88 protein-coding genes and 2 tRNA genes are annotated in these 115,343 nt (G+C 45.5%); 42 read left to right on the forward strand and 48 right to left on the reverse strand.

What is annotated here, in order from left to right; genetic code table 11:
- Nucleotides 1-920 precede the first annotated feature (920 nt).
- Nucleotides 921-997 (forward strand) — tRNA-Trp (locus G3R49_RS08940).
- A 133-nt stretch (nucleotides 998-1,130) separates the two neighbouring features.
- Here the strand turns inward: G3R49_RS08940 and G3R49_RS08945 are convergent.
- The 10 genes from G3R49_RS08945 to G3R49_RS08990 form a co-directional block, all read right to left on the reverse strand.
- A complete protein-coding gene (locus G3R49_RS08945; RefSeq protein WP_167869426.1) occupies nucleotides 1,131-1,925 on the reverse strand; it encodes a phosphate ABC transporter ATP-binding protein in 795 nt (264 codons plus the stop codon).
- Between the two features lie 13 nt (nucleotides 1,926-1,938).
- Entirely contained in the window at nucleotides 1,939-2,784 is an 846-nt protein-coding gene (locus G3R49_RS08950; protein ID WP_167869427.1) for a PstA family ABC transporter permease, read from the reverse strand.
- Nucleotides 2,781-3,722, reverse strand: a complete 942-nt coding sequence (locus G3R49_RS08955; protein WP_167869428.1) for a PstC family ABC transporter permease — start codon at nucleotides 3,720-3,722, stop codon at nucleotides 2,781-2,783. Before G3R49_RS08955 ends, G3R49_RS08950 begins: the two co-directional genes overlap by 4 nt.
- A 15-nt stretch (nucleotides 3,723-3,737) precedes the next feature.
- Nucleotides 3,738-4,568, reverse strand: coding sequence for a phosphate ABC transporter substrate-binding protein (locus G3R49_RS08960; RefSeq protein WP_130601053.1), 831 nt, complete (start codon nucleotides 4,566-4,568; stop codon nucleotides 3,738-3,740).
- A gap of 173 nt (nucleotides 4,569-4,741) precedes the next feature.
- Nucleotides 4,742-5,779 (reverse strand): selenide, water dikinase SelD, encoded by a 1,038-nt coding sequence (selD, locus tag G3R49_RS08965; RefSeq protein ID WP_167869429.1) that lies wholly within the window; start codon nucleotides 5,777-5,779, stop codon nucleotides 4,742-4,744.
- 74 nt (nucleotides 5,780-5,853) lie between these two features.
- Nucleotides 5,854-6,018, reverse strand: a complete 165-nt coding sequence (locus G3R49_RS08970) for a hypothetical protein (RefSeq protein WP_165399023.1) — start codon at nucleotides 6,016-6,018, stop codon at nucleotides 5,854-5,856.
- Between the two features lie 297 nt (nucleotides 6,019-6,315).
- A complete protein-coding gene (gene focA, locus G3R49_RS08975) occupies nucleotides 6,316-7,227 on the reverse strand; it encodes a formate transporter FocA (RefSeq protein ID WP_167869430.1) in 912 nt (303 codons plus the stop codon).
- 339 nt (nucleotides 7,228-7,566) lie between these two features.
- Nucleotides 7,567-9,096, reverse strand: coding sequence for an ABC transporter permease (locus G3R49_RS08980; RefSeq protein WP_167869431.1), 1,530 nt, complete (start codon nucleotides 9,094-9,096; stop codon nucleotides 7,567-7,569).
- Nucleotides 9,097-9,098: 2 nt separating this feature from the next.
- A complete protein-coding gene (locus G3R49_RS08985) occupies nucleotides 9,099-9,875 on the reverse strand; it encodes an ATP-binding cassette domain-containing protein (RefSeq protein WP_167869432.1) in 777 nt (258 codons plus the stop codon).
- Nucleotides 9,875-10,753 carry a putative selenate ABC transporter substrate-binding protein gene (locus G3R49_RS08990; protein WP_130601063.1) on the reverse strand — a complete coding sequence of 293 codons (879 nt, stop codon included), beginning with the start codon at nucleotides 10,751-10,753 and terminating at the stop codon, nucleotides 9,875-9,877. The genes G3R49_RS08985 and G3R49_RS08990 overlap by 1 nt, the downstream gene beginning before the upstream one ends.
- A gap of 324 nt (nucleotides 10,754-11,077) precedes the next feature.
- On the opposite strand from G3R49_RS08990, the gene G3R49_RS08995 reads away from it, so the two are divergent.
- The 19 genes from G3R49_RS08995 (at nucleotide 11,078) to G3R49_RS09085 (ending at nucleotide 35,651) form a co-directional block, all read left to right on the forward strand.
- Nucleotides 11,078-11,169 (forward strand) — tRNA-Sec (locus tag G3R49_RS08995).
- A gap of 106 nt (nucleotides 11,170-11,275) precedes the next feature.
- A complete protein-coding gene (gene selA, locus G3R49_RS09000) occupies nucleotides 11,276-12,775 on the forward strand; it encodes an L-seryl-tRNA(Sec) selenium transferase (RefSeq protein ID WP_167869433.1) in 1,500 nt (499 codons plus the stop codon).
- Nucleotides 12,775-14,700: a selenocysteine-specific translation elongation factor gene (gene selB / locus G3R49_RS09005; protein ID WP_167869434.1), complete on the forward strand. Its 1,926-nt coding sequence runs from the start codon at nucleotides 12,775-12,777 to the stop codon at nucleotides 14,698-14,700. The genes selA and selB overlap by 1 nt, the downstream gene beginning before the upstream one ends.
- A gap of 1,204 nt (nucleotides 14,701-15,904) precedes the next feature.
- Nucleotides 15,905-16,585 (forward strand): 4Fe-4S dicluster domain-containing protein, encoded by a 681-nt coding sequence (locus G3R49_RS09010; protein ID WP_130601067.1) that lies wholly within the window; start codon nucleotides 15,905-15,907, stop codon nucleotides 16,583-16,585.
- Nucleotides 16,572-18,599, forward strand: a complete 2,028-nt coding sequence (gene hyfB, locus G3R49_RS09015) for a hydrogenase 4 subunit B (protein WP_167869435.1) — start codon at nucleotides 16,572-16,574, stop codon at nucleotides 18,597-18,599. The genes G3R49_RS09010 and hyfB overlap by 14 nt, the downstream gene beginning before the upstream one ends.
- Nucleotides 18,599-19,552: a respiratory chain complex I subunit 1 family protein gene (locus G3R49_RS09020; protein WP_167869436.1), complete on the forward strand. Its 954-nt coding sequence runs from the start codon at nucleotides 18,599-18,601 to the stop codon at nucleotides 19,550-19,552. The genes hyfB and G3R49_RS09020 overlap by 1 nt, the downstream gene beginning before the upstream one ends.
- Before the next feature lie 12 nt (nucleotides 19,553-19,564).
- A complete protein-coding gene (locus tag G3R49_RS09025) occupies nucleotides 19,565-21,010 on the forward strand; it encodes a hydrogenase 4 subunit D (RefSeq protein ID WP_167869437.1) in 1,446 nt (481 codons plus the stop codon).
- 21 nt (nucleotides 21,011-21,031) lie between these two features.
- Nucleotides 21,032-21,682 carry a hydrogenase 4 membrane subunit gene (hyfE, locus tag G3R49_RS09030; RefSeq protein ID WP_130601075.1) on the forward strand — a complete coding sequence of 217 codons (651 nt, stop codon included), beginning with the start codon at nucleotides 21,032-21,034 and terminating at the stop codon, nucleotides 21,680-21,682.
- 5 nt (nucleotides 21,683-21,687) lie between these two features.
- Nucleotides 21,688-23,283, forward strand: a complete 1,596-nt coding sequence (locus G3R49_RS09035; RefSeq protein WP_167869438.1) for a hydrogenase 4 subunit F — start codon at nucleotides 21,688-21,690, stop codon at nucleotides 23,281-23,283.
- Between the two features lie 13 nt (nucleotides 23,284-23,296).
- On the forward strand, nucleotides 23,297-25,093 hold the full coding sequence (locus tag G3R49_RS20305) for an NADH-quinone oxidoreductase subunit C (protein WP_207234070.1): 1,797 nt from the start codon (nucleotides 23,297-23,299) through the stop codon (nucleotides 25,091-25,093).
- A 9-nt stretch (nucleotides 25,094-25,102) separates the two neighbouring features.
- Nucleotides 25,103-25,666: a hydrogenase 4 subunit H gene (gene hyfH / locus G3R49_RS09045; RefSeq protein ID WP_167869439.1), complete on the forward strand. Its 564-nt coding sequence runs from the start codon at nucleotides 25,103-25,105 to the stop codon at nucleotides 25,664-25,666.
- Complete coding sequence (locus G3R49_RS09050; protein WP_167869440.1) at nucleotides 25,653-26,477, forward strand: NADH-quinone oxidoreductase subunit B family protein; 825 nt, start codon at nucleotides 25,653-25,655, stop codon at nucleotides 26,475-26,477. The genes hyfH and G3R49_RS09050 overlap by 14 nt, the downstream gene beginning before the upstream one ends.
- 6 nt (nucleotides 26,478-26,483) lie before the next feature.
- Entirely contained in the window at nucleotides 26,484-26,888 is a 405-nt protein-coding gene (locus G3R49_RS09055) for a formate hydrogenlyase maturation HycH family protein (RefSeq protein WP_167869441.1), read from the forward strand.
- Between the two features lie 2 nt (nucleotides 26,889-26,890).
- Complete coding sequence (gene hycI, locus G3R49_RS09060) at nucleotides 26,891-27,379, forward strand: hydrogenase maturation peptidase HycI (RefSeq protein ID WP_245335319.1); 489 nt, start codon at nucleotides 26,891-26,893, stop codon at nucleotides 27,377-27,379.
- 1,339 nt (nucleotides 27,380-28,718) lie between these two features.
- Nucleotides 28,719-29,267 carry a 4Fe-4S dicluster domain-containing protein gene (locus G3R49_RS09065; protein WP_130601085.1) on the forward strand — a complete coding sequence of 183 codons (549 nt, stop codon included), beginning with the start codon at nucleotides 28,719-28,721 and terminating at the stop codon, nucleotides 29,265-29,267.
- A gap of 52 nt (nucleotides 29,268-29,319) precedes the next feature.
- Nucleotides 29,320-31,479 (forward strand): formate dehydrogenase subunit alpha, encoded by a 2,160-nt coding sequence (fdhF, locus tag G3R49_RS09070; RefSeq protein WP_167869442.1) that lies wholly within the window; start codon nucleotides 29,320-29,322, stop codon nucleotides 31,477-31,479.
- Between the two features lie 334 nt (nucleotides 31,480-31,813).
- A complete protein-coding gene (locus G3R49_RS09075) occupies nucleotides 31,814-33,955 on the forward strand; it encodes a sigma 54-interacting transcriptional regulator (RefSeq protein WP_210147171.1) in 2,142 nt (713 codons plus the stop codon).
- Nucleotides 33,956-34,046: 91 nt separating this feature from the next.
- Nucleotides 34,047-34,949 carry a formate dehydrogenase accessory sulfurtransferase FdhD gene (gene fdhD, locus G3R49_RS09080; protein WP_210147172.1) on the forward strand — a complete coding sequence of 301 codons (903 nt, stop codon included), beginning with the start codon at nucleotides 34,047-34,049 and terminating at the stop codon, nucleotides 34,947-34,949.
- A gap of 219 nt (nucleotides 34,950-35,168) precedes the next feature.
- Nucleotides 35,169-35,651: a DUF3127 domain-containing protein gene (locus G3R49_RS09085; RefSeq protein ID WP_167869443.1), complete on the forward strand. Its 483-nt coding sequence runs from the start codon at nucleotides 35,169-35,171 to the stop codon at nucleotides 35,649-35,651.
- Between the two features lie 918 nt (nucleotides 35,652-36,569).
- Here G3R49_RS09085 and hypA read toward each other — a convergent pair.
- The 9 genes from hypA to G3R49_RS09130 form a co-directional block, all read right to left on the reverse strand.
- A complete protein-coding gene (hypA, locus tag G3R49_RS09090; RefSeq protein WP_167869444.1) occupies nucleotides 36,570-36,932 on the reverse strand; it encodes a hydrogenase/urease nickel incorporation protein HypA in 363 nt (120 codons plus the stop codon).
- A gap of 2 nt (nucleotides 36,933-36,934) precedes the next feature.
- Nucleotides 36,935-37,948 (reverse strand): hydrogenase expression/formation protein HypE, encoded by a 1,014-nt coding sequence (gene hypE / locus G3R49_RS09095; RefSeq protein WP_167869445.1) that lies wholly within the window; start codon nucleotides 37,946-37,948, stop codon nucleotides 36,935-36,937.
- 27 nt (nucleotides 37,949-37,975) lie between these two features.
- Nucleotides 37,976-39,118, reverse strand: coding sequence for a hydrogenase formation protein HypD (gene hypD / locus G3R49_RS09100; protein WP_167869446.1), 1,143 nt, complete (start codon nucleotides 39,116-39,118; stop codon nucleotides 37,976-37,978).
- Between the two features lie 3 nt (nucleotides 39,119-39,121).
- On the reverse strand, nucleotides 39,122-39,424 hold the full coding sequence (locus G3R49_RS09105) for a HypC/HybG/HupF family hydrogenase formation chaperone (protein ID WP_167869447.1): 303 nt from the start codon (nucleotides 39,422-39,424) through the stop codon (nucleotides 39,122-39,124).
- 10 nt (nucleotides 39,425-39,434) lie between these two features.
- Complete coding sequence (hypB, locus tag G3R49_RS09110; protein WP_167869448.1) at nucleotides 39,435-40,196, reverse strand: hydrogenase nickel incorporation protein HypB; 762 nt, start codon at nucleotides 40,194-40,196, stop codon at nucleotides 39,435-39,437.
- A gap of 247 nt (nucleotides 40,197-40,443) precedes the next feature.
- Nucleotides 40,444-41,118, reverse strand: coding sequence for a penicillin-insensitive murein endopeptidase (locus tag G3R49_RS09115; RefSeq protein WP_167869449.1), 675 nt, complete (start codon nucleotides 41,116-41,118; stop codon nucleotides 40,444-40,446).
- A gap of 384 nt (nucleotides 41,119-41,502) precedes the next feature.
- Complete coding sequence (cobN, locus tag G3R49_RS09120; protein ID WP_167869450.1) at nucleotides 41,503-45,501, reverse strand: cobaltochelatase subunit CobN; 3,999 nt, start codon at nucleotides 45,499-45,501, stop codon at nucleotides 41,503-41,505.
- A gap of 12 nt (nucleotides 45,502-45,513) precedes the next feature.
- Nucleotides 45,514-45,900, reverse strand: coding sequence for a DUF2149 domain-containing protein (locus G3R49_RS09125; protein ID WP_167869451.1), 387 nt, complete (start codon nucleotides 45,898-45,900; stop codon nucleotides 45,514-45,516).
- A gap of 2 nt (nucleotides 45,901-45,902) precedes the next feature.
- Nucleotides 45,903-46,439: a MotA/TolQ/ExbB proton channel family protein gene (locus tag G3R49_RS09130; protein ID WP_167869452.1), complete on the reverse strand. Its 537-nt coding sequence runs from the start codon at nucleotides 46,437-46,439 to the stop codon at nucleotides 45,903-45,905.
- A gap of 294 nt (nucleotides 46,440-46,733) precedes the next feature.
- Between G3R49_RS09130 and G3R49_RS09135 the strand changes: the two genes are divergently transcribed.
- From G3R49_RS09135 to G3R49_RS09150, 4 genes are all read left to right on the forward strand, one after another.
- Nucleotides 46,734-48,917: a TonB-dependent hemoglobin/transferrin/lactoferrin family receptor gene (locus G3R49_RS09135; protein ID WP_167869453.1), complete on the forward strand. Its 2,184-nt coding sequence runs from the start codon at nucleotides 46,734-46,736 to the stop codon at nucleotides 48,915-48,917.
- 438 nt (nucleotides 48,918-49,355) lie between these two features.
- Nucleotides 49,356-55,859: a transporter substrate-binding domain-containing protein gene (locus G3R49_RS09140; RefSeq protein WP_167869454.1), complete on the forward strand. Its 6,504-nt coding sequence runs from the start codon at nucleotides 49,356-49,358 to the stop codon at nucleotides 55,857-55,859.
- Nucleotides 55,856-56,236: a response regulator gene (locus tag G3R49_RS09145; protein ID WP_130601117.1), complete on the forward strand. Its 381-nt coding sequence runs from the start codon at nucleotides 55,856-55,858 to the stop codon at nucleotides 56,234-56,236. Before G3R49_RS09140 ends, G3R49_RS09145 begins: the two co-directional genes overlap by 4 nt.
- A gap of 122 nt (nucleotides 56,237-56,358) precedes the next feature.
- Entirely contained in the window at nucleotides 56,359-57,552 is a 1,194-nt protein-coding gene (locus G3R49_RS09150; RefSeq protein WP_167869455.1) for a polymer-forming cytoskeletal protein, read from the forward strand.
- Between the two features lie 49 nt (nucleotides 57,553-57,601).
- Here G3R49_RS09150 and G3R49_RS09155 read toward each other — a convergent pair whose 3' ends face one another.
- The 4 genes from G3R49_RS09155 to G3R49_RS09170 form a co-directional block, all read right to left on the reverse strand.
- Entirely contained in the window at nucleotides 57,602-59,275 is a 1,674-nt protein-coding gene (locus G3R49_RS09155) for a pitrilysin family protein (RefSeq protein WP_167869456.1), read from the reverse strand.
- On the reverse strand, nucleotides 59,272-60,816 hold the full coding sequence (locus tag G3R49_RS09160) for a pitrilysin family protein (RefSeq protein WP_348633918.1): 1,545 nt from the start codon (nucleotides 60,814-60,816) through the stop codon (nucleotides 59,272-59,274). The genes G3R49_RS09155 and G3R49_RS09160 overlap by 4 nt, the downstream gene beginning before the upstream one ends.
- A gap of 118 nt (nucleotides 60,817-60,934) precedes the next feature.
- The gene (locus tag G3R49_RS09165) at nucleotides 60,935-61,882 is read right to left on the reverse strand and encodes a L,D-transpeptidase family protein (protein WP_167869457.1); all 948 of its coding nucleotides are present in this window, start codon (nucleotides 61,880-61,882) and stop codon (nucleotides 60,935-60,937) included.
- Nucleotides 61,883-62,072: 190 nt separating this feature from the next.
- Complete coding sequence (locus G3R49_RS09170; protein ID WP_130601125.1) at nucleotides 62,073-62,999, reverse strand: LpxL/LpxP family Kdo(2)-lipid IV(A) lauroyl/palmitoleoyl acyltransferase; 927 nt, start codon at nucleotides 62,997-62,999, stop codon at nucleotides 62,073-62,075.
- A 318-nt stretch (nucleotides 63,000-63,317) separates the two neighbouring features.
- Between G3R49_RS09170 and G3R49_RS09175 the strand changes: the two genes are divergently transcribed.
- Together G3R49_RS09175 and G3R49_RS09180 are read left to right on the forward strand one after the other, a co-directional pair.
- Nucleotides 63,318-64,265 (forward strand): hypothetical protein, encoded by a 948-nt coding sequence (locus G3R49_RS09175; RefSeq protein ID WP_130601127.1) that lies wholly within the window; start codon nucleotides 63,318-63,320, stop codon nucleotides 64,263-64,265.
- Between the two features lie 306 nt (nucleotides 64,266-64,571).
- Nucleotides 64,572-65,051, forward strand: a complete 480-nt coding sequence (locus G3R49_RS09180; protein WP_130601129.1) for a TetR family transcriptional regulator — start codon at nucleotides 64,572-64,574, stop codon at nucleotides 65,049-65,051.
- Nucleotides 65,052-65,248: 197 nt separating this feature from the next.
- Here G3R49_RS09180 and G3R49_RS09185 read toward each other — a convergent pair whose 3' ends face one another.
- The 3 genes from G3R49_RS09185 to G3R49_RS09195 all read right to left on the reverse strand — a co-directional run bounded on the left by G3R49_RS09185 (nucleotide 65,249) and on the right by G3R49_RS09195 (nucleotide 69,887).
- On the reverse strand, nucleotides 65,249-66,580 hold the full coding sequence (locus G3R49_RS09185; RefSeq protein ID WP_167869458.1) for an alpha/beta hydrolase: 1,332 nt from the start codon (nucleotides 66,578-66,580) through the stop codon (nucleotides 65,249-65,251).
- Between the two features lie 278 nt (nucleotides 66,581-66,858).
- Nucleotides 66,859-68,349 (reverse strand): Re/Si-specific NAD(P)(+) transhydrogenase subunit beta, encoded by a 1,491-nt coding sequence (gene pntB / locus G3R49_RS09190; RefSeq protein ID WP_130601133.1) that lies wholly within the window; start codon nucleotides 68,347-68,349, stop codon nucleotides 66,859-66,861.
- Nucleotides 68,350-68,360: 11 nt separating this feature from the next.
- A complete protein-coding gene (locus G3R49_RS09195; protein ID WP_167869459.1) occupies nucleotides 68,361-69,887 on the reverse strand; it encodes a Re/Si-specific NAD(P)(+) transhydrogenase subunit alpha in 1,527 nt (508 codons plus the stop codon).
- Between the two features lie 600 nt (nucleotides 69,888-70,487).
- Here G3R49_RS09195 and G3R49_RS09200 point away from each other — a divergent pair.
- From G3R49_RS09200 to G3R49_RS09215, 4 genes are all read left to right on the forward strand, one after another.
- Nucleotides 70,488-72,284: an assimilatory sulfite reductase (NADPH) flavoprotein subunit gene (locus G3R49_RS09200; RefSeq protein ID WP_167869460.1), complete on the forward strand. Its 1,797-nt coding sequence runs from the start codon at nucleotides 70,488-70,490 to the stop codon at nucleotides 72,282-72,284.
- 117 nt (nucleotides 72,285-72,401) lie between these two features.
- Nucleotides 72,402-74,093 carry an assimilatory sulfite reductase (NADPH) hemoprotein subunit gene (gene cysI / locus G3R49_RS09205; RefSeq protein ID WP_167869461.1) on the forward strand — a complete coding sequence of 564 codons (1,692 nt, stop codon included), beginning with the start codon at nucleotides 72,402-72,404 and terminating at the stop codon, nucleotides 74,091-74,093.
- Nucleotides 74,086-74,892: a phosphoadenylyl-sulfate reductase gene (locus G3R49_RS09210; protein WP_130601139.1), complete on the forward strand. Its 807-nt coding sequence runs from the start codon at nucleotides 74,086-74,088 to the stop codon at nucleotides 74,890-74,892. Before cysI ends, G3R49_RS09210 begins: the two co-directional genes overlap by 8 nt.
- A 580-nt stretch (nucleotides 74,893-75,472) precedes the next feature.
- A complete protein-coding gene (locus G3R49_RS09215) occupies nucleotides 75,473-77,179 on the forward strand; it encodes a hypothetical protein (protein WP_167869462.1) in 1,707 nt (568 codons plus the stop codon).
- 124 nt (nucleotides 77,180-77,303) lie between these two features.
- On the opposite strand, the gene G3R49_RS09220 is transcribed toward G3R49_RS09215, so the two are convergent.
- A complete protein-coding gene (locus G3R49_RS09220; RefSeq protein WP_167869463.1) occupies nucleotides 77,304-78,248 on the reverse strand; it encodes a phospholipase A in 945 nt (314 codons plus the stop codon).
- Nucleotides 78,249-78,739: 491 nt separating this feature from the next.
- On the opposite strand from G3R49_RS09220, the gene cobA reads away from it, so the two are divergent.
- Nucleotides 78,740-79,549: a uroporphyrinogen-III C-methyltransferase gene (cobA, locus tag G3R49_RS09225; RefSeq protein ID WP_167869464.1), complete on the forward strand. Its 810-nt coding sequence runs from the start codon at nucleotides 78,740-78,742 to the stop codon at nucleotides 79,547-79,549.
- Nucleotides 79,550-79,580: 31 nt separating this feature from the next.
- Here the strand turns inward: cobA and fliB are convergent, their stop codons facing one another.
- From fliB to yjjX, 7 genes are all read right to left on the reverse strand, one after another.
- Nucleotides 79,581-80,756 (reverse strand): flagellin lysine-N-methylase, encoded by a 1,176-nt coding sequence (gene fliB, locus G3R49_RS09230; RefSeq protein ID WP_167869465.1) that lies wholly within the window; start codon nucleotides 80,754-80,756, stop codon nucleotides 79,581-79,583.
- A gap of 228 nt (nucleotides 80,757-80,984) precedes the next feature.
- Nucleotides 80,985-82,148, reverse strand: coding sequence for a membrane dipeptidase (locus G3R49_RS09235; protein ID WP_167869466.1), 1,164 nt, complete (start codon nucleotides 82,146-82,148; stop codon nucleotides 80,985-80,987).
- 125 nt (nucleotides 82,149-82,273) lie between these two features.
- Nucleotides 82,274-82,717, reverse strand: a complete 444-nt coding sequence (locus G3R49_RS09240) for a SufE family protein (protein ID WP_167869467.1) — start codon at nucleotides 82,715-82,717, stop codon at nucleotides 82,274-82,276.
- Between the two features lie 37 nt (nucleotides 82,718-82,754).
- Nucleotides 82,755-84,110: an aminotransferase class V-fold PLP-dependent enzyme gene (locus G3R49_RS09245; protein WP_167869468.1), complete on the reverse strand. Its 1,356-nt coding sequence runs from the start codon at nucleotides 84,108-84,110 to the stop codon at nucleotides 82,755-82,757.
- 179 nt (nucleotides 84,111-84,289) lie between these two features.
- The gene (locus G3R49_RS09250; RefSeq protein WP_167869469.1) at nucleotides 84,290-85,330 is read right to left on the reverse strand and encodes an NADP(H)-dependent aldo-keto reductase; all 1,041 of its coding nucleotides are present in this window, start codon (nucleotides 85,328-85,330) and stop codon (nucleotides 84,290-84,292) included.
- Between the two features lie 128 nt (nucleotides 85,331-85,458).
- Nucleotides 85,459-86,022, reverse strand: coding sequence for a GNAT family N-acetyltransferase (locus G3R49_RS09255; RefSeq protein WP_167869470.1), 564 nt, complete (start codon nucleotides 86,020-86,022; stop codon nucleotides 85,459-85,461).
- A 40-nt stretch (nucleotides 86,023-86,062) separates the two neighbouring features.
- Complete coding sequence (yjjX, locus tag G3R49_RS09260; protein ID WP_167869471.1) at nucleotides 86,063-86,614, reverse strand: inosine/xanthosine triphosphatase; 552 nt, start codon at nucleotides 86,612-86,614, stop codon at nucleotides 86,063-86,065.
- Between the two features lie 561 nt (nucleotides 86,615-87,175).
- Here yjjX and G3R49_RS09265 point away from each other — a divergent pair.
- The gene (locus G3R49_RS09265; protein WP_130601161.1) at nucleotides 87,176-88,006 is read left to right on the forward strand and encodes a hypothetical protein; all 831 of its coding nucleotides are present in this window, start codon (nucleotides 87,176-87,178) and stop codon (nucleotides 88,004-88,006) included.
- 159 nt (nucleotides 88,007-88,165) lie between these two features.
- Nucleotides 88,166-88,930: a viroplasmin family protein gene (locus G3R49_RS09270; protein WP_167869472.1), complete on the forward strand. Its 765-nt coding sequence runs from the start codon at nucleotides 88,166-88,168 to the stop codon at nucleotides 88,928-88,930.
- A 7-nt stretch (nucleotides 88,931-88,937) separates the two neighbouring features.
- Here the strand turns inward: G3R49_RS09270 and G3R49_RS09275 are convergent, their stop codons facing one another.
- A complete protein-coding gene (locus G3R49_RS09275; protein ID WP_167869473.1) occupies nucleotides 88,938-89,642 on the reverse strand; it encodes a hypothetical protein in 705 nt (234 codons plus the stop codon).
- Nucleotides 89,643-89,867: 225 nt separating this feature from the next.
- Nucleotides 89,868-90,314, reverse strand: a complete 447-nt coding sequence (locus tag G3R49_RS09280; protein ID WP_167869474.1) for a GNAT family N-acetyltransferase — start codon at nucleotides 90,312-90,314, stop codon at nucleotides 89,868-89,870.
- A 138-nt stretch (nucleotides 90,315-90,452) separates the two neighbouring features.
- On the opposite strand from G3R49_RS09280, the gene G3R49_RS09285 reads away from it, so the two are divergent.
- The 4 genes from G3R49_RS09285 (at nucleotide 90,453) to G3R49_RS09300 (ending at nucleotide 96,406) form a co-directional block, all read left to right on the forward strand.
- Nucleotides 90,453-90,755: a hypothetical protein gene (locus G3R49_RS09285; protein WP_167869475.1), complete on the forward strand. Its 303-nt coding sequence runs from the start codon at nucleotides 90,453-90,455 to the stop codon at nucleotides 90,753-90,755.
- A 209-nt stretch (nucleotides 90,756-90,964) separates the two neighbouring features.
- Nucleotides 90,965-91,900 (forward strand): malate dehydrogenase, encoded by a 936-nt coding sequence (gene mdh / locus G3R49_RS09290; RefSeq protein ID WP_167869476.1) that lies wholly within the window; start codon nucleotides 90,965-90,967, stop codon nucleotides 91,898-91,900.
- A 207-nt stretch (nucleotides 91,901-92,107) separates the two neighbouring features.
- On the forward strand, nucleotides 92,108-93,259 hold the full coding sequence (locus G3R49_RS09295; protein WP_245335320.1) for an efflux RND transporter periplasmic adaptor subunit: 1,152 nt from the start codon (nucleotides 92,108-92,110) through the stop codon (nucleotides 93,257-93,259).
- 12 nt (nucleotides 93,260-93,271) lie between these two features.
- The gene (locus tag G3R49_RS09300; protein ID WP_167869478.1) at nucleotides 93,272-96,406 is read left to right on the forward strand and encodes an efflux RND transporter permease subunit; all 3,135 of its coding nucleotides are present in this window, start codon (nucleotides 93,272-93,274) and stop codon (nucleotides 96,404-96,406) included.
- 142 nt (nucleotides 96,407-96,548) lie between these two features.
- Here G3R49_RS09300 and G3R49_RS09305 read toward each other — a convergent pair whose 3' ends face one another.
- Nucleotides 96,549-96,965, reverse strand: a complete 417-nt coding sequence (locus G3R49_RS09305) for a thiol-disulfide oxidoreductase DCC family protein (protein ID WP_167869479.1) — start codon at nucleotides 96,963-96,965, stop codon at nucleotides 96,549-96,551.
- 156 nt (nucleotides 96,966-97,121) lie between these two features.
- On the opposite strand from G3R49_RS09305, the gene G3R49_RS09310 reads away from it, so the two are divergent.
- On the forward strand, nucleotides 97,122-98,009 hold the full coding sequence (locus G3R49_RS09310) for a LysR family transcriptional regulator (RefSeq protein WP_167869480.1): 888 nt from the start codon (nucleotides 97,122-97,124) through the stop codon (nucleotides 98,007-98,009).
- A gap of 134 nt (nucleotides 98,010-98,143) precedes the next feature.
- On the opposite strand, the gene G3R49_RS09315 is transcribed toward G3R49_RS09310, so the two are convergent.
- The 5 genes from G3R49_RS09315 to G3R49_RS09335 form a co-directional block, all read right to left on the reverse strand.
- The gene (locus G3R49_RS09315; protein ID WP_210147175.1) at nucleotides 98,144-99,307 is read right to left on the reverse strand and encodes a glyceraldehyde-3-phosphate dehydrogenase; all 1,164 of its coding nucleotides are present in this window, start codon (nucleotides 99,305-99,307) and stop codon (nucleotides 98,144-98,146) included.
- A 99-nt stretch (nucleotides 99,308-99,406) separates the two neighbouring features.
- The gene (locus G3R49_RS09320) at nucleotides 99,407-99,826 is read right to left on the reverse strand and encodes a hypothetical protein (RefSeq protein ID WP_167869481.1); all 420 of its coding nucleotides are present in this window, start codon (nucleotides 99,824-99,826) and stop codon (nucleotides 99,407-99,409) included.
- A 354-nt stretch (nucleotides 99,827-100,180) separates the two neighbouring features.
- Nucleotides 100,181-100,489 (reverse strand): hypothetical protein, encoded by a 309-nt coding sequence (locus G3R49_RS09325; protein ID WP_130601181.1) that lies wholly within the window; start codon nucleotides 100,487-100,489, stop codon nucleotides 100,181-100,183.
- A gap of 117 nt (nucleotides 100,490-100,606) precedes the next feature.
- The gene (locus G3R49_RS09330) at nucleotides 100,607-103,726 is read right to left on the reverse strand and encodes an efflux RND transporter permease subunit (protein WP_167869482.1); all 3,120 of its coding nucleotides are present in this window, start codon (nucleotides 103,724-103,726) and stop codon (nucleotides 100,607-100,609) included.
- Nucleotides 103,727-103,731: 5 nt separating this feature from the next.
- Nucleotides 103,732-104,952 carry an efflux RND transporter periplasmic adaptor subunit gene (locus G3R49_RS09335; RefSeq protein WP_167869483.1) on the reverse strand — a complete coding sequence of 407 codons (1,221 nt, stop codon included), beginning with the start codon at nucleotides 104,950-104,952 and terminating at the stop codon, nucleotides 103,732-103,734.
- 274 nt (nucleotides 104,953-105,226) lie between these two features.
- On the opposite strand from G3R49_RS09335, the gene G3R49_RS09340 reads away from it, so the two are divergent.
- The 3 genes from G3R49_RS09340 to G3R49_RS09350 all read left to right on the forward strand — a co-directional run bounded on the left by G3R49_RS09340 (nucleotide 105,227) and on the right by G3R49_RS09350 (nucleotide 107,819).
- Nucleotides 105,227-105,424, forward strand: coding sequence for a hypothetical protein (locus G3R49_RS09340; protein WP_167869484.1), 198 nt, complete (start codon nucleotides 105,227-105,229; stop codon nucleotides 105,422-105,424).
- Nucleotides 105,425-105,605: 181 nt separating this feature from the next.
- The gene (locus G3R49_RS09345; protein ID WP_167869485.1) at nucleotides 105,606-105,881 is read left to right on the forward strand and encodes a hypothetical protein; all 276 of its coding nucleotides are present in this window, start codon (nucleotides 105,606-105,608) and stop codon (nucleotides 105,879-105,881) included.
- 1,209 nt (nucleotides 105,882-107,090) lie between these two features.
- Nucleotides 107,091-107,819, forward strand: a complete 729-nt coding sequence (locus tag G3R49_RS09350; protein WP_207234072.1) for a hypothetical protein — start codon at nucleotides 107,091-107,093, stop codon at nucleotides 107,817-107,819.
- Between the two features lie 168 nt (nucleotides 107,820-107,987).
- On the opposite strand, the gene G3R49_RS09355 is transcribed toward G3R49_RS09350, so the two are convergent.
- Both G3R49_RS09355 and G3R49_RS09360 read right to left on the reverse strand, forming a co-directional pair.
- Nucleotides 107,988-108,272 carry a hypothetical protein gene (locus G3R49_RS09355; RefSeq protein ID WP_130601191.1) on the reverse strand — a complete coding sequence of 95 codons (285 nt, stop codon included), beginning with the start codon at nucleotides 108,270-108,272 and terminating at the stop codon, nucleotides 107,988-107,990.
- Between the two features lie 295 nt (nucleotides 108,273-108,567).
- Entirely contained in the window at nucleotides 108,568-109,686 is a 1,119-nt protein-coding gene (locus G3R49_RS09360) for an MFS transporter (RefSeq protein WP_167869486.1), read from the reverse strand.
- A gap of 248 nt (nucleotides 109,687-109,934) precedes the next feature.
- Here G3R49_RS09360 and G3R49_RS09365 point away from each other — a divergent pair, with 248 nt between their 5' ends.
- Entirely contained in the window at nucleotides 109,935-110,810 is an 876-nt protein-coding gene (locus tag G3R49_RS09365) for a LysR family transcriptional regulator (protein ID WP_130601195.1), read from the forward strand.
- Between the two features lie 10 nt (nucleotides 110,811-110,820).
- Here the strand turns inward: G3R49_RS09365 and G3R49_RS09370 are convergent, their stop codons facing one another.
- From G3R49_RS09370 to G3R49_RS09385, 4 genes are all read right to left on the reverse strand, one after another.
- Nucleotides 110,821-111,561: a cytochrome P460 family protein gene (locus G3R49_RS09370; protein ID WP_167869487.1), complete on the reverse strand. Its 741-nt coding sequence runs from the start codon at nucleotides 111,559-111,561 to the stop codon at nucleotides 110,821-110,823.
- A gap of 162 nt (nucleotides 111,562-111,723) precedes the next feature.
- Entirely contained in the window at nucleotides 111,724-112,698 is a 975-nt protein-coding gene (locus G3R49_RS09375) for a linear amide C-N hydrolase (RefSeq protein WP_167869488.1), read from the reverse strand.
- Between the two features lie 334 nt (nucleotides 112,699-113,032).
- Nucleotides 113,033-113,854 (reverse strand): hypothetical protein, encoded by an 822-nt coding sequence (locus tag G3R49_RS09380; protein WP_210147176.1) that lies wholly within the window; start codon nucleotides 113,852-113,854, stop codon nucleotides 113,033-113,035.
- A 332-nt stretch (nucleotides 113,855-114,186) separates the two neighbouring features.
- Nucleotides 114,187-114,906 carry a hypothetical protein gene (locus G3R49_RS09385; protein WP_130601201.1) on the reverse strand — a complete coding sequence of 240 codons (720 nt, stop codon included), beginning with the start codon at nucleotides 114,904-114,906 and terminating at the stop codon, nucleotides 114,187-114,189.
- Nucleotides 114,907-115,343: the final 437 nt, after the last annotated feature.

Here is a 115,343-nt window from a genome sequence, read left to right on the forward strand (position 1 = left end):
AGCAGTGAAACGCAATCGCGCCGATGGTAGTGTGGGGTTTCCCCATGTGAGAGTAGGTCATTTCCAGACGCCTAATATACGAAAAAAGCCCTAGCAAACAACGCTAGGGCTTTTTTCGTATATACGCTTCGCGATGACTACTCTCGATGTTACCCGAGGCTAAGCCTGGCTCCCAGCTACAAGCACGCTCTTCGCGTTAATCAAGCCCTGAAAGCTTCGCTTCCAAAGCAGGCTTGATTAACCCCCATGTGAGAGCGCCGTTTACTGGGCAAAGTTTTATGGTGATGTGAACGCAGAGAATTTATTTGAATCTGGCCATTTCCAGGCGCTTTTAGCGCTTGGGGCAATGTAAACTCTGCTGTCTTCCCCATATCAATATTATTGAGGTTAGGTGACTTATTCACTTAATGTAGGCATGAATGCCTACTTCAATGTCCGTCGATGATTACATTCTGCATAATCGACACTTCTGCCATCCTTGGCGGTCGTAGCGCGGAGAGCTCGTTCGAAGCTGACAATTTCCAGACGCTTTTTGGGATTGTGGAAATGCAAATCCTGCTATTTTGCCCATATCAACGTTATTTAGGTTAGGTGACTCATTCACATAATGTAGGTATGAATGCTTACCTACCTCTATGTTTTTGGCTGATTGCTTGTGCTACAAGGGCACAAAAAGCGGTGTCGTTTACACTCCTAGAAAAAATCGTTATTTCACAAAGTAAGTTATGGGGAAAGTGTTAGGCGTGTTCTTGATTGCTGGGAGTAAGAAATAATTTAGCTCTGTGGTGATCCTCATTAGCCTAGATTACGTAGTAACTTTAAGGAGTGCTAATTTTGCTTGAAAAAGCCGCAGTTAGTAGGTTTTAGCGAAAAAGTGCTTTACCTTTTAGGTTGGTTTAAGCATAATGCATCTCGTCCACAGGGGTATAGTTCCAATTGGTAGAACAGCGGTCTCCAAAACCGATGGTTGCGAGTTCGAGTCTTGCTACCCCTGCCACATTCTAGAGAGCCCAGCAGAAATGCTGGGCTTTCGTCTTTTCCGGCGTTTGTAAATTTTAATTTCATTATTTAAGTGCTATTCGTCGACTTTACTGTTCGACCTGACTGCTATCTTTTTCCAAGCTAAAAACTTAAACCAGTAGTCCATGCTCTAAGTAACTGATGTTGTCTGCTAGCTTGTGTGTTTGTTGCTTAGAATGCGAAACCATGATGATGCTGTAATCGCGCTTGAGTTGCAGGATAAGCTGCTCTATCTCCTCGGTTGTTGCAGGGTCCAAAGAGGCTGTGGGTTCGTCTAGCAGCAGTATTTCAGGCTCAAGTGCTAAGGTGCGCGCAAGACACAACCTCTGTTGTTGTCCGCCCGATAATGACGCCGCCGGTGCATTTAAGCGCGCTTTTACTTCATCCCACAAGGCCGCTTGCTTTAGACTCTTCTCCAGTCGTTGCTGAGCTTCAGAGCCTTTGATGTTACAGGAGACGTTTAAGGGTAACAGCAGATTGTCTGCAATCGTGCCCGGTAGCAGCATTGGGTGTTGAAATACCATGCCAACTCGCCTTCGCAACTTAGGCAGCTGCTTTGCTGTTAAGTCATTTATCCAGACTAATTCACCACGGATGTCTAGCGCTATTTCACCTTGAGTATGACAGTTGTCGAACTCATCATTCAGACGGTTGAATGCTCGTAGTAGTGTGGTTTTGCCAGAACCTGATGCGCCACATAAAACATGAATTTGGTTGGCCTTGAGCGTTATATTAACGTTGTTAACCGCAGCAACTTCATTAAAGTAGATTGATAGGTTTGACACATTGGCGAGCGTGTCGCTTGCGGAGCGCGGAACAGCAAGCGATATGATGCTCTTTTTTGGTTTAACAGAGTTTGCTGGTAATAATTTCGAGGGGATTAGCTTGTTTATGACTGTTTGCATCTTCTAAACCCTGTTAACGACGTGCCATTGCACTTGCGCTTGAAAAAATAATTGTAGTGAAACACAGCAAACTCAAGGCTGCGCCAAAGGCCATATTAAGCTCAGTTTGGCTTTGATACTGCGAGCTAAAGTAGAAAATCGTAAATGGTAGGGCTTCATAGCGTTCAAATATACCGCCGGGCAAGCCTGCATTGGCAACTGCGCCAGTCAGCATGATAACAGCAGTATCTTCCGCCGCTCGCCCTATAGATAGCATCACGCCGCTGACGATACCTTTTTTTGCTTGAGGTAATAACACATAGCGCTGCTGTTGCCATGGTGTCATACCGAGTGCTGATACGCAGGTTGAAAGCGACCTGGGCAGTGCCTGCAGTGCGGTGCGGGTAGTGACGCTAAGGTAAGGAATAATCAGCATCGCTAAGCACAACGATGATAGTAATAAGCTTGAGTTGGCAGATGGGGCGATGGTGTTTCTTAACAACACAATCAGGGTGAAGCCAAACAGCCCCATGAGAATAGACGGTACTCCTGCGAGGAGCACCACGCTAAGCTCTAGCGCTTGTTTGAATCTTGATGCTTTCGCGTAGGTCAGCCAAATACCTGTCGCAATACCTGGCACGATTGCTAAAGATATGGCCCCTAGCACGACTGAGATTGTGCCAATGCACGCAGGCCAAATACCATCCCAGATTGGTGTTAGCCCTAACATTGCTTCTAGCATAGGCGTGTCACCAAAGTACAAGCTCAAACTTAGCGTTGGTGCCCCTTTAATAATGATGAAGCCGATAACTGCGCTAAGGAATAACAGCAAAATAGCGACAGATATTAAACACCAAAGCTGGAATAGTTTTGCGTTCATGTTGTTTGCCTATTGTCGGCGCAACTTTGTGTATTTATTGAGGTGTTTGCGCTTGTTGCTTGAGTCGTGGCTAGCGCTAAATCTGAGCGGGCTTTTTTCCCAGCGACTTGTTGCTGGCTCTGCCCTAACTTTCTTACCGACAAGGTGATGAAGAGGTTGATACAGAGCAATAAGAAGCCTGCAGCGAACAGTGAGTTGTATTCTGCGCTGCCGTGTTCAGTCGCGATAACTAAGCCTATATGCGCTGTGAGTGCACGCACAGAGTCAAACAGGCTGCTAGCTAGTTGAGGTGCATTACCTGCTAGCATTAAAGGCAGTAAGGTGTCGCCGATTGCTCGGCTAAAGCCAAGTAGCGCCGCGCTGCATATGGCGGGTTTTGCCGCTGGAAGGGTGACATGAAATAGTAATTGCGGCGATGTAAAGCCCATGGATGCAGCTGTCTGAGATAATCGAGCCGTCAAAGGTTGGCAGTAGGCATCGAGTACCATCACCATCACTGGCAAGATTAACAGCACTAACATCAAGCTTGCGGCTAATAAGCTAAAGCCTGAGCCTTGGTTAAAGGTTTCGCGAATAAAAGGTACCAGTAAGAAAACTGCAGCAATGCCGTATACCACGGTTGGAATACCTGCCATGAAGCGAATGAGTCGTCGAATCCATACTGCGTACTTTTTATATTGTTCGAGTTGGCAAAAGCCGCACACTCCTAGCGCAACAGGCAGTGCAATAATGAGCGCAACAAGTCCTAGGAGACATGAGGCAGCAAGCATAGATAAGATGCCAAACTGACCTTGCTCTGGCTGCCATGCGAGGGAAAATGTCGAGCTATTGGGATTGATAAACACTGGCAGAGCAAACCAAAACAAAAAGCCGAATAGCGCCAGGATAAGTATTAATACTACCGCGCTGCATATCTGTTGTAGTCGCTCTGCCATCATGGTTAAGTTTATCGATTAACTTTTTGACACCGGGATGTAGCCAGACTCTTGAATGAACTTGGCTCCATCTGCACTGTAAATGTAATCGATAAACTTGCGGGTTAACCCTTGAGGCTCTCCTTTAGTGTTCATGTACAGCTTACGAACCACAGGATATTCACCCGATGCACAGGCTTCATTGGTCGGCTTGACCTTATCTAGCATTGGCGCTTTTACGGTATTGTCTATGTAGCCAACACTGCTGTAGCCAATCGCGCCAGGATCGCGTGCAATAGCGGTCTTCATTGCGCCATTTGACGGAACAACATTCGCTGAGTTGATCACAGGTGATTTGTGCAGCAGCTTTTTCACAAATACAGAGCGGGTGCCACTGGCTTCATCACGGGTAAATAGGTTGATGTCACGGTTCTCGCCACCGACCTGTTGCCAGTTAGTGATAATGCCGGCATAAATGTCGCTAACTTGCTTTTGAGTCAGTCCTTGTACTGGATTGTGCGGGTTAACAATAATGGCTACACCGTCAATCGCAAACGGGAACGACACTAAACCATGTTTGGCTTCGCCAGGCTTTAGCGGGCGTCCTGTGTTACCAATATCCACCAAACCTTTGGCAACTTGTTTTGCCCCCACACCTGAGCCGCCACCTGCAATGGTGACGCGAACCTGATGGTTGGACTTCATGATCGACTTGGCCGCTTGCTTCATCACTGGGATGTGAGCGGTGCCGCCAGCGATATTAATTGTGCCAGATTGGCCATTAAATACGTCAACATCGGCTGCAAAAGCTGTAGGTAAAACACTGAGGCTACACGCAAGTAGCCCAGCTAAAGTTAATTTAGTGCGCATAATCATTCCTGGATATTGTTAGATGGCACGGGCAGGTGATAGTGAAGACTATGGCTAGGGCCGTGCTAGTTGGTTTGTTTATTGAGCCTGAATACCCCTCGATATTTAGGCGGTGCGAGAGCCAGACCTGGCTCTCAATTGTGTTTTGGGTTTAATCAGTAAAACTGACAGCACTAGAGTTGAATAATGCTGGTATCTGGTTGTGGTGTAACTAGTTCACCGATGCACTGGGGCCGAATACCTTGTTCACTGAGCAGAGTTTGTAAGCTTTCTTCGGCATCAGCCGAGACGCTAATCAATAAGCCGCCACTGGTTTGTGGATCGCACAGAATATTGCGTTGCTCGTCACTGAACTCAACTAGATGCTTGAGACTGTCGTAGTTACGCAAGGTGCCACCTGGGAGCGAGTTCAGCGCCAAGAACTTATCAACATTATCCAGCAGTGGAATCGCATTAAAGTCGAGCTTAGCTTGTAGCTTCGCGCCCTGACATATCTCAATTAAGTGCCCTGCGAGACCAAAACCAGTAACATCAGTCAGTGCATTAACACCATCAATTTCAGCTATCAATTGGCCGATTTTATTGAGGGTGCACATGGCATTAATGGCGTTTTCAATGTCGGCAGTTTCAGCGAGCTTTTTCTTTTGCGCAGTCGATAACACGCCAATCCCCAGTGGTTTGGTGAGGTATAGCTTATCTCCCGCTTTGGCAGTGTCGTTTTGCTTGAGCTGCTTAAGGTTAATTTGTCCGGTAACGGCTAAGCCAAAGATGGGCTCTGGTGAGTCAATACTATGGCCGCCAGCAAGCATGATGCCAGCTTCAGCGCATTTTTGTCGTCCGCCCTCGATAACCTTTTGCGCAACCTCTGGTGCAATTTTATTGACTGGCCAGCCTAAAATGGCAATGGCCATTATCGGTGTGCCGCCCATGGCGTAGATGTCACTAATGGCATTGGTTGCCGCGATTTGACCGAAGGTAAACGGGTCATCAACAATCGGCATAAAGAAGTCGGTAGTGCTAATGATGCCTGTGTGTTCATCTAGCTTGTAAACTGCTGCGTCATCACGGCTTGAATTCCCTACCAACAAGTTTGGATCGTTAAACTCAGGTAGGGATGAAGCGAGAATAGTGCTGAGAACTTTCGGGGAGATTTTACATCCACATCCAGCGCCGTGACTGAATTCGGTAAGTTTAACTGTGTCTTGACTCATAGATTGAGCTCCTTGGCGTTGGTATGCGTTTGCTAACTGCAAAACTTAAGTGAGCGATATTGCCCTTGATGCGCCTAACCGCGCTTTTTAGCAAGCCAAAGGCCAGCCACGATAATCACTGCGCCAACAACTGGCAGTAAGTCATACATGTGATGGAATAGCCCAATGCCGCCGTGACCTTCATGGGCGAAGGCCGCGCATGGTACAAACAAGCTGGCCGCGACTAATGACTTTTTCATGATATCTCCTAAACAATTTTCGTGCATAAATATTCATTCATTGTTGGCGTTGTTATTGCCAAGATATATGCAAATAAATAACATTTTTTATTTAAAGTATTTAGCAAATAACGTTATAGCAAAAAGTTGGTTAGTTTCTAATGATGCTGTTCACAATAACGTATTTGCTAATTCGGTTTTTAAGTAAGTTGCCTTTCCTATAGCTTAGTTAGAAAGCTTTTTTATAAAAAATAGTTTGGCAACTTACTTATTTTTAGCGAGCTGATAGTTATTTAATAAGGTTTTTTTTGATAACTATTAGCGTGCTTTTTGTTTAGTTAACTGCTCGCCTTGTTTAGTGTTCTCTTTTAACTTCTCTAAAGCTAGCTCAGGTCTTCTGTGAACGGCCCAATAAGCAAAGCCAACTAACAAGCCACCGCCGATAATATTACCGATAGTTACCGGGATTAAATTAGCTAGGAAGAAGTTGCGAATAGTCAGATCTGCAAATTGTGCTGGGTCATAACCAGTCATTGACCAGAACTCAGGCGTTGCAAAGTTTTGAATTAGAATGCCGGTTGGGATCATAAACATATTGGCGATACTATGCTCAAATCCACAAGCAACAAACATAGCCACAGGTAAGATCATCACCATTACTTTGTCTGTGTTAGTTCGGCAAGAGAACGTCATCCATACGGCCAAGCAAACAAGTAGGTTACACAAGGCGCCTAAGATTACGGCTTGCAAGAAGGTGTGATGCAACTTGTGCTGGGCAATTTTCATTGCATTAATGCCCCATTCACCGCCTTTACCCATGTAAAGTCCAGCGAGGAAGATAACTACTGCAAACAATACTGCGCCGATGAAGTTGCCAAGATAAACCACGCTCCAGTTGCGGGCTATTTGGCCGTTGGTTAACCTGCCGCTGGCTCTAGCAACCACGGTAAGTACGGTGGAAGTAAATAGCTCACCACCACAAATAACCACTAAGATTAATCCCAAACTAAAGGCGATAGCGCCAACAAATTTTGTCATGCCCCAAGGAGCGTCCCCGGCGCCTGTGGTGACGGTTACGTAGAATACGAAAGCGATTGAGATAAATACACCAGCCGACATGGCTAAAAATAACGCTTGAAGCGGTTTCTTGGTTGCTTTACCAACACCTACATCTTCTGCTTTACGGGTCATTGCCGGTGGTAGCAGTGCGTCAAAAGGATTGTTATCCATATTGCACCCTCCTTAGGTTGCTTTTATGGCCTGGCACACTTTGACTGACCAGCCTTTGGTGCCGTTTTTTATTGTGCGCCAGCAAACTGCTGGCATTATTTCTCAGGTCATACCAAATTAAGTTGGTAGCCCTTTAAAGCAACTGCCGCGCCAAGTGTTTTGCATATTTTTAATACATTGTTTTATATAGCTTTTGTGTTTAATGGTTTTACTGGTAAGTGCTGGTGGTTGCGAGGTGTCGACACTAATGTCGAGTGGTATCTAAAATGTGATCGACATGCAGAATGTTTAGGATACTTTTAACCCGATCACAGCTTGAGGACGGTTACAATAACTGGGTTAGCAGCTTGCTTGGGTGTTTTTCGGCATGCTTAGCAAGCGTCTTGAGGTGGTATCAATCGCCAGGTTAAGTAATGCGGTGCAGGCGATTAACACAATCGCATCGCTGTAGCGGATCTCACTGAAATTACTGTCGATGTAAAAACCTAGAGTCATGATGCCTAACATGCCAAAAACGGCGGTTTCTCTTACGATAATTTCAAATCGATAAAACATCAGTGTCATTAAATTAGGGTAAATACTTGGCAGCATATGGTAGTGGAACAGGTTGAACTTACCTTGTGCGACTTGTTGCGGATTAAGTTGATCGCTTTGGCGCACTGCGAGATAGGCGATAACCGCGCCATTATGAATGGCTAAGGCGATAATCGCCGGCAACATGGATGGGCCAAACAAGATTAAGAATACAAATGCCAAAATGTACTCAGGCACCGAGCGACCCACTAATAATAGCAAGTGACCTAAGCCTGCAACAGGCTTTGACCATAGGTGTCGACTAGCAACAGCATGGCCTTTGAGGGTAACAAAATGGCTAGCGGCTAGGGCGAGCACAGCTAGAATGACAGTGGTTGCCGCGCCCGGCAGGGCCTGCTCACTAATCAACCTGGTAATCCAGCTTCCAAGGGATGACCAATCTATGCTCTGCATATTTTGCGCATTGGCGATGGCTGGCGGCAAAATGTCCTCAGTGAAAAACCGTACCAATAAACTGCCATCAATTGGCGGTATTTCGCTTAGGGTAACCAAGGCAATGACCAAGTAAATTGGCAATAACTTGGGTTTGCACCAGTAGCGGATACAACCAATCAGCGCGATAAAAATCATCAGCAGTGCCGCGCCTTCATGGTAGTTACCTTGCCTAAAGGCGGTTTCAAGATAGAAACCGAGTGTAGGCATACCAATAAAGCCCAGCACGGCGCTACTGCGTAGGGCACACTCAAATCGATAACGGGTGTATGCAATCATCTGTGGCAGCACTTGCGCTATCTTGCCGTAGCTATAGCGACTGATAATGTCGCTTTGCTTGGAGATGCTATCGATAGGAGCGTTAGATGATTGGGTGAGAATGTCACTAAACACCCTGGCAAATGTCGCGGCAAAGGGAATGGTGATCGCCAAGATGCCGGTTACCGGCGATAAACCAAAGATTTGCAAAAATAATAATGCCCAGAATATCTCATGTACCGCGCGAGCGAGTGAGCATAAGGTCGACACTGCTTTATGGCGGTATATAAGAGATAAAGGCGCGCCAAATAGTAGGCCAAAGGTGATGCCTAACAGGGCAAAGTTGATGGTTTGCACAACTGCAGACATTAAATACTCTGTGGCAAAAAAGTCAGGTGCTAATATGCCTTGTGCCATTAGTCCAAGCTCATGCCAGGGATTAAAGCTCACTATTTCAATGTCAGCAAAAGGTAGTGCGAGCAGCGCGATTAGCCAGATCCCAAGGGTGACCTTTTGCCAGTACCCTAGGTGGTAGCGGGATGAATTGTTAGCTGCATAGGCTTTGGTGTTTAGCGTGCGAGTCATTGCTAACCTACGTCCTTAAGCTGCTCGTTTGAGTGCTTATTGTTTTCCGTATCAAGAGCTTTTGCTTGTGGAACAGTCAATTGGGCTTGTTGGCTGGCAACGAGTGATTTCTGATACAGCTCGGTAATCTTAGCTTGATTGACTGTCTCTTCGTGGCTATCAAGCGCCAATTGCCCCTGACACAGGGCGATGACTCTATCAAAATGACTTAAGGCCAGATCTCTGTCATGCACTACCATGATGACGGTTTCATGCAAATCGAATAACTTGGTGATCAGCCGCCGCGCCATAAGCGGGTCGATGGCCGAGAAGGGCTCATCACCAATGAATACTGCTTGTTGTTGATACACCGCGCGTCCTAGCGCAACGCGCTGGCGCTGGCCGCCAGAGAGTTGATCGACTTTTTTATCAAGCGCTTGGTCTAACTCCAGCTGCTCGCAAATGTCTTTTACCTTATTTAAGTGGCTTTTAAAGGGTTTGATAAGGTTGATTAAGTTATAGCTCCAATGGTGACGCGCAAGCGCGCCCATATAAATGTTGTGATAAATACTTAAGTTATCTACTAAGCCCTGGGCTTGCGAGCAAAGCGCTGCCTGGTCCTGTAGTTGCTGATAAATATGATGCAGCAAGCTAGACTTGCCAGCGCCCGATGGGCCAATAATCGCGACCTTTTCCCCTTTACTGAAGTCGAGGTTGAGATTAAAGATCACCTGCGTTTGTTGTGTCTCTGAACCAGAGTCAGCGCCGTAAAATAGGTTAAGGTCGCGAAGTGTTAGCATCAGTCAATTAATCCTATTTGTTTTGCCACATCTTCTACCGGTTGGTAGTCGGCATTGGTTGCTTCAACAAATGACGAACGTGGGAAGCTTTTGAGTAGATCTGGGTTATCCATTTCTAACAGGGTTGTTTTCACCTTCTGGATAAAGCCGTCACCGTATTTTGCATCCACATCGGAGCGAATAGTCCACTGATAGTCAGGGTAGGTGGGTGTTTCCCAAATCACGCTGACTTTGCTGGTGTCGATTTTGCCCTCAGAAAGTTCCTTCTCCCACACTTTGTAATTCACCGCGCCGATTTGATAAGCACCTGACTGCACCTGGGCAATGGTGCGGCTGTGATCGCCAGAAAAACCTACGCGCTTAAAGGCTTGTTTTGGTGACTTATGTAAGTGCTGCTCAATAAAGTATTGCGGCATTAAGCGGCCTGAAGTAGAGCCTTTAGAGCCAAAGGTAAAGGTGGTGCCATTAATGTTGGGGAAGTCTTTACTCGCTGTTAGCCCAGTACTTTGGTGGGCAATGATGTAGCTTTTGAAGAATTGATCTTCATAACCCTGAGCGATGGCTTGTGAGTCCTTCACTAGCTTACGCGCTTGCACGCCAGACAGACCGCCAAACCAGGCTAGCTGTACCTGATTGTTTCTAAAGGCAGTGACCGCTGCCGAGTAGGATTTTACTGGCACATAGTTAACATCCACCCCAAGCTGCTGCTCAAGGTAGGTTGCCACTTTTTCAAAGCGGGTTCTTAGTTGGCTTTCATCTGCATCAGGAATGGCGGTAAAGGTAAAGGTCGCCGCTTCTACGCAGAAGAAAGGAGCTAAAGTCAGGGTAGCGATGGCTGAGAATTTTGCGAACGCTTGGCTTGGTTTGCGATTTAACATAGTTACTCCATAAATAGGTAAACGAGTGTTTACGAACTCATAAGCTTTTATCGTGATGATTCAAAGAAAAAAGCTAATATCTGTAACCAGTCAATTCGGCATGACCTTTATTAAATAATATACAGGGCAATTTTATATTTGGGTGATGTTAATCACATAGCACGGCAAATTATATTGAACGTTGTTCAAGTAAGTATTGTTGTTTTAAAATTATTCACATGTATCAAGTCTTTGCTGGTAATTAAAAATTTTGTCTTTGTTTTATATATTGAGACTTGGTTCAAATATTTATTTTTCTTAGTGGTTATACTGAAAGCCAATTAAGGAAGTTGATGAGGTCTGGTGGCCTTCTCGGTCTTCAAAACCGATGTGAGCCTAATAGGCTTTGGCAGGTTCGATTCCTGCCTCTTCCGCCAAATTTATACAATGCCAGTTGATAGTTTATTATTGATGTGACGTCTGCAGATGTTGTTAATTGCCGCTTTATTTAGATGGTTTCATCAATGAGTGGAGCAATAAGTAATGACTACTTATAAAATTAGTGATGTCAGCGATGATAATAGTGAAACTGGTGATGTTTCTTCCTCTGATGTGAATATTTATTCAAATGGAAGGCTGCGCCTTCCCCAAGTTGAGCAAGTCCTGCAGCGCCCATTTATTACCCCATTCATAGCTCAGTTGAGTCGGCCATTAGTGACTCAGGCTGTGCGAGAGTATTTCGCTAAAGTGCGCGCGAGCCAGCAGTCGCAAACCATTACCCATTTTGATTTAGAAGCGGGTATTACTCGTGAGTTGTCTAAATTGATGCTCGTGCGTCAGCAGCGAGTGATTAATGCCACTGGTACTATTATTCATACCAATTTAGGGCGTTCACCCATTAGCCCAGAGCTGTGGGACCAAGTTAAAGACGTCAATACCCACTACAATAATCTTGAGTTAGCTTTACATAAAGGTAAGCGTGGGCAACGCAAGGGGTTAATCGCCAAGCTAATTCAGGCACTAACTGGCGCTGACAATGCGCTGGTGGTTAATAACAATGCCTGCTCTGTGTACCTAATTTTGTTGGCGCTGGCCCAAGGTAAAGAAGTGATTGTTTCCCGCGGTGAGCAAATTCAAATCGGCGGCGGCTTTCGTATCCCTGATATTTTAGCTATGTCAGGTGCCAAGTTAGTTGAAGTGGGCACTACCAATGTCACCACCTGCGATGACTACATCAACGCCATTACCGAAAATACTGCCATGGTGCTGCTGGTACACCAGTCTAATTTTGCCATTCGCGGCTTTACCGAGTCGGTAGATATCAAGGCGCTGAAAGCCAGATTGCCTGAAGATGTGATTTTGGCGGTTGACCAAGGCTCAGGCGTATCCACTGAAGATTTTTGCCCAGAAGAAAAAGACATAGGCCGCTACATCAAGCAAGGGGCAGATCTTGTGTGTTTTTCTGGCGATAAGATAATTGGCGGCCCACAAGCCGGCATCGTGTGTGGCCGTGATGATTTAGTTCAGATACTTGAAAAAAGCCCGATGATGCGCGCCTTTAGGCCGGGACGAATTATCTTGTCGCTGCTAGAAGCCTTGCTAGTTGAAAAGCTTAATCGCAGCGACATGGGCAAGGGTATTTCTCTGGCGCAAATCGAGCGCTTACCACTGACTAAGCGTTACGCTGAAAAGCTTGCCTGCTACTTTGGCGATAAGGTTGAAGTGCAGCCGATGACCGCGGTTGTTGGTGGCGGCACGCTACCTGATTGTGATTATCCTTGTTATGGCGTTGCCATAGTGGGTGAGGCGAAATTGCATAGTGAGCAGCTGCGCGCATGCCCTGTACCTGTTATTGGGGTGATAAATCGCGACCGCTTTGTGCTCAACTTAGCCAGCGTGACCGAAGATGATTTTGAAGTGCTATTTGATCAACTTTGCGCGCTGTTTGCACCTGAGCAACAGCCAGTTAGTCAAAAGGCGCTTAGTCAGGAGCGAGTTAGTCAAGAGCTTGGGCAAGGGAAACAACAAGAGGGTAATAGCTAATGACATTGCAAACTGGCTCTCAAGCAACTCATCACTCCCATGGGCAAGCTAACGCGCTAACTCAAGTTGAGCAAAACTCAAGCCTTTCGTCAGTGGTAGCATTAGCAGGGCATGTTGACCATGGTAAAACTGCGCTTATCTATGCCATGACCGGCATTATGACCGCGCGTAAGGCCGAGCAAGAGTGCGGCATGACACAAAACCTTGGCTTCGCGCATTTTAAAGATGCTAAAGATCATCAAATAGGCATTATTGATGTGCCGGGGCATGAGCGCTATATCCGCAATATGGTGGCAGGCCTGTGGAGTATCGATCTAGTGCTGTTGGTTGTTGCTGCCAACGAAGGCTGGATGCCAATGACTCAGGCTCACCTTGAAGTAGTTAATGCCATGAGTCATGCCAAAGTCTTGGTATGTATAACTAAATCGGACCTGGTTGATAAGCGCCGTTTGAGCGAGCTTGAAGATGAATGTTTGCAACGGGTGATGGACACCTGTGAGCAGATCCCTAACGTCATCTGTGTCAGCGCCCACAGCGGTGACAATATTGATGAACTTAAGCAGCTGATAAGCGATGAGCTAAACGATGATTCAATTATTAGTGCTGCTCAAGAAGCGGGAGCTGCATCTGCAGCAGATCAGGCGTTATCTGCCACGGGTGTACAATCTTGCCACTTATATGTGGATCGCAGTTTTAGCATTAGTGGTATCGGCACTGTGGTCACAGGCTCTTTGGTTGGCGGCAAGTTGAATGTTGGTGATAAGCTGCACTTAATGCCAAGCAATCAAGTGGTTAAGGTACGTAATCTACAAACTTACAATAAAAGTGTCGAGAATGTTGTAGGCACCAGCCGCGTCGCAGTGGGGATTAAAGGGGTTAACTTTAAGCTAATTCACCGCGGCGATTGCTTAACCAATGAGCCGCAAGTGCATCAAGGCACCCAAGAGATCATTTTGCGGTTGAATAAACGCGCCGACAAGCTGCGCAATTGTCAGCTGGAAGTCGCCATTGGCAGCTGGAATGGTATCGCGCAGATGATCAAAATTACCGACACTCAGCTGGTACGTCTTAAGCTAAAAGCGCCAGTAACCTGTTATTTCGGTCAGTCGGTGGCGCTTATTCAGCAAGGTGGCAGTCGCTTAATTGCTGGTGGTCGCATCGCCTGGCTGACACCGATTATGCGCTGGCAACGTCGTCAGCTGTATCATCTGCTAAACCAACTACCGCAAGATTTTAACTCGCCGTATCAAACCAAGGTGCAGCTGCAGCTTAATGGCGTACTTGAAAAGCAGCAATTTGCCTGCGTAAAAGGCTCTGATGTAGTCAGTGACTTAAAGCTGATTGAAACCGATAAACACTATTTACTCACCAGCCTTGTCGAAGAAGCGGAGCAGAAAATATTGATGCTATTAGCCGAGCCTGCCGCTGCCATCACCAGCGCCGAGTTTGTGTCACGCTTGAAACTATCGCCCGTGACCATTGATTTAGTATTGCAGCGCCTTAAAGCGCAGGAAAAAGTGCATCTAAGCTTTGATACTTGGGTAGCAGGTCAGGGCATGAGTGAAGATGACTTATGCCCAGCAAGTCAAAATCTACTAGCCAAAGTGCGCGATGCCGAGCGTGCCGGCATTGCTGCCGACAAACAGCTAGTTGGCAATGATAAAAAGCTGATTAAAAACCTAGCGCGGCTTAAATACGTCACCCTGTTGGATGACCATATTTATTACGACACCCAGCTTTATAATCAACTGGTTGAAGATGTACTCAGCGGTTGTGAAAAGCTCGACTTATTGTCGATGGCGCAGATTAAAGACCGCAGTCATTTGAGTCGTAAATATGCTATTCCGTTAGCTAACCGTATGGAACGAGATGGTTGGGTGAGACGACAAGAGAATGATCGTTTGGTGTTAAAGTTGGTTTCATAAAACCTTTGAATAAAGGTTTTTTGGGATTCCAAATTACTTATGTGTTTCCAAACTTCGTTTGGATTAAAGATTAATAGCTGCGCTATTTGCAACCAGCGGTTGTGAAAGGATGACCAAGCTGCGCTTGGTGAAAGTCGTGGGTTTTCCACCCACACCCGAGTTTGGTTATTCGTCGTGATTTCATTGCTGGTTCATAAGTTTTAATGACTTTGTCATTTGCAACGTACCGTTGCTCAAAGTCGTGGGTTTTCCACCCACACCCGACCAAAGGGGAAAAGCGTTTGTTCCCCTTTGGAAACCCGCAACGCTCCGGCGAAGTGCTAGTCCTCATGCCACGAGCGAATTGACTATCGCCTCATATACGCCATCCCTGGCTCATCTGAGGCTATGTCGGCGTCCTGCCTCCATCACGTCAATTAGCTCTACGCATTCGGGCACTTCCAACGGAGACCTATCGAGCCTGCAGCGACATTTATATTGGTAGCTGCCTTTAGGTTTTATTGCTTTTTTTGCAGCCTTCAGACCACCAGAGTGAAATGAAAAAACGCCGTGAGTTCAGCCATGGTCACTCTTTGGCATCCCTGCCATCGTGACATCAGTAAATCCCTTTACTAGAGATGGCCGACTAGCTTTCGAGGGGAAGGGACGCCCCATCGGAAGCGTTAGGTGTTTTTTAATGGAGCGAAGCAGGTTCCAAGCGAAGTCAGACGCTAAATAATACTCCGTTGGAAATTTTCGCTTTTCAAAAATTTCGTCGGAGCGGCAAGGGAGTTCCAAGAGGGAGTTGCTGTTGACTCCCTCTTGGTCGGGTGTGGGATGAAATCCCACGACTTTCACCAAGCGCAGCTTGGTCATCCTCTCGCAACCGCAGGTTGCAAATGACGCAGTCATTAATTGTTAATCCAAACGAAGTTTGGAAAATCCACATTCCTAACTTGGTTTGGATCAACCTCCCACCTGTGATCCCCATCACTGTCACCCCACAATCTCGCCATCGACACTAATGTCGACAGCATTAAACAAAGTTTAATTTTTAAACCAAATCTAACGCCTTTATTAGCACCATCTTATTTTTGCTTGATTAAAAATCTTAATAAAAACATTGATTTAAAACTGCTTTTTCCAAACTGAGAGGTGCGTTTAAAACTTGGTGTGGAACTTGTAATAACAGGTCAAGTACTGCAATAAAAACAAAAGGCTGATTATGAATAGTTTTCTTATTGCAGATCCGACGCAATGTATTGGTTGCGGGACATGTATGGCAGCATGTTCCACAGTGCATAAGGCGAAAGGACTGCAAGCAAAACCAAGATTGACGGTAATGCGGCACAAGAGCGCGACAGCGCCTGTGATGTGTCGTCATTGCGAAGACGCTCCATGTGCCACTGTTTGCCCAGTAAAAGCTATCACTCAGAAGGACGGGAAAGTACTTCTGAATGAAACCGAATGCGTCGGTTGTACATTATGTGCAATTGCCTGCCCATTCGGCGCGATTTCACTCGATGGTAGCCGCCCCATCGCGATGGCAAATTCTTACGACATTCATATCCCATCAGATATTCATTCGAGTAACCCGTCGACATCAACGCCGAGCTGCTTTGGTAATGACCTATTGGCCTGGGAGCCTGGAGTAAAAAGTATCGCGATTAAGTGCGACCTTTGCCACAGCAATCCTGAAGGCCCTGCGTGCGTCGCGGCTTGTCCTACTCGAGCGATTTTCTTTGCTAACGAGGGCAACCTAGCTGGCGCATCTGATCATAAGCGTGAGCAAGCTGCTTGCACTGGTGCCAACATCACTTTAGGTGTTGATGCGCCAAAACAACCTGTGCTGGTAGCTAGTAACCCAGCCAACGTTGCGGAGGGTGACAGTCATGACATCGCTTGATTTTTTACTCTTATCTATCATTTTGTATGTGGCGGCTGCGTGCGGCTCTTTGTTGTTTTATAAGCAAGAGGCATTAGCAAGCAAGCTGTCTGGCGTGCTGGGTACCTGCGCAGGTATTGCCGGTATCGCGGCCAGTATCCCAACCCTGTTGTCGGGTGAGGTTATCGTTAAGGCGATTTACAGCCCGTTCTATTTCTCTGATTTTATCATTCGCCTTGATGGCTTGTCGGCCTTCATGCTGATGGTGATTTCACTATTGGTGGTGGCGACCTCGGTTTACTCTATCTCTTACATGAAGGAGTACTTTGGTAAAGGTGCCTATGCAATGGGCTTCTTTATGTACAGCTTCATCGCCTCTATGGTTGTCTTGGTGGTTTGTGACAACGCCTTCTACTTCATCGTGTTCTTCGAGATGATGTCGCTAGCGTCTTACTTCCTGGTTATCGCTGAGCAAAACGAGAAGAGTGTTAAAGCAGGTCTGCAATACTTCTTGATTGCTCATGCAGGCTCTGTATTTATCATGATTGCCTTCTACATCCTGTACCGCGAAACAGGTAGCTTGAACTTTGCTGAGTTCGCCAAAGCTGAGCTAACAGACATGCAGGCATCTGCAGTGTTCTTATTAGCATTTTTCGGTTTCGGCGCCAAAGCGGGCATCATCACGCTGCACGGCTGGCTACCTCAGGCTCACCCGGCGGCGCCTTCTCACGCATCGGCAATGATGTCAGGTGTGATGGTTAAGATTGGTGTGTTCGGTATCATCAAGGTAAGCATCGACTTCCTAGGTGCTGAGACAGCTTGGTGGGGTTATGTGGTATTAGCCTTTGGCTGCGTATCGTCAGTGCTAGGTGTACTTTACGCCCTTGCTGAGCATGATATTAAACGTCTACTTGCTTATCACACTGTTGAGAACGTCGGCATCATCTTAATTGGTGTGGGTATCGGTATGATTGGTATCGCTCACGATATGCCAATTCTCGCCACATTAGGTTTATTAGGTGGTCTATACCACTTACTTAACCACGCTGTGTTTAAAGGTCTACTTTTCTTAGGTGCTGGCTCGGTTATCTACCGCGTACACACTAAAGATATGGAAAAGATGGGCGGCCTTGCCAAGCTAATGCCGTTAACTGCAATTGCTTTCTTAATCGGTACTATGGCGATTTCTGCTCTGCCGCCACTTAACGGTTTTGTGAGTGAGTGGTTCATCTATCAATCACTATTAACCATGAGTAAAGAAGGCACACTTGCAATGCAAAGCGCTGCGCCAATCGCTGTAGTCATGCTTGCGATTACTGGCGCGTTAGCTTGTATGTGTTTCGTTAAGGTATTTGGTATTTGCTTTAGCGGCGGCGCCCGCAGCCCACAAGCTGCCAAAGCCACTGAAGTGCCTATGACCATGGTATTTGGCACCGGCAGCTTAGCTGTGCTTTGTATCATCCTAGGTGTAGGTTCGCCTTGGATTGCACCTGTTATCTCAACGGTTGCGAGCACCTTAGTGGATACTCAAGCTGTTACGGTTACTCAAGGCTTTGCGCTTATCCCAAGCGATGCAAGCCAAGCAATTCTGTCTACTCCAGTCATTGTTATCACGTTAACTGCACTATTCATCGTACCGATTGCGCTTGTGGCCATGTTTAAAGGTCCAAAAATGGCGAGTCGCAATGCCGGTGACCCATGGGCGTGTGGTTATGGTTATGAAGACAAGATGTCAGTGTCTGCAGGTGGTGTGACCCAGCCTGTACGCTCGATGTTCAAGCCGCTTTATACCTTACGTAAACGCATCGACCCAGCACCATTAATGGCTAAAACCTTAGCCGGTACAACTAACGGTGCAGGCTCACTTGAGCCGCAATTCGATAACAAGATGATTCTGCCTGTTGTTGCCCTAGTGCAGCGAGTTGGCCGAGTGGTGCAAAACCTACAGTACGGTGACTTCCGCGCTTACTGTCTGTACATCATTGTGGCACTGCTGGTGTTGCTATTCGTCCCACTTAACTTAGGAGTAAACTAATGCAAGGGCTTGAAATGCCAAGTCCTGATTGGATTGCTTTAGCAGTCTTTCAGGCATTATTCATGATTGGTCTTGCTCCACTGGCCACAGGTTTTACTCGTGTGCTTCGCGCTAAGATGCACTCTCGTAAAGGTCCTGGCGTGCTGCAAGACTACCGCGATATCGCTAAGCTGCTTCGTCGTCAAGAAGTTGCTCCAAATCCGTCTGGGTTAGTCTTTAAGGTAATGCCAATGGTGCTGATCGCAACTATGTTGCTTGTCGGCATGGCGCTACCAACAGTGACCAATAGCTCACCGTTCCCGATTGCCGGTGATGTGATTACCGATATCTACTTATTCGCGATTTTCCGCTTCTTCTTCTCTCTATCGGGTCTGGACTCAGGCAGTGTTTACGCTGGTGTGGGTTCAAGCCGTGAGTTGACCTTAGGCGTGTTAGTCGAGCCAATTTTAATGCTGTCTATCTTCACTATGGCGTTATCTGCAGGCACCTTTGACTTAGGTTACATCAGTACTTATATGGCAACCGAAACTTGGCAAGTGCCTGGGGCTGTGTTGCTAGCCGGTGCTGCATGTGCGTTCGCTGTGTTCATTGAAATGGGTAAGCTGCCATTCGATAGCGCTGAAGCTGAGCAAGAGCTACAAGAAGGTCCGGTAACTGAGTACTCAGGTTCTGGCTTTGCTTTAGTCAAACTGGCTCTTGGCCTTAAGCAGCTGGTGGTTGCACAACTCTTCCTTGCCTTGTTCATCCCATTTGGTAAAGCCGCTGAGCTGACCTTTAGCGGTGTGCTCATGGCGACGCCTATCTTACTTGCCAAGTTATTCGTGGTGTTCTTAATCGCCGGTGTTATCGAGAACAGTGTTGCTCGTACCCGCTTCTTAAAAACACATCACCTGACTTGGGTAGGATTTGGCATCGCTGTACTTGGCTTCATCTTCTACTTAATCGGTCTATAGGGAGCAAATAAGATGACGTTAGAAACTCTTGCTCTACTCACCATTTTGTCACCGTTTATCGGGGCAATCCTAACGGTATTAGTGCCGAAAGACACCGCCAAGTGGGTTTGTCAGTGCTTTGCAGGTATAGCATCTGCAGGTGCGATTGGTATCGCCATCACGCTACTAAGTGGCGGCGAATCCAGTGTGAGTTATTCATTATTGTCGATTGGCCAAGTTGAATTATTTGGCATCACCATCGATAAGGTTAGTTCGTTAATTACTGTTGCCGTTGTGGTGCTTGGTTTACTGGTGAGTTTGTACTCACTTGGCTATATGTCAGAGGGTAACCGCGAGCATCCACATGAGGGAATGCCACGTTACTACGCCTTCTTGCTTATCTTCATCGGTGCAATGGCGGGCTTAGTACTATCATCGACCATTTTAGGTCAGCTGTTCTTCTTCGAAGTAACAGGTGCCTGTTCTTGGTCGCTAATTGGTTACTACCAGTCGCCTAAATCGCTTAAAGCTGCGCTTAAAGCATTGTTGGTGACCCATGTGGGCTCAATTGGTTTATTTGTGGCAGCAGCCTTTGTATTCAATGCAACTGGCACGTTCGCAATTAGCGCATTAGCCACACTGGATGAAAGCACTAAGACCATCGTATTTATGGGTATCTTGTTTGCAGCTTGGGCGAAATCAGCTCAGTTACCACTGCATGTATGGCTACCAGACGCGATGAACGCGCCAACGCCTGTGAGTGCTTACTTACACGCAGCTTCTATGGTTAAAGTGGGCGTGTACATCTTTGCTCGCGCTATTATGGAAGGCGGCGAAATTCCTGAAATCATCGGTGTTATCGGTGTTGTCAGTGCCATCATCACGCTAATTTACGGCTTTATCATGTACCTTCCGCAAAAGGACATGAAACGCCTATTAGCTTACTCAACCATCACTCAACTTTCATACATCTTCTTAGCGCTATCACTGTCGATCTTCGGCTCAAAGCTAGCACTAGAAGGCGGTATTACTTACATCTTCAACCACGCGTTTGCTAAGAGCTTGTTCTTCTTAGTTGCCGGTGCATTCAGTTACACCATGGGTACGCGCATGTTGCCTCAGCTTAAAGGTGTGGTGAAAAAGTCGCCGCTACTGGCTGTCGGCTTCTGTGTTGCGACCTTGGCAATTACCGGTGTGCCTCCATTTAACGGCTTCTTCAGTAAGTTCCCACTGTTTGCAGCAGGTTTTGAATTGTCTGCCGAGCACAGCTGGTTAATGCCAATCATGATTTTGGCATTGATTGAGTCGGTCGCGAGCTTCGGTTGGATCTTGTACTGGTTCGGTAAGTCAGTTGTCGGCGAGCCTTCAGAGGCGGTTGCCAACGCTAAACCATTACCAGCGTCAATGAAAGTGGTGATTATCATCTTGATTGTGATGTCACTGTGTTCAAGCGTTATCGCTGCTAACTGGCTTGTATAGCACTGAGATAAGGAAGGATTTATGAATCCAGATATTGTAATTAACAACCTTGCCGGCTTGCTGATCATCACCAGCGTGATGCTCATCGGCTCAAGCAAGGCGAAATCTGCCGCGATTCTCTACTCGGTGCAGTCGCTGGTTTTAGTGTTGACCTTCTTGGCGATCGCCAAGTCGGTTGACGCCACCGAGTTATACCATTGGTCAATAACCGCATTCATCACCAAGGTGATTGCATTACCTGCGCTGCTTTACTACGCGCTTAGCAAAATGAGTGACCCAAGTGCAGATAAGCCAGCACTGAGCATGAGCTGGATAATCCCAATTGCGGGCATCATCTGTATCGCCAGCTTCCAGGCGGTTGAGTCAGTTGCTTTGCCGATTGTTGAGCACCTAAAGCCAGCACTTGCGGTGTCAGTAGGCCACTTCTTCTTAGGTCTGCTGTGCATTGTCAGTCAGCGCAACATTCTTAAACAGCTCTTTGGCTACTGCTTAATGGAAAACGGCTCGTCGTTAACCTTAGCGCTATTAGCTAACAAAGCGCCTGGCATTGTCGAGATTGGTATTACTACTGACGCTGTATTTGCGGTGATCTTCATGGTGATCCTTGCCCGTCAAATCTTCAACAAGTTGAACACCTTAGATGTGAATCAACTGAATCAACTTAAGGGGTAATCAAGATGTCTCCAACTGATATGTTGCTATTACTTATGGTGATCCCTTTAGTGGCAGCGGGTATCTCATTCGCTAGCATTAAAGGCGGCGAGGGTGGCCGCAAGATAGCTATAGGCTGTCACGCCCTGTCGATGATTGCCATTTTAGTGTTGTCATTTACCTTGGCTGGCACAGTGTTCTTTGATGGACCTGTGATGTCTGAGGGTCGCTGGTTATATCTAGATGGGCTATCTGGCCTGTTCTTAGGGGTACTGGGTTTAGTCTCGATTCTTACCGGTATGTACTCAATTGGCTACATTGGCCATGAGTATAAACACGGTGAAATCTCTGGCACTAAGGTATCGCTGTACTACGGCCTGTTTAATTTGTTTATCGTTTCTATGTTAGTGGCGGTAACGGCAAATAACGTGATTATGATGTGGGTCGCCATTGAGGCAACCACCATCTGCTCAGTGTTCTTGGTTGGTCTTTACGGTCAGCGCTCGTCACTGGAAGCCGCGTGGAAGTACATTGTGATTTGTACGGTTGGTCTTGCATTTGGTTTGTTCGGTTCAATCCTAACTTACTCAAACGCAGCAGCTGTGTTTGCTGACCCAGCTAATGCCATTTTCTGGACTGACATTCATCAAAATGCTCAGGCATTGGATACAACGCTAGTACATCTTGCGTTCATCTTCGTGCTGATTGGCTTTGGTACTAAGGTGGGCTTGTTCCCAATGCACGCTTGGTTACCCGACGCTCACTCCGAGGCGCCAAGTCCTGTGAGTGCACTGCTTTCAGCAGGGCTTTTGAATTGTGCTTTGTTAGTAATTCTACGTTACTACATCATCACGGTTAAAGCGATTGGTCCAGCTTTGCCGCAGAACCTGTTATTGATTTTTGGTTTCCTTTCGGTAGCGACTGCGGCATTTTTTATTATCACCCAACGCGACATCAAACGTCTGTTGGCGTACTCAAGTGTTGAGAACATGGGTTTAATTACTCTAGCTATCGCACTTGGACCACTAGGTGTGATTGCCGCACTACTGCACGTTATCAACCATAGCTTAGCTAAAACCCTCATGTTCTGCGGCGCCGGCAATATCTTGCTGAAATACGGCACCCGTGACATTGGCATTGTGAAAGGCATTTTGCGTGTTGCGCCTATCACAGGTGTGTTAGTGGTGATTGGTGCATTAGCCCTAGGCGGCGTGCCTCCATTTAGCATCTTTGTCAGTGAGTTCACTTTAGTGACAGCCGCCATTGGCGACGACAGAGTGCTATTTACCATCGTATTACTACTGATCTTAACCATTGTTCTTGGCGGTTTAGCTTATATGGCAGCCCAATGCGTGATGGGCGAGCAACCTAAAGAAGTGGAAAAAGGTGAGCTTGGCTTTATGACCTTAGCGCCAATGGCTGCGATTGTAGTAATGCTAGTTGTAATGGGGACAGCCATTCCAACATCTGTACTAAAAGGGATTGATAGTGCAGCGCTTGTCATCCTTGATAGCGAAGAAAGTAGCGTGATGAATACTTTGAATCTTCCTCTCAAGTCTCTTCATCAAACTCAGCAGCAGGCCAATGCCGATCTGACTGAAATCCCACTAGCGCAGCAATAAGCGAGGAGTTCCTGTGGATTTTAATACTAATTATCAAAGCAGCGAAGACGCCCCAGTTGGGGGCGCGAAACAAGCATTTAGCCATGCCAACCATAAAAGAGATAATAAAATCGGTTACGGCTATGTTGCAGGGGTTCATCAATTCTTTCCTTCGGCAATTATTGAAGAAGAGTGGCAAACCGAAAACCAGGTCACTATCACTGTGAAACCAACCTCATTAATTGAGGTGATGAAGTGGTTGTACTACGAGCAAGGCGGCTGGTTAGCTGTGTCATGGGGTAATGACGAACGTAGCATCAATGGTCACTTCGCCCTGTACCACGCGCTTTCGATGGAAGGTGAAGTGAAAAGTTGGGTAACGGTGAAAATCTTAATTGATGAGAAAACCCAGGAGTTTCCATCAATCACGCCGCACATTCCAGCAGCGGTGTGGGGCGAGCGTGAAGCCCGTGACATGTATGGTCTGCGTCCTGTTGGTCTACCGGATGAGCGCCGCTTAGTGCTACCGGATGACTGGCCAGAAGACTTACACCCACTGCGTAAAGATGCAATGGACTACCGTCAGCGCCCAATGCCTACTACTGAAGATGAGACTTACCCATTTGATAACCAATTAGGTGACGACTCAAACCGCATTGTGCCAGTGGGGCCGCTGCACATTACCTCGGATGAGCCAGGACACTTCCGCTTATTCGTAGATGGTGAGGACATTGTTGATGCTGATTACCGCATGTTCTACGTGCACCGCGGCATGGAAAAACTCGCTGAAACCCGCATGGGTTATCACGAAGTGGCGTTCCTGACTGACCGTGTGTGCGGTATTTGCGGCTTTACCCACAGCGTGGGTTACTCAAACAGTGTGGAAAATGCCCTTGGCATTCAGGTGCCAGAGCGCGCCAAGATGATCCGCACCGTGCTGCTTGAGGTTGAGCGTTTGCACTCGCACTTACTCAACATTGGTCTTTCAAGTCACTTTGTCGGCTTCGATACCGGTTTCATGCAGTTCTTCCGCGTACGTGAAAAAACCATGGAGCTGGCTGAGCTACTAACTGGCGCGCGTAAAACTTACGGTCTGAACCTGATTGGTGGTGTGCGCCGCGACATTCTCGCTGCACATCGCTCACAAGGTATCAAGATGGTGCGTGAAGTGCGTGATGAGTTTAACGAGCTGGTGGACTTCTTAATGGCGACGCCAAACCTAGATAGTCGTATTAGTGGCGTAGGTATTTTAGACCGCCAAGTTGCTCGTGATTTTAGCCCTGTAGGCCCTGCTATACGTGGTACTGGCTGGCAACGTGACGCGCGTATTGTGCATGGCGGCACGCTGGAATCTTACGGCAAGATGCCAATGGAGCTGCAGCACGAAAACACGGGTGACGTACGTGCCCGTGTGTTAGTTCGTGTACGCGAAGTGTATGACTCACTCAACATGGTTGAGTGGGGCTTGGACAATTTAGCACCAGGTAAGTTGCTAATCGAAGGCTTTGATTATCAACCAAATAAATTTGCGCTTGGCTTCACAGAAGCACCTCGTGGAGAGAACGTACACTGGAGCATGACAGGTGATAACCAGAAGCTATTCCGCTGGCGTTGTCGCGCGGCGACCTATGCTAACTGGCCAGTACTGCGCTACATGCTACGTGGTAATACGGTGTCAGATGCGCCGCTGATTATTGGCTCACTTGACCCATGTTACTCGTGTACTGACCGCGTCACCATTGTCGATAAGCGTAAGAGTAAGTCTAAAACTCTGTCTTACAAAGAGTTTGAACGCTACGGCATGGAACGTAAGCATTCACCGCTTAAGTAGGGAGACACCATGTTTAAATTATTTAAAACGATTGCTAAAGCGGGTGAGTCGACCACTAAATACCCCTTTGCTCCTTATGAAACCAGTGACGACTTTCGTGGTCGTCCTGAGTACGAGCCAGAGCAGTGCATTGCCTGCGCGGCTTGTACTCGCGCCTGTCCAGCCAATGCGCTGATTATGGAAACCAAAGAAACCGACGACTCACGTCGTTGGCAACTGAACCTCGCGCGCTGCATCTACTGCGGCCGCTGTGAGGAGGTTTGTCCAACTGGTGCAATTAAACTGTCGCAAGACTTTGAACTGGCGGTAGCCAACAAAGCCGATTTATACGAGCAAGCGGTATTTAAATTAGCCCATTGCCAAGAGTGCGAAACGCCATTTGCGCCAAAAAAAGCGGTGCAATATGCCCTTGATTTGCTAATTCAATCTGGTCTCGACCAAGAGCAAATTGATATTCGCGCTAAACAACTTAACACCTGTCCAGATTGTCGCCGTAAAGCCAATATGCTTGAAGGTGACGGACTGATGCAGGGCAATGCCTTGAAACAGGAGGTCGTCAATGAAGGGTATTAAGAAAATCGTTGGCAATGACCACACTACAGCGGTACCAGTCGAGATTGATGAACAAGCTGCAAAACTAAAAGGCACCTTGCTTAAAGACATTAAACGCTCAGCGTATGTATACCGAGTTGACTGCGGTGGTTGTAACGCCTGTGAAATTGAAATCTTTGCTGCCATCACGCCAGTGTTTGATGCTGAGCGCTTTGGTATCAAGGTTGTGGCATCACCGCGTCATGCCGACATCTTGCTATACACAGGGGCGGTAACGCGCTCAATGCGTATGCCTGCACTGCGCGCTTATGAAGCGGCGCCAGATCCTAAAATTGTGGTGTCCTACGGCGCCTGTGGTAATGACGGCGGTATCTTCCATGACCTTTACTGCGTATGGGGCGGCACTGACAAGATCATTCCTGTGGATGTGTACATTCCAGGTTGTCCACCAACGCCAGCGGCAACCATTTATGGCTTTGCAGTGGCGCTTGGTTTGTTAGACCAAAAACTTAAAGCAAAACACCATGATGAGCGTGAAGGCGAAGTCGTGACCTTGAAGCACACAGGCATTCCACTTGAGATCAAAACCTTGATTGAACGTGAAGCCCGCCGCTTTGCTGGTTACCGTTATGGTGCCCAAATTGCTGATGAGTTTATGACTGTACTTGCCAGTGCAGATCCATCCAATGTCGATGCAAAAATCAAGGCTTATCTCGACGAAAAAGAAGACCCACGTTTAACCGAGATTATCACTAGCATTAATCGCGCTGTGTTAAATCGTATGGGTCAACCTGCATCAATGGGCGAAGCTGTCGCCGTAAATCAAGGGTAATTGCCTATGTCAGACAAGGTGCTGTTTTACGCTTTAAGTCGCAAGTTTGTCGACGAACAAACAGATGTGCCGGAAGAAGCCAAATCGGTGATTTATTATGGCCTAGCCATTGGTCACCACTTAGGGGTCGTAGATTGCTTAAAAGCAGTGGTTACCTGCTCACGCGGTCAATATCAAACTTGGCTTGAATATCTGCCAGAGGGCAGCACGGCAAGGCGTAAGATGGAAGGTTTTTTCACCTTTGGCGAAATTACCATCTTTCCAGAGCATATTCATATGTTGGCTAATGCGTTTGAAGCTGCCATAGAGCAGCAAACAGACGAGTATCAGACATTGAGCCGTGATTTTATTAAGGCGTTAGGTGCGATATACCGCGAGCCCGATATGTACATGATGATTAGGGAGAGATAGTGATGACTGACATGAATCAAGATGCGCCAGCGAAAGTCAAAAACGTGCTATTAGCAGTAGGTAACAGCATGATGGGTGACGATGGCGCAGGCCCTTTACTGGCAGAGCTGATGATCAAAAATCCAATCGAAGATTGGGCGGTAATTGACGGCGGTAGCGCTCCAGAAAATTGCGTGTACAAGGTTCGTCAACTTGCCCCTGAACGGGTGATTGTATTTGATGCGGCAGAAATTGGTGAGCAAGCTGGTGAGGTGAGGGTGATTGACCCTGATGCCATTGCCGACATGTTTATTATGTCGACACACAGCTTGCCGCTGAACTTCTTAATTGAAGACTTAAAAACCTTTGTACCTGAAGTGTTATTTGTGGGCGTGCAACCAGCGATAGTTGCGTTCTCGTTCCCAATGACAGAGATGGTAGAAGATGCCGTTGGCGACCTATATCAACGTTTGCCTAATTGGCTAGGTAATGGTGGCTACGCGGTGATTTAGTGGTTCTTTGCTACCACTAGTTCGCTAGAGCTCGCTTGTTTTAGCGAGCAATAGTTTGAGGTTTGTGACGGGTTCTTTCGCGAGGGCTCGTCACTTTTTTTAGTAACTTGCCAGTTGGTTGAGAGTGTCCAAACTACGTTTTGCTTCATAGATTTAAATGACTTTGTCATTTTGCAACGTGCCGTTGCTCAAAGTCGTGGGTTTTCCACCCACACCCGAGCAAGAAGGGGATCAACAGCAATCCCCCTCTTGCATCTCCCCGTGCCGCTCCGGCGAAATTTTTGAAAAGCGAAAATTTCCAACGGAGTTTTATCTAGCGCCTGACTTCGTTTTTAGCCTGCTTCGCTCCATTAAAAAACACCTAACGCTTCCGATGGGGAGTCCCTTCCCCTCGAAAGCTAGTCGGCCATCCATGGCCGAGCTCACGGTGTTTTTTCATTTCACTCTGGTGGTATGAAGGCTGCAAAGAAAACAATACAACTCAAAGATAGCTGCCAATATGAATGCAGCTGCAGGCTAGATAGGTCTCCGTTGGAAGTGCCCGAATGCCTAGAGCTAATTGACGTGATGGAGGCAGGACGCCGACATAGCCTCAGGTGAGCCATGGATGGCGAATATGAGGCGGTAGTCAATTCGCTCGTTTGGCATGAGGAACAGCACTTCGCCGGAGCGTTGCGGGTTTCCAAAGGGGAACAAACGCTTTTCCCCTTTGGTCGGGTGTGGGTGGAAAACCCACGACGTTGAGCAACCGCACGTTACAAATGACGAAATCATTAAAGCCTATAAATTTGCAATGAAATTGAAAGCATCAAATCAACTCGGGTGTGGGATGAAATCCCACGACTTTGATCCAAACGGAGTTTGGAAAGATATACGCAATCGAAGGTTGCAAATCACGAAGTCATTAAATGCTAATCCAAACAATGATTGGCAGGTCTAGCGAAACCGCTGCAATCAAACCCAATCAAAAATTCAATCATGGGAATTCACCCATGAACCCAAAAATGTGATCTGACGACACTGGTGTCGACGCCAATGTCGAAGCCGGGTGTCGACACCGACAAAACTGCCTGTAAATTAGTAAGCTCTTACTAAGTGTTGATGTTTAAGTTGTTGAAAATAATCACCTAAATCGAAATTTAATCGATTTTATCCCAACTGGTATACATCCTGCTTTGTATAAGTATCTGAAATTAAAACAGCAGATATATACAACAACTATAACTTCGGCTTGCCGTGTTTAGTGACAAGCTGAACTGTCAAATTGTCGTGTTAGTGGTTAGGTCTACTTAAGCCATAGATTTAACTTTAGGTTGATCGATTGAAGAAGGAATCACTTATGAATCGATTTGTGTTTGCAGACCCCAATCAGTGTATCGGATGCCGAACCTGTGAGGTGGCCTGCGTTTTATCTCATCAAGAGGTAAGCAAGATAGAGTCGCTTGATCCAAGCAAATTCTATCCAAGGCTTAACTTGGTGAGAAATGGTGACGTGACGACACCCATCATGTGTCGTCAATGTGAAGATGCACCCTGTGAGCAGGTTTGTCCAAACAATGCTATTTACCGTGAAAATGGTCAAGTACATGTTATTCAGTCGCGCTGTATTGGCTGCAAAACATGTTCTGTTGCTTGCCCATATGGTGCGATGAATGTCGTGGCATTCCCGGTTGAGCAACAAGGACCTTCAGAGCTATTTAAGATGAATACCATCAAGGCTCAAGCACTGAAGTGTGACCTTTGTGGCACGCGTGATAAAGGCCCTGCTTGTGTTGAAGTTTGTCCAACTAACGCGATTCGTCTTATCGAGCCGCAAGACATGGACCAAATCAAACAAGATAAACGTAAGCAAGCAGCAGTCGCTGCCTTAGCTGGCGTACCAGCGTGATGACTGGAGTGATTTCTAAAACTTTCTTGTTTTGAAATAACGGAGTGTAGAGATGAAGAAAACCCTGACGGTGTGCCCGTATTGTGGTACCGGGTGTAAATTAAACCTCATTACCGAAAACGGTAAACTAGTAGGTGCCGAGCCAGCTGATGGCCGGACTAACCAAGGTGAGCTTTGCTTAAAAGGTTACTATGGTTGGGACTTCTTAAATGATACTAATTTACTGACCCCACGCCTAAAAAGCCCAATGATCCGCCGCACTAAAGATGCAGACTTAGAAGCGGTTTCTTGGGATGAAGCTATCAAGTTTGCTAGTGACAAGCTAAGCAAAATCAAAAAGCAATATGGTCCAGATGCGATCATGACTACCGGCTCTGCTCGCGGACCTGGTAACGAAGCTAACTTTGTAATGCAGAAGTTTGCTCGTGCCGTTATCGGTACGAACAATGTCGACCACTGTGCTAGGGTGTGACACGCCCCTTCAGTTGCCGGTCTGGTAACAACAGTTGGTAACGGTGCTATGAGTAATGCCATCACCGAGATTGAAAAAACAAAATGCTTACTAATTTTTGGTTACAACGCTGCGGATTCACATCCAATCGTTGCTAAACATATCCTTAAAGCGAAAGCCAATGGCGCTAAGATCATTGTATGTGACCCGCGTAAGATTGAAACCGCGCGTATCGCAGACCAATGGATCCAGCTTAAAAATGGTTCGAACATGGCGATCATCAATGCGTTTGCTAACGTGTTGATTGAAGAAGGCCTATACAAACCTGAATTCGTGGCTGAAAACACTGACAACTTCGAGCAGTACTGCGAAACCGTGAAGAAATATACCCCAGAGTATGTTGAATCAATCACAGGTGTCACAGCAGACGAAATCCGCAAAGCGATCCGCACTTATGCTGAAGCATCAGAGTCTATGATCCTATGGGGTATGGGTGTCACTCAGTTCGGTCAAGCGGTTGACGTAGTTAAAGGTATTGCTTCAATTGCAGCAATTACCGGTAACTTTGGTCGCCCAGGTGTAGGTTGCGGTCCAGTGCGTGGTCAAAACAACGTACAAGGTACCTGTGACATGGGTATGCTACCTAACGTTTACCCAGGCTATCAGGCTGTGAACGATGACGCCGTACGTGAGAAGTTCGAGCAAGCTTGGGGCGTACAGCTATCAAAAGACCCAGGATATACGCTAACTACCCTTGGCCATCGTGTGAAAGACGGCAGCTGCCGTGCTTATTACATCTTTGGTGAAGACCCAGCGCAAACAGAAGCAGATTTAGCCCACTTACGTGAAACAATCCGCGGCATGGAGCTGGTGATTGTTCAAGATATCTTCATGACGCAAACCGCTGAAATGGCTGATGTAATCTTCCCATCAACCAGTTGGGGTGAGCACGAGTGTGTCTACTCAAGTGCTGACCGTGGCTTCCAACGCAGCTTTGCCGCCGTTAATCCGCCTGAAGGTGTATTACACGACTGGGAAATCTTCTGTCGCATGGCGACCGCCATGGGTTACCCAATGAAGTACAACAATACCAAAGAAATTTGGGATGAAATTCGTAGTCTAGCGCCACTGTTTGCCGGTGCAACCTACGAGAAAATGGAAGGCTTGAAGTCGGTGCAATGGCCTTGCCCAACTGAAGACCATCCTGGTACTTCTTACCTGTTTGAAGGTGGTAAGTTCACCACGCCAAATGGCAAAGCACAGCTATTTGCCACTGAATGGCGAGCGCCACTTGAGCAACCAGATCATGAGTATCCGCTAGTACTATCGACAGTACGTGAAGTGGGCCACTACTCTTGTCGCTCAATGACAGGTAACTGTAGCGCACTACAAACCCTTGCTGATGAACCAGGCTATGTGCAAATTCATCCTGATGATGCCCGTGCGCTCGGATTGCGTGACCAGCAGTTGGTTTGGATTTCATCTCGCCGCGGTAAAGTTATTACCCGTGTTGCCATTAACGATCGCGTTAACATGGGCGCAGTGTATATGACTTACCAATGGTGGATTGGTGCATGCAACGAGCTAACCATTGAGCACCTTGACCCCGTGTCGTTTACTCCTGAGTACAAGTACTGTGCGGTGAAGATTGAAGGCATTGAGGATCAAGCATGGGCTGAAAACTATGTGAAGTCTGAATACAGCGCACTGAAGTCTAAGCTCAAAAAAGCGGCTCAAGGCAGCGCAGAAGCTGTGAGCTAGTGAATAACAGTTTGCTATAACGGCGAGCTAAAACTTGGCCTAGTTGGGTGACAAACCAATACCTAACTAGGCCAAACATTCAGGTCATTATTTAGCTCGCAAACCGGCTGACTTTGTTACGCATTAGCTTGCCTGACAGCGTAAAACCTGTCAGGCATAACCTGACTCTTAAATAGATGAAATAATATTTTTTAGTCCAAGTTAGAAAGTGAGGAATATTACTATTACAGCTGCTTAAAAGTTAGCAATGTTCGATCTCTATCACTGAGAATTTTTAACGTCTAAATATAATCATATTAGATAATTATAAAGATAAAACTCGAGAGATGAGCACATGCTGAAAATGACACCTTTGATGGATGAAATTTCCACTAAGTGGGAGCCGATATTTATTGATGTTGCCCAAGAAGTATTACTGGCGACAGATGTGCAACAGTTAGTTTCGATTGTTAATAAATATCAATTCAAATTTGTCAATGTAAGCCGAATTCACGTAGTGCTGCGCACGCTCAATGAGATTAATAGCGATTGCTACAGTGAATATAACTACATCAACGGCGAAGTCTGTACCCATAAAAACTACGAAATACTCGACTTCGACGATGAACCAGGCTTAGCCATTATGAGCGCTGAGCAATTTGAACACAGTTATCCCTTGCTAGCGGGAGAGAGGAAATACTTAAATTTTTCAATTTATTGTCGTATTCCCTTGCTTGTTGATAGGCGAGTGGTTGGTTGGGCTGAGTTCCAAAGCAATCAGGTTGATGAGTTTAATAGTCTAGTTGTTAGTAAATTAAGGCAGCTAGCAAACATTATCAGTATTGGTATTGGTAATGTGCTTAATAAAGAAAAATCTAAAACAAAAGAAAAGCAATTAAGAGAAGAAAAAAAGAGCTGCGAAGTATTAGTTGATATTACCAATGCGGTATTAAGCCAAGACAGTTTACAAGGTTTAGCAAAAACGCTGCAGTCGCATATGAAAAAGCATTTTGGTATCGAGCATTTGAGTTTGATGTCCATTGATCATGAGCAGCAAGAGTTAGTTTGTCACGATGTATATAAAGTAAATAGCTTACAGGCACTGACCAGTAAATCTAACTCACTTGGTACTGACCTTAATATTCGTAGAATAAAAATTTTTGAAACACCGGCTGAAATTGTATTTAACACAAAAAAGCCGCTGCTTATATGTAAAGAGCAATTACAAAGTTATCAGCTTAAATACAAGTTTTGCGAGCATATCATTGCTCATAATTTGAATTCGGCCTGCGTAATTCCTCTGCTATTTAGAGGTCATATTTGGGGGGCACTAAAGTTTTGCCATAAGGACAAAGACTACTTTAAGCACTGTGATTTGGACCTGCTGCAACAGGTTGGTGCGCGGGCAGCCATGGGGTTGAACAACTTCCATTTGAATGCTGAATTTGCGCAAACGGCGCAGCTTAATGAGCCTGTTGTGTCTGAAGACATTGGCGAGCAGAGTGAGTTTAGCGACATTGTTTGTCAGTCTCAGGCCATGGCTGAAGTGCTAGCAAAAGTAAAAATGGTGGCGCAAAGCGATTGTACCGTGCTGATTTTAGGTGAAACCGGTACAGGTAAAGAGTTAATTGCCAGGGCTGTACATCAACTCAGTGCACGCAAAGCGAAACCTATGGTGAAGATGAACTGTGCATCGGTACCAGCTGGCCTGTTTGAAAGTGATTTATTTGGTCATGAAAAGGGTGCATTTACCGGGGCATTAACTCAGCGGATCGGTCGCTTTGAAATGGCTGACCAGGGCACTTTCTTTTTAGATGAAGTTGGCGATATGCCACTTGATTTGCAGCCAAAGCTGCTGCGGGTATTACAAGAAGGCGAGTTTGAGCGGGTTGGTAAGCATCAGTTAATTCCGGTTGACGCCCGTTTAATCGCCGCCACTAACTGTGACTTGTTAGAGATGGTTAACAACAAGGAGTTCCGTTCCGATCTTTATTATCGCTTGAACGTGTTCCCAATTGTGCTGCCACCGCTGCGAGAGCGTCGTGATGACATCGGCTTACTTGCAAAGCACTTTGTGAACGAAATTGCTACCAAGATGAATAAGACGATTACGTCTATTCCGGCTGAAACCCTTAGGCTACTAGCTCTGCTGCCCTGGTACGGCAATATTCGGGAGCTGAGAAATGTGATTGAGCGAGCGGTGATTACCACCCAAGGCAAGGTGCTGAGCATACCAATCAGTGAACTAAAAGCACTATTGCCCAGTGGCCATGAGCAGGTACTTAAACCAAAAGCTGATGCATCTATGGAGCAGGATGAAAAAGCTGCTCAAGAAGAACAAGATTTAGAGCGCGAGCAAATTATCGCAATCTTGAAAGAGACAAATGGCATTGTAGCCGGCCCTAAGGGCGCAGCTATTAAGCTTGGGCTTAAACGCACCACCTTACTGTCGCGCATGCAGCGTCTAGGGATCTCTTCCAAGAGTTTTGCCAGCTGACGAGCTTCAACTGACTGGCCTATTGATTGCGAAACTGCCGCCAACCCTGACTCAAGAATTGACACAAGTTTCGATATAAATAGGCAACACTATGCAAATGAATGAAGTCGTTGAACGAAGTGCCAGCCCCAAGGTTAAGGCGGTAAATGCTAAGCAACATAATCATGCCGCAGATAATTGCTGCGATGTTGCCCAGCGCAGTCAAGTCCATCAATATCGCGACTGTCACTGCCAACAAGCCCAAGACATGCTGGTGGTCGAAACCCCTGTCGCACTGATTTATAACGGCGTATCCCACGTGGTGCTTATGTGCACCAATAACGATTTAGAAGAGCTTGCTGTTGGTTTTTCGCTTACCGAAGGGATTATCGATAGTTATCAAGATATTCACGATATTGAGGTGGCGCCAAGTTGCAACGGCATTGAGCTGCATGTTGAACTTGCCAATCGCTGCTTGCACAAATTGAAAGATTTAAAACGCAATATGACAGGCCGCACTGGCTGCGGTATTTGCGGTACAGAAAGTCTCGACCGCTTTGCTAAACCCGTCACCCCACTGGGCTTTAACCTCACTTTAAATGTCGCCAAGATTGATGGCGCCCTAGAGCAATTGCGTGAGCATCAAGCGCTCAATCAGCTTACAGGCGCAACTCACGCCGCCGCGTATTTATCGCCAGAAGGCGAATTGGTGGCGATTTATGAGGATGTTGGCCGTCATATCGCGTTAGATAAATTGATTGGCTATATCTGCAAGCATCAGTTAAGCGGCGGCGCAATATTGGTGACTAGCCGCGCCAGTTACGAGATGGTGCAAAAGACCTTACTTGCTGGCATTGAGGTGTTGATGGCGATTTCCGCCGCCACCGAAATGGCAGTGAAATTGGCCGAGGCGAATAACCTCACCCTTGCAGGATTTTGCCGCCCAGGTAGGGCGTGTGTATACAGTCATGTGAGCCGGATTGAGCAAGAAGAGGTTGAGGTGCTTCAGCTATAAGGAGTCGGTTTTAAGTTTAAATTCATTCATGCATGGCCGAGTTTTTTGGTTAGTGCTGATTAATAAATAGAGGTAACTCTATTTATTACTTTTATTGATTTTTGCTCTCAGCATATTGACGTTAGCGTGTTAAGATCTGTTGCTAGTTTTTTTGCGCCACCATGCATAAAATGCAGTGGCGAGAAGTCTCATTAGTTGATTACACAAGAGCAAAGCAATATGTCAAAAAGTTATGAAATGACTGGTATTATCCATAGCATGGGGGAGACCACTACCTATGGTAACAACGGTTTTACTAAGCGCGAATTTGTATTAAAAGCCACGGGCCCAGATGAAAATAGTGCTTACCCTAACTATATTGCCTTAGAGCTCATTAAGGATAATTGTAGCTTGCTTGACCAATTTAATATTGGTGATGAATTACAAGTGATGTTCAACTTAACTGGGCGCTTGTGGCAACCAGCAGGTAAGCCTGAGCGGTGTTTTAATGCATTACAGGTGTGGAAGCTTTCAGCTGCACAACCATCTCAAACTGCTCAGTCTCAGCCAAGCGAGCCTGATTACAACTATAATCAGGCAACAAGCGTAAATCAGCCAACAAATTTTAATCAATCAAGTTCTGCAGCAACCTCTGTGGCTGCGAATCAAGGGCAAGAGTCAAAGTTTGCAAGTGATGTTTGGGATGACGATATTCCGTTCTAATTCCCTGTTTGTAGTGTTTGTAGTGTTTGTAGTGTTGTCGCGTTAATTCTATTAATACCCCTTGAAGCCTTATCTGATAAGTATCTATGTCTTGGTAGCGGTCAAGTTAAATTGGCCACTACACAGAAACTCATAGGCTTTAATGACTTCGTCATTTGCAACGTGCCGTTGCTCAAAGTCGTGGAATTTCATCCCACACCCGACCAAAGGGGAAAAGCGTTTGTTCCCCTTTGGAAACCCGCAACGCTCCGGCGAAATTTTTGAAAAGCGAAAATTTCCAACGGAGTATTATCGAGCATCTGACTTCGCTTGTAGCCTGCTTCACTCCATTAAAAAACACCTAACGCTTCCAATGGGGGTCTCTTATATATGGATATATTGATGTCGCGAAGGCATGGATGCCTTAAAGCGACACTTCCCCTCGAAAGCTAGTCAGCCATCTCTAGTATAGGGATATACTGATGTCACGATGGCAGGGATGCCAAAGAGTGACCATGGCTGAACTCACGGTATTTTTTAATTCCACTCTGGTGGTATGAAGGCTGCAAAGAAAGCAATAGAACTCAGCAACGACTTTTGATATGAAATGCCACTGCAGACTACACCTAGTCCCCTTCGGAATTGCCGAAGGGTGTTGAAGAAAATAGCGTGAGCCTGACAGGACGTCAGGCTCGCTTTCGTTTGGCCATGGATGGCCTATCGAAAGCGTTAGGTATTTTCGAATAAGCACGAGGAAAAACAATTTCGTCGGGGCGGCACGGGGAGATGCAAGAGGGGGATTGCTGTTGATCCCCTTCTTGCTCGGGTGTGGGTGGAAAACCCACGACTTTAATCCAAACGAAGTTTGGAAACGTTTGAGCAGCTGCACGTCGCAAATGACGCTGTCATTAAAAATAAACCAATCGTTAAACGGTCAGTTTAACCAACAGCTGCGACTTTTGGCCCAACTTCCAACTGCATCAAATACATATCCTCGCCATCCAACACCCGGGTATTGCTACTTTGGCATTTAGGGCAAATGATATTGTACTCACCGATCTCTTGCTTACTATCGCAATCCTGACAATGCAGCACTAGCGGTTGGATATGCATTTCTAACTCGGCGCCTTTGCAAATACCCTCTTCTTTAAAGGTATCAAAAGCGGTTTTAAGCAAGTCTGGCTCGACGCCGCTAAGGACGCCGACCTTGATACTTACTCGTTCAATGCTATCCGCTTGATGCTGAGCCGCGTGCTGTTCACATTGCTCAATCAGGGCTAATACAATCGAGTATTCATGCATAACTAGCAGATCCTTGGTAGTAACTCACCTTGTGGTAAGTCGATGTAACGGCTGCTGCCCCATGGGGTTTTAAGAATAACTTTGCCGTTGTGCGCCTCGGTAACTTCACCCACGATAGCGGCATTTTTGCCATCTTCATGGGCTTGAATAAGGTTCAATGCTTGCTCAGCGTGCTCTTTAGGTAGCGCGATGATAAAGGTACCTTCGTTGGCTAAATCAAAGGCTTCAAAGCCATATAGTTCACATAGGCCTTTTACTTCATCGGCAATGGGTAGCTCTGACTCTTGCACTGTAATGCCAACATCAGATGCGCTTGCCCACTCGTTAAGCACGGCCGCTAAACCGCCGCGGGTAGCATCGCGCATAGCGTGAACGGGGATATCAGCGTTAAGCAGAGATTCAACCATAGGCCAGAGGGTTGCGCAGTCGCTGGTAAGCTCTGAGTCGAGGGTTAGGCCTTCACGTGCCATAAGAATGGTAGCGCCGTGGCGGCCGATATCGCGCGAGACAATAATCGCATCGCCTGGCTGGATGTTTTTAACCGAAATGCCTTGTTTTTGGATTTCGCCAACACCTGAGGTATTGATGAAAATGCCATCTGCGCAGCCTCTTGGTACGACCTTGGTGTCGCCGCACACGACTTTAGCACCGCTTTTGGCAAGCTCACTGGCCATTGACTCAACGATGGTTTTTAAATCGTCAATGGCAAAGCCTTCTTCAATGATAAAACTGCAGCTTAAATACTCTGGCTTGGCTGCCATCATGGCGAGATCGTTTACTGTGCCTGCTACGGCTAGCTTGCCAATATTGCCGCCTGAGAAGAATAACGGCGCAACGGTAAAAGAGTCGGTGGTGAATGCAGTTGGGCCGTTTAAATTTAATGCGGCAGCGTCTTCTTCGCTGGATAAAATCTCATTGTCGAAAGCTTTGAAAAACAGCTTGTGGATCAGGGCATTCATTTCCTTGCCGCCACCACCATGGCTTAGCTGGACTTGTTTTTTTGGGTTATTGCTCATCATATTTCCTTAATTGGCTCAGCTACGTTAGGCGTTTTCGGTAACGCCGCTGTAACGGTAGTAGGCGTTACATGCGCCCTCTGAGCTGACCATACAGCTACCCATTGGCGAGTCTGGGGTACAGCCTCGAGCAAAGACTTTACAGTCTTTTGGCTTGCATAGACCACGGAGAATATCGCCACATTGACAAGCTTTATGATCTTCAATTGGTTCGTGTTGTAAGATGTCAGCAAACTTGATTTCGGCGTCGCGGTGCTGATACTCATCGCGAAGGCGCAGTGCCGACTCAGGGATGGGCCCAAGGCCGCGCCAGCGGAAGTCTTCGCGCACACACAAGTAAGTGTTTACTAACTCTTGCGCCTTAGTATTACCTTCGGGCGTAACTGCACGGGTGTATTGGTTGTCTAGCTCGGCCACACCTTTGGCGCGCTGAGTGGTAATGCGCAAAATCGACTCCATCACATCCACTGGCTCAAAACCACTGACGACTACAGGTGTGTTGTAGTTATCGACGGCAAAGCGGTAGATTTCGCTGCCTTGAATAACGCTCACGTGAGATGGGCCAATAAAGGCGTTAACGCGCACGGCTGGGTCGGCCATTACTGCGCTAATTGCTGGTGGCACCAATACGTGGTTGATGTGGAAATAAAGGTTAGTAATCGCTAACTTCTCGGCTTGTTCAAGCAACACCACCGTCATTGGGGTTGAGGTTTCAAAGCCAATGGCAAAGAACACCACTTTTCTATCTGGGTTATCTTTAGCGATTTGTAGAGTATCGAGCGGGTCGTAAATTGGGCGCACGTCGTGACCATTTGCGCGGCATTGTGCCAGAGAGCCTTTTGAGCCCGGAACGCGGATCATATCGCCTAAGGTCACCAAAATAATATCTGGTTGTGAGGCGAGGGTGATGGCGTGATCAATACGCTCTTTTGGCATGATACACACAGGACAACCTGGGCCGTGGATAAACTCAATATTGTCTGGCAATAGCTGGTTTAGGCCGTACTTCATGATGGTGTGAGTATGACCACCACACACTTCCATGATGTTGATTTTCTCGGCAGGATCGCGCTGCTTCACTAACTCCGCCTGCTGCTTAATTTGCTCTGCGAGTCTGGCGATGGTTTCTGGCTCACGAAAGCCCTGATAAAGTTGTTTTAACTCAAGCATGGCTTAGACCTCGCTTTTTGTATCTAGTGACGCCATAGCCTCTTGTTGTAGCGATTCTCTTTGTGCTGCGATCTCTGGCTCCATTTTTTGCGCCATTTCGTCATATAGAGCAAGCGTTTCCAGCGCTTCGGCTTTGTCTATTTTGTTCATGGCAAAGCCGATGTGGATCAATACATAATCATCAATGGCCAGTGGCTCATCAATCAGGTGATAGCTCACTTTGCGCTTAACGCCCATAGTGTCAACGGTAATGCTGGTTTCTTCTGGATGCAGCTCAACAACTTTTGATGGAATAGATAAACACATAGCGGCCTCGTTACGCAGTATCAGCGTTGGCGCTGATGATGTCTTGATGGTTTTGCTCTAGCCATTGGTTAACAGCTTTTAGAGTTTCAGGCTCTTTGGTCGAAACCTCTAATACAGTCGCATCTGGATTGAGCTTATGGATATGGGCTTTGGCATCTGCTACATCAAAGTCAAAGTAAGGCAGCAGGTCGCATTTGCTGATGATCACTAAATCGGCGCGGCGGAACATGACAGGGTACTTTTCAACTTTGTCATCACCTTCTGGCACTGACAGTAAAACGATATTCTTGTGCGCACCTAAATCATAACTTGCTGGGCAAACTAGGTTTCCGACGTTTTCTACAAAGCAGATGTCAGCTTTTTCAAGAGAAACATTGTGCAGGGCATCGTGCACCATAAAGGCATCGAGGTGACATGCTGAGCCTGTTTGAATTTGGAAGGCTTCAATGCCTTTGGCTTTTAGGCGGTCTGCGTCGCGAGAGGTTTCTAAATCGCCTTCAACAACGGCGTAATTAAGCTTGCAGTGATCAACCAAATGTTCAAGTAAAGTGGTTTTACCGCTACCAGGGCTACTCATCAAGTTGTAGGCACTGATATTGTGTTTTTGGAAATGCTCACGGTTGTGATTTGCTTGAACGTCGTTTTTATCGAGGATCTTGTGGATCACTGATAAGGTTTTCTCGTCATTGAGTTGCGGGTTGCTGCTGATGTCATCGTGATGGTGATGATGTTTGTCAGAGCGTGTAATGGAACAGCCACAGTCGGTACACATATCGTATTCTATCCTGTCATATAATCCTTACTTGATTGTTATCTAATTAACATCTGAGTTGTTTGATCTAGGTCGGGTTTTAGCCGTTGTTATTGAGCTATTGATAAAAGCTTGATGTGAATCAGTTTATGGCTAAAGTTGCGATGGATTCGTTATTTCGTTTTTGCTGAAATAACATTTAAAATCAGTCGGATAGAGTACTGTAAATTTCGATAATACTGCTGTCTTGTAGTGATAAGTACCTAGCTTAATTTTTACAAGGAACGCTAAAGTCAACATGGTAGTGCTCATCATGGCGCACCCATGAACGCTTTTTTGAGAATGTGATATGTTGCTTTAAGTAATTTGCGTATCGAGTTTTAAAGAGGTGAGGTTGTAATTGTGGGTCGAAAATCACCCGCCAAATTTCGATTTCGTTCGCTAGTGCGGCTTTGTGTAAAGATACGATATGAGCAGCCATTGCGTCGTAATCAATCATTAAACCGTCATATTGATCGTTAGCATCGAATTCAATGTTATAACCTAATTTATTAAAGACGTTTGTGGGTAAATGTACTGAGTTCCCCTTGTTATCGATTACCGGGGTCATAAAGTCTACAGATAGGCCATTCCGATGGGTTTTATGTGGTCTGAAACGACCACCGGATTCAAAGCCTGTTTCTGCGTATTTAAATACTTTGTTCGGATGCTGCTGATATAAGTGTGCATAGGAGGACACGATTACGTCACGCACTTTTGAATGAACATACGTTCGCCCAGCTAATCTTGCTGCGTAGCTGTAGGTAACATAGTTGTCGCCTTTAGCTGGAAGCTCAACACCATTTTCTAAGCGTCCATTTGAGGTTGTGCCATAGCAAACACTTTCCTTTGCGTTTGCGTTGAAACAAACAATAGACAGCAAGACCAAAAGTGTTCTCGTCATAAAGTAATAATCCTTTTACTTGATAGAGCAAATCGCTTTAACTTCAAGCAACAAAATGTAGCAAAGAGTAGATATATTAGTAAGTTAATAATGGTTTACGTTGCATCAAACTTGCCATAAATCGCGCCGATAAGTTATTTGCCGCGCCATTTAAGCAGGTCTTTGCCGCAGGGATGCGGCGGTGAAGCCATCAAGGATGATTTAACTGCGTCCTGCGCAGATGGTCGGCAAATGGGCTGTGCCAGAATCCTAAACCAGATAACAGCTATTATTTAAGGCTTGTCTAGCGATTAAAAAGCCCCAATACACGAGTGTATTGGGGCTTTAACTTTGCTGATTTAGCTAAACCTAGCTAGATCAAAGTCTGTCCTGTTTAAGTAAAAGTTATATATATTTCAGTGGTTTACGGGCACTTTGTGCATGGCTGATAAAGCCCAGAGCGAATACTAATAGCATGAGGTAAGCCAGTTTGTAGTCAGCCTCAACAGGCTCTGCTTTCGCTTGCTCTTCAAGCTTTTGACCACTCACTTGCTCCATTTGTGGCTGAGCCGCTTGTGCATTGGCTGGTGGTTGTAGCGCCTGCGCTAATGCTTGAGATAATGGCATTAAACCAAACCCAGCGGCTGTGGTATCCATATACTCGTTGAACTTTTCGTTGTTGGTGGCAACGTCAAATTCAGTGGCTAGCTCAGTATAGGTTTCGACCATTTTCTTAATGGTGGCTTCATCTGCCTGCCAGTAACCTTTGCGCACCGCTTCAAGCATACGTTCAAGAATTTGCGCAAGTGATTCCGCGTTGTGCTCTTCAAAGAACTCACGCATATCCATGTCGTACTTATCTTCAACATAAACTTCGAAGAACTCTTGCCATTGATCGTCGCGAATTGCCTCTGGCGTCATCACTTCCCAGCCCCACATATTGTTCATGCGATCTAGAATGGCTGTCGCGCCAGCATAACCTGAGTCTTGCATCGCTTTAATCCAACGAGGGTGGAAGTAGCGGCTACGCATTTCGTGGTTAACAAACTCTTCCAAGGTTTGGGTTTTTAGCTTGTCTTTTTTACGCAGGTTCGACACGTACATTTCAGGCGTTTTACCATCTAGGTTACGCACTGCAAGGCCGATACCGCCAAAGTACTGGAATGGGTCGTCATTGGTCATTAACGCATACAGGTTGGTCGAGCGCGAAAAGATAACGCCTTCGGTGCCTGATAGCACCTTGCCATACAAGGTTTGCCCTTCGCCAAAGGTGTCGGCAACATGCTCGCTCCAGCGTTTCTCGTCGTGACCATAGGCGTAACCCATACGTTTTAAGTACAAGTTTGCTAGCTTGTCATCTGTCTCCCAGGTATCTGACGCCAGTGATGTATCGGCAAGGCCAGTACCATAGTTGCCAGTCTCGTTGGAGAAGATACGAATAGATGACAGATAATCCGCATCTTCTTCGCTCTTACCACTGTCTAGCAGCTCTTTCTTCAGGGCGTTAGCGTTACGGAATACGAAGTTATTCTCCTCCTTCATTTTGGCGACTTTATCAATCGCTTTTGCTAGCCATAACATCACGTTAGGGAAGGCGTCACGGTACAGTCCCGTCGCTGAAATCACCACATCTATACGTGGGCGTTTTAGCTTGCTGTATTCGATTATTTCGGTATCAGTGATATTGCCTTGCTCGTCCCACACAGGTTTTAAGCCCAGCGCGTGCAGAATTTGCGCCTCCAGTGCGCCTTGATGACGCATGGTTTCCAAAGACCATAACGAGAAGGCTAGCTTTTGTGGGTACTTACCATGTTTAGCCACATAAGCGTCAATGGTTTGGTTCATTAGTTCGACACCCGCATCGTAAGCCTCTTTTGAAGGGACTTTTGCTGGGTTAAAGCCAATCAAGTTTCTACCGGTAGGCGCAGCTTGCGGGTTACGGATTGGGTCGCCGCCATAGCTAATTGGAATGTAAGTCGCATCAAGCGCGAGTAATAAGTTCTCAAGCTCAGCAATGTTTTGGAAGTTATGCCAATACTCGGTTGCTTGCGCTAAATCTGCCGCCAGTTGCACATTCACGCCGGTGAGTTTCTCAGGAGTGTTAATGTGAGCTTTTAGTAGTTGAAAACCTTCAAGGGCTTGCAGGTTACGCACGTTGCGCTCATCAAACTGCTCAGCGTCTGGCAAGCTTAAGTTGTGTTTTAGCTCATACTCAGCTGCGCGCTTTGTGAACTTGCTACCGAGCATTTGCAGCATGGTTGAGTACAGGTGATCTTCAACGGGGAGTTCACCATAGGTATGCACGCCAAGAGGCTGTGCTAGTTGCGCTAGGTTATTAAGGTGATCTTGAATTTTCACCACACTGACATCAAAGTTGGCCTCAACATCGGCTTTCTCAAGACTTAGGTCTTTGAGCATGTTGAGCTTTTCTGCCATGCGGATGATTTCGTTTTTGGTGTTGAGCTGAGTTTGCCCCTCTGACAGCACCATGTAGTTGTTGATTTTCTCAGACAGCTCCGCCACTTCGGTATACAGGCCTGCTTTGGCAAAACCTGGAGTTAAGTGGCTGAGCAAAGTTGCGCGGCCGCGGCGTTTTGCCTGCATGCCTTCACCGACATTATCAATAATGTATGGGTAAAACACTGGCAGGTTGCCAATAGCCAGGCTTGGCGCATCGTACACAGAAAGCCCACGCTCTTTACCGCTTAACCACTCCTGACTGCCGTGGGTACCAAGGTGAATATAAGCATCAGTACCAAATACTTCGCGGGCATATAAATAGATGGCGAGATAACTGTGGTTAATGGCCTGCTTAGTATCGTGATACAGGTTAGCGTGCTCTTGTTCATCTTCGCCGCGCACACCTTGTGGCATAACAATCATATTGCCTAGTTTCATTCGCGGGATCACAAAGGCTTTTACTTGCTCACCATCGATCGAAGCATCGCGTAACATGCCACTGTCTTGTGGCTTACCCCAGCGATCGATGATCGGTTGGCGTACGTTTTCTGGCAGTTGATCAAACCAGTTTAAGTAAGTGCTGAGCGGTAAATAATCAGCTAAATCTTGACTGATTAAACCTTCGGCATCTTCACCTCGATAATAAGGTCTAAGTAGCTTACCTGCCGATTCTATAAGCCATTTGTTTGATTTTACATCTATGCTGTAGCCCTTGCTGTGCATAGCTTGAGCAATGTTTTCTATTGATGACGGGACATCTAAAAACGCTGCGCCAATATTCTTTTCACCCGGTGGGTAATTCCAGATGAAAGTTGCGACTTTTTTGTCCTGTGGTTTGATGTGACCAAGGCGAGCATGATTGAAGGCGCGATCGACCAAAGCGTCTAATTGGTAATCGATCACGGTTTTTACGCCATCATTATTGGCAGCGATGATCGTGGGATCGGTGCTTCCTGTATCTTCTGGCATCACCAAGAAAAACGGTGTTAACGATGGAGAAACACCCGCGTTGTCCTCTTCAAACTCTTGCTGCGATCCTTCAGTGTAGTTAAGAGCGTGTAGTACAGGCACGCCGAGTTTTTCAAACTCTTGACGGCGCTTAGCAGCATAATGCAGCGAGCGGTAGTTAATGAGTAAATCAACTCGGGAGATGGTTTCGCCCTCAACCTCGGTTGATAGTAAGTCAGTGTAGTTTAGGTCTTTGTCTTCACCTTCAAAGAAGAAACCAAAGGCTTTAGCGCCTTTTGTTTCTAGGCGTTTAAGCAGTTCATCAACAATTTGTGCTTGTTCATAGTCAACAATGCTGCGATGAATACCTACTGCAATCACAACTTGATTGGCTTTGGGGGCTAGGTAATCAAAAAATGCTTGCTCATTGTTTGTGACTAAACCTTTGAAACCATAGTGATACAAGCCAATGTTAGGCACATTAACTGGTTCGTCGGCAGTTTTACTGCTGAGTTTAAACTGGGCATTGGCAAGGTAATCCATCATATTGCGATAGTTTAGGCTGCCACCGTTTTTGTAGTATTTGGCTACTTGCGCGCCGATTTTACCATCAACGCCTTGGTTCATTGTTTTGTTAGCCAAATCGCCCAGTGAAATACTTGCCACTTTAAGCTTGTCGGCAATCGGCTCATATTTGGCAAACATGTATTTTGATAGTGCAGGGTTGATGCCATCTAACATGACCAAATCTGCCTTGCTCCAGGCGGCTTCAACTTCTTCGTCAGATTTGTTTTTAAGGGAGTAGACTTCAAGCTCAAAAGGCTGGCCTTGTGCCACCTTAGTGAGCAAGTCGCCTTTAGGTTTCGATGCGTGGGATGACATCATCAGTAAGACTTTGGGCTTGTCGCTAGCTGAACTATCGCTAGCCTGTGCTGGCACGACAAGTGCCAACTGGCTTGCGAGCAGGACAAGCAATGCAAATGCATATTTCAACATGATTGGTTTCGCTTATTTTAATTGTTGTGACTGTGACTGAGGTTGCGGCTGTGGCTGTTGTTGGGTAGTAGATTGTGCGTTAGTTTCACCACCGCCTTCTGGTACGTATACAAAGCTGCCATCTGCCATCTTGTAGGCAACACCAGCACGCATACCTTCGCCAGAGCCAATGTCACCAGTGGACTTGTACTGCTTAATTTCTTTGCCTTCTTTAACAATCACTTCCATGTTTGGCTTGCCGGCATTTTTCACCACGGTGACATCATCGGCTGAAAACACGCTAAGTGGGTTTTGCGCCAAAGCAATGAGCAAGGCAGCAATGATCACCAAAAACACATCCACAAGATTCACCGCACTGACGATTGGGTTTAGCTCTTCATCTTCATCTAAAAAGCGCATGACTATTGACCTTTCAGTTTGCGGATATTGATTAACTCGTTAGCGCACCAGCGCTTTTTCACTGATGCAGGCCAAAAGGTGATAGAAGAAATCACTAGCCCCCAAATTACCGCAGCAAAGGCGATGATCAGGTTTTCACTAATCCCTTGAATGTTGCCATCGGCAAGGGCTTGCAGAGCTGGGCCCATCGGGATCATGGTGGCGATAAGCCCAAGCATTGGGGCGATACGGGTAACTACGCGTAAGTTCTCTAGCTCTTTCAGTGCCACGACTTCAAGCTCATCTTCGCTGGCATGAGGGTTCGCAATAAAGTAATTGTGGATTGGATAGCCAGGTTGGGCGCTAGCATTATTCATATCAGCAGCAGCGATTTGTTTGGTGTAGGCAAGACGCGCTTTTTTGCGCAGCAGATACTGCGAGCTAAAGCGGCCAAACATAAACAACGCGTATACGACAAGGGCGCAAATAATAACGATAACAGGTGCCATCAGCAGCTCAGCTGCTTCAGCCATAGTGATTTCTAATAGTTGTATGCTCACGAAAAATACTTCCTCAGGAAAAAAGACTCGCGGATCATACATTGAATAATTTGGTTAATGCAAATGATATCAATTCTTATTTGTGTTTACAGGGTTGTTTGGAGTGTGTAATCTAAAAAAGCAATCTAGCTAATCGAGCTGTTAACAATGTGATCGTAGAAGTTAAAGCGTTCACTCACTCGATGAAGAGCTTTACCTAGCTAGGAAAAATTTTTATGGCTCGAGAGCAATGCTCTCGAGTTTTGCTTTTTAAAAATCAGTTAAAAATAAAAACGTTAATTAGGGATTGAAAACATGAGTAAATTTACGCGCACCGTACTTGCTAGCGCAGTTGCTGCCCAATTTGTAATGGCGCCTAATGTCATCGCGCAGGAGTCAGCTTCAGCAGATGTTGCGAATGAATTTGAAGTGATTGTCGTCAGTGGCTCACGAACTGAAAAACCGCTGAAAGACGTTGCGGGCAGTATCTCAGTAGTTACCGCTGAGGAGATTGAAAATCAGGTAGTTGATGACATGAGTCAGCTGTTTAAGTACGACCCAAGCGTGCAGGTGTCAGGTACAGCTGGTCAGGCGCAAAACATTATTGTTCGTGGTATGGGTGGTGATCGCGTGCTGATGATTAAAGATGGCATGCGCATGAACGAAGGTTATGGTGCGGACGGACTCAACGATATTGTTGGCCGTGGTTTTATTGAAACAGACACTTTAAAACAAGTCGAGGTTGCCAAAGGCGCAGCATCATCACTTTACGGTTCAGACGCGCTAGGTGGCATTGTAGTTTTCACCACTAAAGATGCATCTGACTACCTAGAAGAAGGCGAAACCTTTGCAGGTAAGGTCAAAGCTGGCCATAGCTCAAATACCAAGCAAAATAACTTGGGTACGACTTTAGCGCTGAAAACTGGTGATTTCGAGCATTTACTGAGCGCGACTGTGCGTAAAGGTGAAGAGCAGCAAAACTATAAAGAAACTAAAGCGCCGCTGGATATCGACTCTACGAGTATTCTTTACAAAGCCAAATACAACATTAACGAAAAGCAAAACCTGAGCTTGATTGTCGATAGCTGGAAGCAAGACGTAAAAGGCGATACCGCCTATGGCTTGTTAAGTTACTTCCGTACCTTAGATGGCTATGACGTGCTTGAAGAAAACAGTCTTGGCGAGAAAGATAACCTGTCAATGCAGCTGCGTTACCAAAGTACAGATGCTACAGCGATTTACGATCAATTAAATGTGTCGGTTTATCGTAATAGCACAGAGCAAACGGATACCGAATACGGCAAGCTAGATATCGATGCAAATTTTGGTTACCCAGTCGTTGAAATTCGCGATATGTGGAAAACTGCAGTTTACGAGCAAGACACAGTTGGCTTTTTATCTAATGCCAGCCTTGAATTAAACGATACTCATACCCTAGGTTATGGGTTAGATGTAGAGCAGTCTGAGTCGAAGCGCCATGAGAGTAAGCTGTACTCAGTTGAAGGCACACCAAAACCTGGTTATCCGCAAGAAGAAGATAAGTTCCCGACTACTGAAGTATTCCGCGCAGGTGTATTTGTAAATGATGAAATGCGCTTTTTAGACGGTGCATTAACCGTGACACCAGGCGTGCGTTTTGACATGTACAAAATGGACCCTAAAGGTGCGGTTAAAGAAGATGGCACTGAGTACAAAAAGTTTGACGAAAATAATGTGTCGTTCAACCTAGGTGCGCTATATCGTATTGCGCCTACCATGAACTTATTTGCTCAGTATGGTCAAGGGTTCAAGGTACCGGCTTACGATCTTGCGTATCTTGATCATGATAACTCTTTATACGGCTACAAAATTAAGCCAAGTGATGACTTGTCGCCAGAAAAGAGTGACACCTTTGAGCTAGGTTTACGTGGTCACGTAGAAGATTTTTACTTCACGGCTGCGGCGTTTTACACCAAGTATGATGACTTCTTGTCAACGGCTTTGATTGATATTGAAGAGGGCACTAACCCATACACGGGGCAGCCGATGAATATCAATATTTATCAGTACCAAAATATTGATTCAGTCACTATTAAAGGCTTAGAGTTTGCGGGCCAATACTACTTAAACGACAACGTGTCTATGTACGCTAACGCTGCATATACCGATGGCCGTGATGATCAAACTGATGATTATATTACCAGCATCTCACCGCTATCAGGTGTCGCAGGCGTTAGGTTTGAAAATGACGACTTTACCTCAGAGCTATTAGTTAACTGGGCTGCGCGCATGACTAAAGTACCAGAAGAAAGCGTAGAAATTCCTGGCTATGCAACTATGGATTTCTTGGTCAACTACAATGTTACTGAAGACTTTAAAGTTAATCTGGCGATCACCAACCTGCTAGATAAAGAGTACGTTAAGTACATAAATGGTGCAGGTCATAAAACCAATGATACCTTGCAAGATATTACTGAAGCAGGTCGCACCTTTAGCGCCAGCGTTTCGTACAATTTTTAACATTTGTTAAATTTCGCTCAGTTTAGCTGATGCAAACAAAGGGTACCTGATATCAGGTACCCTTTTTATTTTGTAAAACACATGAAAAACAGAGTGTTACATGTGTAGATTGATTGACCGTGAGTGTTTACGCTTTATCTTGAATTGACATGAAATTTATATGAACGCGGTGATGTCAATTTGTTGTTAATTCTATGTGAGTTTACTTGTTGGTTTTGTTGGTTTTATCGTCTAGTATGCGAAAAAAGCAGGCATTGTTTAAACACGTATAAACCTATAACTATTAGAAGCTTGCGGTAAGTTTTGTTGATCACAAGGACAGTTGATTACATGGCTATTACTCAGTTATTTGGCTGAGTTAACTCAGATTAATTGCTGTTAGAGTGGTACTTTTTAATGTGGTCGAGTTTTACTAGAGTCATCCTTTTTATGGGGGTGATGATTTGGTTTCCCGCTTTGCTTGGTGCGGGTCAATTCATCAGCCAAGCTCAGGCTCATACCAGTCAAAGGGTCAGTTATAACGATGAGCAAATTGTTCACCTTGCTCAATCTAATCGCGAAATTCTCTACCAAACTGAACTGCTAAATCGCATGATGGCCATGTATGCCTATACAGGTAACGAGTTGTGGTACGACAAACATCGTATTGCCCTCAAGCAGTTTCAGCAAACCATTGCTCAAACTAAAGTTGACTATATTCATATTGCCCCCACCACTCTAGATGCTTTATTAAAGCATGCAAAACAACTATTGGAAGCTGATAGTTACGTATTTGAGCTTGTTGACCAAGGTCAGTTTGCTAAAGCGCGAATGTATCTTGAGTCAGCCGAGTTTAAAGACAAAAAGCTTAGGCTAATTGAGTCAACCCAGCAGCTTAGCAGTGAGCTTGAGCAGTACGTTAAAGTGCAGCGCAAGCAGCAACAAAACCGTTTACATCTAATTGAATTAACCGAGTCAGAAAAGCAATGGATAGCCAATAACCCAAGTGTGGTGATTGGTAATGAGATTAGCTGGCCGCCGTTTATGTACCAAGATAGGCATGGGCAGGTTTCAGGTATTAGCCATGATTTTTTACAACTCATTGAAGATAAAACAGGTCTCAAATTCACGTTATCTGAGCCCGGTAGCTATGCAGATGTACAGCGTTTGTTTCACCAAGGGCGGGTTGATTTAATTGCTGCGGCTTATTATTCCCAAGAGCGCCATAACTTAGCGATTCATACCCCAAGCTACCTGATATTAAGTGACCATATTTATGTGCGCGCCAACAGCACACTGCAACACTATGATGAGCTAAGCGATATAACGCTTGCGATCCCAGCAGGCTATGAAAATATCGCCAAAATTAAAGAGTTACTGCCTAATGTCATTGTCATTGAAACGCGCGATTTGCAAGACAGTATGGAGCGATTACAGCGCGGTGAAGTTGATGCCTTGATGGACTCGCAAAGTGTTGTGGACTTTTTGATCCGCGAGAATCAAATTACCGGTGTGAGATCGTTTGCTAGCCCGCTAGATCACAATAGCTTGCGCATGTTTGTGCACAGAGAACAGCAAATATTACACGGCATTATCGCCAAAGCCATTAACAGCATTACCCGCTATGAAAGGCAAGCGATTTTATCAAAATGGTTTAACCCTGAAACCGTGGCGCAAAAGCAGCTGCAAAATACCATGTTGACAGCTGCAGAGCTGGAGTGGCTGCGCCAGCACCCAACCATTCGCTTTGCATCAGACCCTGCCTGGCGGCCGTTTGAGTACATTGATGAACAAGGTCAGCATCAAGGCATGATGTCGGATTATCTAGCGTTAATTAGTGAAAAACTAAACGTTAATTTTAAGCTTGAACCCACTGACACCTGGAACGAGTCGCTTACTGCTGTAGAGAAGCGCGAAATTGATATTTTGACTTCAGCAACCGCAACAGAGATGCGCAAGCAGCATATGTCATTTACTCAGCCGCATATGACAGTACCTGCTGTGGTCATTACCCGTAGAAAAGAAGCTAATTACCTAAATCTTGAGCAGTTTGGCGATCGCACCTTAGCTGTTATTGAAGGCTACTCAAGTACAGACTGGGTTACTAAGCAGTATCCACAACAAACGTATCGGTACGTCGACACCATTAATGACGGCTTACGTTTAGTCTCCGAAGGTAAAGTTGATGGCTTGTTGGCGAACAAATTGTCTACGTTAGACAGTATTCATGAGATGGCGTTAGATAATCTCAAGATGAACTTTGTGACCAACTACAACTATCAATTGTCTTTTGCCGTGCGTAAAGACTGGCCGCAGTTAGTTTCGATTCTGAACAAGGTATTAGCCGATATTACGCCTGCTCAGCGCAACACAATTCGCAACAAATGGATTGGGATTGAGCTTGAAGGGGTTAGCAATAGCCTTGATATGAAACATGTTGATAGTGTGCCGGTCGAGCGGATGATACTCATTGCCCTTGTGGTGGTGTTGTCATTCTCAATAGTCGCTTGGTTTATGAGCCGCACTCGCGGTGATGCAATGGCGATTTATAGTTCTGGTCGTATGCGTTTTCTTGGCGTCATTAGCATCGGTTGTACCATTATTGTGGTGCAGTCTCTCACCTGGGTATCGCTAAATAAAGAAGAGCAAATTGCACGTTTGCAGGCAGGGAAGTCGATTGACGCCACCTTGCATGCCACCAAGACCGCGCTGGATGCCTGGATTAACGCACGGATCCAATTGATTGATTTAGTCTCTCACGACCAAGATTTGAGCCATCTTGCAGATATTATCAGCAAGACTAAATCATCTCAGCAGCATCAACCACTTTTGGAGCAACTTAACGAAAAATATCACCTGCAACAAGAAGAATGGAAGCTGGTGGTGGTGAATAAAGATGGCAAAGCTCTGGTAGGTAACAGTACCGACTTACCGGCTCTAGCACCCATGATCAAGCAACAAATGTCTGACGGTAGTGCCACTTTTGTGCCGCCACTGCGCAATGTCAATAACGACAAGGTGCAGATGTACTTTATTGCGCCGCTAGAAAATGATGTGGGTGAACCCGTCGCAGCCATTGTGGCAAAGGCCGAGCCGTTCAAAACTTTCGACCATATTTTGTCGGAGACGCAAATCGGTCATACAGGTGAAACATACGCCGTTAATCAGCGGGGGATGATGATTTCTGAAAGCCGTTATACCGAAGACATTATCAAGGCCAACTTACTGCAAAGAGGTGAGTCGAGCATTCTTAATCTTCGTCTTGCTGTGCCGCGCCAACCCCTTGATAAAGGTTGGCGATATTCTGATGGCGAGCCTCTGCCATTAACTAAAGTGGCCCAGCGTATTGTACTGGGCGAAAACGGTATCAATGTGGATGGTGCGTTTGATTACCGAGGTTATCGCACGATTTCAGCCTGGCTGTGGGATGATAAATTCAAATTTGGTTTGGTGGTTGAGATTGATGAGGATGAGGCTTTAGAGGGCTATTATCTATCACGCAACACACTCTATGGCGTGTTAGGCATTTCACTGCTAGTGATGTTGATTTTAACCGCATTTACTAATTGGATTGGTGCAAGGGCAAATGGCGTATTGCTTAATGCCCGTGATGAGTTAGAAACCCGAGTAGAGCGCCGAACGCTTGAATTGAAAAGATCTCAGGCGCAGCTGCATAGCCTGATTGAGTCGGCGCCAGATGGCATGATTGTATCTGACGAGCAAGGGCGCGTAACTATGGTAAACCGTCAGGCTTGCGATATTTTAGGCTTTAGTAAACAAGAGCTGCATGGCTTAAGAGTCGATCATCTGTTCGCCACTCATTTACGCGATATTTACTTTAATCGTCACCGCACCATTACCATTCGCGGTAATCAATATGACAGTGATAAAACTTTGAGTTTGTTTGCCCTGAACAAACTGGGTGAGCAGGTGCCGGTTGATGTTAAGCTGAGCTTGATTGAAACCGAAGATGAGCTGCGCGTTATTAGCTCACTGCGCGATACCAGTGAGCGCGTCGCCGCTGAAAAAGCCTTAGCTGAAAGCCGAAATTTGCTACAAACCGTTTTGGATAACTCGCCTGCATTGGTTTTTTTAAAAGACACTGAGAGTCGCTATTTATTGGTGAATGAAAAGTGGAATCAGCTGATTGGCAAAGAGGGTATAGATGCCGTTGGTCATGACGATTATGAGTTTTTTACCCAAGAAGAGTCTGACGCTTTGCGGCAAAACGATCGTGAAGTGATTGAAAGCGGTGAAACGGTTACCTTTGAAGAGCGGATGAAGCAAGACGATGTCGAGTGGGTGTATTTATCCCACAAGTTCCCCATTATGGATGAGCGCGGCGAAATCATTGCTGTGGGCGGTATTTCCACCAATATGACTGAATTGGTGCGTGCTCGCGAAGCGGCAGATGAAGCCAAAGAGGCCGCGGATAGCGCCCGTCATATGGCAGATAAGGCAAATCGAGCGAAAAGCGACTTCCTTGCCAATATGTCTCACGAAATTCGCACGCCAATGAACGCGATTATCGGCATGTCGTATTTAGCCCTGCAGACTGAGCTTGACCGCAAGCAGCAAAACCTTGTCAATAAAGTGCACCTATCAGCTAAGTCTTTGTTGGGAATTATCAATGACATTCTCGACTTTTCGAAAATCGAAGCCGGTAAGCTTGAGCTAGAACAGGTGAGTTTTGAGCTTAATGATGTACTAGTAAACTTAAGTAATCTCGTTGGCTTAAAAGCTGAAGAAAAAGGCCTTGAGCTACTCATTGATGCGCCACTATCAATCCCCAATAACCTAATTGGTGACCCACTGCGTCTTGGACAAGTACTGATTAACTTGTGTAATAACGCAGTAAAATTTACTCACAGTGGCCAGGTGATGATTAAGGTGCGAGTTGAGCAGCAGCGCGCTGGGCATGTATGTCTTCGCTTTGAAATCCAAGATACAGGCATTGGCTTAAGTGAAGAGCAACAACAAAACTTGTTTAACTCCTTTACCCAGGCCGACTCATCAACCACGCGCCAATATGGTGGTACAGGACTCGGATTGGCGATTAGTAAATCCCTGGTCGAAAAGATGTCCGGCACTATTGGGGTTGAAAGTGCGGTAAATTGCGGCAGTCGTTTCCACTTCACAGCTAGTTTCGCCACACAAACTCATAGACCCTTATTGCCAGTAGTGCCAGCGAAACTGGCAGGACTGAGAGTGATAACCATTGATAATAGTGCAAGCGCTCGGGCAGTACTTGATAGTCAGCTGCAGTCATTTGGGTGTGAGGTGAGCAGTCAACCTTCGCTGGCTTCGGCCAAGGTATTATTGACTACAGGCAGTGTCGCTAACGCTGACTTGATTGTGCTTGACGCTCACTCCTTAATGGATGCACCGCTCGAAATACGCGAAGAAGTATTACACAAACAGAGTCTAGAAGCGGTACCAGTGATTGTTACCGTGGGTGGCAGTGAGCAGGCGCTAGCAGATTGTGTAATAGATAAGTTATCACCCGATTGTTTGCTTAATAAGCCGGTGCTTGCTCCAAGCTTAATGAGTTCTGTCATTAATAAGCTAAATGGTATTAAGGCCAATGCAGTGACAGGTTTAGGGGCGATTGATTCTTTTAATAACGATACCCGCAAACTTAAAGGTTCGCGCATTTTGCTGGTAGAAGATAACGACATTAATCAGGAGCTAGCCTACGAGCTATTGACGGGCAATGGGCTTAAAGTTGAAGTGGCCAACGATGGTTTAGAGGCACTTGAAATCATGCGTCAACACAGTTTTGATGCCGTTCTCATGGACTGCCAAATGCCTGTCATGGATGGTTATGAAGCCGCCAAGGCCATACGAACTAATGCTGACTGGCAGCAAATACCTATCATTGCCATGACAGCAAATGCCATGGTGGGTGATAAAGACAAGGTATTGGATGCTGGTATGAATGACCATATTGCTAAACCTATTAGCGTGAAGGACATGTTCCGCACCATTGCCAAGTGGGTTGAACGGACAAGTGCTGCGCCTGATGAAGCAGTATTGCAAGCCTGTGATATTAAGAGTAATGACACTATTGAGAAGCCTGCTGAACAATCAATAATGTTACCAACAGTGCAACCTGCAACTGAGCAAGCACTCTTGGATGCATGTGAAAAGCAAGCCGCTCAAATCACTATTGTAGGTCTAGATACAAGGCTTGGTCTGAGCATTTGCCAGCATGACAGTAAGTTGTATTGCAGATTGTTGGCTAAGTTTGTTCGTGCAAATACTGAGTTTGAGCTGCAATTTACTGATGTTTTAGCGCGCTCTATTGTTGAGGCTGAGCGCTACGCGCATACGCTAAAAGGTGTTGCGGGCAATATCGGGGCGCTGCGTATTCAAGCGATGGCGAAAGCGCTAGAGGCTGCCTGTGAATCTCAAGCTGATAGTGCTGAAATCAAGCGGCAAGCTAAGCAAATTGGTGTCGAAGTTGACGCGCTTATTGCCGATATAAAAGTGCATTTAGATGTGGATACTTGCAAAGGTTTGGGCACTGATGATATTGAGCAACAAGCGGAATCAATCACCCAAAACCTGAATAATAAATCCATAGCAGATCAGCAGCTACAGTCGCTAATTACTGAGTTATATCGCTTATTACTTGATGATGACACTGACAGTAGTGATGTGATGGAGCAAGTTTTACCTTGGATAGTCAATGATGAAGCTACATTTAACCAAGATGTGCTTGCTAGGTTTAATGCACTGTCTGCGTTAATTGGAGGTTATGATTACTACGCCGCCAGTGAGTTACTTGAGACTATTGCGACCGAGGATTTGGCGATGTCGCTGAAAAGTACCGATGAGCAAATTAACATCAGCGAGCCAATTAACACCAGTGAGCCAATTGGCCCCAGCGAACTAGTTGATCACAGCGAGCAAGCTAAAAACAGTGTGCAAACTACAGATGCTGGGCTGGTTGATGCATGAGTAAGTCAGTTATTTTAGTCGTTGATGATACGCCGGAAAATATCGATGTGATTAGCGGCGTCCTCAAACCCGAATATAAAGTCAAAGCGGCGATTAGCGGTGAGGCAGCGTTGAAGATAGCAGCGCGTAAACCTCAGCCGGATTTAGTTCTGCTCGATATTATGATGCCAGGTATGGATGGTTTTGAGGTGTGCCAGTACCTTAAAGCCGACCCGAAAACAGCGCACATTAAAGTGTTATTTGTGTCTGCCAAAACCGAAATCAGTGATGCGCAGCGGGCATTAAATCTTGGCGCGGAAGACTACATCACTAAACCCATCAATCCTCAGGAAGTGAGGCTTATTGTTAGAAAACAATTGCTTAATAAGTCTGCTTAATTTGAACTATCAATTTGAGCCTGATACCGATGAGCAGCAAATCAGACTGCTATACGCTTTTTATGTCATGCATTTTAGATTAGTATTTTGTCTTTAGTTTGATTGCCCACAAGGACAAGGTAATGAATAGCAAGGCCAAACAAGCCACAGTGATCGGCGCGCAAATGAACCTGCAAGGGGAGATGGATATTCAAGGTCCAGCGACGATTGCAGGGCATACCAATGGTGTGATCCGTTCTAGCGCCGATATTGTGATTGAGCAAGGCGGCCTTGTTGAAGGTGAGCTTTATTGCCAAAGCGTTAAAGTCTGTGGTCAGTTCAAAGGTAAATTGTTTTGCAACAAGCTGATTATTGTTAGCTCAGGTGTGGTTGATGGTGAGGTGTCCAGCCATCAGATGGAAATCTATGACGGCGGACAGTTTATTGGTAAGCGCACCAAAGGGCCTGATGCCGATACCTTGCCAGATTTTACGGTCAACTCTGAGGCTAATGACACTGCTGATGACGAAACCACAGTGCAAGCTAAGCAAACCGTCAAGGCCGCAAAATCTAGTAAACCTGCGCCTAAGATTGAATCAGCCGCTGAGAGTAGCGATAGCTTAGGCGCCAGATTTGAAGCGCAAACTGCTGGCGCAAGTATCGATGCCGCTAGCGTCTCCTCTAGCACTGCTAAATCACCAACAAATGCCGCAGATGAACTAGCTACAGAGTCAAGTTCAAGCAATAAGTTACCTACCAAGTACCTAGTGGCCGTTATCGCTATGCTGGCTGTGGTGGGGTACATCATTGGCGGGCCAATGCTGCAATCGACTAGCTCGACTAATTCAACTTCAGCTTCGCCGTTAACCTCACCGTCAACCACTACGTCGCAAACAGCAAAACCTTTGCCGGTAGCTAAGCCAGCAGTCGAGTCTCAAGCGAAGCCAGAAGTTAAGTCAGAACCGACTTCAAATGCCAACGATGCTGTAAGCGATGAAAACACAAGCGCGGCTTCAGATGATTTAGAGGCTGCAGAGCCAACAGTTTCTGCTGATCAAAAAGCCAGTGAGCCGAAACTGTTTGCCGCGCCTGATGCTAACGCGCAAACTGAGAAGAAGCGCGCGCCGATTTCAGTCACTCAAGCATCTCAAACTGCAAGTGCGGTAGTTAAGAGCGCAGACAGCGTGCAAAATGAGTTAGCAGACGGTATTAAAAATAAGGCTGAACAAGCGACAGAGGCGCTGGAAAAAGTGGCTGAGCCTAAATTGTTTAATGAAGAAAAAGATAGCTCGGATAACCCACAACCTGCAGTGCAAGATGATACTGCAGGTCAGTAGTCATAATGGTTGAAGCTTAGCCTCACTTGTAAGGATAAATAGAGCCCGTTTAGGGCTTTATTTCTTCAATTTTCCAGTTATTTCTTTCTACTTCCAGCACTTTGTTTGCCGACAACTTATTGTCCAACACGCCACTGTTAGCCAATGCCTCTAGGCCTTTAACCAGCGGCTTGGCAATGTCATCTTTATCGCCTCTAAGTACGATGACGGGGTTGGTTAGGTATAGCTGAGCAAAGCGAGACAATTCATCTGCACTAAGTTGCTCAAGTACATCATAAAAAGCTTGAACGCGATCTTGCTGCTCAGTTCCTTGTGCAACTTGCCCCATAATCCATGGGGTTAAAAAGCTATTTTCAACTGCCCGCTGGCTATCAAGTTTCAGTTGCTGTTTGCCAAGCATATAGTCTTTTAGCGCTTTGAGCTCAGCATCTTGAGGTGATTGGCGTTGCAGCAAGGCAACGTGCTGCAGTATGCCGCTAACGAACTGTGTGGTATCAGCTTTGTCTGTACTGCCATATATGGTGAGGTATTGCCCAAGTGGCGCATCGACACAATAGGCGTAGACGCCATAAGTTAGCCCGCGCGTTTCACGTAAATCATAAAACAAGCGCCCTGAGTATGAGCGGCCAAGTAGTGCTGCCAATGACTCACATGCTAGGCGGTTGTAGCGCGCATCAGTGACCGAGTTTGCAAACAAATAGCCAATGCGCAGCTGAGTCTGGACTGTGCCTGGCTTGTCGATAATGGCAATGGGTTTTAAGGTCAAGTTTTGCTTATCAGCAGTGCTGTGAGCCTGCTTTTTAGCTTGAGGATGCCTTACTACAGATTGCGTATTTAGAAATTGAACGTCGCGTGTTGGCTCCTTTAAACCTGCTGTGCTAAACACGTGCCACTGCAGGCTTTGATAGGTACTGGCGAACAACTCGGTGAGTGATTCTATCGTTAGGCTGTCGATGGCTTGCTGGTTATTCACCTCGCTTGCGTAAGGGTGGCTAATACCTAACAGGCGCTTGCGGTAAGCTAGGTTTATCTCACTGCCAGTAAAGGCGCCAATATGACTATCTAGCTTGAGTTTGCGCTTGAGCAAATCGAGGTTAATCCCGTTTACCTTCCCCTCAGTTTTGGTCAGCGGGTTAGCTAATTGCTGCCACAACTGCTTAGCGAGCTTTAGCTTGGTCTCATAACTCGCCTCACAGTGCATGCTAATGACAATGCGGTGCAAAGTTGCTGAAAAACTGATGCTATTTAGGCAGCGTGTAATTTGCTCTGGTTTAGCATTGACTGCTGCCAACTCCCTAAGAGCTGCTTGTTCGCTGAGCGCCAATTGCTGCGCATACAGCTCAAAGGCTTTAAGCAAAATATCAGGGTTGGCAATGGCTCGCGTCTGGCTTATGCCAACTAGAGAAAAACGATGCGTTGAGAGGGGAAACTGGCTCAGAGACCACAAATGCTGATAGCTAGCATTATTAAGCTTATGGCTGAGTGGCGCGGGCGGGCTTTGATAGCTTAGCTTTGCTGCAAGGGGCGGTAAGTTTGTTGCTTGTGAGTCAAATTGCGGCAAGGTTGGGGTTATTGTAGCGGCGCTATCACTTGTTGAGTTGGCAGCGACTTGGACCGAGCTTTCACCATTAGTCTGTTTGTGCTGGCAGGCAACTAGCATTAGCAGCAAAAAGGTGGCAGCGAGTTTATTTATCAAGGGGATTAGAGAGCCAATTCGCATCATAAGGCTTGCTCCTCTAACCATTGTGACCAGGATTTAGGTAGCCACTCAAGCAAGGTTTTTCCACTGCGAATGTACCAAGCAGGGAGCATGTCTAATCTAACGGCTTTGTGTTGGTAATACTTGGCAGCAACTCGGGCCATGTCGTCACTGGTAACCTGATTGGTTCTTTGCCAGGGTGAAGTCAGTGGCGTGCGTTTGTCCCGTTGCTGACTGTTGGAAAGCATATTTGCTAGGGTCAATGGGGATGCTAGCTTAGCGAGTTTAGTTTCTAAATAGGCGGCTTTGACGTTGCAAAGCCGCGTATCACTAATGCCATTTTTTACTACATCATCAATAAGTGTCTCGACAATGGTTGCTAACTCATCTAGAGATTCGTTGGCTCTAGGTACTAGGACGATATTGGCGACGCCATGATGCTCAAGGGCTAAGGGATAAGATAAATGCAGCATGGTTTGCTGCGCACTCGTTGTACGCCTTGCCAGTAAACTGTCTCTTTGTTGAAACAGGTATTGGTTGAGCAGGGCGATAGCTTCTGCGTCTTGATGATTGCGCCCCACGGTATGCCAAGCCATTAGCACTGCAGGCCAAGGGCCGCGCTCATCCACGATACTGCCATGATTGGCTTTAGCATCTATCTGTAAATCGTTAAATTTGCTGGGCGCTGCAGTCGATTTTTGCCAATCGGCAAACTCATGCTCGATGAGTTCAAGCGTGTTGTCTGGTAGGGCGCCGATCAAGGTCATTTGCGCATAGTCAGGGCGATAATAACGCTGATGGAATGCCATTAAGCTTGATTGGTTCGCTTGCATTAAATCTGCCTTGGAGCCAATGACTGCGTGGCCATAGGGCGTGCCTTTTACTTGCTCGAGTAAATACTGCATGGCTTGACGTACATAAGGTTGGTTATCAATCGCGCCAGCCATTTCTTGTAGCACAGCGCCTTGCTGGTTGGCTATTGTGTCCTCGGTGATAACTGGCCGCCTTAACCTGTCAGCCTCTAGGTATAAGCCTAGCGCTAAAGCTTGTTTTGGCAGCTGAGCATAATAGCGAGTGAAGTCAAAAAAGGTGCTGGCATTAAAGCGTGCGCCAATGCGGTTCATTTGCTGGGCATAACCATCGCCAGGCAAGTTTTCACTGCCTTTAAATAGTAGGTGTTCAAACAGATGCGCGTAGCCAGTTTGCCCTTGAGGCTCGTTGCGTGAACCCACATTAAACAAGGTTGAGATGCTGATGGTTTGCTGTTGTGGTTGCGGCAACAATCGTACGCTAAGGCCGTTTTCTAACTGGTGATACTCGATGTTTTGTTCAAGTTCGAATAGCGGTTTGGCAAAACTATCGAGCTGGCACTGCTGGGCACTTTTTGCATTAGGGGTACTTTTTGCATTAGGGGCATGGTTTGTATTAGGTACATGGCTAGTATTGGATGCATAGCCGCTCGCAGAGATAAGCGTGCTGGCCGCAAAGATGCTCGATAATAGTAACGACTTAACGAGCACTGACAAAGGGCTGGCAATATTGGGGAGTTTGTCACGACTTAACACAGGCAATCCATTAGCAATCTAAGGCGTTTACTTAACTTAATGGATTTAGGTTAACCATAAAAAAAGGCTTTCTCAACAAAGCCTTTTAACTTTCGTCATGACACTAACATTATAGTTATCATGGATTAATACGCGTTGGCATGCCTGTACGTTGCTCAAGTAAACGCTTGATCACAAATGAGTCAGTTTCAGCATGGGCGATAAAGCGGGTGACTTTGCGGTCCAATTCCAGCATTACCGGCTCATTAGACTCAAACTCTTCCTGGGTGCGAGATAGTGGCTCGTGCACCTCAACGTAGCGGCCGCCGTTAGACTCTTCTGCGACTTTAACTGGCTGGTTGATAAACTCAACTCGAGTGCCAACGGGCACGCTATTAAATAGATGCTCGATATCATCATCTCGCAGACGTACGCAACCCTGACTTACACGCAGGCCAATACCAAAGTCGGCATTGGTGCCATGCAGCGCAAATAAGTTTCCTACATATAAAGCAAATAAGCCCATTGGGTTGTCAGGCCCTGCAGGCCATACATCCGGCAGGGTGACACCTTTTGCTGCGTAAATTTCACGGGTGTTTTTTGTTGGTGTCCAGGTAGGGTTCGCGCGCTTGCGATAGACCTTAGTTACCCAGTTTTCCGGTGTGTCGCGACCCACTTGACCAATACCAATTGGCAGTACGGTAACGCTGTTGCTGTTCTTGGGATAATAGTAAAGACGCATTTCAGCAATGTTAACGACAATCCCTTCACGCTTAGTATTGGGCAGGATCAGTTGATGCGGAATAATCAGGGTGCTACCTGGAGTAGGCAGGTAAGGGTCTACCCCCGGATTAGCTTGCATCATGTTGGTCAAACCTAGCTGGAATTTAGCAGCAATTGCTTCGAGTGTGGTTTTGCCCTCAGGTACTACATAGTACTGGTTTTCACCTACCACGCTATTGCCATTAGTTGGTAGTCGATACTCAACGGCGTGAGCTGCAATGCTTAACAGAGCACAGCTCGCAATCATAGCTGGTTTAATGGTTGATTTTACTAACTTTGCACAGCGTGAAAACAGGGTGTTCATGTATCAGTCTGGATCCTGAGTGAAAGGGCAATACTACTTAAGGCGCATCGTCACTTATTTACTGCCAAAATTCAATAGTTTTGACGACTCGCTTTGATTGCGCTTGTAATTCTTGCCCATAAAAAATGCCCCAGATGTGAGTATCAGGGGCATTGTTGTTTATGTTTCTCTTGTTCAGATTAGCCAAGCATTAATCGTACAACGAAGCTGGCGCTTCTGGTGGGCGGGTTTTGAAGCGACGGTGCAGCCACATATATTGGCTTGGATTCTTATCGATAATCTGTTCGATAATTTTATTGCCGCGAATGGCATCGCTCACTTCATCTTCACCTGGGAAGTTATCTAATGCAGGCATAATCTCAATGTTGTAACCAGTATCATCTTGATTACGCTCAACAAAAAATGGCAACACTTTAGCGCGTCCCAGTTTAGCGAGGGTGGTTGCGCCAGTAATAGTGGCAGCTTGATCTACAGCATAAAATGGGATGAACACTGCGCTTGAGGGGCCAAAATCCTGATCTGCGGTGTACCAAATGACGTCAGGCTTGCGAAGTGACTTTACCATTTGCCTTAAGTCACGTTTAGGGACTAAGCCCTTGTTTGAGCGCAGACGACCTTTGACCTGTAGGTATTCCATAACCGGGTTGTCGTGGGGGCGATAAACGCCAATACCAGGTTGGAACTGACCAAAAATACGTGCGCCCATCTCCAATGGTAAGCAGTGCACTGCAAACAAGATCACTCCCGTGCCATTGTCGATATTGTTGGTGACATGCTCTTTGCCTTTAATGGTCATGTGGCGCTGGATTTTCGCATCAGACCACCACCAAGCATTGATGGTATCAAATACTGCTTTACCGGTTTCTTCAAAGTTTGCATCGAGCAACTGTTGTTGTTGCTCTGTCGTCATATTTGGGAAGCAAAGCTCTAAATTGCGCCGAGCCGTTTTTGAGCGGCCTTTGACTAGCTTTTGCACTGCGCGACCAAGCGCAGCGCCCATTTTCATTTGCCAGCGCAATGGTAACAATAAGGTAAGACGCATCATGCCTACTGCAAACCACATTAGCCAATATTTTGGGTGGCATAACTTTGCCGAAAATTGAGCTTGCTCGACCACAAATCACTCATCTAACAATTAAAAATTATGCTTATTCTAACTCATTTCTAGGGCAATATTGGTTACAATCATGGTTAATTTCTAAGATACGTGAATTGAAAATGCCCTTAACACTCGTCACTGCTGAAAACTTAGCCCAATGGATTTGGCTCGATGATCAAGATTAAGTCTCGTTTAGCGAGCGTTAACTTATTGGCGACTGGCTTATTCAGTCTAAGTGCACGTTTGTGGTTTTGTCTCATGTTGGTTTTATCAAATCTAATGCTTGCGCCAAATACAGTGGGACAGAGTATCAGCGTCGAAGCTAGGTCAACCTCTATGAGTCAGGAGTTCAGTAACCAGGAAGTCAGTAGCCAGGACATGAGTGACACGGTTTCAAGTGGTCAAATAGCAACACGTTACAGCCACAAAGATATTATCGCTAAGATTGACCATCACTTAGCGCACCAGCTGTCTCACTCCTGGCTTGATATAGATGCTCACAAGGTGTTGCTATGTTCTGCCCTGACGCTAACCGAGTGTTTCGCTCAGTCGCCAGCTTTAAGTCAAAGCGCTTTGTTTAGCTCAGCATCGGTAAAGCGTCAGCTTGGGCTCAAGCATGCTATGGTGCTGCATCTAGGGCAGAGTGATTTACTTGGTGTGATTATCTATAACTTACAAGCCCCTCAGTTAAGCGCCATTGGTGTGGTTGATCTCATTCCTTATCACATCCCACTTGAGCAGCAGACAAAGCTATCGATTATTCATGAGTTAGGGCACCTGCAGAATATCCTGCTGCAAGATACCTTGTTTTCCGAGCGGCTTTCCCGCTATCAGCATGAGTGGCTGGCCGATATGTACTTGTTTTGGCACATGGCGCGAGATCAAGCTGGGCGTGATTTAATTTGGCAGCAATTGCATAGACGTAATTTGGCGATGATGAGTGATAGTAGTCGTATTAGCCATTGGAGTGCGCCGCAGTTGCAGTATTTGTTACAGACATATTCGCCGCAGATACTGCAAAGTTTTACGGGGTATGCGAGTTTTGCAACTGATGCGTTGGCACAAATCCCAAACTGGAATGATGATGAGCTTGCCGAGTTTACAAGCTTAGTGCAGCGCACTTTTGGTAATGATGTCATACAAATTCTTCCCCGCTATATGTTTTGGCGTCAAGAGCAGTTGATCCATACCTTAACGCCAACCCTCGTTAAATTAATGGGTAAGCACAAAACTCAGCTTTGGCTTAGCCGTCAGTTTGTAATGGCTGAAAATTTATCGCTATAAATCATAGATTAACAAGCTATACATGTGTGTATTTTGGTGGCTATTCTGTAAGCTTTTTGTGAAATATTAGATCTTTGAAACATTTATTTACGATTACAATTTTGTGTATTTACTGAACATATTGTGAAAGTGATAGTCTTTGATTTTTAAAGCAAAAAAATTATTTACAAGCCTATTGTTCGGTAAAGTGTTATGTGCTGGTATGTTATGCGGTTAAAAATGTTGTTAAATCGAAATTAGTTAGCAGATATTTCTAATGCCGTCTGGTAAGCTCATTTTGAAATTAGATGAGAGAGACCTAGTTGTATGGCAAAACGTTCACGCGTAGAAACTGAACGCACAGTTAACTACATTTTAGATGAAGCCTTAAACCAAATTTTGACGATCGGATTTGAAGCCATGTCTTACACGACGCTTTCAGATGCGACAGGGATAAGTCGAACCGGGATCAGTCATCATTTTCCTCGTAAAACCGAGTTTCTAGCTAAGCTGGACATGCGTATCGGTCAGTTGTTTGTTGATGAGTTAAATTTCACATCACTGGAACTGCTTGAATCGTCATGGAACGCTGCTATGAAACAGCCACGACACCTTGCTGTGTTAAAGCTGTACTTTAGCTTGTGTGGTGCGAGTCAAAAAGGCATTAGTTTCTTCACTGCAATTGAGCATGCTAAAGAACAAGCTGGTGAGTTATTAGGCGCAGAAGGTGAGCGCTGTATCGATAACTTGATCGGCCGTAGCTCAGTGATGTTACTAACTAATAATGTAGAAGAACTTGCTGCGTAGTAATGATTGATGACCTGAGCATTAGATATCAGGCATCACACATTCGAATTCAAGTCAGTTACCTACTGATAAAAAGCGCTCGCTGGAAACAGCAAGCGCTTTTTTAATGCCTATAACTCAGTCACTCAGCCTGCTAGCAAACGAAGCGGTGAAGATAGTTTCAACCCGCTTGAAGTATCTCTAGTTGGTAAATGCGTTTAGTCGGTAAAAGCATCTGGCGCCAACTCCCAATAATCCCATGACTCATATTGATATTGTTTGGCGAGTTTAACAGCTTGTTGATGGTGTTGTTTGGCAAGCCTACTGTTATCAAGCGCTTCATAAGTTTTACTCATTTGTTGATGCCAGTTCGGGTGATGCTCACCTTGAGCGCTAACGTGCTTTAAGATTTGCAGTGACTTTTGTGGATCTTTGGTGGCGACAAAGCCCTTTGAAAATGCGATGACAACTTCTAAATACGACTCTGGAAAGTCCTGTTGGATAGCTGCTAATACTTGGTCAACTTTGGTGTGCTGTTTAGAGCGAAATAGGTATTTTGCTAGGTGATAGGCTTGTAGCCAATCAAAGCGAAACCCTGCCCATTGCGACTGCTTTCGCTTAAAGTGCGCCAACAGTGCCTGATAGTCAGCAAACTCCAGCATTGGGTCTAAATCAACGTAATAGTTGGGCGCAAGAAACTCCAATCCCGCAACAATGGATGGCATAGCTGTCGAATAATGGGTTTCATCAGCAAACACCTGATAGCCGTAGCGCAAGTTTTGATCTGTATGCGCACTAAAAAGTTTATCCAACTCGGCAACGCCCATCCCTTTCTCGTTAGCGAGTGTCATAAACAGCTCGGTTTTTGGTTTAGTTTTCAAAAAGCGCTGTAGTTGCTGCTCTATATTATTGCCGTCATACCATGCGCTTGGGCTAAAAGCCAAAAATACGTTAAAAGGTGTGCTCTCTTGCATCATGCTATACAAGGTGAATAGCCCTCCCAATGAATAGCCTGACAGGGCTTTAGCGTCAGTGGTGCGATATTCGCTATCGATTAACGGGATTAATTCCTGGCTTAAATAGGCTTGCAGTTTATCTGAGCCGCCAAATTCGCTGCCTTCTTTTTCAGACTCCCAGGTATTGGCGTACAGATAATCTTTTTGCCCCTGCATAGCGATGCCCACAACGATTAGCGGTGGGATTTTGCCCATGCGCGCAAGGGTGTGGGCTGCAGCAGATACATGGCGAAACTGGAAGTCGCCATCAATAACATACAGCACGCTGTAGTGTCTTTGGGTGCCCGGAATTTGCATGTGATAACGCTCAGGCAATGCAACCATATAGCGGCGTTTAGCGGCAAATATTTGAGATTGATGTTCAAACACGTGACCGTAGCTAAGACTTTGTGAAACAGGGGGTTGTGAAGCAAGGCTATGTGAAACAGGGTTTTTGTGAGTGTCGTCTGCATTTACCTTAGCGCTATAGCTAAGCAGAGCTACCACAGTAAATAAACCGATAACGGCGTTAAGCAGAGAAGAAACAGTGCGCATGCCGATCTCCTTTTGGCAAAAGCTAATTCTATAAACTGAAAAAATGGGTTGAGAAGAAAAAGGTTAATAAACAAAGGTCGGCAGGCACTTTAGCGCTTAAGTGACTGAAAATGCTAGCTGTTAGACTAAAGTGTTAAACGCTGAAACACTTGTTTAGTGTTAGCTTAAGTTTACTGGCGCACCATTTATCTGCAGGCGAGTGTTGAGTTTTAGGTAAAAAATACCAGCTCGCATAGTTAACAACGAGCTGGTATTTGCTTTTCTATCTAACGTTTAGCTTAAAGCGCTTTAAGAATCGCTTCTACGCTGTCTTTCGCATCGCCAAATAGCATTTGGGTATTGTCTTTGAAGAATAATGGGTTTTGCACGCCGGCATAACCTGTATTCATTGAACGTTTAAAGGCAATTACGTTTTGCGCGTTCCATACTTCTAATACTGGCATACCTGCGATTGGGCTGTTTGGATCTTCCATTGCCCCTGGGTTAACCGTATCGTTAGCGCCGATAACCAGTACCGTGTCAGTGTCTGAGAAGTCATCATTAATCTCATCCATCTCTAACACTACGTCATAAGGTACTTTTGCTTCAGCAAGCAGTACGTTCATATGACCAGGCAGACGACCCGCAACCGGGTGAATACCAAAGCGCACAGTAATACCTAAATCGCGTAGCTTTTTAGTGATTTCAGCAACTGGATATTGCGCCTGGGCAACCGCCATACCATAGCCTGGGGTGATGATAACTGAGCTAGATGCTTTTAGCTGCTCAGCTACATCTTCAGCTGTAGTTTCGCGGAACTCGCCCATTTCTTCATCACCAGATGCTGCAGTGCCATCGCTACCAAAGCCACCTGCAATGACCGAGATAAATGAGCGGTTCATCGCCTTACACATGATGTAAGACAGAATTGCACCAGATGAGCCTACAAGCGCACCGACTACAATCAGTAGGTCGTTTGATAGCATGAAACCAGCCGCCGCAGCAGCCCAACCTGAGTATGAGTTTAGCATTGATACGACAACTGGCATGTCTGCACCACCAATCGATGCAACTAGGTGCCAACCAAAGGCAAAAGCAATTAGCGTCATGATGATCAGCGGTGTCATAGCGCCGCCAGCTTGTACGAATTGGATCATTAGGATTAATGACACAACAACGGCAGCCAGGTTGAGCTTATGGCGGTGAGGTAGCATTAGCGCCTTAGATGGAATTAAGCCACGCAGCTTACCAAAAGCTACCACAGAGCCTGTGAAGGTCACTGCGCCAATGAATACGCCTAGGAACACCTCAACTAGGTGAATGTTTAGCATAGCGCCAGTGAGGTGTGCGTCATGAGCGCTTGCCTGCTGGCTTGCTTCAACAATCGCGGCTTTGGCTGCTTGCAGTGACGCATGAACGTCATCACCTAGTGTTACCACTACTTCATTGACCGCTTGTGGGTGCAGGTCAATAAAGCTGTTAAAGCCAACTAATACTGCTGCCATACCGACAAAGCTGTGCAAAATTGCCACTAGCTCAGGCATTTCAGTCATTTCAACTTTAAGCGCGAAGCGAATACCAATCGCGCCACCAATAACCATCGCTAGGATGATCCAGTGAACGCCGTGTGTTTCTGGGTTTAGGATGGTTGCGCCAAGCGCAATGGTCATCCCGATGATACCGAATATGTTACCGTTCTTAGCCGTTTCTTGTTTTGATAACCCAGCTAGGCTGAGAATAAAAAACACTGCGGCAACGATATATGATGCTGTAACCAGTCCTTGAGACACGATAATACCCCTTAATCTTTACGGAACATTTTCAGCATGCGCTGAGTGACGGTGAAGCCACCAAAAATGTTAATGCTGGCAATGAGAACCGCGATAAACGATAGTGCGGTGACCAGTGCTGAGCCACTTCCTATTTGTAGTAATGCGCCCACCACAATGATGCCTGAAATAGCATTGGTGACCGACATTAGCGGAGTATGCAGTGCGTGGGTTACGTTCCAAACGACGTAGTAACCAACCACACAAGACAGAACGAATACCGTGAAGTGTGACAGGAACTCGGGTGGTGCAACCTGGGCAATCATGCCAAAGGCGGCAATACCTGCTGCGCCAAGAATGTACTTGAGCTTAGATGGCTTTTTCTCTTCTTTAACGGGTGCTTCTACTTTGGGCGCGGCTTGTTGCGGCGCGGCAGAAACCGAAATTGCTGGTGGTGGGAAGGTGATTTCGCCATCGCGAGTCACTGTCATGTTACGCATGACAACATCGTCAAAGTCTAAGACTGCATTGCCGTCTTTTTCTTTGCACATAAGCTTCATTAGGTTAACTAGGTTAGTACCGTAAAGCTGTGATGATTGCGCCGGTAGGCGACCTGGAAGGTCAGTGTAACCAAGTACTTTAACGCCATTCTCAGTAACGATTTTCTCGCCTGTTACTGTGTACTCACAGTTACCGCCAGTTGCCGCTGCAAGGTCAACAATCACGCTACCGCTCTTCATGCTATCAACCATTTCTTTGGTGATAAGCTTAGGTGCAGGGCGACCTGGAATAAGCGCAGTGGTGATGATGATATCGACTTCTTTTGCTTGCTCGGCAAAAAGCGCCATTTCAGCAGCGATAAATTCATCTGACATCACTTTAGCGTAACCGTCTGATGAGCCGCCTTCTTCGTTTTCAAACTCAAGTTTTAAAAACTCACCGCCCATTGACTCGATTTGCTCGGCAACTTCTAAGCGGGTATCAAATGCACGCACTACCGCACCTAGTGAGCCTGCTGCGCCAATTGCGGCTAAGCCCGCAACACCTGCGCCAATGACCAATACTTTGGCTGGTGGTACTTTACCTGCGGCAGTGATTTGTCCGGTGAAGAAGCGGCCAAATTCATGCGCTGCTTCAACCACTGCTCGGTAGCCACCAATGTTGGCCATTGACGAAAGCGCATCTAATGACTGGGCGCGAGAAATACGCGGCACCATGTCCATTGCCATTACTGTGATGTTCTTTTGTGAAAGTTTTTCAACCAGCTCAGGATTCTGTGCAGGCCAAATGAAGCTCACTAAGATAGTGCCTGCTTGCATTTGCTCGATTTCGTCATCCGTTGGTGCGTTAACTTTAAACACTAAGTCAGCTTGATACGCACTATCTACAACTTCTGCCCCAGCAGCTTCAAACGCAGCATCATCAAAGCTAGACAAATTGCCTGCTGCTTTTTCGATGGCCACGCTAAAGCCGAGTTTTTGTAGTTGTACTACAGTCGCCGGCGTCGCTGCGACGCGGGTTTCACCTGCAATACTTTCTCTCGGTATTCCAATCTGCATGACTGTTCCCTGATGGTTAATAAAAAAGGCTGTACCTAAACCTTGATGTTTAGGCGGTTACGGCATCCCATTATGTAATACCAATTAGCATAAGTATTTGATTATTCTTACTGGTTAAAACCGCTTATAACTTCGTTAGAAATTTTGTAGTTAGAACAACTAGCTAGCTGCAATTTCCGCCTTGTTCTAAGCGATTTTCCCTGCATAATCTCTGAACACTTATTTATCCCAATTGATATAAGGTCGAACATGATGGTGTGACCCAGACCCATCTTAGTGATGGAAACCAGGATTTAGTTCTTACTTGTATCGCGTTTTGTGATTGTTGTTCTGTTTTTGTGACAATCGAAGTGGCGTAAATTCAATAAGAAATTAGCCCCTTAGCTTGAAGCATTAGCTATAAACGTGACAAGAGCCAGTTAGAGAAATCCCACTGTTTTGCGTTGTAGATCACTAAAATTTTTAACTAAGCCACACTTTTGTAGCTCAAAAAATAACCTTTGCATATTCCATAAACGTATAAAGAATTATCTTTTATTCTTTTTTGACAATTTGGCCAAGGAGTAAGCTAACAGCATTATTTTGTTATAAGGCCGCCCTATGTTGTTAAAAGAATTATCTGCATTAGCTTCCCCCCTATCACAGGGGCAGGTAGAAAAGCTAAAGCAATTTACCGCCGAGCTAAATCCAATCCAGCAAGCCTGGGTGAGTGGTTATCTTGCTGCTAGTGCTAATGCTGTTGGCGCTGTGGCGAGTGCACCCGCAGCGCAAGCTAGTCAAATCATCACAATTTTATATGGCAGCCAAACGGGTAATGGTCGTGGCGTGGCCGAAACTCTGGCGCAAAAAGCGCAGGAGCAAGGCTACAGTGTTAATTTGACCTCAATGGCCGATTACAAAGCTCGCGCGCTAAAACAAGAAACCTTGCTGTTGGTGGTGGTCAGTACCCATGGTGAAGGTGAAGCGCCAGATGATGCTATGCAGCTACATGAGTTTTTAGCTTCAAAACGCGCACCTAAGCTGGATAACCTACATTACTCGGTATTGGCGCTTGGTGATTCGAGCTATGAGTTCTTCTGCCAAACCGGTAAAGATTTTGATGCGCGCCTTGCTGCACTTGGCGCGAAAGCGTTAACACCAATTGTTGAGTGTGACGTTGATTATGAGGAAAGCGCTGATGCATGGACTGACTCTGTATTAGAGGCGGTAAAACCTCATCTTGAATCATCAACTAACGCAGCCTCAGCGAGTGTAGTACCGATCTCTGCTGCGCAAGCAGGCGCGAGTCAATACACCAAGAAAGCGCCATATACGGCTGAAATCCTTGTGAGTCAGAAGCTGACTGGCCGCGACTCAGATCGCGATGTGCGCCATGTTGAAATTGATCTAGGTGAGTCTGGTATTGAGTATCAGGTGGGCGATGCGCTAGGCGTATGGTTTAGCAATAACCTTGAGTTAGTTGATGAAGTATTAGCTCAGCTTGAGTTATCTGGTGATGAGTCGGTTGAAGTGAGTAAACAAAGCACGACTCTGAAACAGGCACTTGTCGACAGCAAAGAGCTAACTCAGCTATATCCTGGCTTTATTCAAAACTGGGCTGAACTCAGTGGTGATAAGTCATTGCAAGCGCTTGCGAGCGACAAGAGCAAAACCCGAGAGTTTATGCTGACTCAGCAAGTGGTAGACATCATTAAGGCTTACCCAGCTAAAGTCGAGGCGCAAGCCTTTGTTGATTTACTGCGCCCATTAACGCCGCGTTTATATTCTATCGCCTCAAGTCAGGCTGAAGTAGAAGCAGAAGTCCACCTTACCGTGGCGTTAGTTGAAGATGAGCGTAATGGTCAGGCTCGCTTCGGTGGCGCGTCACATTTCCTAGCCTCTGCAGAGGAAGGCCAAGAAGTCAAAGTCTACGTTGAACCTAATAACAACTTCCGCTTGCCAGAAAGTCCTGACACGCCAGTGATTATGATTGGCCCTGGTACTGGCGTAGCGCCGTTTCGTGCCTTTATGCAACAACGCAGCAGTGATGGCGTTGAAGGCAATAGCTGGTTGTTCTTTGGTAACCCACATTTTGAGCAAGACTTCTTATATCAAACCGAGTGGCAGCAGTACCTTAAGTCGGGCGAGTTAACTCAGCTTGATGTGGCGTTCTCCCGTGATCAAGAGCATAAGATTTACGTGCAGCACCGTATCAGTGAACAGGCTGAGCAGGTATGGCAGTGGCTGCAAAATGGCGCGCACATATATATCTGTGGTGACGCCGAGCGTATGGCAAAAGATGTGCATCAAGCCTTGTTAGATGTTGCCCAAACTCAGGGCGGATTATCAAGCGAAGATGCCGCCAGTTATTTAGATACATTACGTGTAGAAAAACGTTACCAGAAAGACGTTTATTAACTTTTCTCACTAGAGATAAGAACTAGAGAACGCAAACAGATTATTCGTCACGCCACTAATTAGTCAGACTAAAAGCAATAACGATGGGCGCGGCCAAGACAAATTTTGAGGTTTCACATGAGTGAGCAAAAGTTAGCAGTAAATGAATATTTAAAAACCGACAGTGATTACTTGCGCGGCACCATTCAAGAGGGGTTAGACACTCAGGTGACGGGCTCGTTTAGTGATGGCGATCAGCAGCTAATTAAATTCCACGGTTTTTATCAGCAAGATGACCGAGACTTGCGCAATGAGCGTAAAGCACAAAAGCTTGAACCGCTATACAGCTTTATGCTGCGTGCTCGTGTGCCTGGTGGTATTTGTACGCCGGAGCAGTGGTTAGATGTCGATAGAATTTCATCTACCTTAACCACATCTAACAGTATTCGTTTAACCACTCGTCAAACGTTCCAATACCATGGTATTCCCAAGCGTAATCTAAAAACGCTAATTCAGGGGCTAGACAGAGCTGCGTTAGACTCAATTGCCGCATGTGGCGATGTAAACCGCAACGTGATGTGTAACCCAAATCCGATTGAGTCAAAGCTACATGAGCAAGCGTACGCAGTGGCAAAAGAGTTATCTGATCACCTGCTGCCTCACACCCGCGCTTATGCTGAGATTTGGCTCGATGAAGAAAAGCTAGTTGATACCCAAACCAATGAACCTGTTTATGGAAAAACGTACTTGCCGCGTAAGTTTAAAATGGCGGTATCAGTGCCACCAGATAACGATGTTGACGTTTATACCAATGACCTTGGTTTTATTGCCGTCGCTGAAGATGGCGAGTTAGTCGGCTTTAACCTGGTTGCTGGTGGTGGCATGGGGTCAACCCATGGTGAGGTGGAAACCTTCCCGCGTCTGGCTGATGATTTTGGCTTCATTAAAACCCAAGATGTTATCAAGTTTGCTGAGGCTGTGATGACTGTGCAGCGTGACTGGGGTAACCGCGTGGTGCGTAAGCGTGCGCGTTTGAAATACACCATTGTCGACCATGGTTATGATGCCTTTAAAGCTGAAGTTGAGAAACGTGCTGGTGTTAAGTTCGAGCCTAAGCGCGATGTGGTGATTGGCGATCGCGGTGACCGATACGGCTGGGTTGAAGGTATCGATGGCAAGTGGCATCTAACCTTATTTATCGAAAGTGGTCGTATTAAAGATATGCCAGGGCAAACATTGCAAACTGGCCTGCGCGAAATTGCCAAAATCCATAAAGGTGATTTCCGCATGACATCTAACCAAAATATGATTATTGCCGGTGTTGCAGAGCAAGATAAAGCTGAAATAGAAGGTTTGGCACGTAAGCATGGATTATTAGGTAAAGTACTATCGGCAACTCGCGGCCACTCAATTGCTTGTGTGGCGTTGCCAACTTGTCCGCTAGCGATGGCGGAAGCTGAGCGTTACTTTCCTGAGTTTATCGACCACGTTGATGCCTTGCAGCAAAAGCATGGTATTGAAGACCAAGCCATTGTTGTGCGTATGACGGGGTGCCCTAATGGCTGTGCTCGTCCGTTTGCCGCCGAAATTGGTTTGGTGGGCAAAGCGCCAGGGCGTTACAACTTATATCTAGGTGCGAGCTTTGAAGGCACGCGCCTGAATAAAATGTATAAAGAAAACATCCAAGAAGCGCAAATATTGGCTGAGTTAGACGAATTATTTGGCCGTTATGCAGCCGAGCGAGATGCAGGCGAGACTTTCGGTAACTTTACTGTGCGTGTTGGTGTAGTAAAGGCCGTTGTTGATGCAGCTAAGGATTTTCATGGATAACCAAGTCACGCAAGCTGTTGGCGATGAATCCCTAAGCGTTAGTGGCTCGATAAATTCGCCAATATCTAAAGATGAATTGTTGAGTTTGCTCGCAGCGCCAAAAGCGACCGCGCAGCAGGGGTTAGCGAAGGTTAACCAGTTTCTTGAAGGCTTATCAGCCGAGCAGAGAGTGGAATGGGCCCTTGCCTACTTACCTGACTGTCACGCTTTGTCGTCAAGCTTTGGGATCCAAGCTGCAGTGATGTTGCATATGATGAATAGCGCTAAAGCTAACATTCCGGTGATACTGACAGATACGGGATATCTGTTTCCTGAAACCTATCGCTTTATTGAAGAGCTAACAGAGCGCTTGTCGTTAAATCTTCATGTGTTTAGCGCAACCAAAAGTGCTGCTTGGCAAGAGGCAACTACAGGAAAATTATGGGAAAAAGGCCTAGATGCGTTAGATGAATACAATCGCATTAACAAAGTAGAGCCTATGCAAAGAGCGCTAGCGCAATTAAGTGTAGGAACCTGGTTTGCAGGGTTACGTAGAAGTCAGTCAAGTACGCGAGAAGAGCTGCCTATTTTGGCGATTCACGGTAAACGATTTAAATTCTTACCGATTATTGATTGGTCAAATAAGCAGATCCACGAGTACCTAGTTGAGCATGATTTGCCGTATCACCCTCTGTGGGAGCAAGGTTATGTGTCAGTCGGTGATACCCACTCATCTCAACCGCTTGAAGCTGGCATGACAGAGGAGCAAACACGCTTTAACGGTATGAAACGCGAGTGTGGCTTGCACTACGAGATCTAACCTATATTGCGTGCGCTTAAGCGCTAATTAATAGATCAAATAGCGCTAGTCCAAAAGTGTGAATTTGGTGAATTTTATCAGTGACGATGAAACTGTAATAAAAACGCCTTGTCAGTTATATAGGCTAGAACTTACTAAATGACCGATATCCTTGTGGTATTTTTGCGAGATAGGCATATAAATCGCTGTTAAAGGCTGTTTTTATGAATTTTTGTTAAAAAACTCATGCAAAAGCCTCTAGGGTGGTCTAAATTTAGAAGTTCCCGTAGACGGTTTTTGTCGACACTTTAGGACTGTAATTGCAATCCAAGTACCTCCAAAAGCTTCGCTCGCTTCCACGAGCACTTGATTGACTTGTTAGCGCAGGAAAATCAAATCAGTTATCCCCAGCAGGGCAAGATTGCCCTGCTGGGGATTTTATTTTTTATCGCCCCGCCATAAACAAACTTCAACAATTCATAGCACTTAAATCTTATATAGGTCACAATAACTCACTGTTTTATGCGCGCTTTATAGATTGTTAATTTAAAGATAGTTAAAAATCTAGTCGCAATAGTCCAACAATAAAAATGGAGCAAAGATGAAAAAACTCGTCGTCGGGGCAGGGATTGTCTCACTCGCCGCATTAGGTTATGTCGCCACTATGCAAGATTCTGCCTCGAGCAATAGCCAGGTGCTTGCCAATGTACCGGCAGACACTGTGATGCTATCGGCCCAGTTAACGCCGTTTCCTATTAAGCAGTATTTAGCCTCGTCTGCTAAGCAATATCAGGCGATGCCACATGAGCCTATTCCGTTAGATGTGGCGCCAGAGCTACCTATCTCGCCACTGTTTATTAGTTTGTTTAATAGTGCAATGGCAAAGTTAGACGACCCACAAGCTGTGCTGGCTCAGTTTGGTATCGCCGATACCATGCGTAGTTCATCTTATTTTATTGGCGCATTGCCTGTAATGAAGTTCGAAGTGACAAATCCTGCGGCTTTCTGGGCTGAAATTGACCGAGCTGAAGTAGAAAGTGGTGTGCTACATCAAGCGCAAAACCTCCGCGGTTTGGCTGTGCGTAGTTATCCTGTGCTAGATAGCGGCGAGCCAGAGTCAATTGATTTGGTTATTGCAGAAAAAGACGGTTGGGTTACTTTTACCTTTAAATCGTCATTGATCGATGAAGAGTACACCGCACAAGCATTGGATCTTGCTCAAGTTAGCAACCCGATTACGCAAACTAGCTATGTTGAAGATATTTTCAAGCAATATAACTTCACTAAAGATGGCGTGAGCTTTATTAACCATCAGGCACTTATGAATGGTTTGACGTCAGAGAGCGGCAATACGCTGGCGAAACAAATCTCAGGTATCGCCGCACTACAAGGCTCACAAGAGCTGGCTATGATGCGCAGTACTGAGTGTCACACTGAGCTAATGTCGATTGCTAACAATTGGCCAAAAACTGTCATGGGTATCGATAAGCTAGAAGTTAAATCTGGTCATTCAACCATGGCAAGCAGAGTGATTGTTGAGTCAAAGAACGCAAAAATTTTAAAGGCGTTGAGTAAGCTACAAGGTTTTGTACCTAGCTTTGGCGAGCAAAGTTTGTTTGCTATGGGCTTAGGTATTGATGTTGGTGAAGTTTCATCTAGCATCAATGCAATTTGGAGCGATTTACAAACTCCGAGCTATCAGTGTGCGCCGCTAGCGCAAATGCAGCAGGAAATAGCCCAGCAAAATCCTATGATGCTTGGCATGATGACTGGCATGGCTGATGGTGTTAAAGGTATCAGCATCAGCGTCAATGGTTATCAATTGTCTGAGCAAAATGGCCAGCCAAAGGTTGATAACCTCGATGCATTAGTTGCGGTCTCTGCTCAAGACCCATCATTGTTGTTGAATATGGTAGCGCCGTTTTATCCGCCGCTTGCCCAAGTGCAATTGACTGATGGTGGTGAGGCTGTCGATGTATCTTCGATGCTGATGCTACCACCTGAGTACGGTGTAACGGCTAAGCTTGCGCTTCGCGGCAACCACTTAGTGTTATTCAGTGGTGAGAAGGGCGTTGCTATGGTTGATAATTTAGCAAGTCAAAAGCTTGAGAATAATGGCTTTATTGCGACACAAATCGACTACAAGAAAGCCATTGGTCCGTTAATTGATGTGATTGAAAATAGTGGTGAAGAAATGCCACCTGAGCTTGAGATGTTCAAGCACTATGATATGAACATGTCGATGGATATTCGCTTTACCGACAATGGTATTGAACTAGGCTCTAAAGTGGAATACGGCGATAAATAAGCTGTACTATAACCCTATTCCCTAAATAGACTATCAAGCTTGGTTATAAACATATAATCACAACAAAAAAGGTGCCAATTGGCACCTTTTTTGTTGCTTGCTCGATGCAACGTCAATGAAGCATTTACAAAATATCGTTAAGCGCTAAGCCAATACCAATACGTTGGTTATGGTGATTATAGTCGATAAGGCTTTCACCGTAACCATTAAAGTACTGAGTATACAGGCGCAAGTTACCGACAATCGGATAGCTCCAGGTGACTTCTACTGCGCCGCGCTGAGTGCCAAATAAATCGTTGCGTAGCATCATAGTAAAGCGATGATCGCCCACACCATAAATTGATGTCAGCTCGAAGTTACCCATGTAGTCGCCAATGTCTGGGTTATCATCGCCGCGAGGGTCAGTGTCGAACTCTTTGTCATCTTCAGGTATACGCCACCATGCCTTTAAACCAAGCGCAAAAGGACCTTTGTCGAATACCATGGTGCCGTATATGCGGTTCCAGCTGCGTGACAGTGTTGTTGATTGGCCATTAGATTGATGCACCATACCAAAACCCCAAAATGAGTTGGTTAGGCCTGCCACTTCCCAGTCGTTATTGAACAGCATGAACATTTCCGGTTCATGGTTGGTTTCTCTAAATGGTGATGAGACGTCTTTGTTATACACCTGCCAATATGACTGGTTAGAATAGGCAAAAAATAGGTGACCATTATCGCCAAACATGTTGTACCACAATGGAAACTTAAAGCTAATCTGAAACTTAGCTTCAATGTTGTCGACCTTACCTTCTTCATCTGGGTACTTTTCCCTAAAAGGCTCAAAGTTAGTTCGAGTTTGGTAAGTCACAGGTAAAATATAATTGGCTTTGTGCGGGGTGATCACAAAGGCGTGATCTGAGGTTTCAAGCTCATCTTTAACTCGAGCTTCTAGCAGCGAGTCTTGTGCGCTTGCAACTGAAGTTATGCCCAGTGTTAACAGTAATATGCTTATAGTATGTTTTACGCTTCGTGCCACCCATCTAACTGGCCCACGACTTGATATAGTTCCAAACTGTTGTTTATTCATCTTGCTTCCTAGCTAAGTTGTACAGCGCTGATATTGTCACCAAAAATGTTACCGAGCGTCGAGCATTTGGTTAGTGCCTTTTTCTAATCTTTGATTTAAACAAACTTTTAAGTAATCTGCATGAAAATTATGCGTCTAGCTTGTTTTTCTTATGCCCCGCTTAATAATCACAAATTTTTATATAACCTGAGTTCGGGATAAGGAAGTGTCAAAAGTGCTCCAGATTGACTTTATATAAAGCTTTATGTTTCTAGCGAGATAGTTTTGTTTAGTTCAAGGCGAAGCTACGCGTCAATAGCTAGTCTATTGCGAGTAGCTTCAACACACTCTTTCTTACTAAGAGACAGGCAAAAATAGTCGTTAGAATTCGATTTATTATCCCGAGTTCAGATTACATATTCATTATGGTTATAAAAACTAACTATTAACTATTATATATGGAATATGTAAACCGTTATATTTGAACCAAATCAAACATAGCGGAAGGCGTGATGGAGCTAATCTCAATCCCCAATCAACAGGCAATCGGCAAGGTCTGGCTCGTAGGAGCTGGGCCTGGTGATGTTGATCTACTGACGGTAAAAGCCTTTCGTTTGCTGCAACAAGCAGAAGTGGTGCTTTATGACGCACTAGTTAGTCCGGAAATCTTAGCCTTGTTACCAGCAAGTGCTGAGAAAATTGCCGTGGGCAAACGCGCAGGCAAACACAGTGCAAGTCAGGATCAAATAAACCAACTACTGGTGACAAAAGCGTATACCCGTAAAAGTGTCATTCGCTTAAAAGGTGGCGACCCATTTATTTTTGGTCGTGGTGGCGAGGAGCTTCAGACCTTAGTTGAGGCTAAGGTGCCATTTGAAGTCGTGCCGGGTATTACTGCCGCAAGCGGCACTTCATCTTATGCGGGTATTCCGTTAACTCACCGTGATCACGCGCAAGGGGTGACTTTTATTACAGGTCATTGCCAGCTTGAGTCTCGCCCAATGGACTGGCAAGGCTATGCCAACCCAAATAATACGCTAGTGGTGTACATGGGAATTTTAAACGCCGAGATTATTCGTGACGGTTTGCTCAATGCAGGTCGCGCTGCGTCAACTCCTGTCGCCATTGTTTCAAAAGCGACCACTCAAGAGCAGCAAGTATTTAAAGCTAGCTTAGGTGAGCTTGCAACCCTAGCAAAGCATCCTGAACTGCAAATGCCAGCGCTGATGATTATCGGTGAAGTGGTAGAGCTCTCTGACAGTTTAAATTGGTTTGAACCAAACTCAACATCCTTGCAAGGCGAGCAATCGCTAGCCTTGTAATTGAGTGCTTCTATTGTTGTTGATGCATATTTTATGTTGTTTTCAACAAACTAATCGCCGCTGGCAGTGATGTCAGATTATTTGCCAGTAACACTTCTTTTAAACGGTCGGTAAACTTAGGTTTGTGTTGTCTAACCACGTGATAAGTTTGGAAGCATTTGACAATATCATCTTGACTGAGTGTTTGTTGCTTGAAATATAGTGCGCTTAAATAACAGCGAACCATAAAACAGTCGATGATCAGTTGTTGCAGCATAAACTCTGGATCATGCTGCTCGTCCATAGGGAAGTGGTTGTGATAAATAGAATACAAAATAAAACGCGTAAACAGCTCGTCGTGATCAGTCACCACTTTAGTGACACCCTTCTCCCAAGCTTGATTTAACTGCTCAATAGAGTAGTTGTTTTGCTCATTACATACTTGGTTAATAATGTCATTTAACGATGAGAATCTGTCCCTAATCCCTCTAGAGTGCAGCTTAGCTACCGCGTCATGAATCGCAACGAAGGTTTGATTCTGCGGTGCACTAGTATAAGGAATTTGCCCATAACTTTGGCTGAACATACCCGCTTGTGCCATCGCTGATAGTTGCTGATGACGGCTATCGAGTTGTGATAATGGCGCTTGGCGCAGCTTTACCTGCGTAGCCGTTTTAATTAAAAAACCGATTGCCAGTAAGGCTTGTTGCCACGGCAGACCTGAGTTGACCAATAAATCTAAGCTATAGTCATAGGCTTTTTCTAACCATGGCGCGCCGGGCTTTGCAGGTGCATTGTTGCCGCTTGGGTTTGCGCTAAACTGAAATGCATCTTCAAACAGCACTAATCTTGCGGTTTCAGGACATGACAGGTACAAGCTCATGTACTTATGCCCGTCAATAATCTGGTTTCGTTTAGGGTAGGTTTTGCAGGTGTAACTTAGCGCATCTTCACCTGCTTTACTGTGGATTTGGCACCACTTTTTCTCATCAAGAAATGGGCAAGCGCCTTGCTCGTCAAGGTTAACGATGGCCCAGGTTGATTCGTTGTCTTTGACTTCGGTCAATGCAAACTTGGCTATATCTGCAAGCTGCTTATTGCCCACTGTGCGTTTGTAGCTTTGTTTGTCGAAGGTGATCATCCAGTCATTACAGCAGCTGTCACTGCACTGCGGGCCAATGCAGTTGAACATTTCGACGTAACTTGGCTTGATGATCAGGCTTTCCATAGTATTCCCTAGGTCTTTGTTAAACGATGTTATACCAATTGGGATAAATAAGTGTTCAGATATTACGCAGGAAAAATCGATTAGAACAAGGCGGAAATTGCAGCTAGCTAGTTGCTCTACCTACAAAATTTTTAACGAAGTTATAAGCGATTTTAGCCAGTAAGAAAGATCACATACTTGTGCTAATTGGTATTAGCCAGCTTTTTGACGAAACTGGCTAATATGGTGTTAAACAACGACTGACTGCAATACTCGAGCCAAATTGCCTCCCATAAAGCGGTCGCGATCGGAAGATTTGAATCGCGCTTTGCGCAGCGCATCGTCAATGCGGCTCATGCGATCAATATGATTAAGCTCTGGGATCACCACGTGTCTTGGCTCAACATCAAACCCAAGCACATTTTTAGCCCGCAAGCTATGCCACCAATCCAGGTATTGTTTAACCCCTAGGGCGTTATCATTCTCTAGCTCAAGCAGTTTGAGGTGACCGCGCAGTGGATAGTCATTGGCGATGGCGACAGACTCGACGCCGCCCACGCGAGATACATGCTCAAGTTGACGTACAAAGTCATCAACAGTAGGAACAGGGTTGTTAGTTAGCCAAAAACTCATCATAAATACGCCAAATACGCCGCCAGTGTCGGCAATGGCGCGGATAACTTCATCTGGGCTACAGCGGGCGTGGTTGACGATGCTGCGCACTGCGCCATGTGACTGCACTATTGGCTTATTGCTTAAACGTGCGGTATCAAGTGCGGTTTGTACGCTTGAATGGCTAACATCGATGAGCATGTTCTTTTGGTTTAGCGCAGCAATCAACTCACGGCCTTGTTCTGTCAGCGGTTTATCGAGCCCCTGACTACCATCATTGTCTAACGCGCCACCCGCAAACTCGTTGCCATAGTGGTGCGTTAGCTGCAGTACCCGCAAACCTTGCTGGCGAAACTCTTCTAGCTGTTGCCAGTTGTTGGCGTTGCTGTCACCCTCAACGCAATCCGCGCCTTGGATTTGAAAGAACACTGCGGTTTTGTCCTGGGCGACCGCTTTGTCGATATCCAGCCCGGTTAAGCCTCTTTGATAAACATCTGGGTGAGCGTCGACAGTCGCATTGGCTTTGGCAATACTCTTGATACAGGCGTTGTAGGTACGTTTGTAGTTGGTGGTGCCATCGGCTTGTTTTACTGCTTCAATATCTGAAATATCAGCGATAAAGGCGTTGAGCTTAGAGGCTTTTACGTCGTTTACGTCTTCTGGTAGGAAGCACAAACCGTCGATATAAAGCCGTTGCCGTCTTGCCCATGCTGGCATGGAGGCAAAGGGAGAGAGTAGCGCACACGCGCCAAGCCCTTGAAGTAAATGACGGCGTTTCGGGTCATATAACGAGCCTGGCATGGCGTGTCCTCTTATGCTGAATTAGTCTGCTTGCTTGGGTTCTCTATAATACGGGCTTGCATTTGGTTTTGTAACATAGACTTAGCGACGTTTGTCTAGCCTGGTCTATTTTGGGCTACCTGTGCTTATTCTTGGCTAAACGCGGCAATTGCATTTGCCAACGCGGTAATGCCATTGGTTCTTGACGGGCTCAACTGACCGCTTAATCCTAGGCGTTGAAACTCATCAGAGATACTAAAATCGGCAATCTCGCTAGTAGTTTTCGCCTGCGTATAACTTAGGATGATTGCAATGAGTCCCTTTACGATACGCGCATCACTGCTAGCAATAAAATAATGTTTACCATCAATTAGTTGGTGATACAACCAGGCCTGGCTTTCACAGCCTTTTACTTGAGCTGACTCATGTTTTAGGCTTTGTGGTAGCTCAGGCAGTTGCTTACCTAGCAGCATAATTTGTCGGTATTTTTCCTGCCAGTTTTGTGCATTTTCGATGAGTGTGACGCCATCAAAAATACTCGATGGAAGCTCGGTAAATAACGATGATTCAGCCGTTGGGCGAACTGACATGGGTGTTTATCTCTTATTAAAAACGATTACAGAGATTCTATACCAAAATGTCGATGACTTCTTTTAAGCCATTAATAAATCTATCGATATCGGCTTTATTGCTGTAAACTCCAATCGAAACTCTGCAGCAGCCCGCTAAAGCTAAATGTTCCATCAATGGCATAGCGCAGTGGTGACCACAGCGCACGGCAATGTTTTGCTGATCTAGCAAGATGCCAACATCCTGATGGTGCTCACCTTTGATGTTAAAGGCAAGGGCGCCGACATTGGTTGACTGCGGCTGAACGCTCTGTGTGCCACAGCTGCCATCTTCGCCACTATCGCCTATACCATATAGGTTAATATCCTCTAACAAGCTTAACTGCTGCTGAAGATAACTCATTAAGCCGCGCTCATGGTTAGATACGTGGGTTTTATCTAGTGAGTTTAAGAATTCAATCGCTGCACCTAAACCTATAACTTCTGCAATTGCTGGGGTGCCGGCCTCGAGGCGATTTGGCAACTCACCAAATGTGGTGCCACTAAAACTCACCGTTTTGATCATCTCGCCGCCAGTGAGCATAGGCGTGAGTTTATCGAGTTGCTCAAACTTACCGTAAAGTACGCCGATGCCTGTTGGGCCATACATCTTATGACCTGAAAAGGCATAAAAGTCGCAATTGAGTGCGCTAACATCAACCGTTAAATGCGCCACTGCTTGTGCGCCATCAACAAACGTCATTGCGCCTGCTTGCTGAGCTTGGGCAAGCATATCTGCCACAGGATTGATTGTGCCTAACGCATTGGTGATGTGGGCTAGTGCCACAAGTTTTGGCTTTTGCGCTAGTAGGGTTTGATAACCTTGCTGACAGATTAATCCATTGTTCGTTAGCGGAATGGGTTTAACAATCGCGCCTGTGCGTTTGGCGAGTTCCTGCCAAGGTACTATGTTGGCGTGATGGGCGGCGCCGTCGACTAAAATGACATCGTCTTTCGCAAATTGCTCAGTTAGGCCATAGCTAAGCATATTAATCGCGCTTGTCGTACCTTGAGTAAAGATGATCTCGCGGCTGCTTGCAGCGCCCACAAAGCTGGCGACTTGCTCTCGTACTTCTTCATAATCACGAGTGGCCGCGGCTGATAACTGGTGCGCGGCGCGGTGCACGTTAGCGTTACTGCGTTGATAATAAGCCGTCATTGCGTCAATCACGCACTGTGGTTTTTGGCTAGTGGCTGCGGTATCTAAATAGCAAACTTGCTGCTCACCTTGTCCACTATTGTCGCCATCGCTGTCGCCATCTTGTTGAGTATTCCTCTGGGCAAGCAAAGGGAACTGCGCACGAATAGCGTGATGGTCAAACTCCGCGGAAGCAGGTTGTAAGTGAGTAGAGGTTGATTGATTAGCAGAGGTCATAGCAAGTGGCGCTTATAAATGGCTTTTAACAGGGGCGATAGTACTTGAAGATCTTCAAGTAATTGCCGCCCCTTTGCAAGTAGAAGTTAAGCTTGCTTCCTCTAAGTTGATTTACTGCCTATCAAACTGGCTATATATGCTTTTACCCAGCGTTCTCTGATCAAGGTCAAGGGAAACGACTAAGGGCAAGGGAAGCGATAGAGTGCAGATAACTCATCGATTCTTGTTTGTAGCTCACCAGACAGTGCTAATTCCTGACTGGCAATATTCTCTTTTAATTGCTCTAGCTTTGATGCGCCAATAATCGTGCTGCCAACAAACTTACGTGATTGCACAAAGGCGAGCGCCATTTGCGCGGGCGATAAATTAAACTCTCTAGCTAAATCCACATAAGCCTGAGTTGCCTCAATTGCCATTGGCGTGCTGGTATAGCGAGCAAACCGTGGCGAGAGCGTCATGCGCGCATCTGCTGGTGCTTGATTGTTAAGGTACTTACCGCTTAATGCACCAAATGCCATTGGAGAGTAGGGGAGCAGTGGTACTTCTTCGCGTAAGCTGATCTCTGAATTGCCCATTTCGAAACTGCGATTTAGCAGGCTGTAAGGGTTTTGAATACTCACCACTCTTGGCAATTCATGCTTTTCAGCAAGCTTTAGATACTTCATAAAGCCCCAAGGGGTTTCATTGGAAATACCTATGTAACGAATTTTGCCTTGCTTGACTAATTCCGACAGTGCTTCAAGGGTGTCTAAGATTGGTGTAGCATGTTCATCCTCATAATGCTCATACATAAACTGGCCAAAATAGTTGGTGTTACGCTCAGGCCAATGCACCTGATACAAATCAATGGTGTCGATTTGCAAGCGGGTAAGCGACTCTTCAACCGCCTGATGAATATTGCGCCAGTCTAGCGCCATGTTAGGTCTGAGTGGGTCGCCTTTGACGCCGGGAGCGGCAACCTTAGTGGCGATAACGAGATTATCGCGATTACCTCGTTGTTTTAAATAGTTGCCTATGATGCGCTCAGTTTCGCCCTGAGTAGAACTTTGTGGCGGCACAGGGTACATCTCGGCAGTATCAATGAAGTTAATGCCCTGGGCGATAGCATAATCAAGCTGCTCGAATGCATCTGCTTGAGTATTTTGGTCACCCCATGTCATTGTGCCTAAGCACAATTTACTGACTTCTAAGGTCGATAGACCAAGTCGTTGATATTCCATTTGTTACTCCCGCAAGATGATAGGTAATTTCACCCTAACAAGCTTTGTGGGAGTTGAAAAGTGGTGACGAGCTGTATCCGTTTTAGCTGCTTAGTTTATAAGCAAGCGTTGAGTGTTGAAGTGATAACTTACTTATCAACAGTCAGCGGCAGTATCATGGCGACTTCGCAGGCATCATGGCCTGTGTCACCAAGATGTTGGCATCGCTTGAAGCCAAGCTGATTGTAAAAGTTTAACGCTTCGGGCAGTAGGGCTGTGGTTTCAAGGTAAAGCTGACTATAACCCTGTGAAATGGCAAATTGTTGGCAGATTTCAAACATAGGCAGAGCAAGCTTTTTACCGCGAATAGCTTTGCTAAAGTACATTTTTTGTAGCTCGGCGATACCAGTGGTATTAGTTTGACTTTGGGTTTGCGTCAATGAGCTACTTAGTGGAGCGATACCTGCGCCGCCCAGTACCTTGCCTTGATGTTCAATTACCCAATATTGCCAGCCATCTGCAGCATAAGTTGCTGCCATATCATCTAGGCTTGGGTCTGCTACGCCATAGCCTTTGTCTGCCGTTAATCCATACTCTGCGGATACGCTGCGGATAACCTCTGCTACAGCTACGTTATCTCGGGATTCAATCGGGCGGATTTGCCAGTCTTGGTCGTTAACCTGATTTATATTGTCGACGGTGATATTAGTCATTCTTTTCCACGTTTTATTCAAACAACTCTTGGGGAACAAATTACTCGTGATTAACAAACAGCTCAGGATTAACAAATGGCGCCATGGCTAATATCAAGGCATGGGTGTAGTTGCTAGTACGAGTGGCTAGATTGTTTGTCAGCAAGCCAATCGCGCCGCCTTTTTGTTTGATGTTGTCGGTATTAAATAGTCTGTCCATTACATGACCTAACTCTTCGCCTTGCTCTAATGCGTGATAGACCTGCTTAGGGAGAGGTAGCATAGCGCCGCGACCAACTGAAAGTTTGCCCTGATGAATGATTGCCATATAAGCGAAGGTTGCGGCTCCATGGTCAAATAAGTCAACGCCGCCTTCCATTGCGATAAAAAAATCAGCCTCTGGATGTTGCTGCTGGCAATATTTGACGCGATTAATGGCGCCAAGCTTGGTATCAGCATCTGTCATTGGTTGGTCGGCTACGCCTGATGGTGCCGCAATACCCATGCAGTCAATTTCGGCATCAGGAAAGTACAGGCTTAAGGTTTCTTTGGCGGCATTTACTTTAACCGGATTTTTTGAACCAACGATAAGGCGAATGGTAGTTGTGGTCATTTAGCGGGAACTCTATCAACACAGCTTTTAACTTGATGTGGGCAATCATAGCAGTAGTGTTGGTTACTGCCTACTGATTCAGGGCGATCGCATGAGTGGTTGATTATCTGCGATGTACTAAGGGGTAACGAACTTTGATTGCGCAAGAGGCCGTAAAATCATCCCCCTATGGCTACGTTAAGGGCTCTACTTTAGCATCCCAGCTAAAACTCAAAGCTCATTAATTCCACAAGAAAATGCTCGATTAACGTTAATGCTCTCGCCCTGCTGCGCTGACTGAGTTGGTGAGTTTCACTAAAATTTGTTGATCTGACTTAATTATTTAATTTTTAACAGAGCATCTTTGTTTGCATGTCAATCCTAATCTATTGTTTATATTGGTTTATTTATGTATTTTTTAAATTGGCAAAGTCTTTGCTTCTTTGATTGGAGTAAGGCTGCACAAGGATAAAATTGTTGATTTAAGTCGAATGCCCTATGTGCTGTAAACAATAATAAATGCCAAGCTGTTATCATTAGTTTAGGTAAGGCTTAAGCAAACGAATTTAAGGATAAATTTTTATGAGCTCTTCTTTAATCAAACCATTAACTGTCGCGCTGTGTTTGGCTGGCGCATTAACAACAAGTGGCGCTGCGTTAGCGGATGAATTGCAACATAGCCAACAACAGCTAGAACTTAAAGCTAGCGATCTAGAAGCGTTAAAAGCAAAGGTTGGCGCAGGTAAACTGGTGATAACGGGTGCAGATATCGAACAGGTGATTGTGGTTGCCGATATTTACCAAACAGATAACAGTGACATTGAGCTGAGTTTAAAACGTCGTGGTGATAAAGCGATACTGAAGGCGGATGCAGAAGCCGGTATGTCGTTATTTTCTTTATCTTCAGAATCACCTTATATTGACCTTGAAGTGACTGTACCTAATTCGATGTTACTTGAAATTGAAGATGGTTCGGGGCCGATTAAGATCAGTAAAGTGAACAATAACATCAATATTAAAGACGGTTCTGGCTCGATTAAGATTGACGGTGGTGCAGATCTAAATATTAATGATGGCTCGGGTAGTATTGATATTCGCGGCGGTAACACTGTGAATATTAATGACGGCTCTGGTTCAATTACGCTTGAGCAAGCGCACGGTAACGTTTCAATTAATGATGGCTCAGGCTCAATTAAAGTTGAGCATGTTAAAGGTGATTTAAATATCAATGACGGTTCAGGTAGCGTCACGGTGGAGCATATTGCTGGCATGGTAACCATTAATGATGGTTCAGGCGGTATTGATGTTGCCCACACTCAAGGTTTGAATATTCCTGCTGCAGGCTCCGGCTCAGTGGCTTATGAGCACATTAATGGCCCTATATCTGTGCCGAGTAAACACAAGCGTATGTAGTTGATTGCTGTAAAGCCTCTGAGTTCAGAACGTAAGTGCAATAACTTGTTATGAGCTAAATCTCAGCCAACAGGTTAAAGGTCAGATTAAAAACGAGCTTAAGGCTCGTTTTTTTGTGGCATCATATGCACTCATTGATTGCAAATTAAGGCAAACCGAATGGCGAAGAAGTTTTACGTAGTGTGGCAAGGACGCAAGCCTGGCATTTATGACAATTGGAACGAGGCCAAGGCGCAAGTCGATAAGTTTGCTGGTGCCAAGTACAAATCATTTCCAAGCTTTGCTGAAGCAAAAGCGGCTTTTGGCCAGGCGGCTGATAAGAGTATCGGTCAGGCAAGTAAGACTGTTAAGCCTTCTGCGGCAAAACCGAAAGCTGGGGTTTCAGAGCATCAAGTTGTATTGGGGCAATATGATGTTGTGTTATACACAGATGGAGGCTGTGACCCAAACCCAGGGCAAGCAGGTTCAGGTGTTGCTGAGTATCAATCTGGCGTGCTGACTAATCTATGGTACGGGCTGTATAACCCGAATGGCACCAATAATACCGCTGAGCTTAACGCATTAACGCAAGCTTTACAGATGGCGCAGCAAGCAAGTGCTCAAGGTAAGTCGGTGAAGATTTTTAGTGACTCTCAGTACTCAATTAACTGTATTAGCAATTGGGCTTATGGCTGGAAAGCCAAAGGCTGGACACGTAAAGGTGGCGAGATTGCCAACCTTGAGTTGATCCAACAGGCCCACGAGCTTTATGAGAGTTTAAAAGATGCGATTGAGCTTGAACATGTTGCCGCACACGTGGGTATTGAGGGCAATGAGCTAGCCGACCGCATGTCGATTTACGCAGTCGACCAAACTGAGTTAGATTTTGTGGCTTTGCCTCAACCTATTGATGTTAGTGCGGTATTGGCACTTAGAGCTGGCTAATTTGGTTTTAGTATTTAAGGTTTAACTTAGCGCAACGAAGTGCAGCACGGACACCGGGCAAGCTGGCCTTGGCTTGTTTGTAGCCGCTTATTAAGTTGTCATAGCTCTTGTAGTGCATGATGTCAGCTACAATCTGTTTTGGTTTGCATTCAAACTGCTTAGATAAAGCGATTAGCAAGTCTGAATTGAACTTAACCGACTCATCCATAAATTCACCAACTGTATTTTTACGCTCTTTTTGCAATTGTTGTTTGCGCATAATTTGCAGCTCTTGTGTTGATTTAAGGCGAGATTTATGTTGTTTCCAAACCGCTGGTTGCGTCAACAGCTCTAGGTCATCCATGATATCCAGTACACTACAGTGATACTTGTTTGCCAGAGCCGTTAGCAAGGGCATATCGCTAAATTTTTTACCTTTCATAGCCAGCAAAACAATGTGGTCGCGGCGTTGTTCAATGACTTCTAATCGTGCCACTTGCTCTGGAGACAACTGTTCAAGGGATAGTTGCTCATTGGTTAGTTGTTGATCTTGTTTAAAAAGCTGCTGAGCTTGTTGATCGAGTGATGGAGATGATTGAGTAGATAGCTCTAGTGCCTGTTCATGTGCTTGCTTTAAAGGCTTTGTTTGAGGGCTATAGTCATTGTGTTTGCTTTCAGCTTGACGAGTGTGTTGAGCACTATCAATTGAATTAGCTTTTGAATAACTTGACATATCGGCCTCTCAAACCGTTAAGAATTGGAAGAGAATTATCTATCTGGTTGGAATTCTAAGCATCACTATTACTCATAACTAAGGGCTAGTTAACATTAGATGTAACTAGCTCTGGATGAATGTATGCTTTTTGTTTGGTATGGGTTGTATTTCAGTGTGGCGAGGCAAAGTTTACCATCAGATTTAATTAAAGCGCCTTCAGTGAATATATGACTCGTTCTATTATCAAATAGTTTCTTCAAACATCAGATAGTGACTTTCACTCATTCCCAGTTTTTTGTAGGTACTGTGAGCATTGTGGTTGTCGTGCTCGGCGTAAAGTCTAAAACAGCGTCCGTCGTTTTTGTCTCTGGCTATTTGTTTTACCTGATTATACAAGGCGCTATATATACCTTTGCGTCTATATTCTGGGCTCACATAAACGCTTTGGATCCAGTAATACTGTTCGGCGCGCCAGTCACTCCATTCAAATGTCACCATCAGCGAGCCTATGACTGCTCCCTCAACTTCTGCGACCAAATAGAAGCCGCGTTCACTGTGTTCTAGCATTCCCTTAACTCCGCGTTGCAGGGTTTGCTCATCTAGCTTTAAACCTTCGGTTTCTAGTGCCATAGCCTGATTAAAGGCAACTAGTGAATCAAGGTCGGTATTAAGCGCTTTTCTAATTATCATTTTTGGCTGTTCCAAAGTGGGCAGTGTTAAGTCGTAAGTAAATGTCGAGCTTATAAACTTGGCATTCGACTAAAGTCTACTATGCTTAACATGTCGCTGTTAATGTTTGGTTTAGAAAACATGCCGCCGGAGGTGAAAATGGCCATTCGACATGATGCTAAACGGTATCGTTTTCGGGTACGTCGACTTCCTCACGGCGCAGCGGCGTCTAATCTTCCTTCGAGTATTAACCATCCTCTTCATTTTTGTCTAACAATCTGTACCTTCGGCTTTTGGGGGATAGTGTGGTGGCACCTGATCCTCAAAAGTCGTGGCGAGCATAACTTTATCACAGCGCTAGACGATGATTATTGGAGTTACCTTATTGAACGTGAGCAGCCACCCGCTGCGCTCTATCAACTTCGAGTTAACCCACGTGCCCAAGGTAAGTTTGAGGCGTAACAAATTCCTCTAGTTTCTTTTCTTCTAGACAAGTCCAAATTTTCATAAAGTGTTTAATGTTCATTAATCGCTGAGCTTTACGCTTAAGCCTTTGCTTAATTGCGCTCAGCGACTAATGGATAATTGAAATTAGTGTGACATTGAAGTAATGTGACGCCCATAGAAATAAGATCTATGTCACAAATTGCATATAATTGATGGAGATAATTATGAAAGTTGCTGTACTTGGTGCTGCTGGTGGTATTGGCCAGGCCTTAGCTTTACTATTGAAAACTCAATTGCCTGCGGGCTCACAATTGTCTCTATACGACATCGCACCAGTAACACCAGGTGTTGCTGTTGACCTAAGCCACATTCCTACCGCTGTTGAAGTAAAAGGTTTTGCTGGTGAAGATCCAACTCCTGCTTTAGAGGGTGCTGATGTAGTACTTATCTCTGCGGGTGTTGCACGTAAACCAGGTATGGATCGCAGTGACCTATTTAACATCAATGCTGGTATCGTTCGTAGCCTAATTGAAAAAGTAGCTGCTACTTGTCCTAAAGCGCTAGTTGGTGTGATCACTAACCCAGTTAATACAACTGTTGCTATTGCTGCTGAAGTACTAAAGAAAGCTGGCGTTTACGACAAAAACCGTTTATTCGGTGTGACAACACTAGACGTTATCCGCAGCGAAACTTTCATTGCTGAGCTAAAAGACTTGAACGTTGCAGACGTTAAGCTAAACGTTATCGGTGGTCACAGCGGCGTGACTATTCTTCCACTACTTTCACAGGTTGAAGGCGTGAGCTTTACTGATGAAGAAGTAGCTTCACTAACTAAGCGTATTCAAAACGCAGGTACTGAAGTAGTTGAAGCTAAAGCCGGCGGCGGTAGCGCAACACTTTCTATGGGCCAAGCAGCTTGCCGCTTTGGTTTATCACTTGTTCGTGGTCTTCAAGGTGAAGCAAACGTTGTTGAGTGTGCCTACGTTGATGGTGGCAGCGAGCACGCTGAATTCTTCGCTCAACCAGTACTACTTGGTAAGAACGGTGTTGAGAAAGTACTTCCTTATGGTGATGTTAGCGAGTTCGAAGCGAATGCGCGTGACGAAATGCTAGACACCTTAAAAGGTGACATCAAAATCGGCGTTGAGTTTGTAAAATAAGCTCACAATGATATTGAAAAAACGCGAAGTTTTTACTTCGCGTTTTTTTATGCTTCAAATTCGATAACTGAAGCGTAATTGTTGCGTATGTTGTGTTGTTGGGTGCTATTGTTATTGAGGTGTAAAGGTGTTTCAATAACCTCATTTATGATACTGATTTATCGAAAGTCTTTGGAGGCTTGTATGGTTCGCGTTGGAAATTCTTGGATGAAAATCAGCCTGGTGCTGACTGTGATGTTATTCGGCGCGGCCTGCTCGGATGCACCGCAGCAGCAAGCAGCGCAAAGCCTGCCGAGTGTGATTGTTAATACAGCTGAGTTGAAAGAAATTCGCCCAATGTCAGAAATTGTTGGGCGTACCCGCGCATCTGAAGACGTGGTGATTAAATCGCAAATTCAGGGGCAGCTGCTAAAACGCGTTTTTGCTGAAGGTCAAGATGTTGCTGCTGGCGACTTGTTGTTTGAAATCGACCCATCAACATATGAAGCCAAGCTTGCTCAACAAAAAGCGGTGTTAAAGCAGGCGATAGCGTCTAAAGATGTGGCTATTATGAACTGGCAGCGTGGTAAACGTTTGCTGCCAGACGGCATGATCAGTGCGCAAGATATGGATGAGCTAACTAGTCGTAAGCTAACCACAGAAGCCGGTGTTGTTGAAGCGGAAGCAGCACTGGAAGCGGCTGAATTGCAACTTAGTTATACAAAGGTATACGCGCCAATTTCAGGTCGTATTAGTAGCTCTAAAGTGAGTACTGGTGACATTATCACCCCGCAAACTGAAATGGCGAGTCTGGTTCAGCTTCAACCTATGCGAGTTAACTTTCAAGTGGCTGAAAAGTCGCTGATTTCATTCCAGCAGGAACTTGCTAAAAACCCAAATCTCAATGTCAAAATTGAAGACGTAGTAATTAAACTGCGTCTACCAAATGACACCATCTTCGATGAGATAGGTCATATCGACTTTATTAGTAACCGTGTTGATGCCGCAACCGGTACGCTAGAGCTTAGAGCAAGTTTTGATAACGCCAATAGCCTGCTATTGCCTGGTTTGTTTGTCACCTTGATTGTTGAGTCACCTGTTGTTGAAAAAGCCATTCTTATTCCGCAAGCCTCGGTCCAAGAAGACCAACAGGGTCGCTTTGTAATGGTTTTGACTAGTGAAAACAAGGTTGAGAAACGTGTAATTGAGCTTGGTGAGCGTTTTGGTATCGACTGGCGCGTTCTTAGCGGCCTAAAACAAGGCGAACGTATTGTAGTTGATGGTTTGCAAAAAATTCGCCCAGGCATTCAGGTTGACGCTGTCGAGCAAGATGTGAAGCCTTTCGAAGAGTTAAACAAATCAAACGCCGATGCGTCTTAGTGAGGGATTGCTATGATTAGTGATTTTTTTATTAACAGACCTAAATTTGCGTTTGTTATTTCAATTATTCTCACCCTGGTGGGGCTGATTGCCATTCCAGTATTGTCGGTGGCTGAGTTTCCGCAAATTGCGCCGCCACAGGTTAACATTTCAACTAGCTATTCAGGAGCAAGTGCTGCGATTGTAAAAGACACCATTGCTCAACCTATTGAGGCTGAAGTAAATGGTGTTGAAGGTATGATCTACATGGAGTCAAAGAGCTCTAATGATGGTTCATACTCGCTCAGCGTGACCTTTGAGGTGGGTACTGACCCTGACATGGCGCAGGTGCAAGTACAAAATAGAGTGCAACAAGCCACGCCACGTCTTCCTCAAGAGGTTCAGCGACAAGGGGTGAAAGTAGAGAAGCAAAGCCCTAATATGCTGATGGTGGTCAACGTTTATTCACCTGAAGAAACCTTCGATTCACTGTTTATTACCAACTATGCCGGCCTTAACATTAAAGATGCATTGGCCCGTCAGGGTGGTGTATCGAAAGTACAGGTTATTGGTGGTATGGATTACGCCATGCGTATCTGGCTTGACCCCAATAGCATGGCAAGTTTAGGTGTGACTGCTACCGATGTCATTGCTGCTCTGCAAGAGCAAAACATTCAGGTGGCGGCTGGTCGTATTGGTGCAGCGCCAGTAGACCCGAATCAGCAGTTCCAGTACACGCTACAAACCAAAGGTCGTTTAAAAGACGTGGAAGAGTTTGGCAGGGTGATGATCCGCGCTAATAACGACGGCTCAAAAGTGACGGTGTCTGATGTTGCTCGCGTGGAGCTGGGGTCACAAACCTATGACGCTCAAGGTAAGCTAAACAATAAACCATCGGCGATTATTGCGATTTATCAGTCACCAGATGCTAATGCGCTTGAAGTGGCCAAAGCGGTAAAAGCAGAGATGGAAAACCTGTCACAGCGTTTCCCTAATGATCTCACTTACGATGTGCTTTACGACACGACAGCTTTCGTAGAAACCTCGATTAAAGAAGTTGTTGAAACCTTAGTTATCTCAATTTTGCTGGTAATTTTCGTGGTGTTTATCTTCTTGCAAGATGCACGCTCCACACTTGTACCCGCTATTGCAATACCGGTATCACTGATTGGTACGTTTGCCTTCTTACTGCTGTTTGGTATGAGCATCAACACCGTCTCTTTGTTTGCACTAATCCTGGCTATTGGTGTGGTAGTAGATGACGCAATTGTTGTGGTTGAGAACGTTACCCGCCTGATGCAAGACGAAGGCTTGTCTGCTAAAGATGCGACCTCTAAAGCAATGAAAGAGGTTACTGGGCCGATTATCGCGACTACGCTGGTACTGCTCGCGGTATTTGCGCCAACGGCTGTTATGCCTGGTATAACCGGGCAGATGTATGCCCAGTTCTCGGTGACGATTTGTATTTCGGTGTTAATTTCATCAATCAACGCATTAACCTTAAGTCCGGCATTGTGCGCCTCGGTAATGCGCCCACCAAAAGAGCATACCCAAGGATTCCACGCCACATTCAACAAGTACTTTGATTTTGCCACTGGCAAGTACATGGGGCTGGTGTCTGGTCTGGTTCGTAAACTTACACTCGTGGGTATTGCTTATGTAGTGCTGATTGGCTTAACTGGCGGCGCGGTGAAAATTCTGCCAACAGGTTTTGTGCCTATGGAAGATAAAAAAGCCTTTATGGTGGATATTCAGCTGCCAGATGGGGCATCGCTAAACCGTACTGAAGCTGTGATGCGTGAGCTAGTGACCTTAACGCTTCAAGAGCCTGGGGTTGAAAATGTTATTCACGCCAGTGGCTTTAGTATTTTGACGGGCTCGGTGTCGTCAAACGGTGGTTTGATGATTGTCACCTTGTCTGACTGGGAAGAGCGCACCACACCAGAGCTTGCAGAGTCGGCGATTGTGGCTAAGTTGCAAGCCAAGTACTCAGCCAACCCATCGGTTAAGGCAATGGCTTTCTCGCTGCCGCCAATTCCTGGTGTGGGTAGCGTCGGTGGCTTTGAGTTTGTGCTGCAAGATACCCAAGGGCGCAGTCCACAAGAGCTATCGTCAGTCATGCGCGCGCTGATTATGAAAGCCAATGAGCAGCCAGAGATTGCCTTCTCATTTAGTAACTTCCGTGCTGATGTGCCGCAAATGTATGTTGATGTTGACCGTGATAAAGCGAAAGCATTAGGCATTTCACTCAACGAAATTTTCACCACCATGCAGACCATGCTTGGCTCTATGTACGTGAACGACTTTAACCGTTTCGGTAAGGTGTTTAGGGTGATGTTGCAGGCTGAGGGTGAGTTCCGTAACTCAGACCGTGACATTAATAAGTTCTATGTCCGTTCTGGCGATGGCGAGATGATCCCATTGAGCACGTTAGTAACCGTGACGCCAATTCTTGGCCCTGATGTGATGAACTCGTACAACATGTTTAGCTCAACTACCATTAACGGTTTCCCAGCACCTGGTTATAGCTCGGGTGATGCGATTACTGCAATGGAGCGCGCGGCAAATGAAAGCTTGCCAGCAGGTTACAGCTTTGAATGGACAGGGCAGACTTATCAGGAAATTAAAGCCGGTAACCTAGCACCGCTTATCTTTGGTTTAGCGCTGGTGTTCACTTACTTGTTCCTTGTTGCTCAATACGAAAGCTGGACTATTCCGTTTGCGGTAATGCTAGCGGTACCGATTGCGGTACTGGGTGCATTCGCCTACATCCTCGCAATGGGCGGAGACTTGAACCTATATGCCCAGATTGGCTTGGTGCTCTTGATTGGTCTCGCTTGTAAGAACGCGATTTTGATTGTTGAGTTCGCTAAGCAGCTGCGTGAAGACGGTAAGAGCATTTTGGAAGCGGCTGAAACCGCAGCTAAGCTGCGTTTTCGTGCTGTATTGATGACCGCATTTTCGTTCTTGCTAGGCGTATTACCACTGGTTATTGCAACTGGTGCAGGCTCTGGTAGTCGCCGTGCATTAGGTTATTCAGTATTTGGCGGTATGCTAGCGGCAACCCTAGTCGGTACGCTGTTAGTTCCAGTGTTTTATGTGATTATGCAGAAGATGCGTGAGCGCACTAAAGCTAAAGTGAACTCAACCGAGCAAGCCGAAAGTTAATCGTTTACGCCAAGGTTAACTAACAAAGCCCTCACGATATTGTGAGGGCTTTTTGTTTTCTCAAACGGGTTTAAAGACAGAAAAACCAGAAGCTTTAAATTCGAAAGGCTGTATTGCCGGAAAACGTATTTAGCACGAACAGCTAGAGCGAACATGAATCTCCGTCGCAGCGCTTTTGACCTGTCAGCAGGTAAGAAATACGGTAGCGGTTACTGGCAAATTTCAAGTAGGCCTTGTCGGCAACACACTTAATGCCGGGCAGTCGCAGTAGTTGAATCCAAGGATGCTTGCCCACCATTTGCCAGGCTTTTGCTGTTACATCTAGTCCAAGTAGCATTTCACCGTTAGATTCGATTACATCGCTCGATTGCCCGCTATGTAGCCAACCGTGCAAAACGGTGTTGGCATGCTCTGTATCTAGCATAGGAAAGCGCTCGCTAATGTCTTCGGCATTAAGGTCTTGCAGCACTATACTGTTAAATCTGTCATGGCTTTTAAGCTGCGCCATTTCGTTGCGGCATAGCGGGCAAGCACTGTCATAGAAAATGGTTAATTGCATTGATACCTCCCGCTACATGTCGCGCAATTTGGATAATTATTAGGTTATACGTAGGGCAAGTAAAAAGCGATCTTTGTTGTAACTGCTTAATATAGCACTAGCTAAATTGCGCTGGTTTTATATACTTAACCTACATTAATTTCGAATGGATATCCGATGTTAAATATTGAACAACTTAATGCGTTTGTGGCAGCGGCAGAGAAGGGATCATTTTCAGCCGCGGCAAGGCATATTGGTAAAAGCCAAAGCTCTGTGAGTATTAGCGTTAATAACTTAGAGTTAGATTTAGGTATTTCACTGTTTGACCGCAGCACTAAGTATCCAACCTTAACGGTGCAAGGTGAGCGCCTGTATCAGCAAGCTAAAATTCTGCTGCGTCAAGCTGAGCGTATGGAAAGCTACGCCCTTGGGGTTAACGAAGAAGTTGAAAATACCTTGGTTATTGGGATCGATTCATTAGCACCTTTAGCGCTCATCGAAGCTCCCCTGGAAAAGCTCGGACAGAAGTTCCCATTTACCAATGTTAAGTTGATCAAGCTAGCAAATAACCAATTGGCTAATGCCGTTCACAGTGGTGAAATACAAGTCGCCATGATGTTCCCTGATGAGGGCGTACCAGAGCATTTAGACTTTCTGTCGTGTATGAATGTTGAGTGGGTTTGTGTATGTAGTCCTGACTCCAGTTTTGCCGACATGGACGTGGTTGATAACGAAACTTTAATCTCGCATAGGCAGGTTATTTGCTCTGGATTGATGGACAATTCAGTCATGAGAACCCAGTCGATATTGTCGCAAGATGTCTGGGAAGCATCTGATCAAGATGATGTAGTCCGCTTAATCGAGCAAGATATTGGTTGGGGCTTTATTCCACAAGCCATGTTAGGCGATAGGCAAGCATTAGGCACACTCAATGTATTTAAGCCTGAGTTTAACTTGGCGCCTATGATTAACTCGCTGGATATTTGCTGGCGCACCAATATTCAACATGGCCCAGCAGCTCAGTTTTTTATTGATCAAATAACAGAGCTTGGCAGCAAACAGTAATAGCACTCAAACAAGCAAAACAGGCGATACCCGTTAGGGCATCGCCTGTTTTATTTTATCAAACTCAGTATGTCTAAGTGCTGATTATTGCGAGTTAGACATTCTGGTGTTCGCCTTGTTTTTGAAAGGCTTGCTTACCAAGCGCCGCCAAACTGAATATAAGTTGTCCACTCTTCGGGGCCTTTGGCTATATCGATACCAGCGCGGATCCCTAGCTGTCTTGCAATCAAGTAACGGAAACCACCGCCTTGCGCACTTTGCCATTTTGCATCACTAAAGCTTTGGTTATGGTCAAAGGCTTTACCTGTGCCGGCAAAACCAAGCACAGTCCAGCGGTCATCAATATCGTAACTCAGCTCAATTTCACCTAAAGCAGTGTTATCAGCCTGGTAGCGCATTGCTGCCATACCGCGCATATCAATAAATGGCTTGGCATAGAAAGGCACGCCTTCGGTAGCAGACTTACCATCAAGGCGTACACCTAAGCCCCACTTTGGAGATAGCCTAGTGTAGTTATTAACAAATAGATGGTAGTCCTGATAGTCAAAGTCACCACCGACTTTTTTGCCGTGAAACTTAGCTTTAATACCGGCTTTAGTTCCTGAGCGAGCTGAGAAAGTATTGTCCAGACTGTCATATGTCAGTTTAACGCCCACATGAGCATCAACACTATCAAATTCAGGTGACGGAACCCCTTCAATTGGGTCGGCTAGCTTGAACAAGGTAGTTGATGACATATTGACGTAGTCAGCACCGACAAAGAAGTTTGAGCCAGCGATTCTGAAATCAATATCTTGGAAAAAGTAGTGACCTTGCATATTGAATTCATTGGGCTTATCGCTGCCATTTTCATATTGCTTTAGGTTAAAGCTCGCACCGAAAAAACCACCTAAATAACGAATGTTATCTTCTTTCCAGTTGCCTGAGTGAAAAACACCAGCAAGCTTACTGCCGTTACTTGTCGCTAAGCCAACAACACCGGTTACACTTGGTGGAATACCTGAAACATCGTCAGGGTTTTGTTGACGGATCGCTTTTTGTTCGTCTGTTTCGTGGAAAAACAGCAGTGCAGCACCGCCACCTGCGCCAACGGCAGGTTCAGTTACGATAAGTGGTACTGGCATAAAACCGACCGCGTTATCTAGAATCCATTGACTGACATCAAACTTGCCATCTTTTGAGTCGCGAAATTGCTCCATAAAGTCAGCTTGACTGTGAGATACACAGCCTAATAGCGCAATTGCGGCTGTAATGGTTTTTAGCGGCACAAACTTGTTTCGCTGATTTTGTGTGCTCATTTTAAGTTACTCTCTCAAAACTTAAATCAGCACCAGCCTGTTGCAAATTGCGTAGGCTGATGCTGATGGAAAATGTCTAAATTTACTTAGCTGGGCTTCTTAGTAGTCGCCATAAAGCGCGTCGTCTATGATCGCGTCTTCAACTAGGGCTTCGTCATACGCATCTTCAAGCTCGGCTTCGACAATGGCGTCACCGACAACTTCTTCTGTATACATGTCTTCAAGTTCACCTTCGACAATGGCGTATTCAAGGTCTTCACGGTCACGGCGGCAACGCTCACGACGAACTTCACCTTCAACTAGGCCATCGATTGCACCAATACCGGCACCAATAGCAGCGCCACGCTTAGCGCCTTCTTTGCCATCAGCAATTGCGCCAAGGGCTGCGCCAACTAGACCGCCTTCAACAGCGCCGCCGACAGTGTTACCTAGGGTATCGTCACAGTAGTCAGCAGATGCTGGGGTCGATGCCATCGCTACGCCCATGGTTGATGCGATCATTAATTGCTTGAAATTCATTGTTGTCTCCTACTGAAAAATCAGATTCGGGGTTTAACTTGAGGCGAATGTTATAGGAGTTTTTTTGATTGATATAATTAGGTTGTATTAAGCTTTTTAATGGGTTAACGGTGGGTCAAAGTTAAGGGGCTAGCTGAGCGTTAAAGTTGAGGGAGTAACTTGTGGCCGCAATCAAGCGGTAAAAATAGTATGACGAGCAAGTACATTAGCGCGTAAGCAGGTATTTCGGGTCATGTGATTAGAGCCACTCATGCCAATAGTGCTACCTAAGGAAAGCCCATTGATTAAAATGTCATCAAACCGCGTACTTTGGATAAGCTTCTATTGGTTTAATGAGGCGTTACAAAAAGCAGCTCAAATAAGCAGCTCGGCCGAAGAGATTGAGAAGTGTTGCAGTGACTTATCTAAAGCACGCAACATGACCTGTTTCTTCGCGTTGTTAAGGCTAGTATCTCGAACGATCACTCTGCCACCAAAGCGTCGCCAGCTGCCATTAATCTCATCCTGGAACTGATACTCGATTTGATAGTTCATGTATTTGATTCGGCGCATAGGCAGGCTAAACCTCTTTAGTCTTGTTGTTATTGAGTCGGTAATGCGATTCAGTGGCTCACCGGCAGTGAACTGCGTATAGATTGAGTTTGCAGAAATCGTCTGTGACATGGCTTCCACCGGTGCGCATGGCTCTAATTCTAGGGAAACGCTAATCGCCTTTAGTAGCCCAAAGGCGATTAGCAACTTGAGTTAACGGCTAACTTGCTTGTGGCAATTGAGCTCGATTTATTGAACGCTACTTTGCGGGTTAAGCTTCTCGCGTAGTTTTTGCAGCATGACAAAGAACACTGGCACTAGCAGACAACCCACAACCGTTGCCGCGAGCATGCCGCCAAAGCTTGCTTCACCTAGTGCGTTACGACTCGCCGAGCCTGCACCGGTTGCGATAACTAGTGGCAGTACACCTAAGATGAACGAGAATGCTGTCATCAATACCGCACGTAAACGTAGGGCAATGGCTTGTTTTGCAGCATCAAGAATCGACAATCCTTGCTCTTCTCGCAGCACTTTGGCGAACTCCACAATCAAAATCGCGTTGCGACTCGCCATACCAATCAACAGCACTAAACCAACCTGGGTATAAAGGTTAATCGTACCGCCAACTAATGCGGTGTAACCTAAGGCACCAAACAGTGCTGTTGGTACACACAAGATAATGGCCAGTGGGATCATCCAGCTTTCGTACTGAGCAACTAAGAACAGGTAAGTAAACAGTAGTGCTAGCGCAAATAGGTAAGGGGCACTGTCACCTGCTGCTAATTCCTGATAAGTCATACCGGTCCACTCATAGGCATAGCCATTTGGTAGCACGGTATCTGCAATTTGCTCCATTTCAGCAATGGCTTGACCACTACTAAAACCCTCTGCCGGAATCGCAATCACTTGAGCTGTGTTGTACAGGTTGTATCTTGCTGTGCTGTCAGCACCTACAAGCGACTTGTATTGGGCAAAGTTTGACAGCTTAACCATGGCGCCCGAGGCTGATTTCACATAGATTTGGCTTAAGTCTTTCTCGTCATTACGGAAGCTCTGTTCAGCTTGTAGTGTGACTTGATAGTTCTTACCAAACTTAGTGAAGTCGTTGACGTACATGCTACCCATCATGGCTGATAGCGTTTGGTTTACGTCAGCTAGGTTTACACCAAGTGCAAAGGCTTTTTGACGGTCGATATCTAGGTAAAGCTGCGGCACATTGGCGCTATAGGTTGAAAATGCCATGGCAATTTTTTCAGACTGATTTAGTGCATCTAAATAGTCTTCAATGGCTGGACCCATCGCCTCAACACTGCGGCCTTGTAAGTCTTCAACTTGTAAGGTTAAACCGCCAGCAGTACCTAAACCTGGAATCGCAGGCATTGAAAATGCCATACCTGAAATATCACTGTTTGCATCAATTAGCGCTTGAGTTTGTGCCACTAGTGCAAATTCAGATTGCTCTGGGCGAGTACGCTCAGTCCAGTCCTCTAGCACAACAATCATCATGCCTGAGTTAGGTGACGCAGCGCCTTTTAGCAAGCTATAACCTTTAGCGGCGACTATGTGCTTAACGCCATCGAGCTGCTCAATTTTAGCGAGCATGTCGTTTACCATCACGTCAGTGCGGTCCAGCGATGAGGCTTCAGGCAGATTTAAGTCCACCATAAATGAGCCCTGATCTTCTGCTGGAATAAAGTCAGATGGCAGTTTATTGCCAAACACCGCGATAGCCGCAATCAACATGGCAAATAGGGCTGCACTTAATGCTAAGCGTTTACCTAAAAAGCCCACAGAGCCAACATAGCCTTGAGTGACACGGGTAACACAGCGGTTAAACATGCCTAAAAAGCCAGTGGTTTTAGGATGCTCATGGCGCATCATGATGGCACAAAGTGCAGGTGTAAGTGTTAGTGCAACGACGGTAGAGATAATGGTCGAAACAGAAATCGTTACACCAAATTGTTGGTACATTTGGCCTACCATGCCAGGTGCGACTGATACTGGGCCAAATACTGCCAGTAATACCAACGCTGACGCGATAAGCGGTGCTGTTACTTCTTTCATTGCTTTCGAGGTGGCCTGCGGCGCTGCGAGGCCTTCGTCAGCCATTAAACGCTCTACGTTTTCAATTACAACAATCGCAGCATCTACTACCACACCGATAGCGAGGATTAGACCAAACATAGACAAGGTGTTGATATCAATCCCTAGCATTGCCATCACCGCAAAGGTACCGATAAGCGATACAGGAATCGCGATAGTCGGGATTAAGGTTGCGCGCCAGCTTTGCAGGAATAGGAAGGTCACCACAATAACGAGCCCTAGTGCTATGTATAAGGTTTCAAATACCTCATCCATCGACACTTCAATAAAGGTCGTTGAGTCGTAAGTAACCGCATAATCCATGTCTTGAGGGAAGCGTTTGCTTAAACGTTCCATCTCCTGACGTACACCTTGTGCAACCTCAAGCGCGTTAGCACCCGGTGCCTGATAAATTGCCAGAATTGGGCTGTCATTGGCACCAAACGTTGCAAATGCTGAGTATTGCTCTGCTGCTAACTCTATCGTTGCGACATCGTTTAGGGTGACAAAGCTACCGTCGTTATTAGCGCGCAGAATAATATTTTCAAATTCTTCTGCGTTAACTAGGCGACCTTGAGTTTGAATGGTGTATTGGAATACTTGTTGCCCAGTTGATGGGCGCTCACCCAATTTACCTGCCGCTACTGTGGTATTTTGCGTGGCAATCGCATCTGCAATTTCACCCGCAGTAATGGCTTTGGCTGCCATTTTTTCTGGGTTTAACCATACACGCATTGCGTAGTTTTGTTCACCAATGACCTGCACTTTACCCACGCCATTAACCCTTAATAGGGCATCTTTAATATTGAGTGAGGCGTAGTTAGACAGATAAAGATTGTCAAAACTCTGATTTGGTGAGTATGGGTTAACCGTCATTAAGATAGAGTTAGCGACTTTCTCAACCGTGACACCTTGGCGCTTTACCTCTTCAGGTAGCTTAGCCATGGCTTTGTTAACTCGGTTTTGCACCAGTACCTGAGCCTTGTCTGGATCAGTGCCGATAGCAAAGGTGACATAAGCAAGATAGGTGTTGTCATTATTAGACTTCGACTCCAGATAGATCATGTTTTCTACACCATTGATCTCTTGCTCGATAACCGTTGCTACCGTGTTACGAATGGTGTTGTGATCAGCGCCTGGGAACACGGCGAATACTTCAATAGACGGCGGCACAATGTTTGGAAATTGCGATACCGGCATACGTATTAAGCTCATCAAGCCTGCTAGTGTCATCACAATCGATAACACAATGGCAAACTTGGGGCGTTTAATGAAAAACTCAACCATAGTGATTACCCCTTATTTGCTAGCTTAATCACTGGCTCGACTTCAACTTGCGCGCCAGCACGAACGCCTTGTAGGCCGCTCACTATCACTTTCTCACCAGAAGTCAGGCCTTGGGTGACCAACCAATCGTTACCTACTCGTTGACCTAGGGTTAGGTATTTAGCTTGTACTGTGTTGCTCTCATTAACCGTCAACACATAGCGACCACCTTGGTCCTCTTGCACCGCATTTTGCGGTACAACAATGGCTTGAGTTGGTGTGGTTTGTTGCGATGTCACCGAGACAAATTGGCCTGGGAACAGTAGTCTGTCTGGGTTAGGGAAGGTGATACGGAAACGAATCGTACCGTTGTTGCTGTCGACTTCGTTGTCAATAAACTCAACTTCACCTTTGTGTGAATAGTGGGTGCCGTTGGCAAGTTTTAAGGTCATTGCTGGGTTGGTAATTTCCTCGCCAGATTGAGCCATAGCTTGCAGTGTATTGAGGTAGTCTTTTTCATCAAGGTGGATGTTAACGTGCATCTTATCGAAGCTGATAAGACGAGTTAGCGGGGCGCTTTGTGGGCCAACGAGTGAGCCAATAGTATGTTGGCTGTCACTGACTAGGCCGTCAAATGGTGCGTAAATCTTGGTGTATGACAACTGCAGTAAGGCGTTATCAAGCGCCGCTTCAGCAGCTTTGGCTTCAGCTTTAACCATGTTGAACTCAGCGCCTAGTTGCTCCAGCTCAATCTGACTCAGGGCCTTTTGCTCTACCAGTGCACTTGCTTTGTTGACTAGCTTAGCCTTCATGGTAAGCAGTGCTTGCTTTTGCGCCAGTACCGCTTGTAAACGATTCGCCTCAACTTCAAATGGCGTTGGGTCTATCTCAAACAGTAAAGTGCCAGCTTTGACTTCTGCGCCATCTTCAAACGCTTTATTGATGATGTAACCAGAAACCTTAGGTTTAATCTCAAGTGAATGAACAGCTTGAGTTTTACCCATGAACTCTTCTTCTAGTTGCATAGCCTGAGGTGAAACCTGTTGCACTGAAACTTTAGCCAGTGCGGCTTCGGCTTGCTGCGTGTCTTCGTCACTGCAACCGGTAGCCATGCAGCTCAGTGCAATTAGGCTTAATGCAGCGGTTAGCTTCTTTGTAGAGTTTAGCTTGCGCGTAGCCGCGCTATTTTGGGCAGTTAAGCCGTGAGCATTGCGGTAAATCTTGGTTAGTGTTGTCGAGCTTTTCATTGGCGTAATCCCCTCTCGATAGAAAACGGCCGGATTGGCATATGGGGCAACATTAACCTGAATTAATACTACTTTTGAGTTAGGTACTATAAGTAAAACGAATGGGTTGATTTATTGGTATAAAAACAAAGGCTTAGTTTTTGTACTTGCGCTCAAGGTGTGATTTCAGTGAAGCTTCGGTTTAAAGTATATGATTTTTAAATACAAACTAATTAAAATGATATTAATAACGGGTAGATAATTAGCAGCTTCGAAGCACAGCAGGAGAGAGGCAATGCTAAACAAATATACATCTACTCGACAAGTTCAGTCGCAGCTGGCGAAGTTAAAATCAGGTGCTAGTAAGCGTAATCGAAGCGAACTGTTAACCACATTTTACTATGGTTTGAGTGCAATTTTAGTGGTTGGCTTTATTTTGTTTGATTTAATGCTGGTTCGAACCAATGAAGTGTATTGTTGGTTAACCTTTTAGTTGAGTTTACTCGTCAATTTATCTACTAGTGTTTTACTTTACATTGTAAGTTAAGTCTTGGTTAGTTAGACATGATTGACTTCTAGCTTGTGGATGGAGATCATTTGCGCTCGCTTACATTTTTTAGCATATACAAACAATAGCCACGGCTGGCTGAAGCTGACTAATCAGGGAAGAGTGCATGAGATCATATAAAGTAACAGATGCAAAAACGTCGCGAGCTAAGTTTGCTCGGACTGTTATCTATTTCACCCTTTGGTTTTTTGTGTTAACTCCGATATATGTCATATGGCCGTTGGCCGCCACGTATGTTGGTTTCGATTATCAAGCACCAATACGTGAAGTGAGTATAATTGCCTCTTCAACATATGTGTTAAGTGCAATTCTTTATGGAAGCATGGCATTTGCTTTTGCTCAAAAAGTCGCTGCATGGCTTTTTTATAAGCTTGGTGTGTAGTGAGTTAATTTATCCTTTTGCTAAGATGTATCGCTGTTACAAATACGATCGTTCAACATTTCTGTCTTAGGTTTATATCCGCAACCTTGCTCTCCTTTCTGGCTTCGTTTTGTTATTGTGAATCCGCTTATTCTTGCTATGTATCCGCTTAATTAAATTTTACTTCCACTTGAATTCAGCTCCGTATCATTTGTCATGACAGTTTTATATATCCAGCTGTGTTTTGAGCGTACCTATCGCATTCTGTTAACGCTAATTTGTCGTTAACTTCGGCTTCCCGTTAATGACGGATTTAAGCTATTTGCTGTGAGTTATAAGTATATGTAAATCGAATAGTATCTAGTTAAAGGTTTTCAAAAAACTAGTAGATACTAAAGCCAGGTTAATGACTAACCTCTCATCATACTCCCTGTTTTGGCTGCTTCTATTGAGGCAGCTTTTTTTGCTTGTTTTTCAGCTTAGTCCTCAATGTTAACTTTTTAGTGTCATCTACGAATTGGGGCATTCACCTTAATGATGCCTGGTTGGTGGTCGCTCAAGAGATAATTTAAAGTCGCGTGATATATTTGCAAATCGAATAATATCTAGTTAAAGGTTTTCAAATAACTATTAGATACTAAAGCCAGGTTAATGACTAACCTCTCATCATACTCCCTGTTTGGCTGCTTCTATTGAGGCAGCTTTTTTTGCTTGTTTTCCAGCTTAGTCCTCAATGTTAACTTTTTAGTGTCATCTACGAATTGGAGCATTCACCTTAATGATGCCTGGTTGGTGGTCGCTCAAGAGATAATTTAAAGTCGCGTGATATATATGCAAATCGAATAATATCTAGTTAAAGGTTTTCAAAAAACTAGTAGATACTAAAGCCAGGTTAATGACTAACCTCTCATCATACTCCCTGTTTTGGCTGCTTCTATTGAGGCAGCTTTTTTTTACCCCAATTTTTTTGGTCGAGCGTTTTGGTTGATGGTTGCTTGCTAAAGTGGTTGATAGCTGTTTGCGAACTTTGTTGATGACTCTTTGCCAAACCGGTTGATGACTCTTTGCCAAACCGGTTGATGACTCTTTACCAAACTGGTTGATGACTCTTTGCTAAATTAGTATGGACTGGATTGATGTATTAATATATTTGATACTTATTAATTAAACGTATCGCTATATTGCTGAGATAATGTCTCCCGTCAATGATTACAACACGAGGGTGACACAATGAAATCAATCAACAAAGCCTTATCAGTTTTAGCCTTATCTACAATGACTTGCTTCGGCGCAATGGCAGATGAAGCTAAAGAAGACGTTAACTATGGTGATCCTACCGCAAGCTTTACTACGCTTGGTGTGAGTGCTTCGAAAGACAACACTCAAATCAACGGTATGTATGGCGCTGGTGCGAACATCTTCCAGCTAGACCTAACTTTTAAGAACAAAGACGGCGAAAATACAGCTCGAGACGGCAAAGCCGGCGACTTAAGCGGTCGCGCACGCTACTTCCACGTGACTGATGGTCTTGGTTATTCTGTTGACGTGATTGGCGATCAAAACAACCAAACCGTTCTTGGTGGTATGATCTATAAGTTCCAAGTATCTGACAATGTCATGGTATTCCCTATGCTAAGCGTAGGTGGTACTCAGGCGAAGCGTTTTGACGACGATGCGAACAAATATACCAATAAGTATGACCGCTCAGGTTTAGCACAAGCTGGTGTGTATGCGATGTACGCGTTTGATGCTGGTCACTGGTTATATGCAAACCCTAAGTCGACTTATCACTTCAAGAGCAAAGAATTTATCAACCAGATCGAAGTGGGTGGCGGTTTTATGCTAGCACCACAGCTATCAGCAGGCTTCAAGGTTGAGTACACAGGCGAAGTGAAAACTGAGCACGGCAAAATGAAAGAAGACACAGTAGCTTGGTTACAAGCTAACTACTACTTCTAAGCAAAGGCTTTTAAAGCCAGCAGTTAAGTCAAAGGTTGACTTAACTGCACCAGAAATTAGCACAAAAAAGCTACCTTTCTTAATTGAGAAAGGTAGCTTTTTTAACATTTGGGTCAGAGTAAAATGTTAGAGCGCTGTTGAATGGATAGTTAGTTGATTTTCCAAGCTTTAGTCATATAACTCAGGGATAGGCTCTTGCTCACGTTCAATAATATCTCGAATGATTATCTCATCCACTAGTCTACGCTCACGCAGTTCTCTGCGTTCCATCTCTAGATCATGTTGGCAGCGCAAGTCACAACCATGATGAATGGTATGCGTATTGCCAGATGGTGTATTACTGCACGCTGAAATCGTCAGTATCATACCTACTAAAGCAAGTTTAGTTACTCGCCTGATATTTACTTTAGAAGTCTCGTTCGTACAAGTTTGACGGCTGTTATTGATGCTCATATTGCCTCCTAAGGTAGGAACTGAAAGGCTGAGCTGCCGGGAAAGCGTTGGAGTTTGACTTAAAGCTTAGCTGAAGTAGCGCTCCCGACCTGAGAGGGTTAGCGCAAAGCGCAGCCGAAAGCACTACTTTAGCTAAGCTCTTGCTTTTAGCTCAGCTGCGGCTGATATTAGCGGGATTTCGTTTTTACAACGAATCAGTATGTATTCGGTTTATTGATGGGTTAGCAGAAACACTTATCGTGCTTGATTTGGATTAGTTAGTTGAGCCAAGCGACTCTAATTTAGTTACTGTGATCTAGTTACTCTGGTTTTGACATTTTGCTTTTGGTAACAGTGGGTAGAGCAAAAATACAGAGACTAAAATTAATACAGACATCTCAACAACTATCCAGCCATGAACCAGAGCAGAAGGGCCAATCGCTGCGCCAATCGTTTGCGCTGCTACCATAAAACCAATCACTTGCCCTTGCTTGTCAGCAATCGAAATGGTGCCGATGAATAAAGGCAAAATGGTATTCCATAAGAACATGAATACCGAGATATAAATGAAATAACCAAATTGGGATTGGTTGTTAAATAGTAAGGTGATAATGCCAAGCTGGCATACCACGCAGAGCATCAATGCCTGAGTTTTATGTTTTCCTTTGCCTATCCAAGCTGCAAGTAAGGCGCCAAACAAACTGATAATAGTGCCTACAGCGAGAGCATTACCTTGTGCTTGAGGTTCGATACTGAGCTTTTGTCCAAGTACCGCAAGTATTGACCATACTCCAGAGTGTGTTAACGAAAATAAAAATAGTGCGGCGAGGCCTTTTAAAAGCTGAGCAGCTTCAGTTGGTGTTTGGCTAGGAGCATGGTTAATTGTAAAGTCAGGGCTGGCTGGTACTAGTAGCATTAAAAAAGCTGCCGCGGCAAAGATGTAGAATAGTGAGTCAAACCCAAAGCCGTGCAGTATCGATGGCAAGCAGACAAACATGAGTGCTGCATAGCACATTTGCACCGCCATCGCTTTACCAAAAGCCACGTCTGGGTTGGGTTCGTTGGCCAGCACTTCATAAGTTTTTACGATAACAACCCCTGCGCTAATGCCTGCAACCAGTCGCAAGCTAAAGAAAATAGCTTCTGCGGTGACCAGTGCACTGAGCACATGACTAACGACTAATACCATCAGAGCAACGTTTTCTTTAATTTCAAAAGACTTTGTTTTCTTGGCGATAAAGCAAATAAAGGATGCCAGCGCAAAACCGAGGATCTCGATGGTGGCGATATAGGTGATTTCAAAAGGTGACAATGATAAATGACGAGAAATAGCATCCAGATATAAAGGCAGCAATTGGAACACACTCGAAGCAATCGCCATTTTTATACTGGCAATAAGCCACTTATTACTGTTTGTTTGGCTGATGAATTTCAAATTATCCCTTTTAAATATTTGCAGGCGTATAAACCTGTGAGTTGTATGGGGTGGAGGTTACCATTTGTACAGCTCATCTCCAATATTAGGTTACCGAGCAAGATTTGGTAAAGCTGTTGCTTGCAATGATGTCAGATGTGCAAGGTAATTGATTGGATTGGTATTAGTTAGATGACTTGCTATTGTGGTAATGATTCTCAAACGACTATTACCACTGTTTAATCCACAACAAATGAGGCTGCGTTGCCATGCTTATTACATCTGAACGCTTAATGTACTTAGTCACGGTAGCCGATCAAGGCTCATTTTCGGCTGCGGCCAGAGTGCTAAATGTCAGCCCGTCTGCGGTGAACCAGATGATCAACAACATGGAAGTCGATCTCGACTTAAGCTTATTTGATCGAACTGCAGGTAAAGCGCCCAAATTGACCAATGCAGGAAAGGCGATTTATTTTCAGGCGCAAGAGTTAATGCCTAGATTTGAAGCGATTGAGAAGAAAGTGCAGTCGCTAAAAGATGGGGTTGAGACATCTTTAACCATAGCCGTTCATGGTTTTACTTTTACCGAGCAGGTCAATAATGCCATTTACGAGTTAACCCAGGAGTTTCCACAGCTACAGGTGAATATTGTTGATAGTGAGCAGGCCGACCTGACATCCGAAAGTAGCTCTGTCGATATCGTTATCTCGCCAGCATCGCTGGTTCCGCTTCGCGGTTTAGAAAGCAAAATGTTTGATAAAGTACACTGGCAGTTCGTGGCTGCGACCAGCCACCCGTTGGCGAAACGCCGCGGCGAGTTAACTAAGTTAGACTTAATTGAACATTTTCAATTGTTGTCGTCTCAGGGCCGTGTGGCAACACCTGAGTTAATAGAGTCGTTGCGTTACAGCCCTAAAGTGATTTCATGCGATCAAACATACCAAATCCGCTCACTACTGCTTAATGGCACTGGTTTTACCATGTATCCAAAACGTTTAGCCAAAGAGCTTGTTGATAACGGCAGCGTTAAAGTGCTCAAGGTTGATTTCGACTCAGATTTGCTCGAATGGCCTGTTGAGGTGTGTTGGTCTCAGGCCATCGGGCAGGCGGGTCAATGGTTTATTGATAGCTTACTTGACGAGTAAAGCCTAGAGCCTATTCAGACTTATCATCTGCAACCTTGGTTAAATCACTTCCTGGCTCAATTTCAACAAGCTTGATGACAGGTGTTGGATTGGCGCGTTTACTTTGCGCTTTTAGCTTGGGTGATGCGGGCAAGCTAGGCAATTTAATACGATGATAAATTTCAAGATGTAACCAGTCGTTTGCCTTTTGCGGTAAGTGACACCCCTGACAATACTCGGCATTCTTGTTGGTATTGGTGAGTGGTTGCTCTGGATTATCATATTGTGCCCAACCCCAGCTGCTATCCCATAGCTGCTTGTGCTCAGACTGATAAAAACGCATGGTCGAATCTTTTACCATCACAAAGGCAATGTCACGGCTAGTTTGATGTTGCACTTCCCCTGACAGTAATGACATGTTTTCTGATACAAAGCGGATGTCTTTTATAATGACTGTGCCGTCTGGCCACACACCGGTTTTGTTGAATTCAATTAACGCATCGGCTTGAGTGTAGGCTGAGTTAATGTTTTGCAACACGCCATCATCAGGACGAGTCACTGTATTGCTACCTAGATGCACAAAGCCTTGAAGTGCATAGTCTTCAGGTAGATTAATTTGCCCTTGCTCGTCCACGATGCTTATTCTTGATTTGGTATCAGCAAAGGTGTCTTTGTAGGAAACCTCAGCGTTAGCATTCATGCTTAACACCATGGTACTAATTAATGCCGTTACAGCCATTAATACTCGTGATTTGTTGATTGTGTTGCTCATAGTCCGCTCGCTTGTTGCCAATGTTTGTCATTAAAGAGGTGACAGTTAGAGTCATGTTTTGTCTATGCTTGTTTTCACAACCACAAACGAAACATGACCTAAAGGAAAAAGCGCTAAGGCCGTAGCAATGACCTTAGCGTTTTTAGTGAATAACCTATTGAGTTATAGGTTTGGGTTTTGACCAAGTACTACACGTTTTGCTGCTGTGGTGTCGAATTGCTCAAAGCTATATTGTTCTGCTGCCCAGCTGTCGTAGCGATCTAGCGTCCAGGTTTTGTTAGTACGGTCGGTGTAGTTAGTCCAAAGTGTTGGGAAGATATCGTTCACTTCTTTGTCTAACTGGTCGTAACCGGCGAATACTGTTGCACCAACTGCTTTTAGTGACAGCTTAGCCTTATTAATGTCGGTCACATTACGGGTGTACAAGTCTTCGATAACGACCTTGGCACGTAGACGACGGTCTAGTGGATTAATCGTTGCGTTAGGCTCTACTTTTTCAGCGTCAGCTTTTAAGTGTTGGTCGAACGCTGGGTCATTACTCATGTAGTTTGCGCCATATTCGGTGTACACCTTCATTTCACCGTCGATGAATTCAACGACTGCAGCATTGCCGCTTGCATCAGCAAATTGGTAGTGCACTGGTGGGTAAATACATTCACCTTCGTGGTTTGGTAGGTCACAGATACCTGTTGGGACTACGTCCACCTGTTGCAGAGCATTAATTACGTCAGCAACATTATCGAAGTTGTCTACTGCCCAAGTTGGAACCATGCCAGCATCTACATTTGGCTTTTCTGCTGTGTCATCAGCAAACTTGGTACCTGCTTCTTTACCTAGGTAAAGAATACGTGCTTCAAAGCCGTTTTCGTTCATGGCTTCTGCTACAACGCCAGGGTTAAAAGACTCAATTTTTAGCGCCGCAAATTTGCTGGTGGTTTCTACACCGTCAGTTTCACTGTACTGAGTCGCCATGCCTTTGCCTGTGCCAACTACAACTGCTTGGTCTTGACCAAACCAGTCCATAGTGCGCATGGTCATTTGTGCTTGGTCATTGCCATATACTGCTGTGGTACATGCTTGAGCGAAACCTGCAGAAACTGTTGCAGCGATAGCGAATGCGATAATTGACTTTTTCATAGTAGTGTCCTCAATGTGCTGTGTAAGCTAATTTGGTTTTAAATCTCAGTGCCGTTTGGCTTGAGTGAATTATCCCCAAACTCGACTTTTAGGTCGAATTAGCACCTTTAAGTTTTTCTAATAGGTTGAAGGCCTTGTTTCTCAGTTACGCTTCAGAATTACGTTTCAGAGTTCGCAAGGAGAAAAAAGCAAAAAAAAAGCCACCTATCTAGGTGGCGAGTGGGAGACGTTCACCGAACAAGCGGCTTGTTATTATTAGAATCCCAGATGACAGCCTGGTAAGGGCTTTCATTTTTATTTTGAGTGTAGAGCACTCAAGGTCTTGTTGTTCTAACTAAAATACATAGGCATAACGCAATTTGAAGGTTTGCTCTGTACCTGGTACATAACCACCGATAGGTGAGTCTTCACCAACGTATCTTACGCGCATTCCTGTACCTGAGTTCTTCACTAAAAAGTGTTCATTGACCAGCATCAACTTATGACGCTTGTCTTCGGTAAGGTTGACGCTCGCGCCAAGTTCAACTTTTAAAGTTTCGCCCATTTGGTCTGAGCGCCAGCTAGCATATTGCGGGTGCAACCTTAGGCTCAAACGATCATTAATTTGATAATCCATGCGCACGTTTAACTGCATACCGGTATCATCAAAGGTGCTGCCGTTGGTGAGTTTGTTAGACAATCTAGCAACAGTTGGATTAATGCGTAGGCTCAAGTTATCCCAGCGATTTTTGTAGGCTAAACCCACAGCGCCAATAATTGGGCCTGTGCCTTTCCAATCTGATTTGATGAGATCTATCGATACACCAAAGTTGTCGTTCCAGTAGCCGTATGCCCAGTTGCGGGCGACACTGATTTCGCCTCGGCGATTGACTTTAGCTGCTAGGGTGTTGTCCCATTTTAGACCGGCGAAGTTAATTCCAATGCCATTTACAATGGCTTCAACCTGTTGGATGTCTTGCTTTGATTCTGGCTTAACCGTGCGGGCAGTTTCAAAACCGACAATACCAACCCAAGTTGCGCCACTTTTAGCTTGCGCTACTTTAGATTGTTCAGGGGTTGAGTTGCTCGCTTGAGTATCACTTGCTAACGCATTCTGGCTGCATAGAAGTGTTGCAAAACATACTGATAGCAGACGCGCTTGATTGCTGAATTTCATAAGAGCCACCTTGATGCAATAGATGTGAAAATAGAGCTAAAGCTGGTTCAATGACCAGAAGCTCAATTAACAAAAAGAGGTTGGGCTCAAGTGTGAGAAGTAAATGACCGGTATAGTTAACTGTTTAATTAACGACTCTGCTTATGCTCAGAGCGCATTAACTAACCCAGTGACTATCAAGTGCGACCCTTAAAAATCATTTACCACTCAAAGATCGCAATGCGATACAGATGAGAGAGTGTGCACCGGTGAGTGATCTTAAGCTTCATCCATATTACGGACTGGATAAAGATGAAGCTTATTCACTTGAGCCCAAATTGGTTGCTAGCTGCTTAGAAGCGGTAAGAAACGCCAATTACTGACTTAGTTTCCCACTCGTCTTTCTTGCTAGACATTAGCTGTGGCTGTGGCTCTTTAGTGTCTGCACGGCCAACTTTGCCGTATACAGTGAAGCCTTCAAATGCTTCATAACCTAGTACACCAAAGAACTCACGTTGATCGCTGTTAACACCTTCGAAACGCTCACGGATGAAGCTACCTTCAACACCAACTTGGATGCCGTTGTCGAACTTGTAACCTGTACCTAGCTCAAGTTTGTACTCTTTTAGAACTGAGTTGATGCCATTTGGAGAGTTAACGCCACTTGCATATGGTGTTGCACCGCCAATTTCAGGTAGTTCTGGAGTTGGTAGCTCTGGTAATTCACCAGTTGGTGCTGGAACCTTGATGCGGTCTTTACGCATTGCACGGCCATCAACGTACGCGTAGAAGTTGTCAAAGTTAGTTTGGATAGTGATACCACCACCTAGGTTGCCACTGTCCCAACGCTTGTCGCCAAGGTCGTTGTAGTTAGTTTCAGCAGATAAGAATGGCACTACAGATACCGCGCCAAAGTTGAAGTCGTAACCTACACGACCTTCAACATATGCTGATTTGTCTTGTGTAGTGTATTCGCTTTCTACTTTACCGGTAAAACCGTTAAGTACGCTCGCATTTGCCATACCAGTTGACAATGCCAACAGTGCTGCAACAGCAATTGCTGATTTCTTCATTTTAAAACCCTCATGATTAATAATAATGTTTAATAACAAGCGACTAGATAAAAAAATTGCTTGTTTACCTTGTCTGGTGGCGGCTAGTATCCTATCGATTTACGTATTAATTTAATGAGGTATTATTCGATCTATTAATACGTTAGTTTTGTGTAAACTTAAGCCATTGAAAATAAATGAAATAGAATTGGTCGATGCTCTGTCTTATTTTTTACCTGGTGTGCCCTGCAGTAAAAAGCCTGCTTGAGAGGCGAGCTTATTCAAAGGTGATTGTGGCCCGTTAAGGCTAAAAGCGATCTGAATTTACCCTAGATGCGTATTGCTTGGTGAGTAACATAGACAAGTGAATTTGCAGAAAAACTAAATAATTCATTAAATTGCAATGGTTTAATTCTGACACATCAGTCATGATGGCAATATAAAACAAAGTTGAGAGC

Origin of the sequence: Shewanella sp. WXL01, from assembly GCF_012263345.1 — a bacterium.
GTDB lineage: Bacteria > Pseudomonadota > Gammaproteobacteria > Enterobacterales > Shewanellaceae > Shewanella > Shewanella maritima.

Excerpts from the sequence above, each read along its gene's own strand:
- G3R49_RS09195 (WP_167869459.1), bottom strand. The coding sequence starts at position 69,887 with ATGCAGATTGGAATACCGAGAGAAAGTATTGCAGGTGAAACCCGCGTC.
- yjjX (WP_167869471.1), bottom strand. The coding sequence starts at position 86,614 with ATGACCACAACTACCATTCGCCTTATCGTTGGTTCAAAAAATCCGGTT.
- G3R49_RS09125 (WP_167869451.1), bottom strand. The coding sequence starts at position 45,900 with ATGCGCTTTTTAGATGAAGATGAAGAGCTAAACCCAATCGTCAGTGCG.
- G3R49_RS09025 (WP_167869437.1), top strand. The coding sequence starts at position 19,565 with ATGACGTTAGAAACTCTTGCTCTACTCACCATTTTGTCACCGTTTATC.
- hypD (WP_167869446.1), bottom strand. The coding sequence starts at position 39,118 with ATGCTTGAGTTAAAACAACTTTATCAGGGCTTTCGTGAGCCAGAAACC.
- G3R49_RS09245 (WP_167869468.1), bottom strand. The coding sequence starts at position 84,110 with ATGACCTCTGCTAATCAATCAACCTCTACTCACTTACAACCTGCTTCC.
- G3R49_RS09185 (WP_167869458.1), bottom strand. The coding sequence starts at position 66,580 with ATGCGCACTGTTTCTTCTCTGCTTAACGCCGTTATCGGTTTATTTACT.
- G3R49_RS09295 (WP_245335320.1), top strand. The coding sequence starts at position 92,108 with ATGAAAATCAGCCTGGTGCTGACTGTGATGTTATTCGGCGCGGCCTGC.
- G3R49_RS08960 (WP_130601053.1), bottom strand. The coding sequence starts at position 4,568 with ATGCGCACTAAATTAACTTTAGCTGGGCTACTTGCGTGTAGCCTCAGT.
- G3R49_RS09320 (WP_167869481.1), bottom strand. The coding sequence starts at position 99,826 with ATGAATTTCAAGCAATTAATGATCGCATCAACCATGGGCGTAGCGATG.
- G3R49_RS08970 (WP_165399023.1), bottom strand. The coding sequence starts at position 6,018 with ATGAAAAAGTCATTAGTCGCGGCCAGCTTGTTTGTACCATGCGCGGCC.
- hyfH (WP_167869439.1), top strand. The coding sequence starts at position 25,103 with ATGTTTAAATTATTTAAAACGATTGCTAAAGCGGGTGAGTCGACCACT.
- G3R49_RS09275 (WP_167869473.1), bottom strand. The coding sequence starts at position 89,642 with ATGTCAAGTTATTCAAAAGCTAATTCAATTGATAGTGCTCAACACACT.
- G3R49_RS08990 (WP_130601063.1), bottom strand. The coding sequence starts at position 10,753 with ATGTTAAATCGCAAACCAAGCCAAGCGTTCGCAAAATTCTCAGCCATC.
- G3R49_RS09355 (WP_130601191.1), bottom strand. The coding sequence starts at position 108,272 with ATGAGCATCAATAACAGCCGTCAAACTTGTACGAACGAGACTTCTAAA.
- G3R49_RS09270 (WP_167869472.1), top strand. The coding sequence starts at position 88,166 with ATGGCGAAGAAGTTTTACGTAGTGTGGCAAGGACGCAAGCCTGGCATT.
- G3R49_RS09010 (WP_130601067.1), top strand. The coding sequence starts at position 15,905 with ATGAATAGTTTTCTTATTGCAGATCCGACGCAATGTATTGGTTGCGGG.
- G3R49_RS09265 (WP_130601161.1), top strand. The coding sequence starts at position 87,176 with ATGAGCTCTTCTTTAATCAAACCATTAACTGTCGCGCTGTGTTTGGCT.
- G3R49_RS09055 (WP_167869441.1), top strand. The coding sequence starts at position 26,484 with ATGTCAGACAAGGTGCTGTTTTACGCTTTAAGTCGCAAGTTTGTCGAC.
- G3R49_RS09135 (WP_167869453.1), top strand. The coding sequence starts at position 46,734 with ATGAGTAAATTTACGCGCACCGTACTTGCTAGCGCAGTTGCTGCCCAA.
- G3R49_RS09285 (WP_167869475.1), top strand. The coding sequence starts at position 90,453 with ATGGCCATTCGACATGATGCTAAACGGTATCGTTTTCGGGTACGTCGA.
- hyfB (WP_167869435.1), top strand. The coding sequence starts at position 16,572 with ATGACATCGCTTGATTTTTTACTCTTATCTATCATTTTGTATGTGGCG.
- G3R49_RS09085 (WP_167869443.1), top strand. The coding sequence starts at position 35,169 with ATGTCAAAAAGTTATGAAATGACTGGTATTATCCATAGCATGGGGGAG.
- G3R49_RS09325 (WP_130601181.1), bottom strand. The coding sequence starts at position 100,489 with ATGTCACAGACGATTTCTGCAAACTCAATCTATACGCAGTTCACTGCC.
- G3R49_RS09365 (WP_130601195.1), top strand. The coding sequence starts at position 109,935 with ATGCTTATTACATCTGAACGCTTAATGTACTTAGTCACGGTAGCCGAT.
- hypE (WP_167869445.1), bottom strand. The coding sequence starts at position 37,948 with ATGAGCAATAACCCAAAAAAACAAGTCCAGCTAAGCCATGGTGGTGGC.
- G3R49_RS09165 (WP_167869457.1), bottom strand. The coding sequence starts at position 61,882 with ATGAACACCCTGTTTTCACGCTGTGCAAAGTTAGTAAAATCAACCATT.
- G3R49_RS09075 (WP_210147171.1), top strand. The coding sequence starts at position 31,814 with ATGCTGAAAATGACACCTTTGATGGATGAAATTTCCACTAAGTGGGAG.
- G3R49_RS09235 (WP_167869466.1), bottom strand. The coding sequence starts at position 82,148 with ATGCCAGGCTCGTTATATGACCCGAAACGCCGTCATTTACTTCAAGGG.
- G3R49_RS09200 (WP_167869460.1), top strand. The coding sequence starts at position 70,488 with ATGTTGTTAAAAGAATTATCTGCATTAGCTTCCCCCCTATCACAGGGG.
- G3R49_RS09345 (WP_167869485.1), top strand. The coding sequence starts at position 105,606 with ATGAGATCATATAAAGTAACAGATGCAAAAACGTCGCGAGCTAAGTTT.
- G3R49_RS08985 (WP_167869432.1), bottom strand. The coding sequence starts at position 9,875 with ATGCTAACACTTCGCGACCTTAACCTATTTTACGGCGCTGACTCTGGT.
- G3R49_RS09105 (WP_167869447.1), bottom strand. The coding sequence starts at position 39,424 with ATGTGTTTATCTATTCCATCAAAAGTTGTTGAGCTGCATCCAGAAGAA.
- selA (WP_167869433.1), top strand. The coding sequence starts at position 11,276 with ATGACTACTTATAAAATTAGTGATGTCAGCGATGATAATAGTGAAACT.
- G3R49_RS09150 (WP_167869455.1), top strand. The coding sequence starts at position 56,359 with ATGAATAGCAAGGCCAAACAAGCCACAGTGATCGGCGCGCAAATGAAC.
- G3R49_RS09255 (WP_167869470.1), bottom strand. The coding sequence starts at position 86,022 with ATGACTAATATCACCGTCGACAATATAAATCAGGTTAACGACCAAGAC.
- G3R49_RS09380 (WP_210147176.1), bottom strand. The coding sequence starts at position 113,854 with ATGAAATTCAGCAATCAAGCGCGTCTGCTATCAGTATGTTTTGCAACA.
- hypA (WP_167869444.1), bottom strand. The coding sequence starts at position 36,932 with ATGCATGAATACTCGATTGTATTAGCCCTGATTGAGCAATGTGAACAG.
- G3R49_RS09385 (WP_130601201.1), bottom strand. The coding sequence starts at position 114,906 with ATGAAGAAATCAGCAATTGCTGTTGCAGCACTGTTGGCATTGTCAACT.
- fdhD (WP_210147172.1), top strand. The coding sequence starts at position 34,047 with ATGCAAATGAATGAAGTCGTTGAACGAAGTGCCAGCCCCAAGGTTAAG.
- G3R49_RS09220 (WP_167869463.1), bottom strand. The coding sequence starts at position 78,248 with ATGAATAAACAACAGTTTGGAACTATATCAAGTCGTGGGCCAGTTAGA.
- G3R49_RS09115 (WP_167869449.1), bottom strand. The coding sequence starts at position 41,118 with ATGACGAGAACACTTTTGGTCTTGCTGTCTATTGTTTGTTTCAACGCA.
- selB (WP_167869434.1), top strand. The coding sequence starts at position 12,775 with ATGACATTGCAAACTGGCTCTCAAGCAACTCATCACTCCCATGGGCAA.
- G3R49_RS08945 (WP_167869426.1), bottom strand. The coding sequence starts at position 1,925 with ATGCAAACAGTCATAAACAAGCTAATCCCCTCGAAATTATTACCAGCA.
- G3R49_RS08980 (WP_167869431.1), bottom strand. The coding sequence starts at position 9,096 with ATGACTCGCACGCTAAACACCAAAGCCTATGCAGCTAACAATTCATCC.
- G3R49_RS09305 (WP_167869479.1), bottom strand. The coding sequence starts at position 96,965 with ATGCAATTAACCATTTTCTATGACAGTGCTTGCCCGCTATGCCGCAAC.
- G3R49_RS09140 (WP_167869454.1), top strand. The coding sequence starts at position 49,356 with ATGATTTGGTTTCCCGCTTTGCTTGGTGCGGGTCAATTCATCAGCCAA.
- fliB (WP_167869465.1), bottom strand. The coding sequence starts at position 80,756 with ATGGAAAGCCTGATCATCAAGCCAAGTTACGTCGAAATGTTCAACTGC.
- G3R49_RS09215 (WP_167869462.1), top strand. The coding sequence starts at position 75,473 with ATGAAAAAACTCGTCGTCGGGGCAGGGATTGTCTCACTCGCCGCATTA.
- G3R49_RS09035 (WP_167869438.1), top strand. The coding sequence starts at position 21,688 with ATGTCTCCAACTGATATGTTGCTATTACTTATGGTGATCCCTTTAGTG.
- G3R49_RS09370 (WP_167869487.1), bottom strand. The coding sequence starts at position 111,561 with ATGAGCAACACAATCAACAAATCACGAGTATTAATGGCTGTAACGGCA.
- focA (WP_167869430.1), bottom strand. The coding sequence starts at position 7,227 with ATGGATAACAATCCTTTTGACGCACTGCTACCACCGGCAATGACCCGT.
- hycI (WP_245335319.1), top strand. The coding sequence starts at position 26,891 with ATGACTGACATGAATCAAGATGCGCCAGCGAAAGTCAAAAACGTGCTA.
- G3R49_RS09020 (WP_167869436.1), top strand. The coding sequence starts at position 18,599 with ATGCAAGGGCTTGAAATGCCAAGTCCTGATTGGATTGCTTTAGCAGTC.
- G3R49_RS09335 (WP_167869483.1), bottom strand. The coding sequence starts at position 104,952 with ATGAAAAGCTCGACAACACTAACCAAGATTTACCGCAATGCTCACGGC.
- G3R49_RS09155 (WP_167869456.1), bottom strand. The coding sequence starts at position 59,275 with ATGATGCGAATTGGCTCTCTAATCCCCTTGATAAATAAACTCGCTGCC.
- G3R49_RS08955 (WP_167869428.1), bottom strand. The coding sequence starts at position 3,722 with ATGATGGCAGAGCGACTACAACAGATATGCAGCGCGGTAGTATTAATA.
- G3R49_RS08950 (WP_167869427.1), bottom strand. The coding sequence starts at position 2,784 with ATGAACGCAAAACTATTCCAGCTTTGGTGTTTAATATCTGTCGCTATT.
- G3R49_RS09310 (WP_167869480.1), top strand. The coding sequence starts at position 97,122 with ATGTTAAATATTGAACAACTTAATGCGTTTGTGGCAGCGGCAGAGAAG.
- cobN (WP_167869450.1), bottom strand. The coding sequence starts at position 45,501 with ATGTTGAAATATGCATTTGCATTGCTTGTCCTGCTCGCAAGCCAGTTG.
- G3R49_RS09050 (WP_167869440.1), top strand. The coding sequence starts at position 25,653 with ATGAAGGGTATTAAGAAAATCGTTGGCAATGACCACACTACAGCGGTA.
- G3R49_RS09145 (WP_130601117.1), top strand. The coding sequence starts at position 55,856 with ATGAGTAAGTCAGTTATTTTAGTCGTTGATGATACGCCGGAAAATATC.
- G3R49_RS09315 (WP_210147175.1), bottom strand. The coding sequence starts at position 99,307 with ATGAGCACACAAAATCAGCGAAACAAGTTTGTGCCGCTAAAAACCATT.
- G3R49_RS09375 (WP_167869488.1), bottom strand. The coding sequence starts at position 112,698 with ATGAAAAAGTCAATTATCGCATTCGCTATCGCTGCAACAGTTTCTGCA.
- G3R49_RS09250 (WP_167869469.1), bottom strand. The coding sequence starts at position 85,330 with ATGGAATATCAACGACTTGGTCTATCGACCTTAGAAGTCAGTAAATTG.
- G3R49_RS09340 (WP_167869484.1), top strand. The coding sequence starts at position 105,227 with ATGCTAAACAAATATACATCTACTCGACAAGTTCAGTCGCAGCTGGCG.
- G3R49_RS09175 (WP_130601127.1), top strand. The coding sequence starts at position 63,318 with ATGAGTCAGGAGTTCAGTAACCAGGAAGTCAGTAGCCAGGACATGAGT.
- G3R49_RS09210 (WP_130601139.1), top strand. The coding sequence starts at position 74,086 with ATGGATAACCAAGTCACGCAAGCTGTTGGCGATGAATCCCTAAGCGTT.
- selD (WP_167869429.1), bottom strand. The coding sequence starts at position 5,779 with ATGAGTCAAGACACAGTTAAACTTACCGAATTCAGTCACGGCGCTGGA.
- G3R49_RS09330 (WP_167869482.1), bottom strand. The coding sequence starts at position 103,726 with ATGGTTGAGTTTTTCATTAAACGCCCCAAGTTTGCCATTGTGTTATCG.
- G3R49_RS09180 (WP_130601129.1), top strand. The coding sequence starts at position 64,572 with ATGGCAAAACGTTCACGCGTAGAAACTGAACGCACAGTTAACTACATT.
- hypB (WP_167869448.1), bottom strand. The coding sequence starts at position 40,196 with ATGTGTACCGACTGTGGCTGTTCCATTACACGCTCTGACAAACATCAT.
- hyfE (WP_130601075.1), top strand. The coding sequence starts at position 21,032 with ATGAATCCAGATATTGTAATTAACAACCTTGCCGGCTTGCTGATCATC.
- G3R49_RS09065 (WP_130601085.1), top strand. The coding sequence starts at position 28,719 with ATGAATCGATTTGTGTTTGCAGACCCCAATCAGTGTATCGGATGCCGA.
- cobA (WP_167869464.1), top strand. The coding sequence starts at position 78,740 with ATGGAGCTAATCTCAATCCCCAATCAACAGGCAATCGGCAAGGTCTGG.
- G3R49_RS09300 (WP_167869478.1), top strand. The coding sequence starts at position 93,272 with ATGATTAGTGATTTTTTTATTAACAGACCTAAATTTGCGTTTGTTATT.
- G3R49_RS09280 (WP_167869474.1), bottom strand. The coding sequence starts at position 90,314 with ATGATAATTAGAAAAGCGCTTAATACCGACCTTGATTCACTAGTTGCC.
- G3R49_RS09350 (WP_207234072.1), top strand. The coding sequence starts at position 107,091 with ATGAAATCAATCAACAAAGCCTTATCAGTTTTAGCCTTATCTACAATG.
- mdh (WP_167869476.1), top strand. The coding sequence starts at position 90,965 with ATGAAAGTTGCTGTACTTGGTGCTGCTGGTGGTATTGGCCAGGCCTTA.
- cysI (WP_167869461.1), top strand. The coding sequence starts at position 72,402 with ATGAGTGAGCAAAAGTTAGCAGTAAATGAATATTTAAAAACCGACAGT.
- G3R49_RS09240 (WP_167869467.1), bottom strand. The coding sequence starts at position 82,717 with ATGTCAGTTCGCCCAACGGCTGAATCATCGTTATTTACCGAGCTTCCA.